This window comes from Paraburkholderia phenoliruptrix, assembly GCF_902859825.1.
In the GTDB taxonomy this organism is placed as follows: Bacteria; Pseudomonadota; Gammaproteobacteria; order Burkholderiales; family Burkholderiaceae; genus Paraburkholderia; species Paraburkholderia phenoliruptrix.
In genome coordinates this window covers 1-98,386 of record NZ_CADIKB010000027.1, presented here as the reverse complement: position 1 = coordinate 98,386, position 98,386 = coordinate 1, and the positions used below count along the sequence as shown (strand labels likewise).

Sequence of the window (98,386 nt, the reverse complement as noted above, 5' to 3'; positions counted from 1 at the left end):
CGTCTAGAATGAATAACCCCATGCTTCGTGTCGTTCGCTGCCCTGAGCGGCAGTGAGCGCGCCGCGAAGCGACCCGGCCAGTATTGACATGAACGATGCCTCGCATCAGTCCGACCCTCTCCGCCGCGCGCGTCTTCGTTGGCGCGCTCGGCGAGGCCTGCTGGAAAACGATCTGATCTTTGAACGTTTCTTCAGCCGATATGAGCATGACCTCAGCGATGCCGATGTGGGCGCACTTACGCGCCTGCTCGAGCTGAGCGATAACGACCTGATGGACTTGCTTCTCGCGCGCAAGGAACCTGAAGGCGAGCTTGCCGACCCGGACGTGATCCGGGTGCTGGAGCTGCTGCGCAACGCTTGAGCGCCGCGAGTGCGTTGTTCCAGGCGTGCAATTATCGAAACCCTGTTTCCATACTTCGATTGAGGATGTGCTATGACCCCGTCAGATGTTAAAGCCACGCTATCGTTCAGCGACAATTCGCCGAGCGTTGAAATGCCGATTTACAAGGGCACTCTCGGCCCGGACGTGATCGACATCCGCAAACTGTACGGCCAGACTGGCAAGTTCACGTACGACCCTGGCTTCATGTCGACGGCGGCGTGCAATTCGGCAATCACCTACATCGACGGCGATAAGGGCGAATTGCTGTACCGCGGCTATGCGATCGACAACCTCGCGGAAAACGCCGACTTCCTCGAAACCTGCTACCTGCTGCTGAAGGGCGAGCTGCCCAACGTGCAGCAGAAGGCCGAGTTCGTGAAGACCGTGACGAACCACACGATGGTGCATGAGCAAATGCACTTCTTCTTCCGCGGTTTCCGCCGCGACGCGCACCCGATGGCGATTCTGGTCGCCGCAGTCGGCGCGCTGTCCGCGTTCTATCACGACTCGCTCGACATCAACAATCCGCGTCACCGTGAAGTGTCGGCGATCCGCATGATCGCCAAGCTGCCGACGCTGGTCGCCATGGCGTACAAATACAGCATCGGCCAGCCGTTTGCGTATCCGCGCAACAACCTGTCGTACAGCGCGAACTTCATGCACATGATGTTCTCGAACCCGTGCGAAGACTACAAGGTCAACGACGTGCTGGTGCGCGCGCTCGACCGCATCCTGATCCTGCACGCCGATCACGAACAGAATGCGTCGACCTCGACCGTGCGTCTCGCCGGTTCGTCGGGCGCGAATCCGTTCGCGTGTATCGCAGCGGGTATCGCGTGCCTGTGGGGCCCGGCGCACGGCGGCGCGAACGAAGCCGCGCTGAACATGCTGGAAGAAATCGGCTCGGTCGACAACATTCCTGAGTTCATCAAGCAGGTGAAGGACAAAAACTCGGGCGTGAAGCTGATGGGCTTCGGCCACCGCGTCTACAAGAACTACGACCCGCGCGCGAAGCTGATGCGCGAAACCTGCCACGAAGTGCTGAACGAACTCGGCCTGCACGACGACCCGCTGTTCAAGCTGGCCATGGCACTGGAAAAGATCGCGCTGGAAGACGAGTACTTCGTGTCGCGCAAGCTGTATCCGAACGTCGACTTCTACTCGGGCATCGTGCAGCGCGCGCTGGGTATCCCGACCTCCATGTTCACGTGTATCTTCGCGATGGCGCGTACGGTCGGCTGGATTGCGCAGTGGAACGAAATGATCGCGGATCCGGAACAGAAGATTGGCCGTCCGCGTCAGCTGTTCATCGGCGACACGCCGCGTGAAGCGAAGCCGATCGCGCAACGCTGATCGGACTGAGGTTCCTCTCGTCTGCAGCAGCGTGTTCGCTGCGGGCTGAGTCGCAACTCGAGGCTTGAAGCACAAACGCCCCAACGGGTACACCGTTGGGGCGTTTGTCTTTGGGCACACAGTACGCACAGGGCGAGCCACTCACGCCGGTGGCGCGCGTCGTGGCCGCCTTGCCGACTTTTGAAGCGACGGCGGCCGCGTCTGCAGATTGTGCGGCGTCGCGGCGGGGTCCTTCGGCGCTCGGCCATGCGTCTCGAAGAAGCGTCGATACGCGCCTGGCGTCATGCCGCGTGCGGACAGAAACTGTCGATTGAAATTGGCGAGGTTCGGAAAGCCGGCCCTCACGGCGATCAGGGCGATGGGCCACGTCGTGTCCGTCAGTTGACGGGTCGCGTAGCCGATCCGCAACCGGCTCAGATAGCGGCCTACGCTCTCGCCCACATGCCGCACGAAGTACCGGTGCAACGAGCGCTCGGACAGGTTGGCCACCTCGCACAGTTCGGCGACGCGCAACGGCTCGTGAAAGCGCCGGTCGAGCAGATCGAGGACGCGGTTCAGACGCTCCGCCTCCGATGCACTGCCGCCAGGCGCCGCGAGCGCGCCGACGGTTTGCCGCCGGGCGGCTGCGGCTTGTGCCGGCTCGGCCACATGGCTGAGACCTGCAGAGCGCACCGAACGGGGCGCCGACACACCGCGATCTTTGGTTGCATTTCGATGCACAGCCGGCGACGCCAACGGTTCCGCGTCGGCTTGCGCGAGTTGCGCCAGCACGTCGAGCACGGCGCCAAGCCGCACGCGCGGCGACGAGTCGAGCAACGCAGCCATGCGCTCGCGCATCAACGCGGCAGCCTCGCTCGAAAACCGCAGCCCCGGCGCGCCGCGCCGCAGCAGCGTGCGCAGCGACGCGAACTCAGGGCAGCAATCCGCGAGACGCCGTGCCCAGTCGCCGCTGAACCACACGACGATCGCCACTTGAGGCGAACGTGCGTCGATCGGCTCAGTCGACGCCCACGTGTGCGGCATGTCCGGCGGCACGAGCACGAGATCGTCGCCGCTGTAGTCCGCAATGTGATCGCCGATAAAGCGGCGGCCGCGGCTGTTCATTGTCAGCGTGAGTTCGTATTCGGGATGGTGGTGCCACTCGAACGGTATCTGCGCGAGCTGCCGATGGTAGACGCGAATCGAGCAGCCGTCGGGAATGGTGACGCGTTCGTATTGAGGTTTCACGGTAGGCAGCCGGCCGCGCGCAGGGGAAGCAGTGAATGTCTGAATTGTATCGGTATCTGGCCGCAAAACATGCGTTGTGATGACCGAACATCTTTAATCTGCAAGAAGGACAGCACCATGCGGACCATTTCAAGGAGACAAACCATGCCGCTCGTCATCGACAATGTTCCCGAGGCGATTCGCAGCACGAAGCGCGCGCTGCGAGCCGCGCTGCCGAACTACAAGCAGGTTTTCGGCGAAGTGGAGGGCGCGATTCGCCAGCAGATCGACGCGATCCACCGCGACCGCGCGCAGGGGCGGGAGGCGATTCCCGTGTTCGACTACGCGTCCATCGCGGCGGGCGGTGTCGATCCGGCGACCATCGCGGGCATTAAAACGCGCGGTGCGTGCGTGGTGCGCGGCGTTTTCGACCGCCAGCAAGCAAGCGACTGGAACGACGAGATCACCGGCTACGTCGAGCGCAACGACCTCGACGCGAAGCTCGCCCACCGCGCGGAAGACAAGTATTTCGGCAATCTGTCGTCGAGCAAGCCGCAGATTTACGGCATCTACTGGTCCAAACCGCAGACGGCCGCGCGCCAGTCCGAGCAACTGACGAACACGCGCGTGTTCCTGAATCGCCTCTGGACGTCGGAAAGCGAGGGCCGGCGGCACTTCGATCCGGAGCGCGTGCCCGTGTACGCGGACCGGATTCGTCGACGGCCGCCGGGTTCAGCGTCGCTCGGTTTATCGCCGCATGTGGACGGCGGTTCGGTCGAGCGCTGGCTCGATCCGAATTTTCAGAAGGTGTACCGGCATGTGCTGGCGGGCAACTGGCGTGCGTATGATCCCTTCGACGCCGCGTATCGTCCGGACGTGCAGGAAATTCCGTCGCCGGCGGTGTGCTCGATGTTCCGCACTTTTCAGGGCTGGACGGCGCTCACGCCGCAAGGCCCTGGCGACGGCACATTGCAATTGATTCCGATCGCAAACGTCATGGCGTACGTCATTCTGCGCGCGCTGCAGGACGACGTGCCCGAGGACGAACTGTGCGGCGCCCAGCCCGCGCGCGCTCTGTCGATCAAGCCCGAGTGGCACGGCCTGTTGCTGGAAGCGGTGGCGCCGATCCCGCTTATGCAGCCGGGCGACGCGGTGTTCTGGCACAGCGACGTCGTGCACTCGGTCGAGGACGCGCACCGCGGCAGCGGCTACAGCAACGTGATGTACATTGCGTCCGCGCCATGGTGCGCGAAAAACGAGGCGTATCTGAAGCGACAGTTGCCGAGCTTTTTGCGCGGCGAAAGCCCGCCCGACTTTCCCGCAGATCACTTCGAGACCGACTTCACCGGTCGCGCGCAGGAAAGCGATTTGACGCTGCTCGGGCGCGCTCAACTCGGGTTCGACCTGTCGCGGTAACCGCGCGAAGGACGAGGCGGCGGATCGACCGCCTCGTCCCCGCAAGCGCGCCAAGGCGCCGCAATCACGTGCGCCGGCGCACCATGCCGTAGATGACCAGCAGCACGATCGCCCCAATCACCGACGCAATCCAGCCCGCCGGCTGGCCCGGCTGATACCAGCCGAGCGCGCGCCCCACATAGCCCGCCACCAGCGACCCGGCTATGCCGAGAATGATGGTCATGATAAGACCCATGCGGTCGTCGCCGGGCTTGAGCGCCCGCGCAATGAGCCCCACGATCAGCCCTACGATCACCGTACCAATGAAGGAAAGCATGCAGACCTCCGAGGAGTGTGAGTGTTGACGTCTTCTTGACTGCTCGCTACCGTTTTCGCCGCGATGCTTTTGGGAGCATACGCGACAGACGCGGGTTCCTGTTGCAAAAGCCGGTTGCAAGAGCCGGTCGCAAGAGCCTGCTATAAAAGCCTGCTGTAAAATCCACGCCCGTTCATGCAGTGCGTGCCTCGTCCGGTCGGGTGCGCCGCCGCTGCAAAGTTGCCGGGTGCCGCCGATACAGGTATCGACACTACCACCCAACCCTCTGTTTTTTATCGTTTTTTTCGATGGCGGGGCAGCCCGCGGTGCGACTTCGCGTGGCATAATCGACCGACACAGTCAGCCCGCAGTCATTACTACCCCGCATACCATGGCACAGACTCTCTACGACAAATTGTGGAACACACATGTGGTTCACACGGAAGAAGACGGCACGACGATTCTTTATATCGACCGTCACCTGCTGCACGAAGTCACGAGCCCTCAGGCGTTCGAAGGCCTGAAGCTGGCTGAGCGTCCGGTGTGGCGTATCAGCGCGAATCTGGCCGTGTCGGATCACAACGTGCCGACCACGGACCGCCGCCACGGCATCGCCGATCCGGTTTCGAAGCTGCAGGTCGACACGCTGGACTCGAATTGCGACGCCTACGGCATCACGCAGTTCAAGATGAACGACCTGCGTCAGGGCATCGTGCATATCATCGGGCCGGAGCAGGGCGCCACGCTGCCGGGCATGACCATTGTTTGCGGCGACTCGCACACGTCCACGCACGGCGCGTTCGGCGCGCTCGCGCACGGCATCGGCACGTCGGAAGTGGAGCACGTGCTTGCCACGCAAACGCTCTTGCAGAAAAAGAGCAAGAACATGCTGGTGAAGGTGGAAGGCCAGCTGCCGCGCGGCTGCACGGCGAAAGACATCGTGCTCGCGATCATCGGCAAGATCGGCACCGCGGGCGGCACTGGCTACGCCATGGAGTTCGGCGGCTCGACTATCCGCGCGCTCTCCATGGAAGGTCGCATGACCGTGTGCAACATGGCGATCGAGGCGGGCGCCCGCGCCGGCATGGTCGCAGTGGACGACACCACCATCGAGTATCTGAAAGGCCGGCCGTTCTCGCCGGAAGGCGCGGAGTGGGACGTCGCGGTCGAGTACTGGAAGCAGTTCAAGTCCGACGAAGGCGCGCATTTCGACCGCGTGGTCGAATTGAACGCGGCGGAAATCGTGCCCCAGGTCACGTGGGGTACGTCGCCGGAAATGGTCACCGCAGTCGACGGCCGCGTGCCCGATCCGGAGCGCGAGAAAGATCCGGTCAAGCGCGACGCGATGGAACGCGCGCTCAAGTACATGGCGCTGGAGCCGAATGCGCCGATCGAGTCGATCAAGCCGGATAAAATCTTTATTGGGTCGTGCACCAACGCGCGCATTGAAGACATTCGCGCCGCGGCCTATGTCGTGAAGAAGCTTGGTCGCCGCGTCGCACCGAACATTCGCCTCGCCATGGTCGTGCCGGGCTCGGGTCTCGTGAAGGCGCAAGCCGAACGCGAAGGCCTCGACAAGGTCTTCACCGAGGCTGGCTTCGAATGGCGCGAGCCGGGCTGCTCGATGTGCCTCGCCATGAACGCCGACCGGCTGGACCCGGGCGAGCGTTGCGCGTCCACGTCGAACCGTAATTTCGAAGGTCGTCAGGGCGCCGGTGGCCGCACCCATCTGGTCAGCCCCGCCATGGCCGCCGCCGCGGCCATCGAAGGGCATTTCGTCGATATTCGCAAGCTGGGATAAATCGCATGATGAACAACATGAATCGCACTACTCTTCTGCGCCGCTTCGCGCTGGGTGCTCTGGCTGGGTTACTGCTCGGTCTCACCGGCTGCAACACGGTGCACGGATTTGGGCAGGACATGTCGCACCTCGGCAATTCGATCAGCAATCACGCTGAGAAATAACCGGTTTTTGATTTTTGCCGGCGGCGCGGCGAGCGGCTTTCATGCCGCCGCGCGCGTCGCCCGGCCCTGAAACAGGCGCAAGCGTCATGGATAAATTCATCGTACACACCGGCGTCGTGGCGCCGCTCGATCGCGAGAACGTCGACACGGACGCGATTATTCCCAAGCAGTTCCTGAAGTCGATCAAGCGCACTGGCTTCGGCCCGAATGCGTTCGACGAGTGGCGTTATCTGGATCACGGCGAGCCGGGTCAGGACAATTCGAAACGTCCGCTGAATCCGGATTTCGTGCTGAACCAGCCGCGCTATCAAGGCGCTTCCGTGCTGCTCGCGCGTAAGAATTTCGGCTGCGGCAGCTCGCGCGAACACGCGCCCTGGGCGCTTCAGCAATACGGCTTTCGCGCGATCATCGCGCCGAGTTTCGCCGACATTTTCTATAACAACTGCTTCAAGAACGGGCTGCTGCCGATCGTGCTGACCGAACAGCAAGTCGATCACCTGTTCAACGAAACGTACGCATTCAACGGCTTCCAGCTGACCATCGACCTGGAAGCGCAAGTGGTGCGCACGTCGGACGGCGCGACCGAGTATCCGTTCGAAGTGGCGGCATTCCGCAAATACTGCCTGCTGAACGGTTTCGACGACATCGGCCTCACGCTGCGTCACGCCGACAAGATCCGCCAGTTCGAAGCCGAGCGCATCGCGAAGCAGCCGTGGCTTGCTCACCGCATCGTCGGCTAAGACTGAAAGTCTCGAAAAATCATTAAGGAATTCGCATGAAGATCGCAGTGTTGCCGGGCGACGGCATCGGTCCCGAAATCGTCAAGGAGGCCGTCAAGGTCCTGAACGTACTCGGCGAAAAGTTCGAACTTGAAGAAGCGCCGGTCGGCGGCGCGGGCTACGAGGCAAAGGGTCACCCGCTGCCCGATTCGACGCTCGCGCTCGCGAAGGAAGCCGACGCGATCCTGTTCGGCGCCGTCGGCGACTGGAAGTACGACAAGCTCGAGCGCGCGCTGCGCCCGGAGCAGGCCATTCTCGGCCTGCGCAAGCATCTGCAGCTGTTCGCGAACTTCCGCCCGGCCATCTGCTATCCGCAACTGACCGGCGCTTCGTCGCTGAAAGAAGAGATCGTGTCGGGCCTCGACATTCTGATCGTGCGCGAACTGAACGGCGACATCTACTTCGGCGCGCCGCGCGGCGTGCGTGAAGCGCCGGACGGGTTGTTCGCCGGCTCGAAGGAAGGCTTCGACACCATGCGTTATTCGGAGCCCGAAGTGCGCCGCATCGCGCACGTCGCGTTTCAGGCGGCGCAAAAGCGCGGCAAGAAGCTGACTTCCGTGGATAAAGCCAACGTGCTCGAAACGTCGCAGTTCTGGAAAGACGTGATGATCGACGTCTCGAAAGAATACGCGGATGTCGAGCTGTCGCACATGTATGTCGACAACGCCGCCATGCAGCTCGTGAAGGCGCCCAAGTCGTTCGACGTGATCGTGACCGGCAACATGTTCGGCGACATTCTCTCCGACGAAGCCGCCATGCTCACGGGCTCCATCGGCATGCTGCCGTCCGCGTCGCTCGACAAGAACAACAAGGGCTTGTACGAGCCGTCGCACGGTTCAGCGCCGGACATCGCCGGCAAGGGCGTGGCGAATCCGCTCGCCACGATTCTGTCGGCCGCCATGATGCTGCGCTATTCGCTGAACAAGGCGGAGCAGGCGGACCGCATCGAAAGCGCGGTGAAAAAGGTGCTCGAACAGGGCTACCGCACCGGCGACATTCTGACGCCCGGCTGCAAGCAGGTCGGCACGGTCGCCATGGGCGACGCCGTCGTCGCTGCACTGTAAAGGCGGCTCCAAGGCGGCGCCAAGGCGGCTCGCGCGCGGCTGTGGGAAACCGCGCGCGGCGCTGCGGCATTTAAGGCAGCGCTGATTGGGTCGTTAAAACGATCTTTAATACGCGAATCGGCTCGCAAATGCCGATTCGCAGGCAATACGGACGGCAGCGGCAGACAACGACGTCGCCGGATTCCGGTTTTCGTGTATATTGTAGCGATGGCACAAATGGCTCAAATCCCCACGATTTCGAAACTGCACGGCAAAACGGCCCGTGTGGTTGAGCTCGCCATTACCACCCAAGCGCTGATTAAAACGATTACCCCGAAAACGATCACGAAACGCTGATCGTCCGTCGTGCCCGCTCATCTTCCCCGCGCGGTCACTGCGGGCAAAGATGCGGGGAAGTTTCCATTCGAAGGGTATGAAGTCATGAACGTAGGTCTCGTAGGTTGGCGCGGCATGGTCGGCAGCGTCCTGATGCAGCGTATGCGGCAGGAAGGCGATTTCGACTTGATCGAACCGGTGTTTTTCAGCACCAGCAACGCGGGCGGCAACGCGCCGTCGTTCGCCAAAAACGAGACCAAGCTCAAAGATGCGACAAGCATCGAAGACCTGAAGAAGTGCGAAGCCATCATTTCCTGCCAGGGCGGCGACTACACGAACGAAGTGTTCCCGAAGCTGCGCGCGGCGGGCTGGAACGGCTACTGGATCGACGCGGCTTCGTCGCTGCGCATGAAGGATGACGCGGTCATCATTCTCGATCCGGTCAACCTCGACGTGATCAAGAACGCGCTGGTCAAGGGGCAGAAGAATTTCATCGGCGGCAATTGCACGGTCAGCCTCATGCTGATGGCGCTGGGCGGCCTGTTCCGCGAAAACCTGGTCGAGTGGATGACGGCCATGACGTATCAGGCCGCGTCAGGCGCGGGCGCGCAGAACATGCGCGAACTGCTCTCGCAAATGGGCACGCTGCACGGTGCAGTGAAGAACGAACTCACCGACCCCGCTTCGGCGATTCTCGATATCGACCGCCGCGTGCTCGAAGCCATGAACAGCGACAGCATGCCCACGGACAACTTCGGCGTGCCGCTCGCCGGCTCGCTGATTCCGTGGATCGACAAGGACCTCGGCAACGGCATGTCGAAGGAAGAGTGGAAGGGCGGCGCCGAAACCAACAAGATTCTCGGCAAGCCGGCCATGGGCACGCCGGGTTCTATTCCCGTGGACGGCCTCTGCGTGCGGATCGGCGCCATGCGCTGCCACTCACAGGCGCTCACCATCAAGCTGACCAAGGACGTGCCGCTCGACGAAGTGAACAGCATCCTCGCTTCGGGCAATGACTGGGTCAAGGTGGTGCCGAACGAGCGTGAAGCGTCGATGCGCGATCTGTCGCCGGCAGTGGTCACCGGCACGCTGACGGTGCCGGTCGGCCGCACCCGCAAGCTGGCCATGGGCGGCGAATATCTGTCGGCGTTCACGGTCGGCGACCAGCTGCTGTGGGGCGCAGCCGAGCCGCTGCGCCGCATGCTTCGCATTGTGCTCGACAAGTAAAGTAAACTACGCGCTCACGACGCGTAGAAAACTCAAGAAGCGTCGCGCTTGCGCGGCGCTTTTTTCATTTGTGTGCTCCGATTATCTTGTCTCTTTATAACCGCAAAAAAGGGCCGCGCGCTGACGCGCCAGGAGTCCCGATGAATTTTCGACTCTCTTCCCTTCGGGCCGTGTTTGGGCGCCCACGTACCGGACGCCTCGCGGCCGCCGCTGCTTTGGCGTGGATGCTGACGAGCGTGGGCCTGGGCGGCGCATGGGCCGCGCCCGCCGAGGCCGCAAGTGCGCCCGACGGCGCCGCTGCTTCTGCCCCGTCTGCGTCTTACGCGTCCGGCGGGCAATATACGGTCAAGCCGGGGCAGTCGCTGAACGACGTGGCGATTGCCGTCACGCAATCGCACGACCGGGCCACGCTGGCTCGCGCGGCGCGCGCGTTGTTCGACGCGAACCCGAACGCGTTCATGGGCCATGATCCGAGCCGGATGCGCCTCGGTGCCCAGCTCACCGTGCCGCCGCTCGACGCGTCGGGCGCGGTGGCTGTGTCGGCGGGCGCTTCGGCGCCGGCGGCTGTCAGCGGGTCGTCGGCGAATGCTTCGGTTGCGGCTTCCGCGAGCGGCACCGCGCAAGGCAACGCGGCGGCGAGTGCCACAGGGGCGGAAACATCCGCGACGCAAGCTGCGGCGCCCGCCGCGCCTGCGCCTCAAGCTACCGCTAGCGCGGCGACGGACGCCGGTTCGGCTGTCGCCGGCGGCGCGGTGTCGTCGGTACCTGCCGCGGGTTCGCAGGCGGCGTCCGCCGCGAGCGGCACGCATGTGTGGGCCGGATCAGTCCAGCCGTCGGCAAGCGAGGCTGCCGCGACCGGCGCCTCGCAGCCGCGCACGCAGGTGTCGAGCTTGCAGCAACTGCTCGCGCTCAAGAATCGCGTGCTGATGGAATTGCAGAAACACGGTATCGGGGGGGCGCCGGCGGCGCGGGTCGCTCCGTCGGCGAGCGGCGTGCAACCGGCGGCGGGCGCATCCGCTGCGGCTGTCGTGCCGGGTCACGCGGGCGCCGCTCTTTCCACATCGAACGAAACCGGCCTTTCGCAGACGAACCTGGCGGTGGGCGCGGCAATCGGCGCCGCGCTGGTGGTGCTGCTGACCGCCTTGCGGCTCGGCCGGCGCAAGCGCGAGCGGCTGGCAAAGGCGCAGGAAGCGGCGGCTTCCGCGAACGCAGCGGCGGGTGGAGAGGTCGCGCCGGCGTCGGAGAACGCAGCGGCGGGTCGAGAAGTCGGACCGGCATCGGTGAGCGCAGCGGCGGATGAAGAAGTCGGGCCGGCGGCTTTCGTCGCTGCTCGCGGCGACACGGCTAACCGCGACGAACGCGAGGCAGATCTCAGCGCCGCCGCCGTGCAGCAAGCGGCCACGGCAGCTGCTGCAGAGCGCGAAGCGGCTGAAGGCGACGCCGCCGCTCGCGAAATGTCGGAGCGGCTTGCTGCGGAACGCGAGGCGGAAATCCGTACGGCGACCGCTCGCGAGAACGAGGCGCGCGAAGCGGCAGAGCAGGGCGCCGTGGAGCGCGAAGCCGCAGAACGCGCGGCACCGCTGGAGCCGTCATCGGAACATGCCGCTCAAGAGCCGTCGCACGAGGCAGCCGACGGCTTCGCCGCGGGGCACCCGGCCGAGCTGGCGGAGCCGCTGAGGGCTTTCGCCGTGTCCGATACGGAGCCGGCCGCAGAGCCGCACGCGCCGGAGCATCCCACGGCCTTCGAGCAAAACGACGCAGCGCCCGAAGAACTCCGCGACAACCTGCATAACGCGACGACAACCGCGAGCCTCGAGGCCGCCGCCGAGCTGGGTGCCGACGCCTTGCCGCGGGCGCCGCTGGAGCCATTGAACGACGCGTGGGAGCCCGAGCCGCTTTCGCATCGTCTGGAATGGGACGACGAACCGTTGCCGCCGGAGCCGATGGAACCGACCATCCCGCAAGGCCCGGCCACGACTGCACCAGTCGCTGACGACGAGTTCGGCGCGCCGGCGCATGAGGAGTCGCGCCCGGCTGCGTCGACGGAATTCCCGCGCGACGCTGTGGATGCATTCGGCAGCCTGGATATGCCCTTGCCGCCGCGACTCGGAGCAACGGCCGGCGACACCGTGGGTACGCCGCAATCGCTGAGCAGCCAGCCGGTGGCGTCGCCGGAAGCGACTGCACGGCGGGCCGTTCCGCCGCCGCCGGGCGCCGACGAAGCTCCGCATGCCGCCGACGAAATCGCGGCCGGCACTGCCGGCCGTGGCGCTGTGGCCGGCCTGGGTGCCGGCAGTCTGGGCACCGCAGGCTTCGGCGCGCTGAAGCTGGACTTCGATCTGGAACTGCCACCAGGGCCGACAGAGCCGCTGCCCGTATTCACGCCGGCGGATCTGGCCCGCATCGCCCGAAACAAGCTGGATCTTGCCGCCGAGTACATCGAGCTGGGCGATCTGGCCGGCGCGCGCACACTGATCAACGAAGTGATCGAAGCCAACGATCCGGCCACGCGCAACGACGCCCGCGCGCTGCTCTCGACGCTCGCTCCGTTGTCGTGAAGCGGATTGCGCTAGGCGTTCAGTACGACGGGTCGGCGTTCTGCGGGTGGCAGTCGCAGCCGCACGGCAACACGGTTCAGGACGAGCTCGAGCGGGCCCTGCGCGAATTTGCGCAGACGCCGGTGCCGACCGTCGTCGCGGGTCGGACGGATACGGGTGTGCACGGCCTCGGCCAGGTCGTGCATTTCGACACGGAGCTGGAGCGGGCCGACATCTCATGGGTGCGCGGCACGAATTCGTTTTTGCCGAAAACCGTCTCCGTCCAATGGGCGAAGCCGATGCCCGAAGCGTTCCACGCGCGGTTTTCGGCCTTCGAGCGCACTTATTACTATGTGCTGTACGTGCATCCGGTGCGTTCGCCGATGCTCGCGGCGCGCGCCGGCTGGGTGCACGCGCCGCTGGATATCGACGCGATGCGGGAAGCTGCGGTGCATTTAATCGGCGAACACGACTTTTCGGCGTTTCGCTCGTCGCAATGCCAAGCGAAAACGCCGGTCAAGCATCTGTATCAGATCGACATTCAACAGCAGGGCGACTTCGTCCACTTCCGTTTCCGGGCCAACGCATTCCTGCACCACATGGTGCGCAATGTGATGGGATGTCTGGTGTACATCGGCAAGGGACGCCGCCCGGTGCAGTGGATGGCGGAAGTGCTCGAAGGCCGCGACCGCGAATGGGCCGCGCCGACGTTCATGCCGGACGGCTTGTATCTCGCGCAGGTGGGCTATCCTGAGCACTTTGCTGTGCCCGCGCCGCAGACCGGCAGTGTGCCGTGGAGCACCCTATGGAACGAGCAGAGCCAGACATGAGTTCGACTGACAACTTCGTCACTGAAAAATCCGCATCAACCGTGGCCGCCGGCGGCGACTTGCAGGCGGCGCCGCGGCGCACGCGGATCAAACTGTGCGGCCTGTCGAAACCGGCCGACGTGGAGCACGCCATCGGCCTCGGCGCCGACGCCATCGGCCTTGTGTTCTATCCGCCGAGCCCGCGCTCGGTGAGCATCGCACAGGCCGTGGAACTGGTGCAGGATGTGCCGCCGTTCGTGTCGGTGGTCGGTTTGTTCGTGAATCCCTCGCCGGACTGGGTGCGCGAAGTGGTCAGCAACGTCGGGCTTTCGCTGTTGCAGTTTCACGGCGACGAGACGGCGGACCAGTGCGAATCGCTCGCCGGCATTGCGGGTTTGCCTTGGTTGCGCGCGCTGCGCGTGGCGGCGGATACTCAATCGGCCGATTTGGTAAAATCGGCTCTCAACTATTCAGGCGCCAATGGCTTTCTATTCGACACGCATGTCGAAGGCTATGGCGGCGGCGGGAAGGTTTTCGATTGGTCACTTATTCCAGCAGAGCTCGCGCGTCGGGCCGTTTTGAGTGGTGGGTTGAACGCGCAAAACGTCAGTGATGCGATCCATCGCGTGCGCCCGTACGCGGTCGATGTCTCGAGCGGCATCGAAGTGCCGGGCGCCAAGGGCGTGAAAGATCACGCCCGGATGGCGGCGTTCGTACGCGCGGTGCGCGCGGCGGACGCCGGATGATTCCGCGGCGCGGCGCTCCATGAGCGCGCCGCGCGCCACGAAAGAGTGATCCACATGTATAACTTGCCTGACGAAAGAGGCCATTTCGGCCAGTTTGGCGGCGTGTTCGTCGCTGAAACGCTGGTTCACGCACTCGACGAGCTGCGTGCCGCCTACGAAAAATTCTCTAAAGATGCCGGGTTTATCGCCGAGTACGAGCGCGAACTGAAGTACTTCGTCGGCCGGCCTTCGCCGATTTACCACGCTCAGCGCTGGAGTGAACTGCTCGGCGGCGCGCAGATTTTTCTGAAGCGCGAAGACTTGAACCACACCGGCGCGCACAAGATCAATAACGTGATCGGCCAGGCGCTGCTCGCCAAGCGCATGGGCAAGCCGCGCGTCATCGCGGAAACGGGCGCCGGGCAGCACGGCGTGGCCACGGCCACCATCGCGGCGCGCTTCGGCATGGAATGCGTGGTCTACATGGGCGCCGAAGACGTGCGCCGCCAGGCTGCCAACGTCTACCGGATGAAGCTGCTCGGCGCCACGGTCGTGCCGGTTGAATCCGGCTCGCGCACGCTGAAAGACGCGCTGAACGAGGCCATGCGCGATTGGGTGACCAACGTCGAAAACACTTTCTACATTATCGGGACCGTGGCTGGGCCGCATCCGTATCCGATGATGGTGCGCGACTTCCAGCGCGTAATCGGCGATGAATGCAAGGTGCAGATGCCTGAGCTAATCGGACGACAGCCGGACGCGGTGATTGCGTGCGTGGGCGGCGGATCCAATGCGATGGGTATCTTTTATCCGTACATCGACGATAGTTCGGTGCAGTTGATCGGCGTGGAAGCGGCCGGCGACGGCATCGAGTCGGGGCGCCACGCGGCGTCGCTGATCGGCGGCAGCCCGGGTGTGCTGCACGGCAACCGCACGTACCTGCTGCAGGACGAGAACGGCCAGATCATCGAGACGCATTCGGTGTCGGCGGGCCTCGACTATCCCGGCGTCGGGCCCGAGCACGCGTGGCTAAAAGAGAGCAACCGCGCGCAATACGTCGGCATCACCGACGAAGAGGCGCTCAAGGCGTTCCACGACTGCTGCCGCATCGAGGGCATCATTCCCGCGCTGGAGTCGAGCCACGCGCTCGCGTACGCGACGAAGCTCGCGCCCACGCTCGGGAAGGACAAGCACTTGCTGGTGAACCTGTCCGGCCGCGGCGACAAGGACATGCATACGGTCGCCGAGCGATCGGGCATTCAGTTCTGAGCGCCGCCGAGATGCGCGACGAGTTCGACGAGCCCCAGCCGGCGGCGAGTGAGTTGACGCCGGCCGGCGAGCTTCTGGCGCCCGAGGCGCCTGCGCTGCTGCTGCCGCAGGTGCCCGCGGGCATCCAGTTGTTGAACCGCGATTTTCTGACCGATGTAGCGAATATTCCCGACGGGTCGATCGACCTCATCCTATGCGACCCGCCGTATGGGCTCGGCAAGGATTACGGGAACGACTCCGATATGCGCACGGGCGACGATTTCCTCGCCTGGACGCGTGGCTGGCTGGAGCTTGCCATTCCGAAGCTCAAGCCGTCGGGCTCGCTTTATATCTTCTGCACGTGGCAGTACGCGCCGGAAATCTTCAGTTTTCTGAAGACCCGGCTCCTCATGATCAACGAGATCATCTGGGACCGGCGCGTGCCGAGCATGGGTGGAACCACGCGCCGGTTCACCTCGGTGCACGATAACATCGGCTTTTTCGCGGTGTCGAAAGATTATTACTTCGACCTGGATCCCGTCCGCATCCCGTATGATGCCGCCACGAAGAAGGCGCGTTCGCGTAAATTGTTCGAAGGGAGCAAGTGGCTGGAGCTTGGCTATAATCCGAAGGACGTCTGGTCTGTGTCGAGGCTGCACCGGCAACATGCCGAACGCGTCGATCATCCTACGCAAAAGCCTTTGGAGATTGTCGAGCGAATGGTGCTGGCCAGTTGTCCGAAGGGCGGCCGCGTGCTCGACCCTTTCATGGGCAGCGGCACCACCGCAGTCGCTTGCGCCCGGCAACAGCGGGAATTCGTCGGCTATGAGATCAATGAAAGTTACTGCGCGATAGCGCGGGAACGCGTCAGCGCCGCAGTCTCCGCGCCTGTCAAACGCCGGCCGGTCAAGGTCAAAGCGCCCGGGCAGGCCGAAGTGCAGTGACCGGGTGCGAAACCGCGTGCCTAACCGCGTGTGATACCGAAGCAATAAAGTGACCCGCGAAGCGCCGAGCGCAGTAGCTCAATCGAGAACAACTCCATGTCCCGTATCAAAAACACGTTTGCTGCGTTGTCCGAGCAGGGCAAAAAAGGCCTGATTCCTTTCATGACGGCCGGCGACCCGGACCCGGCGCGTACCGTCGAATTCATGCACGCGCTCGCCGCTGGCGGCGCGGACGTCATCGAACTCGGCGTGCCGTTTTCGGACCCCATGGCCGACGGCCCCGTAATCCAGCAGTCGTCGGAACGCGCATTGGCGCACGGCGTGTCCTTGCGTCACGTGCTCGCCGACGTCAAGCGGTTCCGCGAAACCAACCAAACCACGCCGGTCGTGCTGATGGGCTACGCCAATCCGATCGAGCGCATGGGCGCCGAAGCCTTTGCCGAGGCGGCGAGGGAAGCGGGCGTCGACGGCGTGCTGGTGGTGGACTATCCGCCGGAAGAATGCGCTAACTTCGCGGAAAAGATGCGTTCCGCCGGGATCGATCCGATCTTTCTGCTGGCACCCACGTCGACCGACGAGCGTATTGCAGAAGTCGGCAAGATCGCGAGCGGTTACGTCTACTACGTGTCGCTAAAAGGTGTGACCGGCGCGGCAAATCTGGACGTTTCCAGCATCGCGAGTAAAATCCCGGCCATCAAGTCGCGCGTGCCCTTGCCGGTCGGCGTCGGTTTTGGCATTCGTGACGCGGAAACGGCGCGTCTCGTGGCCGAAGTTTCCGACGCGGTGGTGATCGGCAGCCGTATCGTGCAATTGCTCGAGCAGGCGGCCCCCGACACCGCCGCCGAGACGCTGAGGCGTTTCGTCGCCGAGGTGCGCGAGGCGCTCGATAGCGTCGCGACTGCCCGATAACAGTCATTTTGTCGTCTGTCGTGCGAGCGGCGGGTTCGTCCCGCCGTTTGTGCAACCGTTGACCCGAGAAGGATTTCCTATGAGCTGGCTCGATAAGCTGCTGCCGCCAAAAATCAAACAAACCGACCCGAAGAGCCGCAAGGGGATTCCGGAAGGCCTGTGGATCAAGTGCCCGTCGTGCGAGGCCGTGCTGTATCGCAACGACGTGGAGGCGAATCTGCATGTGTGCCCGAAGTGCGATCACCATATGCGCATCGGCGCGCGGGAGCGGCTGGACAGCCTGCTGGATCCGGAAGGCCGTTACGAAATCGGCCAGGAAATCGTCCCGGTCGACGCGCTCAAGTTCAAGGACAGCCGCAAGTATCCGGACCGCCTGAAAGAGGCGATGGACGACACCGACGAAACCGACGCCATGGTCGTCATGGGCGGCGCGATCCACACGCTGCCGGTCGTGGTGGCCTGTTTCGAGTTCTCGTTCATGGGCGGCTCGATGGGCTCGGTGGTCGGCGAGCGCTTTGCCCGCGGCGCGCAAAACGCGCTCGAGCAGAAAGTGCCGTTTATCTGCTTCACCGCTTCGGGCGGCGCGCGGATGCAGGAAAGCCTGCTCTCGCTGATGCAAATGGCGAAGACCACGGCGATGCTCACCAGGCTGTCCGAGGCCAAGCTGCCGTTCATCTCCGTGCTGACCGACCCGACCATGGGCGGCGTGTCGGCGAGCTTCGCGTTCCTCGGCGACGTCGTGATCGCTGAACCCAAGGCGCTGATTGGCTTTGCCGGCCCGCGCGTGATCGAACAGACCGTGCGCGAGAAGCTGCCGGAAGGCTTCCAGCGCGCCGAATTCCTGCTGACGAAGGGCGCGATCGACATGATCGTGGACCGCCGCAAGCTGCGCGAGGAACTTGCTCAATTGATGGCGTTGCTGAGCCACCAGCCGGCGGACGCCGTCGCCTGAGTCGTCTAGCCGCCCAAGCCGCCAAAGCCGCCATCGCGCCCGGCATTGCGCCGCGCCGGGCATCGTGCAGAGCGGCGCGCCCCGCCGGCGCGCGGCCAGCGCTGGGTCTTGGCGCCCACCGCCGCCCACGTCAAAAAAATCCCCACAAATCAGCGCGCCGCATGAGCAATCAAGCGGCGCGCCGTCATTTCCGGGATAATCACGGTCTCACATAGTGCGCGAGGCGTCATCCCGCGCATGTTTGCCATACCGCTCAATGATTGACTCGCGATTCATCCGATGACCACATTCCCCACCCTCGACGCGTGGCTCACGCATCTCGAATCCGCGCATCCGGTCGGCATCGACATGGGTCTCGCGCGTATCAGCCAGGTGCGCGACGCAATGCAGCTGTCGTTTGCGTGCCCGGTCATCACCGTGGGCGGGACGAACGGCAAGGGTTCGACGTGCGCGATTCTCGAGTCGATCCTGCTGCGCGCCGGGTTCACCGTGGGTTGTCATACTTCGCCGCATCTGCTGGCGTTCAATGAGCGCGCGCGGATCAACGGCCAGATGGCAACCGACGCCGAACTGCTGCCGCACTTCGAGAAAGTCGAGGCCGCGCGATTGAGCCTCGCCCAGCCGGTCTCGCTGACTTATTTTGAATTTACGACGCTCGCGATCATGAGCCTCTTCGCGTCGCGCGGACTGGACGCCGTGATTTTCGAAGTCGGCCTGGGCGGGCGCCTCGACGCGGTGAACATTCTCGACACCGACTGCGCGATCATCACCAGCATCGACATCGATCACACCGAATATCTCGGCGATACGCGCGAGAAAATCGCGCTGGAGAAGGCCGGCATTTTCCGCGCCGGCAAGCCCGCCATCTGCGCGGACCCGGTGCCGCCGCAGACGCTGATCGACTATGCGGAGCAGATCGGCGCCGAATTGTGGCTGTTCGGCCGCGATTTCCGCTACGAAGGCCAGGCCGGCAGCGAGCGCCAGCAGTGGAGCTACGTCGGCCCGACGCTGCGGCGCTCGGCACTCGCCTACCCGGCGTTGCGCGGCGCGAATCAATTGATCAACACGTCGGCTGCTCTCGCCGGTCTGGAAGCGTTGCGCGACCGTTTGCCGGTGTCGGCGCAGGATATCCGGCTCGGCCTCGCCAATGTCGAATTGCCGGGCCGCTTCCAGGTGCTGCCGGGCAAGCCGGCGGTCGTGCTGGACGTCGGTCACAATCCGCACGCGGCGGCCGTGCTCGGCCAGAACCTCGGCAATATGGGTTTTTTCCCCTACACCTACGGCGTGTTCGGAATGATGGGCGACAAGGACATTGCCGGCGTGCTCCAGCATCTGAAGGGCGAAATCGATCACTGGTGCGTGACCGATCTGCCGACGCCGCGCGCGGCATCGGCGGAACAGCTCGAAGCCGCGTTGCGCGAGCAGGGCGTGGAAGACAGTACCGACAGCAGCGTGACGCGCTATGCGACGCCGGCCGAGGCGTACCAAGATGCGCTAAAACGGGCGTCAGAGAATGATAGAATTGTGGTTTTCGGCAGTTTCTATACGGTAGCGGGCGTTATGGCCTACCGTAAATCGCAGCAACACTGAACGGGCGCCACGCTCGAACCAAGCGATTCATGGGAATTTTCTCGTTCGGCAAGAAAGACGACGCGCCCAGCCGGCGCGGCGCAAACACCAGTTCCACCCGGGCCGCCCGTAGCGAGCGCGTGGAGCGGCGGACCCGCCGCACGGAGCGCACCGTCGACGCCGATGCGATGCTGCTCGACCCTACGTTGCCGGAAAAACAGCGCGCGCGGCGCCGGCTGGTCGGGGCGATCGCCATGGTCGTGGCCGCGGTGGTCGTGCTGCCCATGGTGCTCGACTCGCACCCGAAGCCCGTTACCGACGACATTTCCATCGACATTCCGAGCCGCCCCGCGCCCAGGCTGACGAAGCACGAGGTCGACACGCAGGCGGGCGTCGCGCCGGATAATCCCGCGCCCGACGCCGCGCTCGCAGCTTCCAGTCTCGCGCCTGCCAGGATGGGCGCGCAGGCGCAGTCCGGCGCCGTGAGCGGCGCTATCCAGCAGGACCGGCAGGACGCTAAGCAGCAAGCCCAGGCCAACACGAATTCGACGGCCGCCGCGAAGCCCGCTGGCAAACCGCAACCGCCGGCCGTGGCCGCCAACGCCTCACCCACGCCCACGCCCGCCACGCCGGCGGCCCCGGCGGTGGCAGCCAAGCCCGCGAATAAACCGGCCGCCCACAGCAATGCAACGGCCGCAGCGCCGTCTGCGGACGAAACCAGCGTTGCCGCGAGCGCTGACGCCAATTCGGGCACGCCCGCGTCGCCGCCGGGCAGCCGTTTTGCCGTGCAATTGGGCGCTTTCGCCAACGAAGCGAATGCACGTAATTGGGCCAGCAAGTTGAAAGCGGCCGGTGTGCCCGCATATATCGAACATCGGAAGCAGGCTGACGGCACGACGCTCACGCTATTGCGCGCCGGACCGTTCGCGGATCGCGCGGCGGCGAGCGCCGCGATCGCGAAGGTTCGCGGAGCGGGCCTCGCGTCGGGCACGACGAGCGGCGCGGCGCAGTAAAGCGAGCGATGTTCACGGCCTTCGACTACGCTGTAATGGCGGTGATCGGTTTGTCGGCCTTGCGCGGCACATGGCGCGGGTTTTTGTCCGAAGTGTTCGGGCTGATCGGTTGGATCGCGGCGTTTTTCATTGCTTGCCGCTTCGTCGGTTATGTCGTGCCGTATATCCCGTCCACGTGGCCGGGCGGCGCGCTGACCCAGTGGCTGCTGGCTTTCGCGCTGGTGGCGATCGGCGTGGTGCTGGTCGCGAGCGTGCTGAACGCGCTGCTGTCGCGCATCGTGCAGGCCACGGGCCTGAGCGGCGTGGACCGCTCGCTCGGTTTGATGTTCGGCCTCGTGCGAGGGGTCGTTCTGGTGCTGATTCTGGTCGCCCTTGCAGGCCTGACTGAACTGCCCCAACAGGAATTCTGGCGCAACGCCTTGCTGCGGCCCTATGCGGTGGAAGGCGTGCACGTAATGAAACCGCTGCTTCCGGAGACGCTTGCTGCCTACGTCCGCGTGTGACGATCAGGTGAGCGGCCAAGGAACGCGGCACGACTCCGGCGTAATCCGGTTGCCCTGGCATCATGTCGCGAACCGTCGCGTCATATCGCGCGCAGTTCGCGAGGCACCGGCCGCTCTGACGAATTTCGTACCTTTGAAGGACATGCCATGTGCGGCATCGTAGGCGTAGTTTCCCATTCTCCGGTCAACCAGCTGATCTATGACAGCCTGCTGCTTCTGCAGCACCGCGGTCAGGACGCCGCCGGCATCGCGACAGCGAACGGCAGCAATTTCCACATGCACAAGGCCAACGGCATGGTGCGCGACGTGTTCCGCACGCGCAACATGCGCAGCCTGCCGGGCAATAGCGGCATCGGCCAGGTGCGCTACCCGACGGCCGGCTCGGCGTCGAGCGAGGAAGAAGCGCAGCCGTTCTACGTGAACGCGCCGTTCGGCATCATCCTCGCGCACAACGGCAATCTGACCAACTGGCAGCAGTTGAAAGATGAGATGTTCCGCATCGACCGCCGCCACATCAACACCAATTCCGACACGGAAGTGATGCTCAACGTGCTCGCGCACGAATTGCAGCTGTCGAGCTCGGGTTTGCAGCTCGATCCGGCGGCGCTTTTCAAGGCGGTGTCAGGCGTGCATCGCCGGGTGCGGGGTTCGTATGCGATCGTCTCGCTGATCGCCGGCTACGGCCTGCTCGGTTTCCGCGACCCGTTCGGCATCCGGCCGCTGTGCCTCGGCAAGCTTGAAACGCCGGAAGGCGTCGAGTGGATGCTGGCGTCGGAATCGGTGGCGATCGAAGGTATCGGTTTTGAGTTCGTGCGTGACGTGGCGCCGGGCGAGGCGGTGTTCATCGACCTGGACGGCAACGTGCATTCGCAGCAATGCGCGGCCAATCCGAGCCTGAACCCGTGCATTTTCGAACTCGTGTATCTCGCGCGTCCGGACTCGGTGCTCGACGGCGTGCCCGTCTACAACGTGCGTTTGCGCATGGGCGATTATCTCGCCGAGAAGATCAAGCGCGAGTTGCCGGACGTCGCAATCGACGTCGTCATGCCGATTCCCGATTCGTCGCGCCCGGCCGCGATGCAGGTCGCGAAGAAGCTGGGCGTGGAGTATCGCGAAGGCTTCTTCAAGAACCGTTATGTCGGCCGGACGTTCATCATGCCGGGCCAGGCGGTGCGCAAGAAGTCGGTGCGCCAGAAGCTGAACGCCATGGGCATCGAGTTCAAGGGCAAGAACGTGCTGATCGTCGACGACTCGATCGTGCGCGGCACCACGTCGCATGAAATCGTGCAGATGGCGCGCGACGCCGGCGCGAACAAGGTGATCTTCGCGTCCGCCGCGCCGCCGGTGAAGTTTCCGAACGTCTACGGTATCGACATGCCCACGCGCGGCGAGCTGGTCGCTCACGGCCGCTCGGACGAGGAAGTGGCGCGCATGATCGGCGCGGACCATCTCGTGTATCAGGACGTCGAGGCGCTCAAGCAGGCCGTGCGCGACATCAACCCGGCGTTGAAGGATTTTGAGGCGTCGTGCTTCGACGGCAACTACGTGACCGGCGACGTGACGACGGAATACCTGGACCGCATCGAAACCGCGCGTCTCGCGCCGTCCTCGCAATCGGATCGCGATGCCGCGAGCGAAGCCATCGACGGCGGCGGCCCGGCGCGCTCGCAACTGCACCTGCAATTGTCGGTAGGCTGACGTCGTCAGGCCTCGTACGTAAGGCCGGCAGCATCAAGCCCGCTTGTCTCGGCGCGAAAGCGTCGACGCAGTACGGGCTTTTTTGTTGCCATCGTTTTATGCGTGGGTTAAGCGGGAGCCGGCGCGGGCCTTGAGGGTCTGACGTGTCTCACATAAACGTCGCGCTACGGGATCATCGCGTGCCCAGCCCATCACAGGCTCACTACGCCCGCTTGCCGGCGCACACCCTCATCAATGCCGCAGGCTGCGCCACTGGCCCGGTGCGAGCCCGAAGCGGCGCGTGAACGCATGCGTATAGGCGCTTTGGTCGCCAAAGCCGATGTCGAGCGCGATATCCGCCAGCGAATGCCGTGGATCGGCGAGCAGCGCGAGCGACGTATCGAGCCGCAGCCGCTGCAGATAGCGATGCGGCGTTTCGCCGAATGCTTCGATAAAAAGTTGATGGAAGCGCCGCACGCCGAAGCCGCAATGCGCGGCAAGGTCGGCGATACGCAGCGGCTCCGACAGATGCGCGCGCAACCAGCGGTCGATGCGCGCGAAGTCGAGCCCCGCGGCGGCTTCGGCGCCTCGGCTGCCCATGCCTGTGCTCGCGACTAACGCCGCGCCAAGGCGGGCCGCCGCGTCCCAATGAAAACGACGAATGTGGAGATTGTCCGCGGGCGCGCCCTGCGCGGCGTGCGACGCAATGCGCTGGACAAGCTCGGTGAACGCGGCATCCACAGTAACAGTGCGCGCCCGGTCGAACAGGCGTTCCGGCACGGCGAGCGTGGCCGCAGGCAAGTCCAGCACCAACTGCCGGTTCTCGCCGACCCCCGCGTAATCGTGCCGCGCGCCCGCAGGAATGAGCCACGCGGAACGCGCGTCGATTTGTTGCGCGACGCCGTCCACGGCCATGACCATGGCGCCGTCGAGACCGAGCACGACCTGGTGAAAATCGTGCACGTCCGACGCCTCGACCGCGCCGAAGCGGCGCAGCGAAACGCTAGGTGCGGTCACGGCGGCGTGCGTCATCGGAAAAGCGGAGCGAGAGCCAGACGAACAGCGAAAAGCCTTAAACGTCGAGCAATTCGACTTCGAACACGAGCGTCGCATTCGGCGGAATCACGCCGCCCGCGCCGCGCACGCCGTAGCCGAGTTGCGGCGGAATGGTCAGCTTGCGCGTGCCGCCGACCTTCATGCCTTGCACGCCTTCGTCCCAGCCCTTGATGACCATGCCGCCGCCCAGCACGAACGCGAACGGGTCGTTGCGGTCCTTGCTCGAGTCGAACTTCTGACCGTCGGTCAGCCAGCCGGTGTAATGCACGCTGACGGTCTTGCCAGCAACCGCTTCCGCGCCCGTGCCTTCAACAATGTCTTCGTACTTCAAGCCGGATTCGGTAGTTACAGTCGACATGTGTCGCTCCTCAGTTCATAAACGTAAAACCGACATTGTAGGCGCGTTGGAGCATGGCAATCGAAGAACGCGGCGTGGCACGCGGATTGCGTTCCGGATTGGCCATCTGGCCAGGCTGGTGGCGCCCGGTGGCATGCCTATAATGGGATTTCCCAATCATCATGCATTGCCTGAGAGGTCGATCGTGACAACGTCTTCAACCGGAACAGCTGGGGCACAACCGGTGACTTCGGGGTTCGCCGTCTCTGAACGCACCGCGCATCTGCGGGCCGAATCCGCGCTTTTCATGCGCGACCACGTGCTTTCTCTGGTGTCGCACGACCTGCGCGGCCCGTTGAACGCGATTCATAGCTGGGCCTATGTGCTGGAGCGCAAGCTCGACCCCAACGATCCCAACTCGCAGCGCGCGATCGTCGGCATTCGCAACGGCGTCGATCAACAGGTCAAGCTGCTGGAGACGATCGTCGACGCCACACGCGCCGAAACCCGATCGCTCGCGCTCGACTATGCGCCGTTCCCGCTGCATCCGCTGCTCGACGAAACAGCCGAAGAAGTGCGCTCGGGACTCGCGCGCGTGCGCGGCGTCGAACTCACGCTCAACTCGCAGCTTGCCACCGAGCAACTGAACGGCGATCGCGAGCGGCTTGCGGCGGCACTGTGGGTGATGCTGACTTTTGCCGTCGAATCCAGCGCACAAGGCGCGGCGGTCACGCTCGAATCGCGTGCGGACGCAACCAGCTGGCACGCCGCGGTCACCTATGAGGCGAGCACCGCCCTGGTCGACACCTCACTGCCGCATGTACTTGAAACGTTCGCGCGCAAGCAGGCTCGCGAGCCGCGCGAGGCGAATCGCATCGCGTGGGTTCTCGCGCTGTGCAAGCGGGTCGCGGAAGCGCATGGCGGCGGCTTCGAGCAACAGGACGCGGCGCAAAGCGCGCCGGCCACGCTCTCGCTGCGCGTTCCCTTAAGCGCCGCGGCAGCCCGATGAACGCCGACCGGCGCCGATGAGGGCCAATGAACACACGCGCGCCGCCTGCCGTTCGCCATTCACTTTTCAACAAGCTTTCACCCTCTATACTGACAACTTTTGTTGCCGGAGCCCGCCGCTTTGATCCAGGTTGTCGCCCTTATCGGTGCATTGCTTCTCGTCGCCCTGAACGGTTTCTTTGTTGCCGCCGAATTCGGCCTCGTCAAATTACGGCAGACGCGCGTGCAGAGTCTCGCCGAAAAGCACGGCATGCGCGGGCGCCTGCTTGCCAAGGTGCACGGCCGGCTCGACGCCTATCTGTCTGCGTGCCAGCTCGGCATCACGCTCGCGTCGCTCGGGCTCGGCTGGATCGGCGAACCCGCGTTTGCGGAACTGCTCACGCCGCTCTTCAGCCTGGCCGGCGTGCAATCGCAGCAGTTGATTCACGGCATTTCGCTGTTCTTCGCGTTCTCGTGTATTTCGTTTCTGCATATCGTGGTCGGCGAACTCGCGCCGAAGTCGCTTGCCATTCGCGAAGCGGAGAAGGTCTCGCTGTGGGCCGCCACGCCGCTGTACGGCTTTTATTGGGCGATGTATCCGGCTATCTGGCTGCTCAACACGAGCGCGAACGCAGTGCTGAAGCTTGCGGGCCTGAACTCGGAGCATGCGCACGACTCGCACTATTCAACCGACGAACTCAAGCTCATTTTGCGCAGCCGCCGGACCAACGTGGCGTCGGAGCGCGGCGCGCCGGAAGACGCGTATAGCCAGGACGAGTGGAACACCATCGCTCATTCGCTGGATTTTTCGCGGATGACGGTGTCGGATCTGATGCGCCCAGCGTATGAACTGATCGGCTTGCGGCTCGACCTGCCGTTGCGCGAAAACATGCACGTGGTCGCGCGGCATCGCTTCAGCCGTTATCCGCTTTTCGAGGATGCCTCCGGCGAGCGCGTGGCCGGCATGATCCACCTGAAAGATCTGCTGCTGGCGCGCCATGCCGGCAGCACGCTCGACGATCTCTCGCACTACGCGCGCCCCGTTCAGTACGTCAAACCGGAGATGCCGGCGCTCGAACTGTTTCGCCGCTTTCGCAAAGGCGCGCCGCATTTTGCGCTGGTCGGTCACAAGAACGCGAAGCCGATTGGTTTTCTCACGCTCGACAATCTGCTCGGCGCGCTCGTCGGCCAGATTCACGACGAATTCCGGCAGGGCGACGCCGACTGGACGCGCATGGACGACGGCACGTTGATGGGCAAGGGCAGCTTGCCGGTGGTGTCGCTCGAGCGCGCGCTCGGTATCGATATCGACGAAGGCAAGGCCGAGTCCGTGGGCGGCCTCGTGATTCAGGCGCTCAACGATTTACCCACCGAGGGGCAGCGTGTCGAGTTCGATCGCTTCGACGTGGTCGTGAAGAAGATGAAGGGGCCGCGCATCGTGCTTGTGCGCGTGTACCCCAAAGTTTTCGACGACGAAGGCGGTTAGCGCCTCGCAGCTGCAACACACTCGTCGCTCGCACGCAAAGCGGCAAGCAGGCAAACGAGGCAAGCGCACCATCATGCACCGTCAAGTGCGCGGCACGCCATCCTCGACCAGCACCGCGATCGGCATGGCGGCGAGCGCATCGCGCAAACAAAGCAGGCCGTTCTCGTCCACCTTCGGCGCGGCAGGGCTCAGCCAGTCGAACAGGGCACGCGCGGTCAGATCCGGCGGCATTTCGACTGCCGTGTCCTGCCATTTTCCCGGATCGACCATCGGCAAATCGCCTTCTTCGCCCAGCAGCCCGGCCGCGAGGCGGCTCGCCACGACCACCGCCCAGGCATTGCCATGCCGCCGCGCAAACGCGATCACGTTCGACGCCTGCGCGCCGCGCACCGTCAGCGGCAGATAAGTGCCCTGGCTCAGCAACTCTGGCAAATGCGCGCGCAGTGCGAGCACCCGCTGCACGACCGCGAGCTTCACGCGCCCGTCGCGCCACGTCGACAAAAATTCGGACGGCGGCGTTTGCGCGAGCCACGCGGCGCGCTGCTCGAAATCGACCGGCCTGCGATTGTCGGGATCGACGAGAGTGAAGTCCCACAACTCGGTGCCTTGGTAAAGATCGGGAATCCCAGGCGATGCGAGCCGCAACACTGTCTGCTGCAGACTGTTCAGCGCGCCCGCGCGCGAAATGCGTGCGACGAAAGCCGCCACCTCCTTCAGGAAACCGTCGCGTCGCTGCGGCGCGAGAATGTCGAACAGAAAGTCGCGGCAGCCGGCTTCGTAGGCTTCGTCGGGCGTGAACCAGTTGGTTTGCAGCTTCGCCTCGCGCAGCGCCTTCAACTGCCATTGCGCGACGCGTTCGGCCAATGCCTTGACGCCCGCCTCGTCGTCGGGCGCGAGGTCGGGCGGCCAGCAGCCGACCAGCGTCTGGTACAGCATGGCTTCCGCGGCCGGGCCGGGCGCCCAGTCGTAGCTCGTGTCCTGGCCCACGCTGCTGATCGGCGTGCCGTCGAGCGAACGGCGCTGCGGCGCGTTCAACGTCGACCATGCGCGCCACGTCGCGGTCCACTCGTGCGGCATTTCGCTCAGCACGGCGAGCCGCGCGCGCACGTCTTCACCGCGCTTGTGGTCGTGCGTCGCGGTGGTCAGCATGGCGTGAGGAAAGCGCTGCGCACGCTCGACGTTGCCCGCATGAAACGCTTCCACCGACAACGCAAACTCGCCCGGATCGGCGCCCACTTCGTTGCGCGACAGCAGACGGCCATAGCGATAGCAGGCGGTATCTTCGACGGCCTTCGCGGCGACCGGCGCGGTCAATTGCGAAAACAGCGTCTGCGCGGTGCGCCGCGCGGAGCCGGCGTGGTTCGGCGGCGCGCCGTTCTGCCCTGGCTGCGGCTGGGCGTGGCGTCCCGGCGGCGCGTCGTCCCCAACGCCGCCAAGCCACGTGTTCACGCGCTCCAGCACGCCGTGATCGGCGCGCGAAAGCGTGGCGCGCGCGCCGGCCAGCGCCTCTTCGAAGTACACGTTGTCCATGGCGCTGCGCAAGCCGTTTTGCGGATAGATGCGATACACCGGAAAATGCACGACGAGCTCCGTCAGCACGCGCCGCAAGCTGGTGAACGTGTAGTCGCGTGTGGCGAGCGAGTCGCGCGCGATGCGATGCAGCGCTCGCGCCGTGCGGTCCAGTTCCGCCGAAAGATTCTCCGCGACGATCTTGCGGCGCGCGGCCAGTGCTTCGTCCGCGAAATCGGGGCTGCGGCCCGTGAATTCGGTCCACGCCTGCGCAAGCGGTTCGGCGCCCGCGGGGTCGTGCAGCAGCGCGCCCACGTCGTTCATGAAGTCGTAGCCGGTCGTGCCGTCCACCGGCCAATCGTCGCGCAGCGGTTCGCCGCGCGCGAGAATTTTTTCGACGACCACATACGGCGTCGTCTCGCGCAATTCCGTCAGACGCTGCCGCAGCCGCTGACAGTACTCGCGCGGCTCGGCGAGGCCGTCGACGTGATCGATCCGCAGCCCGTCGATCACGCCTTCCTGATACAGACGGAACACGAGCGCATGCGTCGCCTCGAACACTTCGGGCCGCTCCGCGCGCACCGCGGCGAGCGTTGAGATGTCGAAGAAGCGCCGCCAGTTGACCTCGTCGGCTGCGGTGCGCCACCACGCGAGGCGGAAATGCTGGCGCTCCAACAAGCGATGCAGGCGGTCGCGCGTGAGCGGATCGTCGGGGGCATAGGTTTGCAGCGCGAATTGAATCGCCGACTCGCCGTTTTGCGCGACGAACTCGCGCAGCGCCTCGCGGCCTTCGGCGGCGCGCGGCTGGTCGGCGGGTTGCGTCGTGAGTCCGTGAAAGCGCTCGGCGAGCGCGCTCAGGTCGGCGCGGTCGGCGCTTTGCAGAATGGACGGATAGTCGACCGGGCAGACGGGAAACACATGCGGCCCGTAGCCGACATAAAAGCGCCCGCTGTCCGCGGCGAAATGCAACGCAATACGGCCCGACATGAGTTCGTCGCCGTAGGGCCCGCCGAGTGTCGGCAGCAGCACCTTACCGCGCAAGGCCGGGTCGGGCGAATGCCAGTCCACGTCGAAGTGGCGCGCATAGGCGCTATGGCGGCCCCATTCGAGAATATCGAGCCACCAGGCATTGCTCGAACCGCCGACGCCCATGTGGTTCGGCACCATGTCGACGATCAGGCCCATGCCGTGCCCATGCAACTTTTCGACGAGGCGCTTCAAGCCCGCCTCGCCGCCGCATTCCGGGTTGACCTGCGTGTAGTCGACGGTGTCGTAGCCGTGCGTCGAGCCCGGCTCGGCCGTCGTGATGGGCGATGCATACACATGGCTGATGCCGAGCGCGGCAAAGTAGTCGACGTGCTTTGCGGCGTCGTCGAAAGTGAAGCCCCGGTGAAACTGGAGCCGAAGGGTGGAGCGCGGGACGGTCATGGCGTATCAGGCTCCGAAGCAGGATTGGCGGGAGGCGTGGCAACGGTCGCGGCGCGCCGCGCGCGGTCAACCGCGAGCAGCCGGTCGCAAAAGGTGTCGTCAAGAAACATTTCGTCAATGGGCAGATTCATGCGGCGGCGCCAGTTCGGATGCTCGTCGATCGAGCCCGGCAGATTCGGCTGTTCGCTGTGCGCGAGCAGATCTTCGAGCGGAAACGTAACGAGCGGTCCCGGCGTGGCCGCGACAAAGGCAAGCGCTTCGTCGACGGGCGGGCTTTCGGGCGGCGGCGCGGGCACATCGGGCGCGGCTACGCCTGCTTGCTGGAACGCGCGCCACAGTTCGGCGCGGTCGCTCGCGCGCTCTTCCTGCGCGGCTTCTTCGGGATCGCGGCCGTCGGGGCGCGCCATGGTCTGCCCAATCCGGTTGCGCCACGCGATGTCGCTGCCGGCCCACCATCCGGCGACGGTCGGCAGATCGTGCGTGGTGGTCGTGCCGACCGCATTGCGGTCCCATGCCTGCGGCGGCTTGAACCCGCTGCCGTCCTCGTCGCGCTCGAACCACAGCACGCGGATGCCGGCAATGCCGTGCTCGTCGAGCCGCTCGCGAAAACCGGGCGGCACCGTGCCGAGATCCTCGCCGATCACAATCGCGCGATGCCGCCACGATTCGAGCGCGATGAGCCGCAGCAGGTCTTCGAGCGGATAGCGCAGATACGCGCCGTTGCGCGCGCTCTCGCCTTCCGGCACGAGCCACAGGCGCCGCAAACCGAGAATGTGATCGATGCGGATGCCGCCCGCGTGCGCGAACGCGGCGCGCAGCATGTCGATGAACGCCGAGAAGCCTTGCGTGCGCATCGCGCGCGGCGAGAAAGTGGTGAGCCCCCAGCTTTGTCCCGCCTGGTTGAAGAGGTCGGGCGGCGCGCCGACGGACACGCCTTGCAGCATGTCGTCGCGATAGGACCATGCGTGGCTGCCGGCGCTGTCGCAGCCCACCGCGAGATCGGCGATCAGGCCTACGGCCATGCCGGCCTCGCGCGCCGCATGCTGCGCGTGTGACAGACCCTTCGCGGCGAGCCATTGCAAAAAGAGGTGAAAGTCGACTTCATGGCGCTGCGCCTGCGCAAACGCCTCCACTTCCGGACTGCGCGGATCGCGCAACGCTTCGGGCCAGTCGCGCCAATGACCGTTGCCGCCCTTCGCGAGCTGCGCGGCCTGCAGCGCTTCGAAACGCGCATGGTCTTCGAGCGCTCGTCCGGCACGTTCGCAAAAACCGTGAAATTCCAACGCGCGCGGCGCGTCGTGCGCGCGTTCCTCTGTGCAGAAGTTTTCGAACAGCGCGCGCAAGAGTTTCAGCTTGAGCACGACGGCCTTGGGCCAGTCGATAAGCGGCAAGCCTTCGAGTTCGGTCCACGCGTCGGCGGCCCCGGTGGACTGCATCGCGGCGCGCAGCGTATCTTCGCCGAACACGGCTGCCGGGTCGATATGCGTGACGTTCAGCCACAAACGTGACGACGGTGAATACGGGCTGAAGCGGTTCGGCTCCGCGCTGAACATTGCGTGCGTCGGGCTGACGGCGAGCGCATGCGCGCCGCGCCTCGCGCTTTCCACCGCGATTCGCGCGAGTGCCGAATAGTCGCCGATGCCGCCGTCGCCCACGCGACGCAAGCCGTAGAGTTGCGCGGCCATGCCCCACAGCGGCGGTGCGTCGGCGCGTGCGTCGTCGTCATGCAGACTGCGCCATGCGTCGGCGACGGTGTAGCAGCGTGACGGCGCGACCGCGAGCGTCATGCGCTGCTCGTGAATCACGAGCGTGTGATAACCGGGTTCGTCGATGGGCGCGAGCAGCGCTTCTTCGCCTTTGGGCGCGGTAAAGCGCCCGTCGATGATCGAGCCGCTCTCCAGCTCGATCCGGTAGTGGCTGCCCGACCTGATCGCGGCGGCCGGCAAGGCAATGCCGCGGCCGACTTCGGCGGTCATCAGCGGCGGCAGTTTGCGGCCGGACAGTTCGGCCTCGAGCGCGGCCGCGCTTTGACGGATCTGCGTCGCGTTACCGCACGGCAGGCCCATCCGTTCGAGCAGCACGGCGAGCGTCTTCTCGGGCACGCGGTGCACCTTGTGATGCGCGTCTTCCCATTCCACCTCGAAGCCCGCGCGCGTCGCGAGGGTGGCGATCGTATCGCCGGAACGTCGGGTACTCACGAGCGGCGCTCCTCTTTGCCGACAATGCGCGCGTCGTGGCCGCTCGCGTAGTCGTTGATGTCACCCGTCAGCCATGCGACGAACGCGTTCGCCGGCAACACCTTCGCGTCGATCTGCTCGCGCACGCGCGGCGGCGTTTCGAAAATGACCTTGCCGGCCGGCACGTCGTTAAACGGCACGCTGTGCTTCGACAGATTGAGCGCGAGCGACAGCGTCTCGCCATCGCCCAGTGTCCAGCGCGCGATGAGCGCATGCGCGTCCGCGCCCGTGTCGTCGGTCAGTACCGTTGCGCCGAGCGCCTTGCCGTGCTTAAGACGCGGCGTAATCAGCTTTGCGCGTACCGTCAGCGCGGATTTATAGAAATGCATCCAGTCGAGGCGGTCTTTCGCCTCGCCGTCCTGCTCGTGAGCGGGCGCCGTCGGCGGCTCGGGCGGCTCGGGCGGCGACGATGCGGCAAACGTCTGCGCGTCGTTCGGATCGGGAATCTGCGCGCGACGTTTTTCGTCGCTGAACGACGAGAAGCGCGCGAACTCGCGGCGGCGTCCTTCGCGCACGGCGTCGGCAAGCTCGCCGGTGTAGTCGGTGAAGAACAGGAACGGCTGCGTGGAGCCGTACTCCTCGTCCATGAAGAGGAGCGGAATTTGCGGCGACAGCAGCAGCAAGCCGGTGGCCGCGCGCAAGGCATCGTCCGACGTCAGCTTGCGCAGACGCTCGCCGAACGCGCGGTTGCCGATCTGATCGTGGTTCTGCAGAAACATCACGAACGAGGTGGGCGGCAAATGGCCGCTCGGTTCGCCGCGCGGCGCGCCGTCGTGCAGCGGCGACGGATCCCCCTGATAGGCGAAACCGTCGGAGAGTACGCGAGCCAGACGGCGGATCGGCTCGTCTTCGTAGGCGTGGTAATAGCCTTCGGTTTCGCCCGTGAGCAGCACGTGCAGTGTGTTGTGCGCGTCGTCGTTCCATTGCGCGGTGAAGTGCTTCTCCAGCAGGCTCGCGCTGTTGTGCTCGTTTTCCAGCACCAGGTGCACATGGCGGCCATGCTGCACATTCGCGCGAATGTGGTCGGCGAGCTCGCGCAGCCATTCAGGATTGTCGATGGCGTGCACCGCGTCGAAACGCAGGCCGTCTATCCGGTATTCGTTGATCCAGTAGACCGCGTTGTCCATGAAGAAGTCGCTGACTTCACTGCGCTCGAAATCGATGGCCGGCCCCCACGGCGTATGCGTGCCTTCGCGGAAAAACGAGCGGGCGTATTCGTGCAAATAGTTGCCGTCCGGCCCAAAGTGGTTGTAGACCACGTCGAGAAACACCATCAGGCCGAGCCCGTGCGCGGCGTCGACCAGCGCTTTAAGTTCTTCGGGGCGGCCGTAAGCGGAGTCGGGCGCGTACGGCAGCACGCCGTCGTAGCCCCAGTTGTGCTTGCCGGGAAAATCGTTCAACGGCATCAGTTCGATCGCGGTCACGCCCAGCGCCGCCAGCGCCGGCAAGCGCTTTTGCACGCCTCGATAGCCGCCCATTGCGCCGACGTGCAGTTCATACAGCACCGTTTCTTCCCAAGGGCGCCCATGCCAGTCGGTGTGCTCCCAGCGGTAGGCGCGCGGGTCGATGACTTCGCTCGGGCCGTGCACATCTTGCGGCTGAAAGCGCGACGCCGGATCGGGCACCGCGTTGCCGTCGTCAAGGCGAAAGCGGTACAGCGTGCCCGCGCCGCTCTCGACGCTCGCCTCGAACCAGCCGTTGCCGGCGGGCGTCATTGCATGCGCGCCTTGTGCCGCGCCGTTTTCGATTTCGACCTGCACGCTTTGGCAGGACGGCGCCCAGAAACGAAACCGCGTGCGCGGATTCGCGCCTTGCGGGCCGAGCAATTGCGCGCCGAACGGCAGGCAATGCGCGTAGTGATGCGCGTGTGGATCGATTGGATGTTCGGACATGACTCTTCACCATTCGGTTTATGCCGTCGGATTGCTCACACGCCGTTCGCGCGTGGCCGCCCGCAAGCTAGGCATTCGGCGACGCATCGCTCGCGGGCGGAAGCTCGCCGGGCTCGGGCGGCAACGCGGTCAGAAGCCGCGAGCCGTGCCGCGGTCCCGCCTTCCAGCCCGCTTGCCAGTCGGCCTCGCCGACGGGTTGCGCGGCGAGTATCACGAGGCCATGCGCGGCCACTTCGAGGTCGGTCGCAGCGAGCCGGTGCGGCGCGCTGTGCGTATCCGCAGTGTCTAACAGCACGTGCCATTCCAGGTGCGGCGCAGGGGGCGTAAAACGCAGTGTTTCCGCACTCGCGTTGAGCATCATCAACAATACTTCTGTTTCGCCGCTCAGGCCCGGGCCCGCGCGCCGCAACGTGAAGGCGCGGCCTTCGGGGTCTTCCCAGGCTTCGATGGTCAGCGGGTCGCCGTTTTCGTCGAACCAGCCGACGTCGAAAAGCCCCGGCAACACTTCGCGGTCGCCGAACAGAAAACGCGTTTCGCGCAGGAGCGGATGCCGTTTGCGCAGCGCCACCACGCGCGACACGAACTCCGTCATCTGATGGCCGTCCGGCGATTCCGCGCGTTCCCAGTCGATCCACGATATTTCGTTATCCTGGCAGTACGCATTGTTGTTGCCGTCCTGCGTGCGCAACGACTCGTCGCCGGCGAGCAGCATCGGCGTGCCGAGCGCAATCAGCAGCGTCGCGATCATCGAGCGCGCCACGCGTTTGCGCGTGGCGAGAATCGCGGGATCGTCGGTCGGTCCTTCGACGCCCCAGTTGCTGCTGCAGTTTTCGTTATGGCCGTCGCGGTTCCCTTCGCGATTCGCCTCGTTGTGTTTGTGCTCGTACGCGGTAATGTCGGCGAGCGTAAAACCGTCATGCGAGGCGACGAAATTGATCGACGCCCAAGGCTTGCGAAAGCGCCGGTTGAACAGATCGGCGGAACCGGTCAGGCGCGCGGCGAGGTCCGGGCGCAGGCCCGCGTCGCCACGCCAGAAACGCCGCACGGTATCGCGGAAACGGTCATTCCATTCGCCAAAACCCGGTGGATGATTGCCAAGCTGATAACCGCCGGGGCCGATGTCCCACGGCTCGGAAATCAGCTTGCGCTGCGACAGAACCGGGTCCTGGCGCACCGCGTCGAAGAAGCCGGAGCCGGGATCGAAACCATGCGGCTCGCGCCCGAGCGTCACGCCGAGATCGAAACGGAAGCCGTCGATGTTGAACGCCGTCGACCAGTAGCGCAGCGAATCCATCACCATCTGCAGCACGCGCGGATGCAGCAGGTTCACGGTATTGCCGCAGCCGGTGTCGTTGATGTGATGCCGCTCGTCGCCAGGAATCAGGCGGTAGTAGCTCGCATTGTCGAGACCGCGCCACGAGACGGTCGGCCCCATTTCGTTGCCTTCGCAGGTGTGGTTGTAGACCACGTCGAGAATCACTTCAATGCCGGCCGCGTGCAACTGGCGCACGGCAATGCGCATTTCATCGAGCCGGTGCGTGCTCAGATACGACGGCTCGGGCGCAAAGAAAGCCGCCGTGTTGTAGCCCCAGTAATTGCGCAGGCCGCGCTCCACGAGAAAACGGTCGTTGAGAAACGCATGAACCGGCAGCAGCTCGACGGCGGTCACACCGAGCTTCAGCAGATGCTCGATAAATTCCGGCGACGCCAGCGCGGCAAACGTGCCGCGTTCGTGCTGACGCAGATCAGCACGCAGCATGGAGGCGCCGCGCACGTGCGTTTCGTAGATGACGCTTTCGCCCCACGGCACATTTGGGCGCTTGTCGTGCGACCAGTCGAATGCTTCGTCGATCACCACGCATTTGGGCATCGCGGGAGCGGAGTCGCGCCGGTCGATGGAAAGATCCGCGCGATTCGAATGCACGCGATAGCCGAACAACGCATCCGACCAGCGGAACTGCCCGACGAGCTTGCGCGCGTACGGGTCGAGCAACAGCTTGTGCGGATTGAAGCGCTGTCCTTGCTGCGGCTGATACGGACCGTGCGCGCGAAAGCCGTACGCTGTGCCCGGATGCGCATTCGGCAGATAGCCGTGCCAGATCTCGTCGGTGCATTCGGGCAGCGGAAAGCGTTTGATTTCCTTGCGGCCGGTGGGATCGAACAGGCAAAGCTCGATTTTCTGTGCGTTCGCCGAGAACACCGCAAAGTTGACACCGAGGCCGTCCCAACTGGCGCCGAGCGGATAGGGCGAGCCGGGCAGAAGCCGGTCGGGCATTGCATGCGACATGGTTCCCCTTCCTTGTTCTGCTTTGATGAAATGCCGCGGCGCGGTGCTCCATGCTGTGCTCTACGCGGTGCTCGAAACAACGAGCGCGCGGCCCTTCGTCATACGGGCCGCGCGCTCGCCTTCGACGGAACCGGGCCGTGGCCGATTCCGCCGACAGTGCCGCTCAGTCGGCGCGCAGCACGATCGTGGCGAGCGGCGGCAAGGTCAGGGAGGCCGAATGCGGCCAGCCGTGGCTCGCTAGCGCGTCGGTGTGAATCACGCCGCCGTTGCCCATATTCGAGCCGCCATACACGCTAGCGTCCGTGTTCAACACCTCCGACCAGCGCCCTTCGCGCGGCATGCCGATGCGGTAGCCGACGCGCGGCACCGGCGTCATGTTGCACACCACGACGAGTTCGCGGCCCGCGCCGTCGGTACGTCGATACGCGAACACGCTGTTGGCGCTGTCGTCGCCGATCAGCCAGTTAAAGCCGCCCGGCTCGCTGTCGAGCAGATGCAGCGCGGGCTCGTCGTGATAGAGGCGGTTCAGGTCGCGCACCAGCAATTGCACGCCGTGATGATGGGCATCGTCGAGCAGATGCCAGTGGGGCGACGCGTCGTGATTGAACTCGGCGAGCTGGCCGAATTCGCCCCCCATGAAAAGCAGCTTCTTGCCCGGGTGAGTCCACATGAAGCCAAAGTACGCGCGCAGATTCGCGAACTTCTGCCAGGTGTCGCCGGGCATCTTGCCGAGCAACGAGCCTTTGCCGTGCACCACTTCGTCGTGCGAAAGCGGCAGCACGAAGCGCTCCGAATACGCGTACACCATCCCGAACGTCATATTGTGATGATGGTATTGGCGATAGACCGGATCTTCGTGCATGTAATGCAGCGTGTCGTGCATCCAGCCCATGTTCCACTTGAACTGGAAACCGAGGCCGCCGTCTTCCACGCGGGCCGTGACGCCCGGCCACGCGGTGGATTCCTCGGCAATGGTGATCGCGCCCGGCACGCCCGGCACATAGCCCACCTCGTGATTCAGGCGCTTGAGGAACGCGATCGACTCGAGATTCTCGCGGCCGCCGTAAATGTTCGGCACCCACTCGCCGGCGGCGCGCGAATAGTCGCGATAGAGCATCGACGCCACGGCGTCCACGCGCAGGCCGTCCACGTGATAGCGCTTGAGCCACGCGAGCCCCGACGCAATCAGGAACGCGCTCACCTCGTTGCGGCCGAGGTTGTAGATCATCGTGTTCCAGTCCTGGTGGTAGCCTTCGCGCGGATCGGCATGCTCGTAAAGCGGCGTGCCGTCGAACTGCACGAGACCGTGCGCGTCGTTCGGAAAATGCGCGGGCACCCAGTCGATGATCACGCCGAGCCCTGCCTCGTGCGCCTTGTTGACGAAGAGCGCGAACTGCTCCGGCTTGCCGAAGCGCGCCGACGGCGCGAACTGCCCGAGCGGCTGATAACCCCACGATCCGCCGAACGGATGTTCCGCGACCGGCAGAAACTCCACGTGCGTGAAGCCCATGGTTTTCGCATACGGAATCAGGCGCTCGGCGAGCTCGGCCCAATCGAGACCGCGCTGGCCCTCTTCGGCGACGCGCAGCCACGACTCCGCATGCACTTCGTAGATCGAGACCGGCGAGCGCGGCGTCTGCTTTTCGCCGCGCGACTGGATCCAGTCGTGATCGGTCCACGGAAACTGCTCGATCTCGTCGACATGCGCGACCACCGACGCCGTGCCTGGCGGCTTCTCGCTTTGCATCGCGCAAGGGTCGGCCTTCAACGGCAGCGGATGACCATCGCGCGCGAGCAGTTCGTACTTGTAGCGCGTCCCCGGGCCGACGCGCGGCACGAAGAGTTCCCACACGCCCGCCTGATGCCGCAGACGCATCGGATGACGGCGCCCGTCCCATGCATTGAAATCGCCGACCACGGAGACGCGCCGCGCATTCGGCGCCCACACTGCGAAGCGCACGCCCGGCACGCCGTCGAATTCCATCGGGTGGGCGCCGAGGCATTCGAGCACCGCATACGGGTCGCCGTTCGCGAGACGCCCGAGCGGTTCATCGCCGAGCACGGGGCCGAACGAGTAGGTGTCCTCGATTTCCTGCACGACGCCATGCCAGTCGATGCGCAATCGATACGGCACGGCCGAGCTCACGCGGCCGGCAAAAAGCCCGGGACGCAGCTGCTGAAGTTCGCCGAGGGGTGCGCCGTCGGCGCGCGCGATCACGCTGACGTGCGCGGCATTCGGCAACAACGCGCGCACCACCGGACCCGCGTCCGTGTGATGCAGCCCGAGCTGCGAGAAAGGATCGGGATGGCGCGCCTCGACGAGCGCGTCGATGTCGAGCGGCTGAAGGCCTGCGGCCGGATCGTGTTCACTCATAGTCGCCCTCGGCCGGATGAGGCGGGGTGGCGGCGTCTCGCGCCTCGGTTGAAGGATCATGCGGCGCACCGGTGTCGCCGAGCAGCCGGCTCGCGAGCGCCGCGAGACCGCGCACCGGCAGGCTGAGCCACGTCGGACGGTTGGCCGCTTCATAGCGGACTTCGTACGCGGCCTTTTCGATCAGGAACAGATCGAGCAGCGCCTGTTCCGCCTCGGGCGCGACGAGCGGCGTCGGTGCTTCGGCGGTGGCCGCGCGGTATTCCTTCAGGAACGTCTCGGTGGCGTGCGCGCGGAAACGGTCGAACAACACGCGCTTGCGGTCCGCGGTCTGTTGCGGCGCGGCTTCCGTGGTGGACTGCGCGGCGGCGCTCGCATACGACAGTGACCGCATCAGCCCGGCCACGTCGCGCAGCGGACTCGATTTCCGGCGACGCTCTTCGAGCGAACGTGCGGGCTCGCCTTCGAAGTCGATCAGATACGCGTCGCCCTGCGCGACCAGCACCTGCCCGAGATGGAAGTCGCCGTGAATACGAATGCGCAGCGCCCGCGTGTCCGCCGATATGAGTCGATTCACGGCTTCGACGAGCGCCGCGCGCCGGTCGATCAGACTTTGCGCGAGCGCTTTCGTCTCGGCATCGAGCAGCTGGTCGATGCGCGGTGCGAGCAGGTCGAGCGCGCTCGCGAGCATGGACTGCGTGCCGTCGACCCACGCCTTCACCTGGTCGGCGTCGGCGGGTTCGGGCGAGAACGCCGGGTCGTCGGTCGGCGAGGCGAGCGCGACATGCAGCTCGCCGAGCCGTCTGCCGATGATGCCGGCGAGTGCCGCGTAGCCTTCGAGCAGAATGGCCTCGTTGGCGCGATCGGGGGCCGACGACGTCTCCGTGTCGACCGTGATCGCCAGCTCGTCGACCGAGCGACGCAGATAATCGAGCGACCAGTTCCACGCATCGCCCTGATTGTCGACAAAGCCTTGCAGGATCGCGAGCGTATGCGGCACGCCTTCGGGATCCACGCGCACCACTTCGCCGAAGAGCGGCGCGGTGTTGGCATAGCCGAGCTGCGTCAGATAGCGGCTGATTTCCGCTTCCGGATGAATGCCGCTCACGAGACGCCGCACGAGCTTGAGGACGGCGGCGTCCGCGATGATCAGGGAACTGTTGCTCTGTTCCGCCGCGAGCCAGCGGATTTCCGGGCGTTCGCCGAGACCGTCGAGCTCCGTGAAGCGCTCAGTCGGAATGAACCGGATCTCGCTCTTCTGCACGGTCGGCACGACTGCGCGCTCGCGCAATTTACGCAGCACGCCGTGCGCGAAGATCGGCAGCGCGAATGCGTCGGTCAGATGCCCGACGTTGCGGCCGCGCCGCACACGTGCCAGCGCGAGCTGCAGAAAGAGCGGCGTGGTCGTCTCGCCGCCCCACGTGATTGCAATCGGTACGACGTAGCGTTCGGTGTGGTCGCCGACGTCCGCTTCGATTTCGGTGAACGCGAAGCCGCCGTTCGGTATCGTGGTCAACGCGGCGAGCCGCACGGCATGCATCTTCTGATCCTTCGACGCAAACCAGCGGCGGCGGCTCAACCAAGAAGGCAGCACTTCCGACTCGAGCAGCCGCACGTTTTCGGGCGTCGGGCCGGTCTGGCCTTCGCGGATCACAATGGTGACGAACTCGGGCAACGGCTCGGGGTGCGCCTGCGCCCACGTCGGACGCTGACCGCCTTCGCACAGCAGGAACCACAGGAAGCCGTACGGCGGGAACGTCAGCAGATAAGTCAGTTGGCCGATGGCAGGGAACACGGAGTCGGCGGTCATTTCGATCGGCACGGCGCCGTTGAACTCGGACAGATCGAGCTCGACCGCCTGCGGTGCGCGCGACAGATTCGCCACGCAAAGAATGGGCGGCTCGCCGGGCATTTCACGCAGATACGCGAGGATCTTGCGATTCTCCGGTTTCAGGAAGCGGATCGTGCCGCGCCCGAACGTCTGTTTCGCGCGACGCGTGGCGAGCATGCGCCGTGTCCAGTTGAGCAGCGAATGCGGATCGCGGCTTTGCGCTTCGACGTTGACGGCGTCGAAGCCGTAGAGCGCGCCCATTACCGGCGGCAGCACGAGTTGCTCGGGATCGGCGCGCGAGAAGCCGCCGTTGCGATCCGACGACCATTGCATCGGCGTGCGTACGCCGTCGCGGTCGCCGAGGTGAATGTTGTCGCCCATGCCGAGTTCGTCGCCGTAATAGATTACGGGCGTGCCGGGCATCGAGAGCAGCAGCGAATTGATCAGCTCGATGCGGCGGCGGTCGCGCTCCATCAGCGGCGCGAGACGGCGGCGAATGCCGAGGTTCAGGCGCGCGCGGCGATCGCTTGCGTAGGTGTTCCACAAGTAATCGCGCTCGGAGTCCGTGACCATTTCGAGCGTGAGCTCGTCGTGATTGCGCAGGAAAATCGCCCATTGATTCGACTCGGCGAGGTCCGGCGTTTGCCGCATGATGTCGGTAATCGGAAAGCGGTCCTCGCTCGCAATCGACATGTAGATGCGCGGCATCAGCGGGAAGTGAAATGCCATGTGGCATTCGTCTTCGTCGCCGAAATATTCCTTCACGTCTTCCGGCCACTGGTTGGCCTCGGCGAGCAGCATGCGGTTCGGATACTCGGCGTCGATGGTCGCGCGAATCTTCTTCAGAATCGCGTGCGTTTCGGGCAGGTTCTCGTTGTTCGTGCCCTCGCGTTCGACGAGGTACGGCACCGCGTCGAGCCGCAGCCCGTCGATGCCCATATCGAGCCAGAAACGCATGATTTGCAGCACTTCCCGCAGCACCGCGGGATTGTCGAAGTTCAGATCGGGCTGATGCGAATAGAAGCGGTGCCAGTAATACGCGCCCGCGACCGGATCGTGCGTCCAGTTCGACGGCTCGGAGTCGATAAAAATAATGCGCGTTTCCGGATACTTCTTGTCGGTGTCGGACCACACATAGAAGTTGCGATGATTCGAGCCGGGCTTCGCGCGCCGCGCGCGCTGGAACCACGGGTGCTGATCCGACGTGTGGTTGATCACGAGTTCGGTAATCACGCGGATACCGCGCGCGTGCGCTTCCTGAATGAAGCGTTTGACGTCGGAAAGCTGGCCGTAGTCGGGGTGCACGTTACGGTAATCGGCAATGTCGTAGCCGTCGTCGCGCCGCGGCGACGGGTAGAACGGCAGCAGCCAGATCGCGTTCACGCCGAGTTCGGCAATGTAGTCGAGCTTCGCGATGAGGCCGGGGAAATCGCCGACGCCGTCGTTATTCGCATCGAAGAACGACTTGATGTGCACCTGGTAGATGATTGCGTCCTTGTACCAGAGCGGATCGTCGCTCAGCGCGGCGGGCTTGCCGCGGCGACGCGTGCGCGCTTTCGTTGCAGCAGCGGTTGCGGTTGCCGTGCTTGCGCTTGCCTGCGATGCGGTCTCTGAGGAATCGTCACGCTTCATATCGCACCTTCCGTCGGGGTAGGGTTGCCGGCGTCTGCGTGAGGGGCGCCGGTCGGATCGCTGTCGGCTTCCTCGGGACGCTCGGCAGGCAGGCCGCCGAGCGGCGCGATGCGCCAGATCGAAAAAGGCTGGCCCGGGCCGAGCCGCACGTGCTGCCAGCGGCCATGCCATTCGAAGCGGGCGCCCGTCATCTGATCGGTGACTTCGAGCGGGCCGTGGTCATGCAGATTCCATTTCTGGAATGTCTCCCACGACAGCTCGATATCCGCGCCCTGTTCGTTGAACGGATCGAGATTGATTGCGACGACGATCACGTTGTCGCGTGACTCGGTTGCCTTTTCGAAGAACAGAATGTTGTCGTTGTGCGCGGGCAGGAACGTGAGGCCGAGATGCGTTTGCAGCGCGGGATTCGCGCGGCGAATCCGGTTCAGCGCGGTGATTTCGGCCACGATGTTGCCGGGCCGGTTCCAGTCCCACGCGCGCAACTGGTACTTCTCGGAGTCGAGATATTCTTCGCTGTTGGGCAACGCGGCCGCCTCGCACAGCTCGAAGCCGCTATACACGCCCCACAAGCCGGCCAGCGTCGACGCGAGCGCCGCGCGAATCAGAAAGCCCGTGCGTCCCTGGGACTGCAGATGACGCGGATTGATGTCCGGCGTATTCACGAAGAAATTCGGCCGGTAGAAATCGCGCGCACCGGTTTGCGTGAGTTCGCTCAAGTACTCGATGAAATCGCGCTTCGACTCGCGCCACGTGAAATACGTGTACGACTGCGAGAAGCCGATCTTGCCGAGCCGGTTCATCATGCGCGGGCGCGTGAATGCCTCGGCGAGGAAGATCGTCTCCGGATAGCGCGAGCGCACGTCGTTGATCATCCACTCCCAGAACGGCAGGGGCTTCGTGTGCGGATTGTCGACGCGGAAAATATGCACGCCCGCTTCGATCCAGAACAGAATCACGTCGCGCAAGGCGAGCCACAAGTCGGGCTTCGCGTCGTGCGCGTAAAAGTCTGGGTTCACGATGTCCTGATACTTCTTCGGCGGATTTTCGGCGTAACGCAGCGTGCCGTCGGGACGCCAGGCGAACCACGTGGGATGTTCCTTCAGCCACGGATGGTCCGGCGAGCATTGAATCGCGAAGTCGAGCGCGATTTCGAGGCCGTGCGCTCGGGCGGCGGCCAGCATAGCCTTGAAGTCGTCGAGCGTGCCGAGTTGCGGATGCACCGCCGTATGGCCGCCTTCCGCCGCGCCGATGGCATAGGGGCTGCCCACGTCGCCGGGCTGCGCGTTCAGCGTATTGTTGCGGCCCTTGCGATTCGTCATGCCGATCGGATGAATCGGCGGAAAGTACAGCACGTCGAAGCCCATGTCGCGAATGCGCGGCAGCTTCTTCGTGACATCGGCGAAGGTGCCGTGGCGCGATTCGTCGTCACTCATCGAACGAGGGAAGATCTCGTACCAGCTCGCAAAGCGCGCGGCGGTGCGCTCGGCGTCGATCTTGTAGGTCACCGGATCGCGGCTCAGAAACGGGCGGTGGCGCGCGGCGGTCATCGCTTTCGCGGTGGCGGGGTCGAGCAGCAGCTTGAGCTTCGTCTCGTCGTCGGCTTTCTTGAACTGCGTGACGATATGTTCGAGCGGCGCCTTGTCCGCGCCTTCGGCTGTTTCCACTTCGGCGAGCACGAGCGCGAACAGATGCGCGGCTTCGTCGAGTTCTATCTCGACGGTCTGGCCTGCCTTCAGCTTTTTCTCGACGTGCTCGACGAGCGAAGCGAAGTCGTCGCGCCACGCAATCACGGTGAATTCATGACGGCCCATGCGTTCGAGCGGAATGCGCGCCTTCCAGATGTCGAGGCCCGCCGGTTGCGCCGGAGCCATCAATACTTCGTGCCAGGTGTTTTCGTCGGCGGCGCGCCACAGCACGGCGGCGGCGATCTTGTCGTGGCCTTCGGCGAAAATCGCGGCGCTGATCTCGGCGCGTTCGCCCACGCTGCGCTTGGCCGCGAAGCGGCCGTTGTCGACGGAAGGCATCACGCTTTCAATCGCGACGCGCGGCGCGTTGATCGCTTCGAGCACCGTCTTGCGTCCGCTGCGCTTGCTGTTCGCTTTGTCGATGGGCGGCGCGAGACAGATCGGCTTTTCCGTCACGGCCTGAAAGAGACGCACCGCGCCGGGCGCGAGCGTGAACGGTGTCAACGCCGCGGGCGACGCGCGTCCCGGCGCATCGAGCGCAACGAAGCGCGTGAAGTTGCCGGGCACGCCGGCAAGGAAGCGCGCCGGATCCACGCGCACCGGCGCACCGAGTTCGGGATTGATCGCGATCAGCACCGCTTCGCCGGCCTCGCGCAAGTCGGGCTGATCAGCGCGCAGCAGCACAGCGGCGGGCGCGCCCGGTCCGCTCAACGGGCGCAGTTCGCCGTTCACCTGCAGCGCCTTCGCGTTGCGCAGCAGTTCGTTGGCGTGCGAGATGGGTTGCGACAGGTCGAAGCGTTTCGCCTGGCACGCGAGTGCGAACTGCGACGCGTCGCCTCGTGTCTGCGACATCGGTTCGCTCACGCCATATTCGAAACCCATCGGCATCATCCAGCCGGTGCCGACAGCGGACGCGGTAAAGAGCGCGCGCCGATAGGCCCGCTCGACGCTGCCCGAATCATGCGGATCGCTCAGCTCGGCGGCGAGCCGCGTGCCGTACGGCGCTTCGGGGAAAGCAATCGGCCCGCCGATGCGCGCGAGCGCGGCGTGCTCCTCGACCATCCAGCTTGCGCGATAGTCCCACCAGCGCACCGACGAGAACACACTGTCGAAGCCCGCGCCTTCGAGTCCGGCAAGATCGCTGCGGGCGAGGCCCGGCGTGGCGGCGAGAAAGCGCACGTCGGGATGAGCCGCGCGCACGGGTTCGCGCAGTTGGCGCCACACTTCGACCGGCACGCGATGCGGCGAATCGAAGCGAAAACCGCCGATGCCCGCCGCGGCGAGCGCGAGCAGTTGCTGCGTCCACCAGTCGGCGAGCGCGGCACGCGTGCCGGCATCGCTGAAGTTGGCATACGCGACGTTGTCCTCGCGATGCACGTGGCGCGGATCGAGGCGGGCTTCTTCCGTTTCGAGCGGATGGAACCAGTCCGCATGCTCGGCGTAAAGCGCGCCATCGGCGGCGACGCGGTCGATCACGAGATCCGCCAGCAAGGTGAGGCCGTGCGAACGCGCCTCGCCGGCGAGTGTGCGGATGGCGTCGCCGGCGGGCTGCTCGGCTTCGAACACCGGATGCAGGCGCGCGTGGTTGCCGACCACCTGGCCATGGCTCGCGCGCCCCGGCTCGAAGAGACTGCCGATCAACGCGTGATCGAAGCCGAGCGCGGCCGCATGAGCGAACTGCGCAGGCCACGCGTCAAGCGGCCCAACCAGAAGTGAATGAAAAAAATAGATCCGCGGCGCGTACCCGTTTGGAGGTTCCATCGGTCGTTTCCAGATTTGTCCTGCTGCGGTGTGGATGCAATTGGCATGCGATCACAGCGCTCATTGGGCTTCTAGAGCCGGCTGCCGCGCGATCCGTAGACTGACGGCGCGTACTGGTCAATGTAGTGCAAAGATCGTCACGCCGCTGGCCAGTTACGGGTGCCTCGCCGCCAGGCGTCGCGACTCGGGCCGGCCAGAACGTCTGCGGAAGTCAGCAAAGCCTGTGCCAGTGAGCGGGGCCAGGCGAGCGTGCGAGGGCTGCGGGTGCCCTTGCAGGAAGGGTGCGGCGAAGATCGGCGCGCGACGCTGCGAGAGGGTGCGAGCCCGTGTAAAACGGGCCGCTATGGTCCGCGTTTTACACGGGACCCGACGTGAGAGAGGACGTGTTACCGCTGCGACGACGCCGCCGCCCAGCGTCTGAAATCACGAGCCGAGCAAGCCGGCCGCAATGTTCACGCACAAGCCGAGCACCGCGACATTGAAGTAGAACGACAGAATGGATTGCGCGAGCGCGGCCCGGCGAATGGTCCGCGAGCGCAGCACCACATCGGATGTCTGCGAAGCCACGGCGATGGTGAACGAGAAGTACAGAAAGTCCCAATAGTCGGGCACGAGCGATTGATCGGGAAAGAGCAGTGGCGTTTCGCTTGCGTCGGTGTCGTAATAGAGCCGCGCGTAGTGCAGCGTGAAGATGGTGGGAATCATGAACCACGCGCCGATGAGCGTGAGTCCGGTGAGCGTGTAGTGCCATACCGTCGACGCGCCTGCAGTGCCCTTCGCTGAAGCGAGCTCGAGCACGATCGCGACAATGCTGGCAATCGTGGCCGCGCAGATCACGAACAGCACGACGCCCGCGTTCTCGTCGTCGCGGCGAGCGGATTCGCGCACACGGTGCTCGTCTGCGGCGGCCATATGTGCCCAGATCAGCACAAGATAACTCCACACCGTGGTGTCCCAGCCGACCAGCACACGGACCATGGGGCGCATGTGCGCGGGCATCAACGCGGCAGCCACGACGCCCAACACGAGCGCGATCAGCATGCGCGGGCGGTTGCGAAGCGTCTGCGGATAGTATTTGGTGAACATGGAGTGGGCAGTGAGGCGCTCAGGTGTCGCGGATTCTACGCGTACGCGCCGTGCACCCTATGAGAGCGAGCGCAGCGCACGCATAGTGTTCCGCAACGGCCTTGCGTGCTCCTTTCAACCGAAAGCGGAATGCAGGCGCCAGCATGTGCATGCGCAACTTCATTCGTGCCTGCTCGTCAAATTCGTGTATGAGCCGCCATACGCGAGCGCCGCTTGCCGCGCTCGCAAGCGGCATTGGCAGTTTGCGAAGCCAGCAAAGGACGCGCCTTGGAGCGCCCCATTTCCGGCAAGATTTTCCCGGAATGCGCTGTTTTCGCGTGATTCTGTGTCAACTTTGCGCTTTCGATTGCGGCGCTACGAGAGGCAGCGCGCATACGTAGCCGGCATCGCGCATTATCATGAGCTTATGGCCTCCGTACTCGACATCTCTGTTCAGCATCACCCGGCCAACCGGAGCGGGCGCGACTTCGTCGTCGGCGACCTGCACGGTTGTGTCGACGCATTGCGCTATCTGCTGCGCCTCGTCTCATTCGATCCCGCCTGCGACCGGCTTTTCTCGGTGGGCGATCTGGTGGACCGCGGCGAGCATTCCGAACAGGCGCTCGCACTGCTCGACAGACCATGGTTCTTCGCTGTGCTGGGCAATCACGAAGACGCGCTGTGCGCCGTGGCCGACGGCCGCTTGCGGCGTCAGTGGTGGTACGGCATTGGCGGCGCGTGGGCGGCGAATCTGCCCGACGAGAGCCTGCGTCGCTATGCGGAGCGGCTGCGCACGTTGCCGCTGGCGCGCGTGGTCGGCAGCGGTCCGGAGCGCTTCAATGTTCTGCACGCCGAATTCTTCGGCACCGACGCCGAACTGGACGCCGGCAATTTTTCCGCCGAAACGCGTCAGCAATTGCTGTGGGGACGCGAGCTTGCCATGGGCAACGGCGATCCGCAGCGGCAGCGCGGTTTGTCGCTGACCTACTGCGGCCACACGCCGATGCGCGACATCAAGCAGATCGGCTCGCAGGTCTTTATCGACACCGGCGCCTTCGGGCCCGGCGGCCGGCTCACGCTCGTCGAGCCGAGGGCGCTGCGGCGCTGGTCCATTTCCGTGGAAGAAGCGCGCGCGGAAGGCGCCGCGGCGCTGGCGCTGCCCTGATTCCCGCTTGTTCCCGCTTGCGAACGCGCTCAGCCGACCTGGCTCAGCTCGAACACCATATCCACGCTCGTGCCGTTCCAGTTGTATTCCAGATAAGCCGCGTGATGACAGTCGCGCAGCAGCGTGGTCTTGAAGGCTGCAAGGCATTCGCCCTCCGGATCGCGCACGGACGGATACGCAATGCCCGGCGCGCCCGCTTCACGCACCGCGCGTCCGAGCGACTGACCGGCGAGGTAGTCGTCCGGCGAAAGCACCGCGAGGTCCAGCTTCGGATCGCCGCGCAGGTCCACCACGTCGCCTTGTGCCGCCACCGTATAGAGCCGCATTTGCTGGCGCATGGGCGGCTCGGCGGTGGCTTCCATGAATTTGCCCGTGTGATAGCGCGTTTCGGCGATAGCGGTCGCGCGCGTGCGGGCGCAATAGAACACGCCGTAGGTGCCGTCCGAAAAGCGGCTGCCGAGCGGATTCAGATGCGTAAGCGCGGCCATGATCGGCCCATAGCCCGGCCCGAAGCGGCGTTCTTCGCGCGGCACGAGATCGAGTTCGCCGACTTCCGTGCGCAGCCGGTCGTTGGTCATGGATTCGAGCGCATAGAGCGCGTCGAAATCTTCCGCCGATGCCACCCGGTCGAACAGATTGACGGCCGGAAAGCGTGTGGGAATGACCCGATACGCGGGCGTCCAATCGAGCGGCGCGCTGCGCCAACGGGCCTGCCAATGCGGTTGTGTCACGCCCAGCCGCCCCGCATGGCGTCGAGATACTGGCGCACGGCCACGAGGTCGCTGATGTTGCCCGCCAGCATGCGGTCCAGCGCGCGGCGGCCGCCGAACGGCGGCGCGCTGTTGGGCCGCTTGATCCAGCTGTCCGCGGCGCTGGGCTGCGGCAGCAGGATTTGCAGCGCCTTGTAGATGCCAAGTAGCAGCGACAGACGCTCCAGCGTGTCGCGCGCGAGGCGCGCCGTTTCCGGCGCCGACTTCCATTTGAAGTAAGTCGACCGGCCCGGCGAGCCGAGCAGAACGATTTGCTCCTCGGCGCTCAAGTCCCAGTCTCGGGCGATGTTGAAGAATGCGCGCAACCCCGCTGCGGACATTTCCGCAAAGGAGGGTTCCGAAAGCGGCCGACGAATCGGCGCCTCAGACTGAGTGGCGCGGGCGGCGTGAGCCATGAGCGGGTAAGTCCTTAAATGTACTTATTGATTATGCTAGTCCATTTTCGGATTTTTGCAAGGGAATATAATCCCGGCTCGCTCTATCGACGGAAAGGCATGGGAGTTCAGCAGATGTGGTTTCGAGCAGTAGCAACGGCCATGGCGGTGTGGTGTGCGTCCGGCGCGGCCATGGCCAACGGTTATACCGAGGTGTGGAATCCGCCCGAGGTGGGCGCGCATGCCGGACGCGGCGCGGCGCAGGGGCAGGGCGCAAGCGGCGCGCGGACCGCGTCGAAAGCGAACACGAAGATTGCCGCGAAACACGCTGCGGCATCTGCGCCGGCCCTCCGGTCGAAGGCAAAAGAGGGTTGAAGCAGGCGGCGACGCGACCCGGCCATGAAAGCCCCGGTGCGGTTCACGACGCAAAGCAGAAGCGCGCGGCTGTTGCTCACGCAGACAAGTCCCATACGGAAGCTGCAAAAACCGCACATGCGGGCAGGTCTGCTGCGGACTCCTCAAAAGCCGCACATGCGGACGCAGCGCAGGCTGGCGCAGCGCACGGCGGTGCGATGACGACCGGTGCAACGGCGAAAGGCACGGCACCGCAGCCGACCCCGGCGGTTCCTGCCGCTCCTGCCAGAGCCGATCAGGCAGACGCCGCGGCCAACCCCGCGACAGCCCGCAGCGGCTCGCTGCCGCCGATCCTGCACTGAGTTGCCGAGCCGCGCAGCGGTTCGAACGTCGGCGCTGCGGCCGGAGGGGCTGAATGCGCCTAACTGCCTGCGGACCTAATCGTCCGCCAAACGCCGCTAACAACTGCCTGCTAACGGCAGCTAACACCCGCTGGCCGCCCGCCAACGCCCGCTGGCCGCCCGCTAAGGCCCGCTAACCGCCCACTAACTGCCCGCTAACTGCCCGCTAACCACCCCCTAGGCCGCTCGTCACCAGCCGCAATGTTTCCTTCAAGCGCTCGTCGCGCACGCGCGAGTGCAGCGTCACGCGCGAGTCGGGCAACGGCGGCAAGCCGAGCCGCGCGCCGACATCGACCAAACCGCGCGGCGCCACTCTGCGCGCGAGCGGCGACACGGCGAGTCCCGCCGCGACTGCCGCGCCGACAGCCGCCACGCCGCCGCCGACAAACACCTCCTGCCATGCCACCGACGCTTCCGTCAGCGTGCGCAGCGCGACGTCGCGCACATTGCAGGGCGGCCTCAGCAGCGCGAGCGCCAAAGGTTCGCCGACGCGCGGCATCCATGCCGGCGTCGCGAGCCAGCCGAGCGGTTCGCTGAACAACACGTGGGCGTCCTCGCGCGGCGGTTCGTCCGCGCCGTAGCGGACCATCACCGCGTCCAGCCGGCGCTCGTCGAACTGGGCCAGCAGCGCAGCGGACGTGCCCAGATGCAGTTCCACCACGAGCGCGGGATCGTGCGCATTCAGGCGCGCCAGCAAGTGCGGCAGGTCAGGCCCCGCGACGTGTTCGCTCAGGCCGAGCGCGAGCCGCCGACGTTCCACCGAAAGCGATCCCAGCGCCCGCTCATGCGCGCTCAGCAGTTCCCGCGCGGCGCCGAGAAACGTCTTGCCGTCGACGGAAAGGCGCACCACGCGCGGCGTGCGCTCCAGCAATTGCTTGCCCAAATAGGCTTCCAGCCGCTTCAGTTTGAGGCTGACGGCGGACTGCGTGGTATCGAGCGCGTCGGCGGCGCGCGTGAAGCTGGACAGATCGGCCACCAGCACGAACGCCCGGACAGCATCGAGATCGAGCACTTTCATTTCAGTTCAACATAGATGAAATAGCCAGCAATGTCTGTTCATTATGACCGCGCGCGCCTACGCTGTGGGCATCTTTTCACCACCTCGAAGGAAACCGTCATGCCTTTTACCCGCATCGCTCTGCGCGCCGGCAAGCCCGTGGAATACCGGAAGGCGCTCACGGACAGCATTCAGCGCGCGCTCGTCGCGACCTTCAATGTGCCGAAGGACGACATCTTCATGCTGATCACCGAGCACGACGCCGGCAATTTTGTGTATGACAGCCAGTATCTGAACATCCAGCGAACGGACGACCTCGTGATGATCCAGATCACCGTGAGCAACACCCGAACGCTCGAGCAGAAGAAGGCGCTCTACGAGCGCATGGTCGACGAGTTGCATGAGTCGCCGGGACTGCGGCGCGAGGACGTGCTGATCAATCTCGTCGAAGTGCAGAAGGAGAACTGGTCGTTCGGTAATGGAATCGCGCAGTACGCGGTTTGAGCCAGCGCGCCGGCATGAACGCCGGCGCCGGCGCTGTCGGATTGGCCGCGAGCGCGGGGCGCGAAGGCCGGTCGCTATAATGATTCGCTGTCCTTCAATCATTTCGCGACCGTGCCCGCCATGGCATCAGAGAGCAACGATTCATCTCGCGAGCCGCTGGAACTCGGCGGCTCTGTGTGGTTTCAGGCCGGCGCCAACACGCTCGGCGGCGCGTCGCGAATCGCGTTGCTGGCGGCGATCGGCGAGACGGGTTCCATCACTAGTGCCGCCAAAGCCGTCGGCATGAGCTACAAGGGCGCGTGGGACGCGGTCGACGCAATGAACAACCTCGCCGGCGAGCCGCTCGTTGTGCGGCTCACGGGCGGCAAGGGCGGCGGCGGCACCACGCTCACTCCGCGCGCGCAGAAGCTGATCGACACCTTCCGCGCGGTGGAGCGCGAGCATCGGCGGTTTCTGGAGCGCGCGGGCGCGGCCATTGAAGGCTTCGCGACGGACTGGGATCTGATCGGCCGCATCGGTGTGAAGACGAGCGCGCGCAACCAGCTCTATGGCACCGTCTCTCACATCACGCGCGGCTCGATCAACGACGAGGTCTCGCTCACGCTGCCAGGCGGCCACACAATCGTCGCCGTCCTCACGCACGAAAGCACGGAGGCGCTCGGCCTCGCTGTGGGCGCGGCGGCGTTCGCGCTGATCAAGGCGTCGTGGGTTGTGTTGTTCGTCGAAGACACAGGCGGCGCGCCGCTCAAACTGTCGGCGCGCAATCAGTTGCGGGGCATGGTTCAGAGCGTGAAGCGCGGCGCTGTGAACGCCGAGGTGTCGCTCGTGCTCGATGGCGGCGCGGTGGTCACCGCCGTGGTCACGAATCAGAGCGCCGCTTCGCTCGGTCTTGCCGAAGGTGCCAGCGCCGTCGCGGCGTTCAAGGCATCGAGCGTGATACTGGGGGTGAAGGACTGAAGCCGCTAGCGCGAGGATAGCGAAAGGGCAGAGGCGCCCGTTCGATCTCACGTCTCGCTGCGCACATAGCCGCTGAAGGCCTGATGCTCGCGAACGCGACCGTCGCTGATCTGCACGATCTGATCGCCGAAGGCGGCGACATCGTCGGGATCATGCGTGATCAACACCATCGGAATATCAAGCCGGGTTTGCAGCTCGGACAGCTCTTGCCGCATGCGCTGGCGCAAGTGGCTGTCCAGCGCGGAAAACGGCTCGTCCAGCAACAGCAGTTGCGGCCGGGCGACGAGCGCCCGCGCGAGCGCCACGCGCTGCTTCTGTCCACCGGAAAGCTGCGCCGGATAGTGGCCGGCCACGCTCCGCATTTCAAGTGCATCCAGCCAGTAATCCACCTCGGCAACCCGATTGCGCGCGCGCGGATTGAGCCAGCCGCGTTGCAAGCCGAAGCCGATATTTTGACGCACGTTCAGATGCGGAAAGAGCGCGTAGTCCTGAAACAGATACGCGACGTGGCGCGCCTGCGGCTTCAGATCGATACCGCGCGAGCTGTCGAAAAGCGTCTGGCCGTGCAGCGCGATCGTGCCTTCGTCGGGACGCAGCAGACCGGCAACAGCCTGCAGCGTCAGACTCTTGCCCGCACCCGACGGGCCGAACAGCACCACGCGCTGCGTGCTCGCATTGAACGCGACCTCGAGCGTGAAGCGGCGCTCGGCGCTCTCCAATGTTTTGCGGATGTCGACGTTAAGCGGCATGTCAGCGGGAAACCAGAAGCGTGCGCTGCGGCACGAGCCGCCCGGCGAGCAGCAGGATCACGACGCACGTCACCGAAGTCAGGATCACGAGGAAATTCGCGGTGCTGTCGTCGCCGGCTTGCACGGCTGAGTAGACCGCCACCGACAGCGTCTGCGTGCGGCCCGGCAAATTGCCGGCGATCATCAGCGTGGCGCCGAACTCGCCGAGCGCCCGGGCGAACGCCAGCAGGCCGCCCGCGAGAATGCCACGCGCGGCGAGCGGCAGGCTCACGCGAAAGAACACCGCGGTTTCGCTGACGCCGAGCGTGCGCGCGGCACGCTCGAGTTGCGGATCGACGGCTTCGAAGGCGGCGCGGGCGGACTTCAGCACGAGCGGAAACGCGACCACCGTAGACGCAATCACCGCTCCCTGCCACGTGAATACCAGCTGAATGTCGAAGCGGTCGAGCCAGGCGCCGATCACGCCGCGCCGTCCGAGCAGAACCAGCAGGTAGTAGCCGAGCACGGTAGGCGGCATGACGAGCGGCAGCGTCAGCAGCGAATCCACCACGTCGCGCGCGCCCGAGCGCCAGCGCGACAAGCCGAAACCGGCCGCGATGCCGAACACGAGATTGAGCGCGGTCGCCCAGCCCGCCACTTTCAGTGACAGCATGAGCGGGATCCAGGCGTCTTGCATGATTTTTCCGGTCGCGTCGGCGTGTGTGGATCAGTGAGCCGGCTTGAAGCCGTACTTTGCGAGTACCGCCTGACCGGCCGGCGACAGCACGAAGTCGACGAAGGCCTGCGCGTCCGCCGGGTGGCGGCTGCCTTCCACTTGCGCGATCGGATAGGTGATCGGCGTTTGCGTCGGCACGCTCAGCGCCACTTTCACCTTGCCGGGCACGATGGCGGCATCGGTGCCGAAGACGAAACCGGCGTCGACTTCGCCACGCGACACATAATCGAGACTTTGACGCACATTGGCCGCGAGCACGGCCTTCGCGCTCACGGCGTCCCAAACGCCCGCCGCTTGCAGCGCGCCTTGCGTGTAGCGGCCGACGGGCACGGACGCCGGATCGCCATAAGCAATCCGCTTGACGTTCGACGACGCCAGTTCATTCAGGCTCGACGGCGCGAAACGGCTGTCTGCCGGCACGATGAGCACGAGCGAGTTGGCCGCGAAATCGTGGCGCGTGGCCGGCACGATGACTTTCTCGGCGGCGGCTTTGTCCATGGCCTTCTGATCCGCGGAAGCGAAGACGTCGGCGGGTGCGCCCTTGGCGATCTGCTGCATCAGGACGTCGGAAGCGCCGAAGTTGAGCAGCACCTTGGTGCCCGCGTGCTGCTTCTCGAAGGCTTCGCTCACGGCCTTGAATGCGTTGGTCAGGCTGGCGGCGGCCGAGACAACCAGCTCGCCGGCGCGTGCGTTGGCGCTAAAGACAAGGCAAATAGCGCCGGCGGCCCATAGCGCTTGTTTCAGCAGATGGCGGGACGGTGTCATGAACGTGTGAAAGTCCGGCGCGCGCCGGAGCGGTGGTTAAAACGTCTATCGTAATATACACGAGGTTATAGCGCAGGCATGACGGACATTCGGCCGGTCAAATACCGCGGCGCAAGCCGGACCGCCAAAAAGATTCACACGTAAAGGGAAGCGGGCGGCGCGAGGGTGTTGCGCGTTTGCGAGAGCGGGGCGGCGGCCGGCCGGACGTCGCGTACGGCCTTCCATTTCGCGCGGATAAACGGCCGCTCATGGCCGGACACTTTCAGCGCGATGTGGGTCACCCAGCGCTGCGTCGGCACATGCACGCCGTGCATCAACACAGCGAGCACCATCAGGCTCACCGCGACGGGAAACGCGGAAAGGCGCTCGGGCTGGGCCTTCCACGCCATCCGCACGAACAGCAGCGCAGCGAGCGCGCCGACGAGACAGCCGGTGATGGCTTCCGAAGGCGAATGCGCGCTCAGCACGACGCGCGACAAGCCCACCGCCATACCGGCGACGAGGCCGAGCAGCACGCCCAGCACCCGAACGGAGGGATGCGTTCGCAGCAGAATCAGGAACAGGGCGACCGGATACACCGCCGTGGAGAGCATGGCGTGGCCGCTTACGCCCGTGAAATCGAGCTCGCGCACGCCCACGCCCCAGCCGAGAAATGCCAGCTTTGTGACGGTAACGAGCCCGATGGCCGCGCCGAGCAACAGCAGCCAGCCCGCCGCCATACGCCACGTGTAGCCGACCGCCAGCCACAGCGCGATGGCGAACGCGAGCGGCAGCGTCATACCGGCGCCGCCGAGGCTGGTGATGGAGTACCACAGGTGGTCGGACAATTCGGGCATCGGGACAGGCGATCAGAGCCGCATAGAATTATTGATATCACACTGCAACGCGCGAACAGCATGAATCGCCGACGCGCCGGGATAACCGCCAGTATAGACGGGCTGTGCCCACGGCTGGCGCCGGGCAAAAAAGCTTTTTGCTGCGGGACGTTAGCTTGCTAACAGGGCAGCTGAGGCCAGCTCAGGGCGGCTCGCCCCTAGGTGGCGGCGCGCCGGCAAGGTTAATGGGCGGCTGTGGCGGGTAGCCTGCGGCGGGCTGGCGGCGGCCCGTTGGCGGCCGGTGACGGGCACGGTGGGCAGCGGCGGAATTCGTTTGAAGCGTCCTGCATAGCGTGCGGATTGATGTTATTGTGCATTGCACAAGAAGCATATTTCGCCCCATCATCCTGCCCCTTTTTGCGAGGTTTTGCGCCGATGGCAAAAAGTCTATCGAACATCTGGCTTCGCGGTTTGAAGCGCCTGCTGGCGATTCAAACCGAGCACGCGCAGAAGACCGCGAAGCGCACTACCACGCGCCCAGCCCGTCCGGCGACCAGCAAGCCGTCGACCAAAGTGCGCCCGCTCAAGTCCGCGGCGCTCCGTGCACCGGCCAAACGCGAGGCGCCGCGCCCGAGCGCGCGCGAATCGCGGGTTCGTCCGCGCGCGGCGGCGTGGGCGAGCGGCGCGTGGACGCGCTCGTTCCATTCGGCGCCCGCGGCGCCCGGGCGGCTCGTCAATCATCTGCAATATGGTTTGTATGTGCCGTCGGGCCATGCGCTCGACAGCATGCCGCTCGTCGTGATGCTGCACGGCTGCACGCAATCCATCGACGAATTTGCCCAAGGCACGCGCATGAACGTGCTGGCGGACCGCTACGGCTTTGCCGTGGTTTATCCGGAACAGTCGAAGCACGCGCATTCGCACCGCTGCTGGCATTGGTACGACGCAGGCGAAAGCGCGGGCGGCGCGGAGGCGCGCGCGGTTGTGTCGCTTGTCGATGCGCTCGTCGCCCAGCATGGGTTCGACAGCGAGCGGGTGTACGTCGCCGGAATTTCGGCCGGCGCCGGGCTGACGGCGCTGCTGGCGCTGCATTTTCCGGAGCGCTTCGCGGCGGTTGCGCTGCATTCCGGGCCCGCTTTCGGCGAGGCCCGCTCCGGCATCACCGCCATGGACGTGATGCGGCGCGGGGCGCGGCGCGACGCGGTCGAACTCGTCGACGAGGTGGCCGATGTGGCGCATTACCCCGGCATGCCGGCGATAATCATCCACGGCGACGCCGACCATGTAGTCGCGCCGGTCAATGCCGACCAGCTTGCGACGCAATTTTTGCGGCTCAACCGGATGATCGATCCGACCGGCGCGCGCAAAGCCGGCGAGTTGCGCGAAGAGCGCAAAGGCGGCGTGACGATGCGCGACTATTTCCGCAGCGGGCGGCGCGTGGTGCGCGTGTGCCGCGTGCAAGGGCTCGCGCACGCGTGGGCCGGCGGCGACGACGCCGTGCCGTTCCATTCGTCGAAAGGTCCGGACGCGAGCGCCATGATCTGGGAATTCTTCAAGCACCAGCGGCGCGTGGGGGCAGGTGTCGAGGAAAGCGGCGCGGCACCTTGGTTCTACGCCCGGTGACGTTTGAGCAACACTTCGAAATGAGTGCTGGCGCGTTCCTAGGGTTTTCCCTATAATACGGGTTATCCCTTAGGCGTTAACGCCTAAACTCATTGTCGAGGTTGACCATGTACCTGCTTACCCGCCTGTTCCTGTTTCTGACGAAGTCGCCCGAACAACTCGCCAAAGAGCGCGCAGACGCGTTCCTCGCTGAAGCAACGGACCTGTACGACCTGGAATTCCGCATGCGCAAGCTGGATCGCGAAACGAACTTCCGCCAGCCGTCGTGGATGAGCCAGCACTAAGCTGAGCGTCTTCAGCGAAGCATCGGCGGTAATAATAGACGCCGGTGCAGGGTGCGAGCGTTTCGCTTCTGCGCCCCGGGCTCATGCGCAGCCCTTCTCCATGCGGATTGTTGCACTTCTGTGAGCGTGTGCTCACTTACCGAAACGGGCTAGCGTCCGCGCCCTTGCCTGCGCGTGGTCCACAATCGGGGCCGGGTAGTTGTCGCCCAGCGCAACACCGAATTCCGCCAGCCGTTGCGGGCCTGCCAGCCACGGCGCATGAATCCATTTCGCCGGCAGCTTGCCGAGTTGCGGCAGATAGCGTTTGATAAACCGGCCGTCGGCATCGAATTTTTCCGACTGCGTGATCGGATTGAAGATGCGGAAATAGGGCTGCGCATCGCATCCCGTCGAAGCCGCCCACTGCCAGCCGCCGTTATTCGCGGCGAAATCATAGTCGTTCAATTGTTCGGCGAAATAGCGCTCGCCGAGCCGCCAGTCGACACCCAGATCCTTGACCAGAAAACTCGCCGTCACCATGCGCAGGCGGTTGTGCATGTAGCCGGTGCGGTTCAGTTGCAGCATCGCGGCGTCGATCAGCGGGTAGCCCGTGCGGCCTTCGCACCACGCGGCGAAGGCGGCGTCCGCCTCAGGACCCTGCTCCCACCGCAGCCGGTCGTACTCCTCCTTGAACGACGCGCCGCCCGCCAGCCTCGGGTGATGCGCAAGGATCATGAAGTAAAAATCCCGCCAGATAAGTTCCGACAGCCACGTGGCCGCGCCACGGCCGTCCGGCTGTAGCGACATTTCATGCGCGAGCCGCGCGAGCGTGCGGATCGATACGGTGCCGAAGCGCAAATGCACCGAGAGGTAGCTCGGACCCTTGACGGCCGGAAAATCGCGCCGTTCGGCGTAGCTGTCGATTCGCGTCAGAAAGTCGTCCAGCAGCCGCTGTGCGCCGCTCATGCCCGTGGGCAAGTCCAGTTCCGCGAGGTTGCCCGGAGCGAAGCCGAGTTGTTCGAGCGTCGGCAGCTGCCGGTCCAGGGCCGGCGGCAACGAGGCCAGACGGGTCGCGTAAGTTTCGACCGGGTAGGGCTTCAGGTCGAAGCTCGTCAATTGTTTGAGCCAGGCGTTCTTGTACGGCGTGAAGACGGTGAACGGCTTCTTCTGACCGGTCAGCAGTTCCGCGCGCTCGAAAATCACCTGATCCTTGAACGTGCGAAACGCGTGGCCCGTTTCTGCGAGGCGCTCGCGCACCGTGTCGTCTCTTTCGATGGCGGCGGGTTCGTAGTCGTGGTTGATGAATACCGCGTCCACGTGAAGCTGATCGGCGAGCTTCGGCACGAGATCCGCCGGGTCGCCATACAACACGACGAGGCCGCCGCCTTGCGCGCGCAGTGCTTCGTCGAGTTCGCGCAGCGAGCCAAGAATGAACTCGACACGCCGGTCCTGCGCCTGCGTGCCCGGATGGCGCGTCTGCCACCTGTCGACGAGCGGTTGCAGGATGGTCGTATCGAACACGAACACGCACCAGACGCGCTCGCAATGTTTGAGCGCGTAATAGAGCGCGGCGTTGTCGGTTGTACGCAGGTCGCGGCGGAACCAGACCAGACCGGTGTAGAAGCTGTCGTTCAGATGGCGGACGCGTGTCATCGGCAAGTGGAGCGGTAAACGGCTGTTTGCGGAGCGGGCTTACGCAGCTCTGAACGGATGCGACCGCCGCGGCAGGCATGGCCCTCACGCGAGCAACCGGAACCCGGCCGCCCGTTGTTCGCACCGCGGCCGAAGTCACGCCTTCAAGGTTTCAGGCCGCCGGCGTGGTCGGCAGATCCGGCGTTTGCGGCGTTTGCACGCCGTAGCAGCCGCGATACGTCGCGTAGAACGAGCAATACAGCATGGTGGTGACGATCATCGTCGCGGGCATCAGCACCGCAAACGCGAAGTCGCCCGCGCCGAGCCCCTGCATCAGCGCCGACAAGCCGAGCGATACGGTCATCGCCACGGCGAACCACAGCGCGCCGAATACGATGAACGCGCCGCGATTGCGCCAGCAGCTGACGAGGCTGAAGAACATGGCCTTGATGGGCGGCACGTCATGCCACGCCGCGAGAATCGGCGAGAACCAGAAAAGCATGGCCACCGGAACGTAGAACGCGAAGGCCGTGACCACGGCAAGCGGCATGTTGCTGTTGGCCAGCGCCTCGGGGTCGAGGGCCCCGCCCGCGCCGAGCATCACCCTGAGCAGCATGCCGCCGTCGGCGAGCGCGGAGCCCGCCAGCACCAGCGCCATCGCGATCACATAGAACACGCCGAGCACGATCAGCCGGCGCGCCACCACCGGGCCGTAGGAGCGGAAGCCGTCCACGAGAATGGTCGGGAACACCGGCTTGCCGGCGATGGTATTGCGGCATGCCGCCATGAAACCGACCGCCACGCCGGGAATGAACGCGAGCGGCAACACGCTGCCGATCAGCGGAATTTGCGCGACGAGCGTCATCACCAGCAGGTAGGTGAAGAAGAGCGTCAGAAACGCGAGCGGATTCTTGCGAAACAGCCAGATGCCTTGCCGGAACCATACATAGCCGGCTTTCGCGGGGACTTCGATCAGTTGCATGAGGTATGAATGCCAGGAAGTGCGACGCCGGACAGGCGTTCGCGCAGAATGCGTTCGAAGTGGCCGGGGTCGTGCGGTTTGAGCAGCTCGGCCGCGCGCGGCAAATAAAAATCATACAGGCGCGAGACCCAGAAACGGTATGCGCCTGCCCGCAGCATGTCGCCCCAATGGCGGTTTTCCTCGGCGGTGAAGGGCCGCACGGTCTGGTACGCGCGCAACATCGCTTCGGTGCGCGCTTCATCGAGCTTGCCCGTGGCGAGATCCACGCACCAGTCGTTGACGGTCACTGCGACGTCGAACAGCCACTTGTCGCAGCCGGCGAAGTAAAAGTCGAAGAAGCCGCCGAGCCGCACTTCGTGGCCGGTCTCGGGCGCGGCGTGCGCGAACATCGCGTTGTCGCGGAACAGGTCGGCGTGGCAGGGGCCTTCGGGCAGCGCGGCGTAATCGGCGGAGGCAAAGAACGCCTCCTGATACGCGAGTTCGGAGGACAGCAGCTCACGCTGCTCGCCTTCGAGAAACGGCAGGATGGTCGGCACCGTTTCCTGCCACCACGGCAGGCTGCGCAGATTCGGCTGATAGCCGGTGTAATCGCGCCCGGCCAGATGCATGCGAGCCAGCATCTGCCCGACCTCGATGCAGTGCTCGACGCCCGGCGCGAGTTCCGGCGCGCCTTCGAGTTTCGTCACGATCGCCGCGGGCTTGCCGAGCAGCATGCCGAAGAGAGAACCGTCCTCGCGTGGCATCGGGTCAGGCACCGGCACGCGGTGAGCGGCCAGATGCCGCATCAGGTCCAGATAGAACGGCAGTTGCTCGGCTGTGAGCTTTTCGAAGATGGTGAGGACGTATTCGCCGCGCGTCGTCGTCAGAAAAAAATTGCTGTTTTCGATGCCGGATGAAATGCCGCGAAATTCGACGACCTCGCCGAGATCGTAATGGCGCATCCAGTCTGCAAGTTGGGATTCGGTGACAGCGGTGAAGACAGCCATGCGGAAAACGTCGGATCAGGTTGGTCGGGCTGGCGCGAGTCGGCCAGCGGAATGCGTGCGGTGGTCAAGGCAGCGGCGAACGCGCGAAGGGCGGGTCCGCAAACGGCAGCGGGATTCACGGCAACAGCGGTCTTGAAGCGGTTACGGCTAAGCCGCGGCACGCCAGCCGCGGATGCTCGACGAAAACAACGAGGCGGGCGAGGCCGGCGCCCCGCCCTGCATCGGTCAATAAGTCAGGTTCACCGACGGCAAACGCGTGCTCGCACGACCGTTGTCGCGCACGGCGGGCGACGTGTCGAGCGGCGCGCTCATGTGATAGCGCGTGCCGAGGTTCGAGTGCACGTTGATTTCGACGGGCTTGCCTTTGTCGCGGTATTCGGTGATTTCAGTGCCGTTCGCGCTGCGCTCGTAAAAGCTCGGCGTGCGCGGGACGTTGATTTCGACCTTCGAGCTGACCTCGGCGGCCGGCCGGTTGATCTTGTCCAGATCGGGCAGGCCGGCGCGTTCGTTGGCGGACTGCGGTGCGCCCGGAGGCGGCGTGTCGTCGACGGGCTGTGCAGCCATCGCGACGTTGCCAAAGGCCACGGCCAGTGCAACGGCGACGGGAAGGAGCGGCTTCATGGTGATTCTCCGGAATGGTGCCCCGATTCTAGCAAATCCAGCCTCTGCCACGGGCGCGATGCCTTATTTTGCGCCGCTTTCGCGCGAAGCGTCCGCCATCTTCCGGGCGCCCGCGGCAGCGCGTGCCGCGCGGGCGGCGCGGTCATTTGGCGAACTCGGGTTCCGTGGTAATGTCATCTCATCAATAGAGGCGAACGAAGATGAACAACGATACCAATCAACGCGCGGTGCAAACTCCCGCCAACAGTTTCCCGACCGAATCCTTCGACGATGCTGCCGAAGCTGTCACCCGCCTGTCGGCGATTTACGAAGCGAACACCTCTTTCCTGCGCGACGCCTTCGCGCGCTATCGCCGCAACGAACTGTTCGAGCGCCGGGTGCGCGCATGCTACCCATTCGTGCGCGTGTGCACCGAAGTGAACACACATATCGACTCGCGCCGCTCGTATGGTTTCGTCGCGGGGCCCGGCGTATTCGAGACCACGGTCACGCGGCCCGATCTGTTCGGCAACTACTATCGCGAGCAACTGCGGCTGCTGGCCAAGAACCATCATGTGAAGATAGAAGTCGGCGTTTCGACGCAACCCATTCCGATCCATTTTGCGTTTGCCGAGGGCATTCACCTCGAGGGCGATCTGGATCGCGAGCGCCTTTTCCTCATGCGCGACGTGTTCGACACGCCGGACCTCGCGTTGCTCGACGACCGCATTGTGAACGGCACGTATGAGCCGCTGCCCGGCGAGCCGCATCCGCTTGCGTTGTTCACGGCGGCGCGCGTGGACTTCTCGCTGCATCGGCTGAAGCACTACACGGCAACCTCGCCCACGCATTGCCAGAACTACGTGCTGTACACGAACTACCAGTTCTATATCGACGAATTCGTCAAGCTCGGCCGCACGATGATGGCCCATACCGACGACGAGGAACTGCGCGCCTATCGCAGCGAATACACGTCGTTCGTCGAGCCGGGCGACGTCGTCACGTACAACGAGAATCTCGGCGAGCAGGCGCAGGAAGGCACCGCGCCGCCGCGTCTGCCGCAAATGCCCGCGTATCACCTGAAGCGCGCGGACGGCAGCGGCATCACGATGATCAACATCGGCGTGGGGCCGTCGAATGCGAAGACCATCACCGATCACATTGCCGTGCTGCGTCCGCATGCGTGGATCATGCTCGGGCACTGCGCGGGTCTGCGCAACACGCAGCGCCTCGGCGACTATGTGCTCGCGCACGGTTATGTGCGCGAGGACCACGTGCTCGACGCCGACTTGCCGCTGTGGGTGCCGATTCCGGCGCTCGCCGAAGTGCAGGTCGCGCTGGAACGCGCGGTCGCGCAGGTCACGCAGCTCGACGGCGTGGAGCTGAAACGCGTGATGCGCACGGGCACCGTCGCGAGTGTCGACAATCGCAACTGGGAACTGCGCGATCATCGCGAGCCGGTGCAGCGGCTGTCGCAAAGCCGCGCGATTGCGCTCGACATGGAAAGCGCGACCATTGCCGCGAATGGATTCCGCTTCCGCGTGCCTTACGGCACTTTGCTATGCGTGTCCGACAAGCCGCTGCACGGCGAACTGAAGCTGCCCGGCATGGCCGACCAGTTTTATCGCGCGCAGGTCGACCAGCATCTGCAGATCGGCGTGAAAGCGATGGAGCTGTTGCGCGAGAACGGACTGCATCGTTTGCATAGCCGCAAGCTGCGCAGTTTCGCGGAAGTGGCGTTTCAGTAAGCCGGCTTTGGCGAGCGCGCGGTGCGGGCGCTGCGCTCCCCGCTTACTGTCCAAAACCCGTCAGCCCGATCAAGCTACCCGCCGCCAGCAGCCACAGCGGATGAACGCGCGTCTTCAGCGCGATCGCTGCTGTGACCGCGGTAATCGCCCATGCAATCGCGGTCGAATCCGACGCTTGCGCGATCAGCGCCGCGCTCGCCGCGACGATGCCGGCCGTTACCGGCACCAGTCCCCATTGCGCGTAGCGCCGCCACGGCCGGTCCTTGAAGCGGTCCCACGCGTGCAGCGCGAGAATCGTCACAATCGAAGACGGTCCGAACTTCGCGATCGACGTGACGAGCATGCCCGGCCAACCGGCCACATGCCATCCAATCAGCGTCACGATCATCAGGTTCGGGCCGGGCGCGGCTTGCGCGAGCGCGAATAGCGCGCTGAATTCGCTGGCCGGCATCCAGTGATGCACCTCGACTACTTGCCGCTGCATCTCCGGAAGAATGGTGTTGCCGCCGCCGAATGCGAGTAGCGAAAGCTGGCTAAAAATGATGGCGAGCGAAACGAGTGTGTCGTTCATTGCGCATTCCTCGATGCAACGTAGATGCTAAGCGGCGTCAACACCAGCATGGTGGGCAAAAGCGGCAGCCGCAGGATGGCAATCGCGATGAAGCCGAGCGCGGCGATCAGCGCGGCCATCGGTTTATGCCGCAACGGCAGCAGAATTTTTACGGCCATCGAAATGAGCAGGCCCGCCGCCGCGGCCGCGAGACCCGCGAACAGATGGCGCACGTGCGGATCGTCTTGCGTGTGCTCGTACAGCACGCCAAGACCGATTACCACGAGCGACGGCCCCGCAATCAGTCCGAGTATGCCGGCGAGCGCGCCCGGGATGCCGCGAAAGCGCATGCCCACGGCCACCGACAGATTGATCACATTGCCGCCCGGCAGGAATTGGCAAAGGCCGAGCAGATCGGTGAAGTCTTCGGCGCTTAGCCAGCGGCGCTGTTCGACGAGCGCGCGGCGCGCAAGCGGCAGCGCGCCGCCGAATGAGATGAGCCCGAGGCCGAGAAAACCGCCGAAAATCTCCCGCAGTGTGGGCTTGCGTGCCTCTGCGGCATCGAGTGAGGTGAGGTTGTGGTCCATATTGCTTCGCTTCCGTTCAAGCTCGGAAGATTAGCGCCGAACCGCCGCGCGACAAAACGATTTTTGGGCGCGGCTTTGTGATCTACAATCACAAGCATGGCTCGCAATCTTCCTCCGTTTCCCGCGCTGCGTGCCTTTGAAGCCGCGGCGCGTCATGAAAGCTTCAGCGCCGCCGCCAACGAGCTGCATGTGACTCACGGTGCAATCAGCCGGCAGGTTGCAGCGTTTGAGGCGTGGCTCGGCGTGCAGGTGTTCCAGCGTCACGGCAAGCGTGTCCGGTTGACGGGCGACGGCCGCCGCTATCTCTCCACGGTTCAGGCCGCGTTCGACAGCATCGCGCACGCCACGGACCAACTGCGCGACACCGGCGTCGTGCATGTGCTGCGCGTGAATGCGCTGCCCACCTTCGCAATGAAGTGGCTGCTGCCGCGCCTGCATCAGTTTCAGCGCAAGGTGCCGAACGTCGAGCTGAGGTTTGCAACGTCGAATGCGCCCGTGGAAAGACTGGACAGTTTCGACGTCGCCGTGCGGCGCGGTCCCGCGCACTGGCCGAACTGCGTGAGCGGCCATTTTCTCGGCGAAACCGAGGTGCCCGTGTGCAGTCCTGCGCTGCTGCAGCGCTCGCCGATCCGCACCGCCGACGATCTCGCGCGGCACGTCTTGCTGCATTCGGACACACGGCCCGATGCGTGGGGCAACTGGTTAGCGGCGGCGGGCGTCACGGCGAAATGCCGCAAGAAGCAGTCGTTCGATCACTTTTATCTGGCGTTGCAGGCCGCGGTGGATGGACTTGGCGTCGCGCTCGGCCCCTTGCCTCTATTGGCGGATGAGCTCGCGTCGGGCCGCCTCGTCATGCCGCTTGCCGGACCACGCCTGGACGCGCGCGGCTATTGGTGGGTCGCGCGGCGCGAGGTCGCGAATGCGCCGCTCGTCGCGCAATTCTGCGAATGGTTGCAAGCGCAAGGCGATCAGGGCGAGGGCACTGAAACGCAAGCCGAGGCGCATGCTCACGCTTCGCCGCAGACCTGAAACAAAAACGGGCAGCACACAGGCTGCCCGTTCGGCGTCCAGTTACGCGCGTGAGCGCGGACAAGTCACGCTAGACCCACACATTACAGATAGAACATCCGGTCTTCTTCGGACTTGGTCGGCTGCGGCTCGGCGCCTTCGCGATCCTCGTAGAACTTCAGCACCGCTTCGAGCACTTGATCCGGATCGTCGATCACCTGCATGAGGTCGATGTCGGTCGGATTGATGAGGCCCATTGGCGTGAGCGAATTCTTGAACCACGCGAGCAGACCTTCCCAGAACTCGGCGCCCACCAGAATGATGGGCACGTGGCGCGACTTCTTGGTTTGAATGAGCGTGAGCACTTCGGCCAGTTCGTCGAGCGTACCGAAACCGCCGGGCATGACGATGACCGCGTCGGAGTTCTTGACGAACGTGACCTTGCGCGTGAAGAAGTGGCGGAAACGCAGCGAGATGTCCTGCCACTGATTGCCGGACTGCTCATGCGGCAATTCGATATTCAGCCCGACCGAGGGCGCCTTGCCCGCATGCGCGCCTTTATTCGCGGCTTCCATGATGCCGGGGCCGCCGCCGGAGATCACGGCGAAGCCCGCATCCGAAAGTTTGCGCGCAATCTGCGTGGCCAGTTTGTAGTACGGCGAGTTCGGTTTCAGGCGTGCTGAACCGTAGATGCTGACAGCCGGGCGAATCTCCGAGAGGTACTCGGTCGCCTCGATAAACTCTGCCATAATCGTGAACATCTGCCACGATGCGCGGGCTTTTTTTGCCGTTGCGCGCTCTTGATCTGCGAGTGAACGCAGACTCGGAATCACTTTTCTCTTAGTCATAATGCCTGAAGAACGAAGCCTTGAAGGTAAGACCCTGCTATTGGTCGACGGTTCGAGTTATCTGTACCGGGCCTACCATGCGATGCCTGATCTGCGCGGGCCCGACGGTGGCCCCACGGGTGCGCTCTACGGGATGATCAACATGCTGCGGCGCATGCGCAAGGAAGTCACAGCAGAGTATAGCGCGTGCGTGTTCGACGCCAAGGGCAAAACGTTTCGCGACGACTGGTATCCCGACTACAAGGCGAATCGTCCTTCCATGCCCGACGATCTCTCGCGGCAGATCGAGCCGATCCATGTGGCCGTGCGCGCGCTCGGCTGGCCGCTCCTGATGATCGACGGCGTGGAAGCCGACGACGTGATCGGCACGCTCAGCACCGAGGCGGAAAAGCGCGGGATGAACGTGATCGTGTCGACTGGGGACAAGGATCTGGCGCAGCTCGTGTCGGATCATGTCACCCTCATCAATACGATGACCAACGAAAAACTCGACCGCGCCGGCGTGCTTGCGAAGTTTGGCGTGCCGCCGGAGCGCATTGTCGACTACCTGTCGCTAATCGGCGATACCGTCGACAACGTGCCGGGCGTCGAGAAATGCGGGCCGAAAACCGCGCTGAAATGGCTTACGCAATACGAGTCGCTGGATGGCATCGTCGCACATGCCGGCGAGATCAAAGGTGCGGTAGGAGACAATCTGCGACGCGCGCTGGATTTCCTGCCGATGGCGCGCAAACTCGTCACCGTCGAGCGCCATTGCGATCTGACCGATCACATCGCGTCCATCGAGGAAAACTTGCAAAGCCGCCCCGAGTCGCGGGAGGAACTGCGCGACGTGTTCACGCGCCACGGCTTCAAGACCTGGCTGCGCGAGGTCGAAATTGCCGACGCGGTGGAAGGGCCGGAAACCGATGTGCCGCCCGCGCTCACCGTCGACCACGAACGTCACTATGAAACCGTGCAGACTTGGGACCAATTCGACGCGTGGCTGCAAAGAGTCGAAGCGGCAGAGCTGACTTCGTTCGACACCGAGACTACGTCGCTCGATCCGATGACCGCGCAGATCGTGGGCTTGTCGTTCGCGGTCGAAGCGGGGCATGCCGCGTATGTGCCGGTTGCGCATCGCGGCCCGGACGCGCCGGTGCAACTGCCGCGCGACGAAGTGCTCGCGAAGCTCAAGCCGTGGCTCGAAAGCGCGAAGCACAAGAAGGTCGGTCAGCACGTGAAGTACGACGAACAGGTGCTCGCCAACTACGGCATTGAAATGCGCGGCATCGAGCACGACACGCTGCTGCAATCGTACGTGCTGGAATCGCACCGCCCGCACGACATGGACAACCTCGCGTTGCGCCATCTCGGCGTGAAGACGATCAAGTACGAAGACGTTGCGGGCAAGGGCGCGCAGCAAATCGGCTTCGACGAAGTCGCGCTCGACAAAGCCGCCGAATACGCGGCGGAAGACGCCGACATCACGTTGCGTCTGCATCAAACGCTGTACCCGCAGCTCGCCGCGGAGAATACGCTCGAGCATGTGTACCGCGACATTGAAGTGCCCACGTCGCGCGTGTTGCGCAAGATGGAGCGCACGGGCGTGCTGATAGACGCGGAAAAACTGCGTCTGCAGAGTAGCGAAATCGCCGCGCGCCTGATCGAGCTGGAAAGCGAGGCGTATGTGCTGGCGGGCGGCGAGTTCAACCTCGGTTCGCCCAAGCAGATCGGCCAGATTTTTTTCGAGCGGCTGGAGTTGCCGGTCGTCAAGAAGACGCCGAGCGGTGCACCTTCCACCGACGAAGAAGTGCTGCAAAAACTCGCCGAAGATTATCCGCTGCCCAAAATCCTGCTGGAACATCGCGGCTTGTCGAAGCTGAAGTCCACCTACACCGACAAACTGCCGCGCATGGTCAATGCAAGCACGGGTCGCGTGCATACGAACTATGCGCAGGCCGTCGCGGTGACGGGGCGTCTCGCGTCGAATGATCCTAACCTGCAGAACATTCCGGTGCGCACCGGCGAAGGCCGCCGCATTCGCGAGGCCTTTATCGCGCCGCCGGGCCACAAGCTCGTCTCCGCGGATTACTCGCAAATCGAGCTGCGCATCATGGCGCATATTTCGGGCGACGAATCGTTGCTGCGCGCCTTCTCGCAGGGCGAAGACATTCACCGCGCGACCGCCGCGGAAATTTTCAGCGTGACGCCGCTGGAAGTGTCGAACGATCAGCGGCGTGTGGCCAAGGTCATCAACTTCGGCCTGATTTACGGCATGAGCTCGTTCGGCCTTGCGTCGAACCTGGGCATTACGCGCGATGCCGCGAAGCTGTACATCGACCGCTATTTCGCGCGTTACCCCGGCGTCGCTCGTTATATGGACGAGACGCGTCTGAGCGCGAAAGCCAAGGGTTATGTGGAAACCGTGTTCGGCCGCCGCCTGTGGCTGCCGGAAATCAACGGCGGCAATGGTCCGCGCCGCCAGGCCGCGGAGCGCGCGGCCATTAACGCGCCGATGCAGGGCACGGCCGCCGACCTGATCAAACTCTCCATGATCGCGGTGCAGAAGTGGATCGAAGAATCGAACATCGGCACGCGCATGATCATGCAGGTGCACGACGAACTGATTCTCGAAGTCCCCGACGAAGAACTGCCCGAGGTCCGCAAGCGTCTGCCCGAGCTCATGTGCGGCGTGGCCGCGCTGAAAGTGCCGCTCGTCGCGGAAGTCGGCGCGGGGCTCAACTGGGAAGAAGCGCATTGACGGCCGTGTGACGGCGCGCGATAACGTCGTGTGCATGTCACACATGCGTTTTCACAGCTTGTGACAAAGCGTGCTGCTCGCGGACAATCGGTAAAACACACGCGCTCGCGCGTGCTTACGACGCACAACCCATCGGCAAATACGGAGAGTTCAATGCATCGTTTTATCGTCGTCGGCGGAGGCGCGGGGGGACTGGAGCTGGCAACCCGGCTGGGCGATCGCTACGGTCACAAGAGCCGGGGCGCGACGCGGGCGCAAGTTACGCTCGTCGACCGCAATCCGACTCATATCTGGAAGCCCCTGCTGCATGAAGTGGCGGCCGGCAGCATGGACCCGTTCACGCAGGAACTCGAATACGCGGCGCAAGCGCGCTGGCACGGCTTCGAGTTTCAGCAGGGCGAGCTGACGGGTCTGGACCGTGCAAGCCGGCGCCTCACGCTCGGCCCGGTTCTCGACGACGACGGCGCCGAACTGCTGCCCGAGCGGCAGCTGGAGTACGACACGCTGGTGATCGCGATCGGCAGCACCACGGCATTCTTCGGCGTGAAGGGCGCGCCCGAATTCTCTTTGGCACTCGACACCGTCAGCCAGGCCGAGCGCTTTCGCAAGCGCCTGATCGCGGCTTGCATGCGGGCCGAGCACCAGGCGCATGAGCCGGTCGAATCGGGGCCGGGCACGTCGCCTTCGTCGGAGCCGCGCATTCAGGTGGCGATTGTCGGCGGCGGCGCGACGGGCGTCGAGCTTTCCGCGGAATTGCGCAACACCGCGCAGGTGTTGTCCGCCTATGGTTTGCACAAGCTCGATCCGCGGCACGACGTGGGCATCGTGCTGATCGAGGCGGGGCCGCGCATTTTGCCGGCTTTGCAGGAACGCGTTTCCACGGCGACGGCCGAGCTGCTCACCAAGCTCGGCGTGAAGCTGATGACGAGCGAGACGGTCGCCGAAGTCGCGCCCGGCATTATCCGCACCGCGAGCGGCAAGACCGTGCGCGCCGATCTGACGGTATGGGCGGCGGGCATCAGGGCGCCGGCTATCCTGAGCCAGCTCGACGGCCTGCCGGTCAACCGTCTCGGCCAGCTCAACGTGCGCCGCACGCTGCAAACCGAAATCGACGACAACGTGTTCGCGCTCGGCGACTGCGCGGCATGCCCGTGGCCTGGCAACGAGAAGAACGTGCCGCCGCGCGCCCAGGCCGCGCACCAGCAGGCGAGCTTTCTGCTGAAGGCGCTGGCGGCCCGGCTCGACAACCGGCCGCTGCCGGAATTCACGTATCGCGACTTCGGCTCGCTCGTGTCGCTCGGCCATTTCAGCGCGGTCGGCAATCTCATGGGCGGGGTGATCGGCGGCAATATGCTGATTGAAGGGCTCTTTGCGCGCTTCATGTACATGTCGCTGTACCGCCTGCATATCGCCGCGCTGCACGGCTATGCGCGCATGGTGCTCGACACGTTCGCGCACTGGCTGCGGCGCACCACCTTGCCGCGCGTGAAGCTGCACTGACGGCGCTGCGGCCTTGCCGGCCGCATCTGCAACAGGAGACGCCCGAGGCGTATCCTGTTGCCTCCACATCTAATGAGGAGCGCGTGCATGCTGAACCCCGATGTCGACAGCCTGGTCCCGCACGTTCCCTTCGATCGACGAACCTTCATCAAGGCCGCGCTCGGCACCGGTTTTGCGGCCGCCGTGATGCCGGTGTCGGCGCAAACCATTCATACCGACAGCGAAGGCCTCGAAGCCGGCGAGATCGCCGTGCACTCGGGCGGCACGCTGGTGCCGGCCTACCGCGCACAGCCCAAGGGCAAGACGCGTTTGCCGGTGATTCTCGTGATTCATGAGGCGTTCGGCGTGCACGAGCATATCGCCGACGTCTGCCGGCGCTTTGCCAAGCTCGGCTATCTCGCCATCGCGCCGAACCTGTTTGTGCGCGAGGGGGATCCGATGGCGCTTCCCACCATCCAGCAAATCAGCCAGCAGATTCTGAACAAGGTGCCGGACGATCAGGCGCTGGCCGATCTCGACGCCACGGCGGCGTGGGCCGGCGAGCACGGCGGCGACCTTGATCGGCTCGGCGTGACCGGATTTTGCTGGGGCGGCCGCATTGCATGGCTGTACGCGGAGCACAATCCGCAGTTGAAGGCGGCGGTTGCATGGTATGGGCGCGTGGTTGGCGAGCGCACGGCCACCAACCCGGCCAGTCCGCTCGACCGCGTGGCCGACCTTCATGCGCCGGTGCTCGGTCTTTACGGCTTGCAGGACCAGAGTATTCCGCAGGCATCGCTCGAACAGATGAAGCAGGCCATTGCCCAAGGGCCGCAGGTCGCGCGCGCTTCGCAATTCGTCGTGTACGACGACGCGGGCCACGCGTTCTTTGCGGACTACCGGCCGAGCTACAAAAAGGCCGATGCCGAGGACGGCTGGCGCCGGGCGCTCGCCTGGTTCAGGCAGCACGGGGTGGCTTGACGCTCGTGTGAGCCGCTCGCGGGCGCTGCGCTCGCTTCACTTGCCTTGCTCGCTGCGAGAAAAAAGGCCGTTGCCGCCTGTCGGCGGTAACGGCCTTCTCTCTTTTGCGAACCTGTCCGACGCTTTACGGATTCGGTCCAGTCGCGACGGGCCGCTTAGGATCCGAACTCCACTCGCTCCAAGAGCCCGCATAGAGCGCCGCGCCGTGCAGCCCGGCCACTTCCATGGCGAGCGCGTTGACGCACGCCGTCACGCCTGAGCCGCATTGCAGAACGACATGTTCCGGTGCCGTGTCGCCGAGCAGCGCATGGAACTCGTCGCGCAGCGTATGGGCCGGCTTGAAGCGGCCGTCGGCAGTGAGGTTGTCCTTGAAGAAGCGATTGAGCGCGCCCGGAATATGGCCGCCGACGCGATCCAGCGTCTCGTTCTCGCCGCGGTAGCGGTCGGCGGCACGCGCGTCGACGACCACGCGCTCTTTCGAGCCGAGATTGCGCTCGACCATCTGCGCGTCCACGGTAACGGAAAGCGGGGCGCCCGCTTTGAAGTCGCCGGTGTTTTGCGGCGGCACATCCTGCGTGAGCGGCTGGCCCGCGGCTTCCCACGCCTGCAGCCCGCCGTCGAGCAGCGCCACGGCATCGTGGCCGAGCCAGCGCAGCAGCCACCAGGCGCGCGCGGCGTACATGCCGCCTTGCGCGTCATAGGCGACGACTTGCTGAGCTTGCTTCAGCCCGCGCGATTCCAGTGTTTCGACGAGCCGCGCGCGATCCGGCAACGGATGACGCCCGTTGGTGCCGTTCTTCGGCCCCGACAGGTCGCGGTCGAGATGCAGATAATGCGCGCCGGGCAGATGTCCGGCGAGATAAGCCTTTTCGCCGGCTTCAGGGTCGGCCAGATCGAAACGGCAGTCGATGACGAACACGCTGCCCGGCGCATCGGCGAGCCGTTCCGCGAGGTTCGTCGCGGAGATCAACGTGGTGTAGTGAGTGTGGGGCATGACGTCTCCTCGATGCGGGCGATGGCGGCCCGGTTGCCGGCGGCCTCGTGACGCGGCCGGATGGCCGGCCTACCTTGTAAGTCTAAACAAAAAAGACGGGCCGAAGCCCGTCTTTCGATGTTGATGCAAACGCGAATGAAGTTGCGTGACAGCGCGGCGCCTCAGAGGGTGCCCAGCTCGCGCCGCAGAAACTCGTGGAAGTGCTGCATGCCGTCTTCCATCGGGCTCTGGTACGGACCCACCTGCGACTCGCCACGTTCCATCAGCGCGCGGCGGCCCGCGTCCATGCGCTCGGCGATTTCGTCGTCTTCGCGAGCCGTTTCCATATAGGCGGCGCGCTCGGCTTCGACGAACTCGCGCTCGAAAAGCGCAATTTCCTCAGGGTAATAGAACTCCACGACGTTGGTGGTTTTCTGCGGACCGCGCGGAATCAGCCATGACACGACGAGCACGTGCGGATACCACTCGATCATGATGCCCGGGTAGTACACCATCCAGATCGCGCCGAACTCGGGCGGATTGCCGCCGCGAAAACGCAGCACCTCGTCGTGCCATTTGCGGTACGTGGGGCTGCCCGGCTGCTCCAGGTCCTTGTGCACGCCGACGGTTTGCACGCTGTACCAGTCGCCGAATTCCCACGTGAGGTCGTCGCAATTGACGAAACTGCCGAGGCCCGGATGGAACGGCGCGACGTGGTAGTCCTCCAGATAGACCTCGATGAAGGTCTTCCAGTTGTAGTTGCACTCGTGCACTTCGACATGGTCGAACATGAAGCCCGAGAAGTCGAAATGTTGCCGGGTGCCGAGATTGGCCAGATCGCGTGCGACGTTGCGGCCCTGTGCTTCGAACAGCAGCCCCTGCCAGTTCTGCAGCGAGGTGGCGCCGAGATTCAGGCACGGGTTGTCCGCGAAATGCGGAGCGCCGAGAAGCTCGCCTTTGAGGTCGTACGTCCAGCGATGCAGCGGGCAGACGATATTCTCCGCATGGCCGCGGCCGTTCAGCATGATGGCCTGGCGGTGACGGCACACGTTGGAGAGCAGCTCGACTTGCGATTGCTGGTTGCGAACGAGCACCCGCCCCTCGCGCTCGCTCGGCAAGGCAAAATAGTTCCCCACCTCCGGCACCATGAGATCGTGCCCGACGTAACGGGGACCTTTCTTGAAAAGGGTTTCGATTTCGCGCGTTAGAAGCGCTTCGTCAAAGTAAGCCGTGACTGGCAGTTGGCTGTGAACAGACCGCAACTGCAATGCATTGCTCAGATTGGACATTCCCACTCCCGATGAAGACGTGAAAGCAGTGAACAACCCAACCATCGAAGATTCGATTTAGGGAGCCCGAGATTATACCTGTTTCCCCTTCCTTGGGGCGGTTAAGTCACTGATTTGGGTCAAAAATGTCGGGAAAGTTCGGCTTTTTCGGCACAGACCGATCGATTTTTTTCTGCGAGACTGGCGGGGCGCACGCAGGCGGCCGAGCGGGCAGAAGGCGGGCTGGCAAATCCCATTTGTCGCTTTTGCCGTAGAATGTCCGACTTGTTTTAATTTTTGCGACTATTCATGGCGAAGACCGCGTCGAACGATGCCGCTGCGGCCCCGGGCGAGGGCGTCGACAACACGCCGCTGCCCGACAATTACGAGGCGGCGCAGGCAGAGCTGGAAGGGCTCGTCGCGCGCATGGAAAGCGGCAATCTGAGCCTCGAGGAGTCGCTCTCCGCCTATCGGCGCGGCGCGGCTCTCGTGGCGTTTTGCCAGCAGCAGCTCGAGAAGGTGGAGCAGCAGGTGCGCGTGCTCGACGGCGAGACGCTCAAGCCCTTGCCCGTGAATACAGCAGGAACAGCCGCTACTGGGAGCGGGGACGACCTATGACATTCGAACAATGGATGCGCTCGGTGCTCGGGCGCGTCGAAGCGGCACTCGAACATTATTTGCCGGCTGAAACCATCGAGCCCGCCAAACTGCACGAGGCCATGCGCTACGCGGTGCTGGGCGGCGGCAAGCGGGTCCGCCCGTTGCTGTGCCATGCAGCAGGCGAGCTGACCGGCGCGCGCGCCGAGTGCCTCGACGCGGCCGCCGCAGCGCTCGAAATGATCCACGTGTATTCGCTCGTGCACGACGACATGCCTTGCATGGACGACGACGCGCTGCGTCGCGGCAAGCCCACGGTGCACGTCAAGTATGACGAAGCGACGGCGCTGCTGGTCGGCGACGCGCTGCAATCGCAGGCGTTCGTCGCGCTGACGTCGGACGTCCTTGCGCCGGCGCAACAGGCCGCCCTCGTGCGCGAACTGGCTCTTGCGAGCGGTTCCATCGGCATGTGCGGCGGTCAGGCAATCGACCTCGCGAGCGTCGGCCACACCCTCACGCGCGAGCAACTCGAAACCATGCACCGCATGAAGACCGGCGCGCTGCTGCGTGCCGCGGTGCGCATGGGCGCGCTGGCGGGCGAAGCGCCGGACGCGAACGCCATGCGTTCGCTCGACGCCTACTCGGCCGCGGTCGGCCTCGCGTTTCAGGTCGTCGACGACATTCTCGACGTCACGACCGACTCCGCGACGCTCGGCAAGACAGCAGGCAAGGACGCCAAGGACGGCAAGCCGACCTACGTGTCGATTATTGGGCTCGACGCTTCGCGTGCGCTCGCCGCACAGTTGCGCAGCGACGCGCACGCTGCGCTCGCGCCGTTCGGCGCGCGTGCGCAGCGTCTGGCCGAATTGGCCGACCTGGTGGTGAACCGGGTCAGCTGAACGCGAAAGCCCGCCGCCGCGCGCCGTCCCCACAAGGCGCGTGTATGAAGTGCGGGCGCGTAAGTTTTCCTACAATGGAACGACGATGTACGACTTGCTGAAAACCATCGACGACCCGGCCGCCCTGCGCCGCCTCGATCGCCGCCAATTGCAACCGCTTGCCGACGAGTTGCGCGCTTTTGTGCTCGACAGCGTGTCGCAGACGGGCGGCCATCTCTCGTCCAACCTCGGCACGGTCGAGTTGACCATTGCTCTGCATTACGTCTTCGATACGCCGCACGACCGCATCGTGTGGGACGTCGGCCATCAGACGTATCCGCACAAGATCCTGACCGGCCGCCGCGACCGCATGAGCACGCTGCGTCAGTTGGGCGGCATTTCGGGCTTTCCGAAGCGCGACGAGTCGGAATACGACACGTTCGGCACGGCGCACTCCAGCACGTCGATTTCGGCGGCGCTCGGCATGGCGATCGCGAGCAAGCTGCAGGGCGACAACCGCATGGGCATTGCGGTGATCGGCGACGGCGCGATGACGGCGGGCATGGCTTTCGAGGCCATGAACAACGCCGGCGTCGAAGACGACGTGCCGCTGCTCGTCATCCTCAACGACAACGACATGTCGATTTCGCCGCCGGTCGGCGCGCTCAACCGCCATCTGGCGCGGCTCATGTCGGGCCGCTTCTACGCGGCCGCGCGCGCGGGCGTCGAGCGCGTGTTGCGCGTGGCTCCGCCCATGCTCGATCTGGCCCGCAAGCTCGAAGAGCACGCGAAGGGCATGATCGTGCCGGCTACGCTGTTCGAGGAATTCGGCTTCAACTACATCGGGCCGATCGACGGTCACGACCTGGATTCGCTCATTCCCACGCTGCAGAACATCAAGGAACTGCGCGGTCCGCAATTCCTGCACGTGGTGACGAAGAAGGGCCAAGGCTACAAGCTTGCCGAGGCCGATCCGGTGCTGTACCACGGCCCGGGCAAGTTCAACCCGGCCGAGGGCATCAAGCCGGCTGTCTCGCCGTCGAAGAAAACCTACACGCAGGTGTTCGGCGAATGGCTGTGCGACGCCGCCGAGCTGGACTCGCGCGTAGTCGGCATCACGCCGGCCATGCGTGAGGGCTCGGGCATGGTCGAGTTCGAGAAGCGCTTCCCGGATCGCTACTTCGACGTCGGCATCGCGGAGCAGCATGCGGTTACGTTCGCGGGCGGCCTCGCCGCCGAGGGCATGAAGCCGGTCGTCGCGATCTACTCCACGTTCCTGCAACGTGCCTATGACCAGCTGATTCACGACGTCGCGCTGCAAAACCTGCCGGTGGTGTTCGCCATCGACCGTGCGGGTCTCGTGGGCGCGGACGGCGCGACCCACGCGGGCGCGTACGACCTCGCGTTCATGCGCTGCATCCCGAACATGATGGTGATGGTCCCGTCGGATGAAAACGAGTCTCGCCAGATGCTGTACACGGCGCTGCAGCAGTCTTGCCCGACGGCGGTTCGCTATCCGCGCGGCGCCGGGACCGGCGTCGCGACGGTCAAGCAAATGGCCGCGCTGCCGGTCGGCAAGGGCGAAGTGCGCCGCGAAACCTCGCAGCCTGCGGGCAAGCGCATTGCGATCCTCGCGTTCGGCACGATGGTCGCGCCGTCGCTCGCCGCGGCCGAACAGCTCGACGCCACGGTGGCCAACATGCGTTTCGTCAAGCCGCTCGACGCCGAACTCGTGCGCGAACTGGCAGAGACGCACGACGCCATTGTCACTGTCGAAGAAGGCTGCGTGATGGGCGGCGCCGGCTCGGCATGCGTCGAAGCCCTGCTCGAGAGTGGGGTTATGCGGCCCGTACTACAATTGGGCCTCCCTGACCGCTTCATCGACCATGGTGATCCGGCCAAGCTGCTCGCCGCATGCGGGCTGGACGCCGCGGGCATCGCCAAGTCGATTCGCGAGCGCTTTCTGTCGAGCGGTGCGGTCGGCGGTCAATCGTCGGTGAAGCGGGTCGCTTAAGCACGTTGCTTAGCGTCCTCGTTAAGCAACCGGTTAGCGCCTCGATCTGCAACGCGGCGCGGCTCGCGATAAACGGCGCGGGCGGCGAGGGAAATTACAAGTGACCCGGTGGGCTGTGCCCACCATGGAACGCCGGCAGGGGCCGGCGTTTGCCGTTGCGATTTCTGCTTCGCGCGGCAACTGGCGCCTCCCGAACCCGTCGCTTCGCGAACGCCGTCAATCGGGCGTTCGTCTAACGGGGCAAGTTTCCTCTTTCAGCGAAACTCCCGTGAAGCGAACCACTGGGGAGCGGGCCGGCGTCTTCCTGAAAGGACAACAACATGAATCAGATGAATCCCGCCTTTGTGATGCCCGACGTGCAAAGCACGCCTGATACCCGACAGATTCCGATTCAGCGGGTTGGCGTCAAGGCGGTGCGCCATCCGCTGACGGTGCGTACATCCAGCGGCGACGTGCAGCCGACGGTCGGCACGTGGAATCTCGACGTGCATTTGCCTGCCGATCAGAAAGGCACGCACATGTCGCGCTTCGTTGCGTTGCTCGAAGAAAACAAGGCGCCGCTCGAACCGGCCACCTTCCGCGCGATGCTCGCCGCCATGCTCGAAAAACTCGAGGCAGAGGCGGGCCGCATCGAAGTGTCGTTCCCCTACTTCGTGAACAAGACGGCGCCCGTGTCGGGCGTGCAAAGCCTGCTCGACTACGAGGTCACGCTGAGCGGCGAGACACGCAATGGCGCGACGCGCCTGTTCCTCAAAGTGATGGTGCCGGTCACGAGCCTCTGCCCGTGTTCGAAGAAGATCTCGCAGTACGGCGCGCACAACCAGCGCTCGCACGTCACGATCAACGCGGAACTGGCGGGCGAGATCGCGGTGGAAGACCTGATCCGTATCGCCGAGGAAGAAGCGTCGTGCGAACTGTGGGGCCTGCTCAAGCGTCCGGATGAGAAGTTCGTGACCGAGCGCGCCTACGAAAATCCGAAATTCGTCGAGGACCTGGTGCGCGACGTTGCACAGCGTCTGAACGCGGACGAGCGGATCGTCGCGTATGTGCTGGAGGCGGAAAACTTCGAGTCGATCCACAATCACAGCGCCTATGCCGTGATCGAGCGCGACAAGCGCGGGGTCTGAAGCCCGCAGTCGGTTCCCTGCAGCGACGGATCAGATCACGAACGTCAGAAGGACCTCATGAAAAAGCCGCTCTTTCGAGCGGCTTTTGTTTGTTCGGCTGTCAGATCGTGGCGCGTAATCCGACGCTTTATCCGAAGCTTTATCCGAAGCCTACCGCGCAAGCGATGTCAGATCCCAGCGCGGCTTAACCGTAAAAGCGTAGTCTTTGCCCGATTGCTCTGGCCAACGCTGCAGCCGCAATGCGCCGGCCAGCGCGATCATGGCGCCGTTGTCCGTGCACAGCGACAGATCCGGGTAGTGCACATAGAAGTTGCGCTTGTGCGCCGCCGCCGAAAGCGCCTCACGCAATTGCCGGTTCGCGCCCACACCCCCAGCGACCACGAGCCGGTTCAGCTTCGTGCGCTTGAGCGCGGCCAGCGACTTGGTGGCCAGCACGTCGACGGCTGCGTCGACGAAACCGCGTGCCAGATCCGCCTTCGCCTGCTCGCAGATGTTGGCGCCGCCGAGCTTTTTGGCGTGCGTGAGCACGGCGGTCTTCAGGCCGCTGAAGCTGAAATCGAGGTCGCCGGAATGCAGCATGGGCCGCGGCAGGACCACCGCGCCCGGCGTGCCGAACTCCGCCATGCGCGAAACTTCCGGCCCGCCCGGATAGCCGAGGCCGAGCAGCTTGGCGGTTTTGTCGAAGGCTTCGCCGGCGGCGTCGTCGAGCGTTTCGCCGAGCGTTTCGTACACGCCCACGTCGGTCACGCGCATGAGCTGCGTATGGCCGCCCGACACCAGCAGCGCCACGAACGGAAACGGCGGCGGCTCGTTGACGAGCAGCGGCGACAGCAAGTGTCCTTCGAGATGATGGATGCCGATGGTCGGCTTGTCCCACGCCATGGCGAGCGAATTCGCCACGCTCGCGCCGACCAGCAGCGCGCCCGCGAGCCCCGGGCCTTGCGTATAGGCAATGGCGTCGATGTCGGCGCGTGCGGCGCCCGCGCGCTGCATCACTTCTTCGAGCAAGGGCAGCGCGCGCCGGATATGGTCGCGCGAGGCCAGTTCGGGCACGACGCCGCCGTACTCGCGGTGCATGGCGATTTGCGAATGCAGCGCGTGCGCGAGCAGGCCACGCTCCGTGTCGTAGAGCGCGAGGCCGGTTTCGTCGCAGGAGCTTTCGATGCCGAGAACGAGCATGTGAGATGGGTTTGGCAGGCTCTGCCGAGCAGCCCGGAAACGCAAAAAGATAAGCCTGAAAGTATAGCAGCGCGGCCAAGCCCTCGCAGACACGCAGGTACAATGCGGCCCCATGGAATCTTTCGATATCGCGGTGATCGGCGCAGGCGCGGCCGGCATGATGTGTGCGGCCGTGGCCGGACAATTGGGCCGGCGCGTGGTGCTGATCGACCACTCGCAGCGTCTCGCGGAAAAGATCCGCATTTCCGGCGGGGGCCGCTGCAACTTCACGAATCTGTATGCGGGCCCCGGTAATTATTTGTCGGCGAATCCGCATTTTTGCCGCTCGGCGCTCGCCCGCTACACGCCGCGCGACTTCATGGCCTTGCTCAAGCGCCATCATGTGACCTGGCATGAGAAGCACAAAGGGCAGCTGTTCTGCAACGAATCGAGCGACGCGGTCATCAATGTGCTGAAGAACGAGTGCGACGCGGGGCGCGTCGCCTGGCGCACGCCGTTGTCCGTCCAGGAGGTGAGGCAGGACGCGGAAGGCCGCTTCACGCTCGACACGAATGCCGGTCCGATTGCGGCGCGGGCGCTCGTCGTCGCCACCGGCGGCTTGTCGATTCCGAAAATCGGCGCGACGGATTTCGCGTTCCGTCTCGCGAAGCAGTTCGGCCACAAGCTGATCGACACGCGCCCGGCGCTCGTCCCGCTGACGTTTGCCGCCGCCGACTGGGAGCCGTTTTCGGCGCTCTCGGGCGTGTCGCTGGAGGTGCGGATCGCGACCGGCAACAAAAAGACCGGCGCCGAATTCGAAGAAGATCTGCTGCTCACCCACCGCGGCCTGTCCGGGCCCGGCGTGCTGCAGATCTCGAGCTACTGGCAGCCGGGCGAGCCGATTCACATCGATTTGCTGCCGAACCGGGACGCCGCTGCCGCGCTGCTCGAGGCGAAGACCGGAACGCGCCGGCAGATCGCGAATCTGTTGTCGGAATGGGTGCCGCAGCGGCTCGCGCACGTGTGGCTCGAGACCCACGAGATTCCCGCGGAGGCGCGCGTGGCGGATCTGCCGGACAAGTCGCTGCGGCGTATCGGCGAGGCGCTGTCGCGCTGGACGCTCACGCCGAACGGCACCGAAGGCTACCGCAAGGCCGAAGTGACGCGCGGCGGCGTGGACACGCGCGATCTTTCGTCGGCGACCATGATGAGCGCCCGCGCGCCGGGCCTGTACTTTATCGGCGAGGCGGTGGACGTGACCGGCTGGCTCGGCGGCTACAATTTTCAGTGGGCCTGGGCGTCGGGCGTGGCGGCCGGCCAGGCCGCCGCCGAGTATGCCCGTGGGGCTTGACGGCGCAGTGGCTTTGTGTAAAAGCTCTGCTATACTCCTGAACCTTTACAAAGTTCCGTTATTGAAAAATGACGACCATCCGCGTAAAAGACAACGAGCCGTTTGAAGTCGCCATGCGCCGTTTCAAGCGCACCATGGAGAAAAACGGCTTGCTGACTGAACTTCGTGCGCGCGAGTTTTACGAAAAGCCTACAGCTGAACGCAAGCGCAAGAAGGCAGCCGCGGTCAAGCGTCATTTCAAGCGTCTGCGCAGTCAGATGCTGCCCAAGAAGTTCTACTGATTCTGGTGTTGCCGCCGTTCCGGGCCAACGGGTAGCGGCATCCAACCGGTGACGGTACAACGGGTACTGTCACCGGAAACACGGTCTTTTCAGACCACCCGGCAGGGTCGCATCCACTACGCATATTGCGCCAACCCGCTTGAGGAAGCCGTCCCAAGCGGGTGTTTGTGTTCATGCGCATGCTGATGTGTGGGCCGACGCGGCCGGTTCTCAACTTTCAACGCATTCAGGTGAGTGATGAGCCTCAAAGACCGGATCAACGACGATATGAAAGCCGCCATGCGCGCACGCGAGACCGAGCGTCTTGGCACGATCCGGCTCTTGCTCGCCGCGATCAAGCAACGTGAAGTCGACGAGCGCGTCACTCTCGACGACGCCGCGGTGACCGCCGTCGTCGACAAGATGATCAAGCAGCGCAAGGACTCGATCAGCCAGTTCGAAGGCGCGGGCCGCACGGATCTCGCGGACAAGGAAAAGGCCGAGCTCGCCATTCTTTCCACGTATATGCCCGAGCAGATGTCCGACGCGGAAGTCTTGGCCGAAGTACAGGCCGCCGTCGCGCAAACCGGCGCGGCCGGTCCGCAGGACATGGGCAAGGTGATGGGCGTGCTGAAGCCGAAACTCGCCGGTCGCGCTGACATGACGGCGGTTTCCGCGCAGGTCAAAGCCGCGCTCGCCAAATAGCGCGCGATTCGTCCGTCCGGTCCGCGTGCCCGCCATAGACGGCGGCGCGCGGCGTTGAGTCCTTCAGGCAGCGTCATTTACCGTGATTCCTCCGTCATTCCTGCAGGACCTGCTCAACCGCGTCGATATCGTCGACGTGGTGGGCCGGTATGTGCAGTTGAAAAAGGGCGGCGCGAACTTCATGGGGCTCTGCCCGTTCCATAACGAGAAAAGCCCGTCGTTCACGGTCAGTCCGACCAAGCAGTTCTATCACTGCTTCGGCTGCGGCGCCCATGGGACGGCGATCGGCTTCCTGATGGAACACGTCGGCGCGTCATTTCCCGAGGCTGTCAACGAACTCGCGCAGTCAGTTGGCCTGACGGTGCCGAACGAGCCTTCGCCCGGCTATGGAGGCGGCGCAGGCGGCGGCTATTCCCCGGCGGCTTCGAAGGCGGTTACCACGGCGCTCTCCGACGTGATGCAGACGGCCTGCGACTACTATCGCAAGCAGCTGCGCGAGGCACCGGGCGCGATTCAGTATCTGAAAAAACGCGGTCTGACGGGCGAGATCGCGGCGCGTTTCGGCCTCGGCTACGCGCCCGACGGCTGGCAGAACCTCGAGGCCGCTTTTCCGAACTATCGGGACGACTCGCTGGTCGAATCAGGTCTTGTGATCGTCAGCGAAAAAGCGGACGGGCAGGGCCAGAACCGACGCTACGACCGCTTTCGCGAGCGGATCATGTTCCCGATACGCAATGTAAAGGGACAGGTCATCGGCTTCGGCGGCCGCGTGCTGGACGGCGGCGAGCCGAAATATTTGAATTCGCCGGAAACGCCGCTATTTAACAAAGGCAGCGAACTGTACGGGCTCTTCGAGGCGCGGCTCGCGATTCGGGAACAGGGCTATGTGCTCGTCGTCGAAGGCTATATGGACGTGGTCGCGCTGGCCCAATTGGGGTTCCAGAACGCGGTCGCCACGCTCGGCACGGCCTGCACGCCGGTCCATGTGCAGAAACTGATGCGCCAGACCGACACGGTCATTTTCAGTTTCGACGGCGACTCGGCCGGCCGGCGCGCCGCGCGGCGCGCGTTGGACGCCTGTTTGCCGCACGCGGCGGACAACCGGACCATCCGCTTCCTGTTTCTGCCCGCGGAGCACGACCCGGACAGCTATGTGCGCGAATTCGGCACGGAGGCGTTCGCCGAGCAGGTCGAGCGCGCCATGCCGCTGTCGCAGTTCATGCTGAACGAGGTGCTCGCCGGCAAGGAACTGGACCAGCCGGAAGGCAAGGCGCGCGCGTTGTTCGACGCCAAGCCGCTCTTGCAGGCGCTGCCGGCCAATGCGCTGCGAGCGCAGATCATGCATATGTTCGCCGACCGGCTGGACGTGCCGTTCGACGAGGTGGCCGCGCTCTGCGAGGTCGATGCGCGCATTGCGGCGGCCGCCCGCTCGGCCCCGGCGCGCAAGGACCGGCGGAGCGTGACCGGCATCGAGGAAAAGACGCTGCGCAATCTTGTGATGTATCCGCGCACCGTCGCCGTGCTGGACGAAGAAGCGGAACAGGCGCTCCTCACCGTGACGCGGCACGGCGAACTGTTCGAGGAAGTGACCACGCACGCGCGCGCACTTGGCGAGTCGGCGGAGTTCCAGTTGCTCTCCGACCTATTGCGAAACGGGGCAAACGCCCCAACTTTCGAGGAAATCTTTCGCAAAATTCTGGACTATGATGAAAATGTCCGGGATTTGTTGCTGAAGGACCCGGAAGATGCGACCGTCATCGAGGAGCGGCGCGAGCAGGAAAGGATTGTCGGAGAGGAACTGAAAGCGGCGATTCTGAAGATGCGTTATGACGCTTATTGCGATCGTCTCGAGCAGCTTTCGCGGCAATCCCGGCATACGCCGGAGGAGTTCGCGGAACTCGCGGAGCTCAATCGGAAGCGGGCTGACATGAAGCGCCAGCTCGGCTTGTAGACGGAGGCGCAGAAACCTGAGTGGTATAATAAAAGGTTTCCAGCGGTTTGTTTTTCAAAGGGTTTTCCTAGCAAAGGCGAAAAGGCGATGCGATGGCAAAGACGACAGGCGGAAAGAGCAAAACAGGCCCACGCTCCACGGAGCAGACCGGAAAGGTCACCTCGGCCAAGTTAGTTTCTTCCGCCCGGAAAGCGTCTGCTGCCAGCGTTACCCCGGCTGCCGGGAAGAAGTCCTCGACCACTTCGGCCGCGCGAGCGGCGCCAACAGGAGTGGCAAAGGCGGTGGAGAAGTCGGCGCAAGCCGTACCACCTCCGGTTGAGAGGCGGCCGGGTGTCAGAAGCGCAAGGGAAGCGGCTGTCGCGCAGGACGATGCGGCAGTGCGCGAGACTCCAGTATCCACGGTTCAACCGGCTGTTGTCCACCAGCCGCGAGTCGAGACTACAGCCGGTACGGCGAACTCCATGACGAAAAAGCTGAATGAAGTACCCGTCGATGACGACGCAACCCAGAGCGAAGAAACCCCTGTGGCCGCTTCCGGCAAAGTGGAAAAGGCCAGGGCACGCGACCGTCGCGCCAAGGAAAAGGCGCTGCTGAAAGACGCGTTTTCGTCGTCGCAGCCCGGCACGGTCGAGGAACTCGAGGAGCGCCGTTCGAAACTCCGCGCGCTCATCAAGCTCGGCAAGGAGCGCGGCTTTCTCACGTACGCCGAAATCAACGATCACCTGCCGGACAACTTTACCGAGACCGAGGCGATCGAAGGCATTATCAGCACGTTCAACGACATGGGCGTGGCGGTCTACGAGCAGGCCCCGGACGCTGAAACGCTGCTGCTGAACGACAACGCGCCCGCCGCTTCGTCCGACGACGAAGTGGAAGAGGAAGCCGAAGTCGCGCTGTCCACCGTCGACTCCGAATTCGGCCGCACGACCGACCCCGTGCGCATGTACATGCGCGAAATGGGCACGGTCGAGCTGCTCACGCGCGAAGGCGAAATCGAAATCGCCAAGCGGATCGAAGACGGCCTGAAGCACATGGTCATGGCCATCTCCGCGTGCCCGACCACGATCGCCGACATTCTGGCCATGGCCGAGCGCGTCGCGAACGAGGAAATCCGCATCGACGAACTGGTCGACGGCCTGATCGACGCCGACGCGGAAGACGCCGACGGCTTCTCCGTGCAGGAAGCGGAAGCGATCGAAAGCGAAGACGAGGACGAAGAGGAAGAGGACGAAGAGGACGAGGAAGAAGACGACGGCACGGCGCAGGCCACGGCCAACGCGGCGCAAATGGAAGCGCTCAAGCGTGCGTCCCTCGAAAAATTCGCCCTGATCAGCGAATGGTTCGACAAGATGCGTCGCGCGTTCGAGAAGGAAGGCTACAAGTCCAAGTCGTATCTGAAGGCGCAGGAAACCATCCAGAACGAGCTGATGACCATTCGCTTCACCGCGCGCACTGTCGAGCGTCTGTGCGACACGCTGCGTGCGCAAGTGGACGAGGTGCGTCAGGTCGAGCGTCAGATTCTGCATACGGTGGTCGACAAGTGCGGGATGCCGCGCGCGGAATTCATCGCGCGTTTTCCGGGTAGCGAAACGGACCTGGAGTGGGCCGACAAGATCGTCGCCGAAGGTCATTCGTACAGCGCGATCCTCACGCGGAACATTCCGGCCATTCGCGAGCAGCAACAGCGTCTGCTGGATTTGCAGGCGCGCGTGGTGCTGCCGCTGAAGGACCTGAAGGAAACCAACCGTCAGATGGCGGCCGGCGAACTGAAGGCGCGTCAGGCCAAGCGCGAAATGACCGAGGCGAACCTGCGTCTCGTGATTTCGATTGCGAAGAAGTACACGAACCGCGGTTTGCAGTTCCTCGACCTGATTCAGGAAGGCAACATCGGCCTGATGAAGGCGGTGGACAAGTTCGAATACCGTCGCGGCTACAAGTTCTCCACGTATGCAACATGGTGGATCCGCCAGGCCATTACGCGTTCGATCGCGGACCAGGCGCGCACCATCCGTATTCCGGTTCACATGATCGAAACGATCAACAAGATGAACCGCATCTCGCGTCAGATTCTGCAGGAAACCGGCCTCGAGCCGGATCCGGCAACGCTCGCCGAGAAGATGGAAATGCCGGAAGACAAGATCCGCAAGATCATGAAGATCGCGAAGGAGCCGATCTCCATGGAAACGCCGATCGGCGACGACGACGATTCGCATCTCGGCGACTTCATCGAAGACACGAATACGGTCGCGCCCGCAGACGCCGCGTTGCACGCCAGCATGCGCGACGTCGTGAAGGACGTGCTCGATTCGTTGACGCCGCGCGAAGCGAAGGTGTTGCGCATGCGCTTCGGTATCGAAATGAGCACCGATCACACGCTTGAAGAAGTCGGCAAGCAGTTTGACGTGACGCGTGAGCGGATCCGCCAGATCGAGGCGAAGGCGCTGCGCAAGCTGCGTCATCCGAGCCGCTCGGACAAGCTGAAGTCGTTCCTCGAAGGGAACTAATCGGCGCGGTAACCAGAGCGGTTTCGGCGGCACGTGAAGCAGCGTACGCCGGCAGCGATTCAAAGGGGCCTCCCGGCCGTTTCGCCAAGCAGGCGAAGCGATTGCGGAGGCCCCTTTTTCGTGTAGTATGGCGGCCATTCGGCGAAGCGGTCCGCTCTGCGCAGGTCCTTTCGTTGATCGTCCTGAATTAATCGTGTCGAGATACGGTAAAATCTCGAGTTCTCAGGGCCTCTAGCTCATGCTTGGTTAGAGCAGCGGACTTAGCAAAGACTCACCTAAACCATGCGGCTCGGCATGGTGAGTCATGAATGGGTTGCCTTGGGGTAAGTTAGCTCTGCCCCCTGGTAGAACTGCTCAAATTCGGGGAAACCTCTGCTGTCATGCGGCGTGGCAATCCCGAGCGAAGCTCTCTTCGAGAGAACGTGTAGAGACTGAACGGGCAGGTCGTAAAGACAAGAGACAGTCCAGACCACAAACCCGAAAGGGGCGGCGAAAGCCGTAGCTGGTTAGCATAATCCGTTGGTGCCGTGTTCGACTCACGGGAGGCCCACCAAATATCTGAAAGCCACTCCTTGCGAGTGGCTTTTTTTCGCTTGTGAAGCGAAGCACAACGGCCTACGCGTTGAAGAGCTCGCTGCGCGCGGCGTCGATGATCATCGCCACAGCCGGATGGCTGATGCGCCGTTCGATCGAGATTGCGAAGAACTCCTCAACAATCGTGTTGATCTGGCCGACGGTCGTCAGTTTGTGCTCTGCGTGGAGCTGATTTTCGAGCACGGTCGGCGCGAACAGCAGGCCGCGTCCTTCGCGGCCGAACGCGAGCGCCATCGCACCGTCGTCGAATTCGCCGACGATGCGCGGTGAAATGGCGCGCGACGCGAGCCAGTGGTCCAGCTTGCGGCGCACCGCCGACTCGGTGCCCGGCAAGAGCAGCGGCAACTGCCCGAGCGACATCGGGAAGCGCTTGCGCACGCCCTGCAGCAGCGACGCCGCGCCGAAGCAGCTCAGCGTGGAACGGCCGAGCCGGTGATTGAACGCCTTGATGTTGACGTCCGCGGGAATGGGCGCATCCGCGATGATCAGGTCGAGGCGATGCACCGCTAGTTGTGCGAGCAGCGCGTGCAGCTTGCCCTCGTGGCAGATCACGCGCAGTGAAACCGGCGCGCTCAGCGCGGGCTCCAGCAGCCGGTACGCAATCGCCTTCGGGACCGAGTCGGCAATACCCACGCGAAACCGCGATTGCGTGCCCACCTCCTGCTCCCGGCGCACCGCGCTTTCCAGTTCTGAGCCGAGCGAAAAAATCTCGTCCGCGTAGTCGAGCGCGAGCCGCCCGGCATCGGTGAGTTCAAGCGTGCGGCCGCTCTTTTTGAAGAGCTTCTTATCCAGCGCTTCCTCCAGCAGCTTGATTTGACCGCTCAGCGTTTGCGGCGTGACGTGCAGTTGCTCGCCCGCGCGCACAATCCCGCCCGCGTGTGCCGCGACCCAGAAGTAATAGAGATGCTTGAAATTCACGCGTCCTCCGTCGATTCATTAACGTTACGATTTTCACGAAGGATCATCAATAAAAATACGAATTTTCCGTCGTCGAGAGTTCGGCTAGATTGAAGGCTCATAGGTCGGACATTGAAATTTGCCGGCAGGCCGGCGGCAGCGTCGATGACCGAAGAACATTACCGTCCGTAAGAAATTCGCGCGCGAAACATGACGCGCGCGGCGGGCGCCCTGATTCATCCAGAGAGGTTGATATGCATACCCAAGCCATCACTCAGTTCCGGCGTGTCGCCAGCAGGTTGACGCGCGGTACGGCGGCACTCGGTCTCGCGGCAGTGCTCGCGCTCGGTGCGCTCTCGGCCAACGACGCCGAAGCGAAGCGCGTGGGCGGCAGCCAGAGCATCGGGCGACAGTCGCAGATGGCGTCGCCGTCCGCGCCCGCGCAGCGCAGCCAACAAGCTCAGCCGACACAGCAGGCCGCGCAGGCGCCGGCCGCCGCACCCGCGCGCAACCGCTGGCTCGGCCCGCTCGCCGGTCTTGCTGCCGGCTTCGGCATTGCCGCACTGCTGTCGTCGCTCGGCCTCGGCGCCGGGCTCGCGCAAATGCTGTCGAACCTGCTGCTGATCGGCCTCGTCGTCATGGCCGGCGTGATGCTGTTCCGCTTTATCGCGAATCGGCGTCGTCCGGATCTGGCTTATGGTCACGGTGCCGCCAACCGCTCACAGGGCAACGGCTCGCCGTTCATGAACCAGATGGGTCACGCGCAGTCCGACAGCCACTTCTTCGGCACGCAGCGCGCTGCGACCAATCCGACGGGCGCGGCGGGCGCATTCAGTGCGCCGGTGCAGCCGCTCGGGGTCGACCAGGCGGAGCTGGTGGTGTCGGCGAAAAGCCTGTTCATGCGTCTTCAGACGGCCTGGGACCGCAACGAGCAAGGCGACCTGTTCGAGCTGACCACGCCAGAGATGTTCGCGCAGCTCAAGCGCGACCTGGAAGACCGCGGCAGCCAGCCGAATCGCACCGAGGTGCCGCAACTGGAGGCCGAAGTGCTCGGCGTGCAAAGCACAGCGGATGAAACATTCGTCAGCGTGCGCTTCTACGGCCAGATGCGCGAAGACGATGCGCCGACCGCCCAGCCGTTCCAGGAAGTGTGGAACATGGTCCGCAGCGCGCGCGGCGGTGACGCCTGGCGACTCGCCGGCATTCAGCAGCTCGACCACTGAGCAAGCCGGGCGATAGGATTGCGCGCGGCCGATGCGATCGGTCGCGCGTGTCCGCGAGGGCGTGCATCAAGACATGCGCGCCGTTTTCATCAGCAGTTCCTTCCAGCCCGCATGCGCCAACCGACGCATGCTTCACTGGACAGGCAGCAGCGCTGCCTGTCGCCTGCCCGGCGCCAAGTCGCACCAGAGCGCCAGCTTCGTCCGCCTCACGCTTCAGTACACCTTCACCTCGTCACCGAGCGTGACCCCGCCCGCGGCGCTCTGTGGCGCGCGCGGGTGAGGCACCCCCGCCTCGGCTCACGCGAGTAACCGAGGCGCTGCCAGCACTGTCAGGCCGTCTCCGGCCGTCCCGCACCGTCAGCTTCACCGACCGCCTCCGACGGTGTATACCCCATTGCCATCATTTTTTTCCCATGAAACACTGGGCGCTATCTGCCACATCGGACACAAGTCCGATATATCAGACAGCCAGGCTCCGCCGCGCGATTGCTTCCGTCCGGGAGACCGTGCATGCCGCGCAGACCGTGCTGATCGTCGTTCCTTCCACGCACGAAGCTCCATCACCAGATCGGGATCGAAAATGAGATTTGTCAGGGAAAGCACAAAATTTGCCTCTTTGTTCGCCGTGGCGGCGTTGCTCGCGCTCGTGGGCTGTACCAAGGTGGCGCAGCCGGAGCAGAGCGCCGGCACGGATTCGACGCTCAAGCAGGTCTTGCAGCGCGGCACGCTGCGAGTCGGCGACTGTCTCACGTTCGCGCCGTTCGGCTTCTACAACAAGGACGGCCAGCCTGACGGTTACGACGTCGATCTCGCGAAAGAACTGGCCAAGCAGATGGGCGTCAAGCTCGAAGTCGTGAATACGACGAGCGCGAACCGCATCCCGAACCTGCAGACCAGCAAGGTCGACGTGGTGTTCTGCAACTTCACGCGCAACCTGGAACGCGCGAAGGAAATTGCGTTCACCAATCCCTACGTGGTGGCGAGCGAGGCGCTGCTGGTCAAGAAGAGCAGCGGTATCAAATCGATTAACGACATGGCCAACCGCACCATTGCGACCGTCAAGGGTTCGACGAACGGCGACGAAGTGCGTTCGCTGAATATGCAGGTGAAGATTCAGGAATTCGACAGCTCGCAGGCGGCGATCCTCGCAGTCAAGCAGGGCCAGGCGGACGCAATGATCGAGGACAACAACTTCCTCGCGTATCAGGCGTCGCTCGATCCGGATCTCACTGTCACGAATGAGGCGCTGGTTCCGCTCGAATACAACGCCTTCGGCGTCAAGGCGGGCGACCAGGTGTGGCTCAATTATCTGAACCTGTTCCTCTTCAACATCAATGCGTCGAAGCAGAACGCGCAGCTTTACAAAAAGTGGTTCGGTGCCGAGCCGCGTTTTCCGCTTAATCCGCAGTACTAACTGCATGTGTGCGACGTGATGCGCGACGGACGGAGGAACCATGAGCTATGAATGGATCACCCTCGCGGGTTATCTGAACGATTTCGTTCGCGCGTCGTGGCTGACGCTTCAGGTGACGCTGCTGGCCTTCGTCCTCGCGATGCTGCTCGGCTTGCTCACCGCACTGGCGAGTGCGTCCCGCGTGAGCCTGCTGCGCGGCATCGCGAGTGTTTATATCGAGGCGATCCGCAATACGCCGGTGCTGGTGCAGATTTTTATCGTGTTCTTCGGCTTGCCGTCGCTCGGCATTACGCTCAACGCTTATACAGCGGGTGTGATTGCGTTGGGTGTGAATGTCGGCGCCTATCTGGCCGAGGTGTTTCGCGCGGGCATCCAGTCGGTACCGCGCGGGCAAGTCGAGGCAGCGTCCATTCTAGGTCTGGAGCGCTCGCAGATTTTTATGGAAGTCGTGTTGCCGCAGGCCGCGCGTGCGGTTTATCCGGCAATCGTCAATAACCTGATCCAGTTGCTGCTGGGCACGTCGTTGTTGTCGGCGATTGCGCTGCCTGAATTGAGCGGAACCGCAACGGTCATCAACGCGCGCACGCTGCTCTATATCCAGACGTTCACCATCACGCTGATCGCCTATCTGTTCCTCAGCAACGTGCTTTCGTGGGTCGCAGGCCTGATTGGGGCGCGCATGTTTCATCCGCCGCTCGAGGTGAAAAAACGCGCGCGGCGGCTCTTCCTTGTCGCACGCCAGGCCGACCGCACCTGAGCGCCGAAACCGGAGATTGAACATGTCGAGCGAATTGTTGATGACGAGCCTTGCGATCCTGTTTCAGGGACTGCTGGCAACACTGTTGCTGTCGGCGGCGGCGATCGTCGGCGGAACACTGATCGGCCTGCTTGCGGCCGTGCTGCGTTCGTTCGGGCCGTGGGGCACGCCGACCGTGGCGCGGCTTTATACCGAACTCTTTCGCGGCACGCCGGTGCTCATCACGCTGATGTTCATCTACTTCGGCGTGTCGTACTTCGGCTATGCAATCGACGTGTTCGCAGCGGGCGTCGTCGGTTTGAGCGTCTATCAGGGCGCCTATATCGCAGAGGTGTTCCGCTCGGGTATCGAGGCGGTGCCGAAAGGCCAATGGGAAGTCTCGCAGATTCTCGGCCTCAGCAAGACGCAGACGTTCTTCTCCGTGATCCTGCCGCAGACCGGCAAGATCGTGATGCCGCCGCTTATCGGCCAGTACCTGTCGCTAATCAAGGACACGTCGATTGTCAGCATGATCGGCATGTCGGAATTGATGCACGGAGGGCAGGCCATTGTCGACCGGGTCGGCAAACCGGTCGAAATTTATGGACTCGTTGCCGTGCTTTATTTCATCGTGTGCTTTCCACTGTCGCAGTGGGTGCGCCACCATGACCGAAGAAGGAGCCTGCTGTCATGACCACTGTCACTACGTCGAAGCCGATCATCAAACTCACCCGCGTCGGCAAATCATTTGGCGCTACTCAAGTGCTGAAGGAAATCGATCTCGACGTGCGGCCGGGCGAAGTGCTCGTGCTGATCGGCGCGTCGGGCTCCGGCAAGAGCACGGTGCTGCGCATCATGAGCGGCCTCGAAACCGCCGACGCCGGCGAGGTGTGGGTCAACGACGTCCCGCTTCACGATGCGCGCCGTGCGAAGGAAATTCGCGGACACGTCGGCATGGTGTTCCAGCAGTTCAATCTGTTTCCGCACAAGACCGCGCTCGGCAACGTGACGCTCGCGTTGATCAAGGCTCGCAAAATGAGCGCTGCCGACGCGCGCAAGCGAGGCATGGAGGCGCTCGACAGAGTCGGTCTCGCCGATCGCGCGGAACACTATCCGAGCCAGCTCTCCGGCGGCCAGCAGCAGCGCGTGGCCATTGCAAGAGCGCTCGCCGTCGAGCCGGGCATCATGTTCTTCGACGAAGCCACGTCGGCGCTCGACCCGGAGCTCGTCGGCGAAGTGACGGAAGTGATGCGCGGACTGGCGCGCGACGGGATGACGATGGTCGTGGTCACACACGAAATGGGCTTCGCGCGCAAGACCGCCGACCGCGTCGTGTTCATGGATAAAGGCGTGATCGCGGAGCAGGGCGCGCCGGAGCAGATCTTCGTGAATCCGCAGAACGAGCGCACGCGGCAGTTTCTGCATCGCGTGCTCGATCATTGATTGAGGCCGCGGCGGAAATCGCACCGTCTTTGAACCAGCGTTGACGGCGTACCGCTCGCCGCACGCCGGACTCGCGTCACACAACAGTTACACTGCGAACCCTATCGCTGACGGAGTTCAATGAATGTCTGCACCGGAATCAACAAGGGCCAGGGGGGTCGACCGCGTCATCGGCATTCTCAAGCAATTGCATAGCGCGCGGCGGCCGATGACGATGCGCGAGTTGATCGAAGCAACAGGCGCGCCGCGTTCCAGCATTTACGAACTGGTCACCATGCTGACGGAAGCAGGCTGGCTCGAAACCACCGCCGACGGAAGCGTGTTCTTCGGCCGTGAGATGCATTACTACGGCGCCGACTACGCGGTTCACAACGATCTGATCAGCCGCGCGCATCAGGCCATTCTCGCGCTCGTGCGAACGCATGACGAAACCGCGCAGTTGTGCATGCTCGAAGGCAACAAGTACACGGTGGTGTTGTCGGAGAACAGCTCGCGGCCGTTCAACATCAGTTCCGACATCGGCGTGAAGGTGCCGATTCCGTGGACGGCGTCGGGTCGTTTGCTGCTCGCGCATTTGCGCGCCGACGAAATCCGCAGCCTGATTCCGGACGAGGACTTCGTTCTCGACAACGGCAGGCGTATTGAATTCGACGATTTCGTTCGCGACGTGCAACGCGCCGCGGACGAGGGTTACTGTTGCACGGAAGGCCTGTCGCATACTTTCCGGCTGTGCATGGCGGCGCCGATTCGCGACCGCACGGGTCTTCCGGTCGCGGCGCTGTGCTTCATGACGAGCCGCGATACCGAACCCGAGAAACGCGCGGCGATGCTGGAAGATCTCCTCAAGTCGGCGAAGGCTTTGTCGCAGCCGTATGGTCGCTTGTAGGGGCCGCCTCGCGCTCGAAGCGCAACGACATATGGATCTCGTCGTAGGGCTTTCCATCGACAATCATGGAGGCCGGTTCAAGCGCGAACTGTTTGAAGCCGAGCGACGTATAGAGCCGGATGGCAATGTGGTTGCATGCGTTGACGCTCAAGTTGATTTGCGTGATGCCCGGCACTGACTGGGCAAAACCGATTACCTCGCTGACGAGCATCCTGCTCACGCCACGGCCTCTTTTATCGGCCGCGACGTAGACGCCCCATACAAACGCTTTGTGGCGCAGCTTCGCAAGATTCTCGCGCCCGAGTCCCGCCATTCCAATGAGACGCGTACCTTCGAATGCGCCGAAAACGCCGCGGTCGTCTCTCGCAGCTAAGCGGTCTGCTATGTCATCAGGAGTACGATGCATTTCCTCCTCGTAGCTCGACGCGAATGAAGTTGGCGTCTCCTTCAGGCCTGCAAGGCGCAATGTCTGGAAGGACGGCGCATCGGACGGGGTGAGTCGGCGAATAAGCAATTGGCAACTCCAGCGCGCGGCAAGTGAAAGATAGGGATTCAGACTGCTTCGCGGCGAGGCGTCCCAGACGCCTGCTCTTTGTCGCAGAGGCGATACTTGGTTTCCGTTCGCAGGTTAGCAGAGCTCGTTCCCCTCGACGGCCGGATCAGGCGGATTTTCTGCGCGCCCTAAAGGATCGCGCGCAATCTGCCGATAGCCAATGCATGGCTTGCCATCTGATCCCTTGCACAGGATAATCACTTGACCATGCAGATCCAGAACACGCTTGCGGGCGATTACGCCGCCGGCAACGCGCAAACAACATCGGCCGCCGTGGGCACTTCCGCCGACGCCGTCGGCAACAACGCCAACCCGAGCGGCAACGCTTCGAGCACGAGCGCGTCCTCTACTGGCGCGAGTAGTTCGGCAATCCAGGCCGGCGGGGCACAAGGCGGCAGTAGTAGCTCAACAGAAAGCACCGCCATCACGAGGCTCAAGCAGCTGATCAGGTCGTTGCAGCAACAACTCGCGCAAGCCGAGGAGCAGATGGCGCGCGCGTCGAAGCAGTCGCAATTGGGCACCGACGGCGTCTCGTCCGATTCCGCGGCGAGCGCTGCCGCCCAGGTCAATCAGATCTCCGCAGCGCTTCAGATGGCCACCGCGGAGCTGGCGCAACTGATGCTCCAGTCCGGGCAGACCACGGGCATGATCGATACACAGGCATAACGTTTCTATGGCGTGGCCGGCGACGGCGCGGCTGCCCGCCTGTCTGCGCCGGGCGCCTACGCAGTGTCGATCTGCGACAACGCCGTTTCTGCAGCGTGGCGCCCATTCGCCCAATGCTCGTCGATGGCGGTCTTGCCGAACTGACTGTCCTTGAAGTGCGCCTCGCACTGCGAGCGCTCGTAGTCGATGCCGACGACGCGAAAGTTTTTCGGTTGCGCGAACGCAGCCGCTTCGATCAATTGCGGATCCGTCTGTTTTTGCGAACTGTCGATACGACTCAGCGCGTAGGCGAGTAGCGATTTCAGATTCTGCGATTCTTGCAACGCGTCGTTGAAAAGAGCCGCGCGGCTTGCGTGCTCGATGTTTTTCCTCCGATGTCGACATCGACGAGATTGTCCGCGAGCGGGCCGTCACAGCTCCACAAGTCGGCGCGCAAGATCGTCGTGCGCGTAGCAGCGGGTGCATTGGCCACGAGATGGCGCATCGGCGCTGCCGTGGCGAGCGATCCGTCCCAGTACCACGCGCCGTCTATTTCCACCGCGGGAAACCATGGCGGTAAGGCGCCCGACGCGATGATCCTCGCCGCGTCGAGCCCACCGTCACGATTGCTGAAGGAGTGTGCCGCGCCGCTGACCGCATTCGCAGCGACCACGCTCACTGAACGGAACTGCGGTTGAGCAGTTCAAAATCGCAGAGGGCAGAGAGCGTGCGCGACAACGGGCGCGTGTCGAACACACTGATCCGCTTTGGCGAGCATGCGCCGCAGGGTTCGCGAGTGCTGGCCCCCCGTCGGCGGCCAGAATGGGTGCAGCGGCAGTCAAACCGGTTGCTGGCAATCGTTACAATACGCGGATCGTTCGTCCTCCGGACGGTGCAAACGCTGCAACTGCTGCAAACGCAGCACCCGTTCCAGACGCTCTGAAAGCGCACCCCATGCTGATTTCCTATTTCTGCACCGGCGAGGCCTTGCGCAGTCGAAGCGTGAGCGACGTCGTGCTGTCACATGTCGTCGATATACCCGTGCCTCCACGTCACGTGCTCACCGACTGGGAGAGAGAAACATCGTCGCGGATGGATCTCGAAGCCGGCGACGTCGAGGCCATGCCTTTCGCCAGAACGCGCGTGCGCTGGGAGGACTACACCCGCTGCGTGCAGTCGATGTCCGACTGGACGCGCTCTCTCGGACTCGCCGATGTGCTGGCCTCCAGCGATGTCGCGTTGATGGCCTGCCGCGGCGCGAGGTATCACCACGACGCCGCGCAGTATGGCTGCGCGGCCTTCTGCAACCTCTTCCTTACCGAGGACGAGGGCTTTGACGTGCATTTCCCGTCGACGGGCCAGCGCATTCCGTTGACGCGCGGCACGGTCGTGATCTTCGACACGGGCCAGCCGCATGGCGTCATCCGGCGCGACAGCAGCGGCTTCAATGCGAACGACTTCACGCTGGCCCCGGATTGCGTGCAGATATTCCTGACGTGGGAACTGCCGATCGACGATACGGAGGTCGCCCGCGTGCTTCAGATCGATTTCGACGTTGCGCCCTTACCCGCATCGCAACGGCAAGAAGAGCAGGTTCTGCTGAATGGCGAGCCCGTCATCGTGTGCCCGGCTTCCGGACGCTGGCGCCCGGGCGGCTGAGCGCCGCACTAGCACCGGGGTCGTTGCACGCCCACGCTCGCCTGTATGATGGCGAGCTTGGGCCTGACCGCAAGCATCCCGGGACGGTCGGCGCAAACCGCGAACAGCAAGGCAGCCGCCGCGCGGCGCCACATATCCCTTCACGACGACTCACAGGAACACCGCCATGACGGCCGCAACGCAATTCGACCAGGTTTCCGTTATCAAACGCGCCAACGTGTATTTCGACGGCAAGTGCGTCTCTCATACCGTGCTCTTCGCCGACGGCACGCGCAAGACGCTCGGCGTCATTCTGCCGGGCACACTCAATTTCGGCACGGACGCGCCGGAGCTGATGGAAGTCCAGGCAGGCCAATGCCGCATCCGCCTAGAAGGCAGCGACGAGTGGACAACCTACAGCGCGGGCGAATCGTTTTCGGTGCCCGGCAAGAGCCGCTTTGATATCGACGTCGTCGAAACGCTCGACTACGTCTGCAGCTATCTGTAAGCGCCATTCAGCGTGCCTTGCCTGATCGCCGGAAGCCTCCCGGCAATCAGGCCGCGTCGGCGGCGCAATTTTCGACGACTAGGGTGCAGCGAACACGTCCGTGCGATTTAATGTGTTACCCGAGTTGGTCTGCACGAACAGCGGCACGAATGACGTTCCGCGCGCATCCAATCCCTGATAGTCGCCAACGAAGAAGCCCTCGGCATTCGGCGCGGTCTTCAGATCGAACGAGCCCGCCAGATGCAGCTCTCCGCCGAAAGTCTTGCCGCCGTCCGTCGAGGTGGTTCGCCAATAGTCGGTGGGCAACGTGGCCGTATTGCCGGCCTGGAGGGTGCGGAAGTCGTAGTAGGTGACCGCAACCGTCCCCGCCGCGTTGACACGCACGCTCGGATTGAACGCCGGCCTTCCAGAGGGCGTGTTGACGCGCACGGGGGCGCTCCAGCTCTGGCCGCCGTCCGTCGAGGTAGACAGCGCAATCTCGTCGTACTGGCCGCCATTAAAGCGCGAATCCTGCCAGACCACGTAGAGCTGGCCGGTCGCCGGATCGATTGCCGGCTCGGGAATGATGTCTCCCGTGCGCACCGGTTCGCCTGTGTTTGGATCCGTGACGGAGACGGTCTGCAGTCCGGAGATGATTTGCGGCTTGGTCCACGTGGCGCCGTCATCGGTCGATTTGATGAACGCGACCTTGCCCGCCGCTTTCGAGAAGGGCGGACTGATCAGGTCGAAGAAGTCATACAGTGTTCCGTCCTGCGAGTTGACGACGATCTGATTGCCGATGGTCTGCTGGCGCGACGGCACGTTCACGATGACTGACGGCGCGCTCCACGTGAGGCCGCCGTCCACGGTCTTCGAGAATAGGGACGGTCCGCGGAAAGCCGCGGTATGCAGGTTCGCGTAGGGATTGCCGTTCGGCAGTTCGAGGCGGTCCCAGACCGCATAAGCGACGCCTGCCTTGATCGGATTCGCGGTGACCGACTCCTTGTCGTTGAAGAATTGCAACGACGGTTCGTTATCCGCAATCAGAATGCTCAGGTTGCTCCATGTTTGGCCCCCGTCGTTCGATACGGCGGCGCCTACGGCATTATTGTTGTTCGACTGGTTGAACGAGATCGACACGGAGTAGGCGGTGCCGTCAGGTCCAAACGAGACCCACGGGTCGGACGCGCGTTCATATGGCAGTCCGTTCGCGCAAAGGCTAAAAGGCTGGGGCGTTTCGGCCCACGTATGGCCGCCGTCGAACGAAGACGCTGCCACGAGACCATGTGAGCCGCCGTTCGACCAGCGGTCCTGCTGCCACACGGCAATCAGGTTTGAAGGATTGGCCGGATTCACGGCCAGCCACGGCTCGACCTCCGCATTCACATAGACGGTGCCCGGCCCGCCGATGTTGCAGCTGGCAAACGGACTCGGACCCGACGCCAGAACCGGCGCGGCCGAGGCCGACGCGCTGGCCGTCAAGGCGAGGGCGAGCGGAATGCCGAACACAAGTAGACCATGCTTGTTGCAGGACATAGAAGACTCCTCCTCCATAAGCGACCTGCGACGGGCAGACCGATAGCATGCTGGCGGTTGCTAAGCGACGTGGGGAGATTGCGCCTGTTTGCATGAGTCATAACGACAGCATCGGCGCTTCTTGTTCAGCATCTTTTACTCGCCAACTCACTACCGCGTGGACCATTGCAGGCCGCGAGCGCTGGAGACCGCCAGCGCGTCGGCTACGACTTGCTTAACGCTGGCGGCGGGAACCGGCAGCATGAATGCAATGGAATTTAGGTCTTACGAAACGCGTCGGCGGGAATTTTTTGTAACAGCGTATGCGTCGTGGCTGCTTGTGCCGCCAATGTCGCGTGGGGAGGGACCCGGCGATTCTGATTGGCTCACGTCGTGAGGTATTGCGGCGCGCGAAAACTAATTAAGCGAATCAGAAAATCGCGGAGCAGGTGAGGTAAGGGAGATGCTGGAGCCCAGAACAGGACTCCAGCCGAAGCAGCGACGATGCGTGTCAAACA

Annotated in this window: 84 protein-coding genes; 50 read left to right on the top strand and 34 right to left on the bottom strand. The window is 64.2% G+C overall.

The genetic code is table 11. The features are described 5' to 3' along the window. The first annotated feature begins 88 nt into the window (after nt 1–88). Entirely contained in the window at nt 89–361 is a 273-nt protein-coding gene (locus tag HV711_RS23250) for an FAD assembly factor SdhE (protein ID WP_006047561.1), read from the top strand. A 72-nt stretch (nt 362–433) separates the two neighbouring features. Further along, entirely contained in the window at nt 434–1,735 is a 1,302-nt protein-coding gene (gene gltA, locus HV711_RS23245; protein WP_013591371.1) for a citrate synthase, read from the top strand. Between the two features lie 141 nt (nt 1,736–1,876). Here the strand turns inward: gltA and HV711_RS23240 are convergent, their stop codons facing one another. Further along, a complete protein-coding gene (locus HV711_RS23240) occupies nt 1,877–2,962 on the bottom strand; it encodes a helix-turn-helix domain-containing protein (RefSeq protein WP_035479015.1) in 1,086 nt (361 codons plus the stop codon). A 144-nt stretch (nt 2,963–3,106) separates the two neighbouring features. On the opposite strand from HV711_RS23240, the gene HV711_RS23235 reads away from it, so the two are divergent. Further along, the gene (locus HV711_RS23235; protein WP_028362166.1) at nt 3,107–4,357 is read left to right on the top strand and encodes a DUF1479 domain-containing protein; all 1,251 of its coding nucleotides are present in this window, start codon (nt 3,107–3,109) and stop codon (nt 4,355–4,357) included. 64 nt (nt 4,358–4,421) lie between these two features. Here the strand turns inward: HV711_RS23235 and HV711_RS23230 are convergent, their stop codons facing one another. Continuing rightward, the gene (locus tag HV711_RS23230) at nt 4,422–4,673 is read right to left on the bottom strand and encodes a GlsB/YeaQ/YmgE family stress response membrane protein (RefSeq protein ID WP_035479013.1); all 252 of its coding nucleotides are present in this window, start codon (nt 4,671–4,673) and stop codon (nt 4,422–4,424) included. Between the two features lie 370 nt (nt 4,674–5,043). Between HV711_RS23230 and leuC the strand changes: the two genes are divergently transcribed. From leuC to purF, 16 genes are all read left to right on the top strand, one after another. Beyond that, complete coding sequence (leuC, locus tag HV711_RS23225; protein ID WP_035479011.1) at nt 5,044–6,453, top strand: 3-isopropylmalate dehydratase large subunit; 1,410 nt, start codon at nt 5,044–5,046, stop codon at nt 6,451–6,453. A 5-nt stretch (nt 6,454–6,458) separates the two neighbouring features. Next, nucleotides 6,459–6,617, top strand: a complete 159-nt coding sequence (locus HV711_RS23220; RefSeq protein WP_013342061.1) for an entericidin A/B family lipoprotein — start codon at nt 6,459–6,461, stop codon at nt 6,615–6,617. A gap of 86 nt (nt 6,618–6,703) precedes the next feature. Further along, entirely contained in the window at nt 6,704–7,357 is a 654-nt protein-coding gene (gene leuD, locus HV711_RS23215; protein WP_025601982.1) for a 3-isopropylmalate dehydratase small subunit, read from the top strand. Between the two features lie 35 nt (nt 7,358–7,392). Continuing rightward, the gene (leuB, locus tag HV711_RS23210; RefSeq protein WP_035479010.1) at nt 7,393–8,460 is read left to right on the top strand and encodes a 3-isopropylmalate dehydrogenase; all 1,068 of its coding nucleotides are present in this window, start codon (nt 7,393–7,395) and stop codon (nt 8,458–8,460) included. Between the two features lie 420 nt (nt 8,461–8,880). Then, nucleotides 8,881–10,002, top strand: coding sequence for an aspartate-semialdehyde dehydrogenase (gene asd, locus HV711_RS23205; RefSeq protein WP_035479009.1), 1,122 nt, complete (start codon nt 8,881–8,883; stop codon nt 10,000–10,002). 140 nt (nt 10,003–10,142) lie between these two features. Next, nucleotides 10,143–12,560 (top strand): FimV C-terminal domain-containing protein, encoded by a 2,418-nt coding sequence (locus HV711_RS23200; protein ID WP_035479007.1) that lies wholly within the window; start codon nt 10,143–10,145, stop codon nt 12,558–12,560. Next, a complete protein-coding gene (truA, locus tag HV711_RS23195; protein ID WP_035479005.1) occupies nt 12,557–13,369 on the top strand; it encodes a tRNA pseudouridine(38-40) synthase TruA in 813 nt (270 codons plus the stop codon). Before HV711_RS23200 ends, truA begins: the two co-directional genes overlap by 4 nt. Then, a complete protein-coding gene (locus tag HV711_RS23190; RefSeq protein ID WP_014972746.1) occupies nt 13,366–14,094 on the top strand; it encodes a phosphoribosylanthranilate isomerase in 729 nt (242 codons plus the stop codon). The genes truA and HV711_RS23190 overlap by 4 nt, the downstream gene beginning before the upstream one ends. Before the next feature lie 54 nt (nt 14,095–14,148). Then, nucleotides 14,149–15,342, top strand: a complete 1,194-nt coding sequence (gene trpB, locus HV711_RS23185) for a tryptophan synthase subunit beta (protein ID WP_014972747.1) — start codon at nt 14,149–14,151, stop codon at nt 15,340–15,342. An 11-nt stretch (nt 15,343–15,353) separates the two neighbouring features. Then, nucleotides 15,354–16,265, top strand: a complete 912-nt coding sequence (locus tag HV711_RS23180) for a DNA-methyltransferase (protein ID WP_028362157.1) — start codon at nt 15,354–15,356, stop codon at nt 16,263–16,265. Between the two features lie 96 nt (nt 16,266–16,361). After that, entirely contained in the window at nt 16,362–17,174 is an 813-nt protein-coding gene (gene trpA, locus HV711_RS23175) for a tryptophan synthase subunit alpha (protein ID WP_035479000.1), read from the top strand. A gap of 79 nt (nt 17,175–17,253) precedes the next feature. Next, nucleotides 17,254–18,126, top strand: a complete 873-nt coding sequence (gene accD, locus HV711_RS23170) for an acetyl-CoA carboxylase, carboxyltransferase subunit beta (RefSeq protein WP_013591385.1) — start codon at nt 17,254–17,256, stop codon at nt 18,124–18,126. Nucleotides 18,127–18,405: 279 nt separating this feature from the next. After that, the gene (gene folC / locus HV711_RS23165) at nt 18,406–19,716 is read left to right on the top strand and encodes a bifunctional tetrahydrofolate synthase/dihydrofolate synthase (RefSeq protein ID WP_028362155.1); all 1,311 of its coding nucleotides are present in this window, start codon (nt 18,406–18,408) and stop codon (nt 19,714–19,716) included. 29 nt (nt 19,717–19,745) lie between these two features. Further along, nucleotides 19,746–20,708, top strand: coding sequence for an SPOR domain-containing protein (locus HV711_RS23160; RefSeq protein WP_028362154.1), 963 nt, complete (start codon nt 19,746–19,748; stop codon nt 20,706–20,708). Nucleotides 20,709–20,716: 8 nt separating this feature from the next. After that, complete coding sequence (locus tag HV711_RS23155) at nt 20,717–21,211, top strand: CvpA family protein (RefSeq protein WP_013342048.1); 495 nt, start codon at nt 20,717–20,719, stop codon at nt 21,209–21,211. A gap of 147 nt (nt 21,212–21,358) precedes the next feature. After that, the gene (purF, locus tag HV711_RS23150; protein WP_035478997.1) at nt 21,359–22,909 is read left to right on the top strand and encodes an amidophosphoribosyltransferase; all 1,551 of its coding nucleotides are present in this window, start codon (nt 21,359–21,361) and stop codon (nt 22,907–22,909) included. Between the two features lie 231 nt (nt 22,910–23,140). On the opposite strand, the gene HV711_RS23145 is transcribed toward purF, so the two are convergent. Further along, entirely contained in the window at nt 23,141–23,920 is a 780-nt protein-coding gene (locus HV711_RS23145) for an AraC family transcriptional regulator (RefSeq protein ID WP_035478996.1), read from the bottom strand. A 40-nt stretch (nt 23,921–23,960) separates the two neighbouring features. Then, nucleotides 23,961–24,302: an FKBP-type peptidyl-prolyl cis-trans isomerase gene (locus tag HV711_RS23140; protein ID WP_006047612.1), complete on the bottom strand. Its 342-nt coding sequence runs from the start codon at nt 24,300–24,302 to the stop codon at nt 23,961–23,963. Between the two features lie 184 nt (nt 24,303–24,486). On the opposite strand from HV711_RS23140, the gene HV711_RS23135 reads away from it, so the two are divergent. Beyond that, on the top strand, nt 24,487–25,290 hold the full coding sequence (locus tag HV711_RS23135; protein WP_013591391.1) for a sensor histidine kinase: 804 nt from the start codon (nt 24,487–24,489) through the stop codon (nt 25,288–25,290). Between the two features lie 120 nt (nt 25,291–25,410). Then, a complete protein-coding gene (locus tag HV711_RS23130) occupies nt 25,411–26,754 on the top strand; it encodes a hemolysin family protein (protein ID WP_028362152.1) in 1,344 nt (447 codons plus the stop codon). Between the two features lie 81 nt (nt 26,755–26,835). Here the strand turns inward: HV711_RS23130 and treY are convergent, their stop codons facing one another. The 8 genes from treY to HV711_RS23090 all read right to left on the bottom strand — a co-directional run bounded on the left by treY (nt 26,836) and on the right by HV711_RS23090 (nt 46,476). Further along, nucleotides 26,836–29,691, bottom strand: coding sequence for a malto-oligosyltrehalose synthase (gene treY, locus HV711_RS23125; RefSeq protein WP_035478993.1), 2,856 nt, complete (start codon nt 29,689–29,691; stop codon nt 26,836–26,838). Further along, nucleotides 29,688–31,889: a 4-alpha-glucanotransferase gene (gene malQ / locus HV711_RS23120; protein WP_035478992.1), complete on the bottom strand. Its 2,202-nt coding sequence runs from the start codon at nt 31,887–31,889 to the stop codon at nt 29,688–29,690. The genes treY and malQ overlap by 4 nt, the downstream gene beginning before the upstream one ends. Further along, nucleotides 31,886–33,820: a malto-oligosyltrehalose trehalohydrolase gene (gene treZ / locus HV711_RS23115; protein ID WP_013591395.1), complete on the bottom strand. Its 1,935-nt coding sequence runs from the start codon at nt 33,818–33,820 to the stop codon at nt 31,886–31,888. Before treZ ends, malQ begins: the two co-directional genes overlap by 4 nt. 67 nt (nt 33,821–33,887) lie before the next feature. Further along, nucleotides 33,888–36,107, bottom strand: a complete 2,220-nt coding sequence (gene glgX / locus HV711_RS23110; protein WP_035478990.1) for a glycogen debranching protein GlgX — start codon at nt 36,105–36,107, stop codon at nt 33,888–33,890. Nucleotides 36,108–36,270: 163 nt separating this feature from the next. After that, on the bottom strand, nt 36,271–38,481 hold the full coding sequence (glgB, locus tag HV711_RS23105; protein WP_028362147.1) for a 1,4-alpha-glucan branching protein GlgB: 2,211 nt from the start codon (nt 38,479–38,481) through the stop codon (nt 36,271–36,273). Then, nucleotides 38,474–41,941, bottom strand: a complete 3,468-nt coding sequence (gene treS / locus HV711_RS23100; protein ID WP_035478987.1) for a maltose alpha-D-glucosyltransferase — start codon at nt 41,939–41,941, stop codon at nt 38,474–38,476. Before treS ends, glgB begins: the two co-directional genes overlap by 8 nt. Continuing rightward, nucleotides 41,938–45,390, bottom strand: a complete 3,453-nt coding sequence (locus HV711_RS23095; RefSeq protein ID WP_063826547.1) for a maltotransferase domain-containing protein — start codon at nt 45,388–45,390, stop codon at nt 41,938–41,940. Before HV711_RS23095 ends, treS begins: the two co-directional genes overlap by 4 nt. Nucleotides 45,391–45,813: 423 nt before the next feature. Further along, nucleotides 45,814–46,476 (bottom strand): DUF1345 domain-containing protein, encoded by a 663-nt coding sequence (locus HV711_RS23090; protein ID WP_035478986.1) that lies wholly within the window; start codon nt 46,474–46,476, stop codon nt 45,814–45,816. A gap of 406 nt (nt 46,477–46,882) precedes the next feature. Between HV711_RS23090 and HV711_RS23085 the strand changes: the two genes are divergently transcribed. Next, nucleotides 46,883–47,620, top strand: a complete 738-nt coding sequence (locus HV711_RS23085) for a metallophosphoesterase (RefSeq protein ID WP_014972764.1) — start codon at nt 46,883–46,885, stop codon at nt 47,618–47,620. 29 nt (nt 47,621–47,649) lie between these two features. Here the strand turns inward: HV711_RS23085 and HV711_RS23080 are convergent, their stop codons facing one another. Both HV711_RS23080 and HV711_RS23075 read right to left on the bottom strand, forming a co-directional pair. After that, the gene (locus HV711_RS23080) at nt 47,650–48,351 is read right to left on the bottom strand and encodes an RES family NAD+ phosphorylase (RefSeq protein ID WP_035478984.1); all 702 of its coding nucleotides are present in this window, start codon (nt 48,349–48,351) and stop codon (nt 47,650–47,652) included. After that, nucleotides 48,348–48,785: an MbcA/ParS/Xre antitoxin family protein gene (locus HV711_RS23075; protein WP_028362142.1), complete on the bottom strand. Its 438-nt coding sequence runs from the start codon at nt 48,783–48,785 to the stop codon at nt 48,348–48,350. The genes HV711_RS23080 and HV711_RS23075 overlap by 4 nt, the downstream gene beginning before the upstream one ends. 114 nt (nt 48,786–48,899) lie before the next feature. Between HV711_RS23075 and HV711_RS33540 the strand changes: the two genes are divergently transcribed. Continuing rightward, the gene (locus HV711_RS33540; protein ID WP_244142721.1) at nt 48,900–49,139 is read left to right on the top strand and encodes a hypothetical protein; all 240 of its coding nucleotides are present in this window, start codon (nt 48,900–48,902) and stop codon (nt 49,137–49,139) included. Nucleotides 49,140–49,685: 546 nt separating this feature from the next. Here HV711_RS33540 and HV711_RS23065 read toward each other — a convergent pair. Further along, entirely contained in the window at nt 49,686–50,537 is an 852-nt protein-coding gene (locus HV711_RS23065) for a LysR family transcriptional regulator (RefSeq protein ID WP_035478982.1), read from the bottom strand. A 99-nt stretch (nt 50,538–50,636) separates the two neighbouring features. Between HV711_RS23065 and HV711_RS23060 the strand changes: the two genes are divergently transcribed. Continuing rightward, a complete protein-coding gene (locus HV711_RS23060; protein WP_028362139.1) occupies nt 50,637–51,020 on the top strand; it encodes a tautomerase family protein in 384 nt (127 codons plus the stop codon). Nucleotides 51,021–51,140: 120 nt separating this feature from the next. Next, on the top strand, nt 51,141–51,977 hold the full coding sequence (locus HV711_RS23055) for a TOBE domain-containing protein (protein ID WP_035478979.1): 837 nt from the start codon (nt 51,141–51,143) through the stop codon (nt 51,975–51,977). Nucleotides 51,978–52,024: 47 nt separating this feature from the next. Here the strand turns inward: HV711_RS23055 and HV711_RS23050 are convergent, their stop codons facing one another. The 4 genes from HV711_RS23050 to HV711_RS23035 form a co-directional block, all read right to left on the bottom strand. Next, nucleotides 52,025–52,726 (bottom strand): ATP-binding cassette domain-containing protein, encoded by a 702-nt coding sequence (locus HV711_RS23050; protein ID WP_035478978.1) that lies wholly within the window; start codon nt 52,724–52,726, stop codon nt 52,025–52,027. Between the two features lies 1 nt (nt 52,727). Beyond that, the gene (gene modB, locus HV711_RS23045; RefSeq protein ID WP_035478975.1) at nt 52,728–53,402 is read right to left on the bottom strand and encodes a molybdate ABC transporter permease subunit; all 675 of its coding nucleotides are present in this window, start codon (nt 53,400–53,402) and stop codon (nt 52,728–52,730) included. A 30-nt stretch (nt 53,403–53,432) separates the two neighbouring features. Then, entirely contained in the window at nt 53,433–54,206 is a 774-nt protein-coding gene (modA, locus tag HV711_RS23040) for a molybdate ABC transporter substrate-binding protein (RefSeq protein ID WP_035478973.1), read from the bottom strand. A gap of 134 nt (nt 54,207–54,340) precedes the next feature. Then, nucleotides 54,341–55,042 (bottom strand): phosphatase PAP2 family protein, encoded by a 702-nt coding sequence (locus tag HV711_RS23035; RefSeq protein ID WP_035478971.1) that lies wholly within the window; start codon nt 55,040–55,042, stop codon nt 54,341–54,343. A gap of 414 nt (nt 55,043–55,456) precedes the next feature. On the opposite strand from HV711_RS23035, the gene HV711_RS23030 reads away from it, so the two are divergent. Both HV711_RS23030 and HV711_RS23025 read left to right on the top strand, forming a co-directional pair. Then, nucleotides 55,457–56,644 (top strand): extracellular catalytic domain type 1 short-chain-length polyhydroxyalkanoate depolymerase, encoded by a 1,188-nt coding sequence (locus HV711_RS23030; protein ID WP_035478970.1) that lies wholly within the window; start codon nt 55,457–55,459, stop codon nt 56,642–56,644. Nucleotides 56,645–56,751: 107 nt separating this feature from the next. Beyond that, nucleotides 56,752–56,928 carry a DUF3563 family protein gene (locus HV711_RS23025; RefSeq protein ID WP_013591413.1) on the top strand — a complete coding sequence of 59 codons (177 nt, stop codon included), beginning with the start codon at nt 56,752–56,754 and terminating at the stop codon, nt 56,926–56,928. Nucleotides 56,929–57,060: 132 nt separating this feature from the next. Here HV711_RS23025 and HV711_RS23020 read toward each other — a convergent pair whose 3' ends face one another. From HV711_RS23020 to HV711_RS23005, 4 genes are all read right to left on the bottom strand, one after another. Further along, nucleotides 57,061–58,560, bottom strand: a complete 1,500-nt coding sequence (locus HV711_RS23020; protein WP_035478967.1) for a cryptochrome/photolyase family protein — start codon at nt 58,558–58,560, stop codon at nt 57,061–57,063. Between the two features lie 151 nt (nt 58,561–58,711). Continuing rightward, a complete protein-coding gene (locus HV711_RS23015) occupies nt 58,712–59,521 on the bottom strand; it encodes a BPSS1780 family membrane protein (RefSeq protein ID WP_013591415.1) in 810 nt (269 codons plus the stop codon). Beyond that, nucleotides 59,512–60,507, bottom strand: a complete 996-nt coding sequence (locus tag HV711_RS23010) for a homoserine kinase (RefSeq protein ID WP_035478965.1) — start codon at nt 60,505–60,507, stop codon at nt 59,512–59,514. Before HV711_RS23010 ends, HV711_RS23015 begins: the two co-directional genes overlap by 10 nt. Nucleotides 60,508–60,732: 225 nt before the next feature. Further along, the gene (locus tag HV711_RS23005; protein ID WP_035478963.1) at nt 60,733–61,128 is read right to left on the bottom strand and encodes a hypothetical protein; all 396 of its coding nucleotides are present in this window, start codon (nt 61,126–61,128) and stop codon (nt 60,733–60,735) included. A 200-nt stretch (nt 61,129–61,328) separates the two neighbouring features. On the opposite strand from HV711_RS23005, the gene HV711_RS23000 reads away from it, so the two are divergent. After that, the gene (locus HV711_RS23000; protein WP_013591418.1) at nt 61,329–62,855 is read left to right on the top strand and encodes an AMP nucleosidase; all 1,527 of its coding nucleotides are present in this window, start codon (nt 61,329–61,331) and stop codon (nt 62,853–62,855) included. A gap of 43 nt (nt 62,856–62,898) precedes the next feature. Here HV711_RS23000 and HV711_RS22995 read toward each other — a convergent pair whose 3' ends face one another. Both HV711_RS22995 and HV711_RS22990 read right to left on the bottom strand, forming a co-directional pair. Further along, nucleotides 62,899–63,426, bottom strand: coding sequence for a chromate transporter (locus HV711_RS22995; RefSeq protein ID WP_028362130.1), 528 nt, complete (start codon nt 63,424–63,426; stop codon nt 62,899–62,901). After that, a complete protein-coding gene (locus HV711_RS22990) occupies nt 63,423–63,992 on the bottom strand; it encodes a chromate transporter (RefSeq protein WP_035478961.1) in 570 nt (189 codons plus the stop codon). The genes HV711_RS22995 and HV711_RS22990 overlap by 4 nt, the downstream gene beginning before the upstream one ends. Nucleotides 63,993–64,088: 96 nt before the next feature. On the opposite strand from HV711_RS22990, the gene HV711_RS22985 reads away from it, so the two are divergent. Further along, nucleotides 64,089–65,021 carry a transcriptional regulator GcvA gene (locus HV711_RS22985; RefSeq protein WP_035478959.1) on the top strand — a complete coding sequence of 311 codons (933 nt, stop codon included), beginning with the start codon at nt 64,089–64,091 and terminating at the stop codon, nt 65,019–65,021. An 83-nt stretch (nt 65,022–65,104) separates the two neighbouring features. Here HV711_RS22985 and HV711_RS22980 read toward each other — a convergent pair whose 3' ends face one another. Continuing rightward, a complete protein-coding gene (locus HV711_RS22980; RefSeq protein ID WP_013342013.1) occupies nt 65,105–65,848 on the bottom strand; it encodes an LOG family protein in 744 nt (247 codons plus the stop codon). Between the two features lies 1 nt (nt 65,849). Here HV711_RS22980 and polA point away from each other — a divergent pair, with 1 nt between their 5' ends. The 3 genes from polA to HV711_RS22965 all read left to right on the top strand — a co-directional run bounded on the left by polA (nt 65,850) and on the right by HV711_RS22965 (nt 71,051). Beyond that, nucleotides 65,850–68,591, top strand: coding sequence for a DNA polymerase I (polA, locus tag HV711_RS22975; RefSeq protein WP_035478957.1), 2,742 nt, complete (start codon nt 65,850–65,852; stop codon nt 68,589–68,591). Between the two features lie 153 nt (nt 68,592–68,744). After that, nucleotides 68,745–70,091 (top strand): NAD(P)/FAD-dependent oxidoreductase, encoded by a 1,347-nt coding sequence (locus HV711_RS22970; protein ID WP_013591423.1) that lies wholly within the window; start codon nt 68,745–68,747, stop codon nt 70,089–70,091. Between the two features lie 87 nt (nt 70,092–70,178). Continuing rightward, nucleotides 70,179–71,051 carry a dienelactone hydrolase family protein gene (locus tag HV711_RS22965; protein ID WP_013591424.1) on the top strand — a complete coding sequence of 291 codons (873 nt, stop codon included), beginning with the start codon at nt 70,179–70,181 and terminating at the stop codon, nt 71,049–71,051. 124 nt (nt 71,052–71,175) lie between these two features. On the opposite strand, the gene HV711_RS22960 is transcribed toward HV711_RS22965, so the two are convergent. Further along, nucleotides 71,176–72,045: a sulfurtransferase gene (locus tag HV711_RS22960; RefSeq protein WP_013591425.1), complete on the bottom strand. Its 870-nt coding sequence runs from the start codon at nt 72,043–72,045 to the stop codon at nt 71,176–71,178. Nucleotides 72,046–72,206: 161 nt separating this feature from the next. Further along, nucleotides 72,207–73,313 carry an aromatic ring-hydroxylating oxygenase subunit alpha gene (locus HV711_RS22955; RefSeq protein ID WP_013591426.1) on the bottom strand — a complete coding sequence of 369 codons (1,107 nt, stop codon included), beginning with the start codon at nt 73,311–73,313 and terminating at the stop codon, nt 72,207–72,209. 288 nt (nt 73,314–73,601) lie between these two features. Here HV711_RS22955 and HV711_RS22950 point away from each other — a divergent pair, with 288 nt between their 5' ends. From HV711_RS22950 to folE2, 4 genes are all read left to right on the top strand, one after another. Beyond that, nucleotides 73,602–73,910 (top strand): exodeoxyribonuclease VII small subunit, encoded by a 309-nt coding sequence (locus HV711_RS22950; RefSeq protein ID WP_028362124.1) that lies wholly within the window; start codon nt 73,602–73,604, stop codon nt 73,908–73,910. Beyond that, on the top strand, nt 73,907–74,788 hold the full coding sequence (locus HV711_RS22945) for a polyprenyl synthetase family protein (RefSeq protein ID WP_014972785.1): 882 nt from the start codon (nt 73,907–73,909) through the stop codon (nt 74,786–74,788). Before HV711_RS22950 ends, HV711_RS22945 begins: the two co-directional genes overlap by 4 nt. Nucleotides 74,789–74,873: 85 nt before the next feature. Beyond that, nucleotides 74,874–76,781: a 1-deoxy-D-xylulose-5-phosphate synthase gene (dxs, locus tag HV711_RS22940; RefSeq protein ID WP_014972786.1), complete on the top strand. Its 1,908-nt coding sequence runs from the start codon at nt 74,874–74,876 to the stop codon at nt 76,779–76,781. Between the two features lie 320 nt (nt 76,782–77,101). Continuing rightward, nucleotides 77,102–77,908, top strand: coding sequence for a GTP cyclohydrolase FolE2 (gene folE2, locus HV711_RS22935; RefSeq protein WP_028362121.1), 807 nt, complete (start codon nt 77,102–77,104; stop codon nt 77,906–77,908). A 150-nt stretch (nt 77,909–78,058) separates the two neighbouring features. On the opposite strand, the gene tsaD is transcribed toward folE2, so the two are convergent. Next, the gene (tsaD, locus tag HV711_RS22930) at nt 78,059–79,087 is read right to left on the bottom strand and encodes a tRNA (adenosine(37)-N6)-threonylcarbamoyltransferase complex transferase subunit TsaD (RefSeq protein WP_014972787.1); all 1,029 of its coding nucleotides are present in this window, start codon (nt 79,085–79,087) and stop codon (nt 78,059–78,061) included. A gap of 112 nt (nt 79,088–79,199) precedes the next feature. Between tsaD and HV711_RS22925 the strand changes: the two genes are divergently transcribed. From HV711_RS22925 to rpoD, 5 genes are all read left to right on the top strand, one after another. Further along, nucleotides 79,200–80,417 (top strand): BaiN/RdsA family NAD(P)/FAD-dependent oxidoreductase, encoded by a 1,218-nt coding sequence (locus HV711_RS22925; protein WP_035478956.1) that lies wholly within the window; start codon nt 79,200–79,202, stop codon nt 80,415–80,417. Nucleotides 80,418–80,485: 68 nt separating this feature from the next. Then, nucleotides 80,486–80,698: a 30S ribosomal protein S21 gene (gene rpsU, locus HV711_RS22920; protein WP_013342001.1), complete on the top strand. Its 213-nt coding sequence runs from the start codon at nt 80,486–80,488 to the stop codon at nt 80,696–80,698. 237 nt (nt 80,699–80,935) lie between these two features. Further along, nucleotides 80,936–81,382: a GatB/YqeY domain-containing protein gene (locus tag HV711_RS22915; RefSeq protein WP_035478955.1), complete on the top strand. Its 447-nt coding sequence runs from the start codon at nt 80,936–80,938 to the stop codon at nt 81,380–81,382. 82 nt (nt 81,383–81,464) lie between these two features. Further along, the gene (gene dnaG / locus HV711_RS22910) at nt 81,465–83,333 is read left to right on the top strand and encodes a DNA primase (protein WP_035478954.1); all 1,869 of its coding nucleotides are present in this window, start codon (nt 81,465–81,467) and stop codon (nt 83,331–83,333) included. A 92-nt stretch (nt 83,334–83,425) separates the two neighbouring features. Beyond that, nucleotides 83,426–85,837 carry an RNA polymerase sigma factor RpoD gene (rpoD, locus tag HV711_RS22905; protein WP_082201416.1) on the top strand — a complete coding sequence of 804 codons (2,412 nt, stop codon included), beginning with the start codon at nt 83,426–83,428 and terminating at the stop codon, nt 85,835–85,837. A gap of 615 nt (nt 85,838–86,452) precedes the next feature. Here the strand turns inward: rpoD and nhaR are convergent. After that, nucleotides 86,453–87,349, bottom strand: coding sequence for a transcriptional activator NhaR (gene nhaR / locus HV711_RS22900; protein WP_014972792.1), 897 nt, complete (start codon nt 87,347–87,349; stop codon nt 86,453–86,455). A 233-nt stretch (nt 87,350–87,582) separates the two neighbouring features. Here nhaR and HV711_RS22895 point away from each other — a divergent pair, with 233 nt between their 5' ends. The 6 genes from HV711_RS22895 (at nt 87,583) to HV711_RS22870 (ending at nt 93,030) form a co-directional block, all read left to right on the top strand. Continuing rightward, nucleotides 87,583–88,551 carry a Tim44 domain-containing protein gene (locus HV711_RS22895; protein WP_035478953.1) on the top strand — a complete coding sequence of 323 codons (969 nt, stop codon included), beginning with the start codon at nt 87,583–87,585 and terminating at the stop codon, nt 88,549–88,551. Nucleotides 88,552–89,131: 580 nt separating this feature from the next. Then, complete coding sequence (locus tag HV711_RS22890) at nt 89,132–89,965, top strand: ABC transporter substrate-binding protein (protein WP_028362115.1); 834 nt, start codon at nt 89,132–89,134, stop codon at nt 89,963–89,965. Nucleotides 89,966–90,005: 40 nt separating this feature from the next. Beyond that, the gene (locus HV711_RS22885; protein WP_035478952.1) at nt 90,006–90,722 is read left to right on the top strand and encodes an amino acid ABC transporter permease; all 717 of its coding nucleotides are present in this window, start codon (nt 90,006–90,008) and stop codon (nt 90,720–90,722) included. A 22-nt stretch (nt 90,723–90,744) separates the two neighbouring features. After that, complete coding sequence (locus HV711_RS22880; protein ID WP_013591440.1) at nt 90,745–91,395, top strand: amino acid ABC transporter permease; 651 nt, start codon at nt 90,745–90,747, stop codon at nt 91,393–91,395. After that, the gene (locus tag HV711_RS22875; RefSeq protein WP_013591441.1) at nt 91,392–92,144 is read left to right on the top strand and encodes an amino acid ABC transporter ATP-binding protein; all 753 of its coding nucleotides are present in this window, start codon (nt 91,392–91,394) and stop codon (nt 92,142–92,144) included. Before HV711_RS22880 ends, HV711_RS22875 begins: the two co-directional genes overlap by 4 nt. 124 nt (nt 92,145–92,268) lie before the next feature. Next, nucleotides 92,269–93,030, top strand: a complete 762-nt coding sequence (locus tag HV711_RS22870) for an IclR family transcriptional regulator (RefSeq protein WP_013591442.1) — start codon at nt 92,269–92,271, stop codon at nt 93,028–93,030. On the opposite strand, the gene HV711_RS22865 is transcribed toward HV711_RS22870, so the two are convergent. After that, on the bottom strand, nt 92,987–93,544 hold the full coding sequence (locus HV711_RS22865) for a GNAT family N-acetyltransferase (RefSeq protein ID WP_051224004.1): 558 nt from the start codon (nt 93,542–93,544) through the stop codon (nt 92,987–92,989). The two genes, HV711_RS22870 and HV711_RS22865, sit on opposite strands and share 44 nt — an antisense overlap. A 246-nt stretch (nt 93,545–93,790) precedes the next feature. Between HV711_RS22865 and HV711_RS22860 the strand changes: the two genes are divergently transcribed. Beyond that, entirely contained in the window at nt 93,791–94,249 is a 459-nt protein-coding gene (locus tag HV711_RS22860) for a hypothetical protein (protein WP_014972796.1), read from the top strand. A 56-nt stretch (nt 94,250–94,305) separates the two neighbouring features. Here the strand turns inward: HV711_RS22860 and HV711_RS22855 are convergent, their stop codons facing one another. Beyond that, complete coding sequence (locus HV711_RS22855) at nt 94,306–94,572, bottom strand: DUF3734 domain-containing protein (protein WP_051224003.1); 267 nt, start codon at nt 94,570–94,572, stop codon at nt 94,306–94,308. Beyond that, entirely contained in the window at nt 94,551–94,907 is a 357-nt protein-coding gene (locus HV711_RS22850) for a patatin-like phospholipase family protein (protein ID WP_028362111.1), read from the bottom strand. The genes HV711_RS22855 and HV711_RS22850 overlap by 22 nt, the downstream gene beginning before the upstream one ends. A gap of 275 nt (nt 94,908–95,182) precedes the next feature. On the opposite strand from HV711_RS22850, the gene HV711_RS22845 reads away from it, so the two are divergent. Both HV711_RS22845 and ppnP read left to right on the top strand, forming a co-directional pair. Next, complete coding sequence (locus HV711_RS22845; protein WP_035478951.1) at nt 95,183–95,887, top strand: hypothetical protein; 705 nt, start codon at nt 95,183–95,185, stop codon at nt 95,885–95,887. 166 nt (nt 95,888–96,053) lie between these two features. Then, complete coding sequence (gene ppnP, locus HV711_RS22840; RefSeq protein WP_013591446.1) at nt 96,054–96,374, top strand: pyrimidine/purine nucleoside phosphorylase; 321 nt, start codon at nt 96,054–96,056, stop codon at nt 96,372–96,374. Nucleotides 96,375–96,452: 78 nt separating this feature from the next. Here ppnP and HV711_RS22835 read toward each other — a convergent pair whose 3' ends face one another. Continuing rightward, nucleotides 96,453–97,889: a sialidase family protein gene (locus HV711_RS22835; RefSeq protein WP_035478950.1), complete on the bottom strand. Its 1,437-nt coding sequence runs from the start codon at nt 97,887–97,889 to the stop codon at nt 96,453–96,455. Nucleotides 97,890–98,386: the final 497 nt, after the last annotated feature.

Coding starts and splice junctions, on each gene's coding strand:
- HV711_RS22945 (WP_014972785.1), top strand. CDS start 73,907: ATGACATTCGAACAATGGATGCGCTCGGTGCTCGGGCGCGTCGAAGCG.
- dxs (WP_014972786.1), top strand. CDS start 74,874: ATGTACGACTTGCTGAAAACCATCGACGACCCGGCCGCCCTGCGCCGC.
- HV711_RS23090 (WP_035478986.1), bottom strand. CDS start 46,476: ATGTTCACCAAATACTATCCGCAGACGCTTCGCAACCGCCCGCGCATG.
- HV711_RS22845 (WP_035478951.1), top strand. CDS start 95,183: ATGCTGATTTCCTATTTCTGCACCGGCGAGGCCTTGCGCAGTCGAAGC.
- HV711_RS23200 (WP_035479007.1), top strand. CDS start 10,143: ATGAATTTTCGACTCTCTTCCCTTCGGGCCGTGTTTGGGCGCCCACGT.
- HV711_RS23235 (WP_028362166.1), top strand. CDS start 3,107: ATGCCGCTCGTCATCGACAATGTTCCCGAGGCGATTCGCAGCACGAAG.
- HV711_RS23005 (WP_035478963.1), bottom strand. CDS start 61,128: ATGAAGCCGCTCCTTCCCGTCGCCGTTGCACTGGCCGTGGCCTTTGGC.
- HV711_RS23160 (WP_028362154.1), top strand. CDS start 19,746: ATGGGAATTTTCTCGTTCGGCAAGAAAGACGACGCGCCCAGCCGGCGC.
- rpsU (WP_013342001.1), top strand. CDS start 80,486: ATGACGACCATCCGCGTAAAAGACAACGAGCCGTTTGAAGTCGCCATG.
- HV711_RS33540 (WP_244142721.1), top strand. CDS start 48,900: ATGTGGTTTCGAGCAGTAGCAACGGCCATGGCGGTGTGGTGTGCGTCC.
- leuC (WP_035479011.1), top strand. CDS start 5,044: ATGGCACAGACTCTCTACGACAAATTGTGGAACACACATGTGGTTCAC.
- HV711_RS22860 (WP_014972796.1), top strand. CDS start 93,791: ATGCAGATCCAGAACACGCTTGCGGGCGATTACGCCGCCGGCAACGCG.
- HV711_RS23250 (WP_006047561.1), top strand. CDS start 89: ATGAACGATGCCTCGCATCAGTCCGACCCTCTCCGCCGCGCGCGTCTT.
- modB (WP_035478975.1), bottom strand. CDS start 53,402: ATGCAAGACGCCTGGATCCCGCTCATGCTGTCACTGAAAGTGGCGGGC.
- HV711_RS22875 (WP_013591441.1), top strand. CDS start 91,392: ATGACCACTGTCACTACGTCGAAGCCGATCATCAAACTCACCCGCGTC.
- HV711_RS23095 (WP_063826547.1), bottom strand. CDS start 45,390: ATGGAACCTCCAAACGGGTACGCGCCGCGGATCTATTTTTTTCATTCA.
- HV711_RS22985 (WP_035478959.1), top strand. CDS start 64,089: ATGGCTCGCAATCTTCCTCCGTTTCCCGCGCTGCGTGCCTTTGAAGCC.
- glgX (WP_035478990.1), bottom strand. CDS start 36,107: ATGTCGCATGCAATGCCCGACCGGCTTCTGCCCGGCTCGCCCTATCCG.
- HV711_RS23025 (WP_013591413.1), top strand. CDS start 56,752: ATGTACCTGCTTACCCGCCTGTTCCTGTTTCTGACGAAGTCGCCCGAA.
- gltA (WP_013591371.1), top strand. CDS start 434: ATGACCCCGTCAGATGTTAAAGCCACGCTATCGTTCAGCGACAATTCG.
- HV711_RS22980 (WP_013342013.1), bottom strand. CDS start 65,848: ATGACTAAGAGAAAAGTGATTCCGAGTCTGCGTTCACTCGCAGATCAA.
- HV711_RS22960 (WP_013591425.1), bottom strand. CDS start 72,045: ATGCCCCACACTCACTACACCACGTTGATCTCCGCGACGAACCTCGCG.
- folE2 (WP_028362121.1), top strand. CDS start 77,102: ATGAATCAGATGAATCCCGCCTTTGTGATGCCCGACGTGCAAAGCACG.
- HV711_RS22990 (WP_035478961.1), bottom strand. CDS start 63,992: ATGGACCACAACCTCACCTCACTCGATGCCGCAGAGGCACGCAAGCCC.
- rpoD (WP_082201416.1), top strand. CDS start 83,426: ATGGCAAAGACGACAGGCGGAAAGAGCAAAACAGGCCCACGCTCCACG.
- HV711_RS22970 (WP_013591423.1), top strand. CDS start 68,745: ATGCATCGTTTTATCGTCGTCGGCGGAGGCGCGGGGGGACTGGAGCTG.
- purF (WP_035478997.1), top strand. CDS start 21,359: ATGTGCGGCATCGTAGGCGTAGTTTCCCATTCTCCGGTCAACCAGCTG.
- HV711_RS22835 (WP_035478950.1), bottom strand. CDS start 97,889: ATGTCCTGCAACAAGCATGGTCTACTTGTGTTCGGCATTCCGCTCGCC.
- folC (WP_028362155.1), top strand. CDS start 18,406: ATGACCACATTCCCCACCCTCGACGCGTGGCTCACGCATCTCGAATCC.
- HV711_RS23030 (WP_035478970.1), top strand. CDS start 55,457: ATGGCAAAAAGTCTATCGAACATCTGGCTTCGCGGTTTGAAGCGCCTG.
- treZ (WP_013591395.1), bottom strand. CDS start 33,820: ATGTCCGAACATCCAATCGATCCACACGCGCATCACTACGCGCATTGC.
- HV711_RS23190 (WP_014972746.1), top strand. CDS start 13,366: ATGAGTTCGACTGACAACTTCGTCACTGAAAAATCCGCATCAACCGTG.
- HV711_RS23145 (WP_035478996.1), bottom strand. CDS start 23,920: ATGACGCACGCCGCCGTGACCGCACCTAGCGTTTCGCTGCGCCGCTTC.
- HV711_RS22880 (WP_013591440.1), top strand. CDS start 90,745: ATGTCGAGCGAATTGTTGATGACGAGCCTTGCGATCCTGTTTCAGGGA.
- leuB (WP_035479010.1), top strand. CDS start 7,393: ATGAAGATCGCAGTGTTGCCGGGCGACGGCATCGGTCCCGAAATCGTC.
- HV711_RS22895 (WP_035478953.1), top strand. CDS start 87,583: ATGCATACCCAAGCCATCACTCAGTTCCGGCGTGTCGCCAGCAGGTTG.
- HV711_RS22965 (WP_013591424.1), top strand. CDS start 70,179: ATGCTGAACCCCGATGTCGACAGCCTGGTCCCGCACGTTCCCTTCGAT.
- HV711_RS23155 (WP_013342048.1), top strand. CDS start 20,717: ATGTTCACGGCCTTCGACTACGCTGTAATGGCGGTGATCGGTTTGTCG.
- trpA (WP_035479000.1), top strand. CDS start 16,362: ATGTCCCGTATCAAAAACACGTTTGCTGCGTTGTCCGAGCAGGGCAAA.
- HV711_RS23220 (WP_013342061.1), top strand. CDS start 6,459: ATGATGAACAACATGAATCGCACTACTCTTCTGCGCCGCTTCGCGCTG.
- HV711_RS23060 (WP_028362139.1), top strand. CDS start 50,637: ATGCCTTTTACCCGCATCGCTCTGCGCGCCGGCAAGCCCGTGGAATAC.
- HV711_RS23085 (WP_014972764.1), top strand. CDS start 46,883: ATGGCCTCCGTACTCGACATCTCTGTTCAGCATCACCCGGCCAACCGG.
- treS (WP_035478987.1), bottom strand. CDS start 41,941: ATGAAGCGTGACGATTCCTCAGAGACCGCATCGCAGGCAAGCGCAAGC.
- HV711_RS22955 (WP_013591426.1), bottom strand. CDS start 73,313: ATGTCCAATCTGAGCAATGCATTGCAGTTGCGGTCTGTTCACAGCCAA.
- HV711_RS23050 (WP_035478978.1), bottom strand. CDS start 52,726: ATGCCGCTTAACGTCGACATCCGCAAAACATTGGAGAGCGCCGAGCGC.
- HV711_RS22870 (WP_013591442.1), top strand. CDS start 92,269: ATGTCTGCACCGGAATCAACAAGGGCCAGGGGGGTCGACCGCGTCATC.
- HV711_RS23230 (WP_035479013.1), bottom strand. CDS start 4,673: ATGCTTTCCTTCATTGGTACGGTGATCGTAGGGCTGATCGTGGGGCTC.
- HV711_RS22890 (WP_028362115.1), top strand. CDS start 89,132: ATGAGATTTGTCAGGGAAAGCACAAAATTTGCCTCTTTGTTCGCCGTG.
- HV711_RS22950 (WP_028362124.1), top strand. CDS start 73,602: ATGGCGAAGACCGCGTCGAACGATGCCGCTGCGGCCCCGGGCGAGGGC.
- modA (WP_035478973.1), bottom strand. CDS start 54,206: ATGACACCGTCCCGCCATCTGCTGAAACAAGCGCTATGGGCCGCCGGC.
- HV711_RS22915 (WP_035478955.1), top strand. CDS start 80,936: ATGAGCCTCAAAGACCGGATCAACGACGATATGAAAGCCGCCATGCGC.
- HV711_RS23055 (WP_035478979.1), top strand. CDS start 51,141: ATGGCATCAGAGAGCAACGATTCATCTCGCGAGCCGCTGGAACTCGGC.
- ppnP (WP_013591446.1), top strand. CDS start 96,054: ATGACGGCCGCAACGCAATTCGACCAGGTTTCCGTTATCAAACGCGCC.
- HV711_RS23180 (WP_028362157.1), top strand. CDS start 15,354: ATGCGCGACGAGTTCGACGAGCCCCAGCCGGCGGCGAGTGAGTTGACG.
- HV711_RS23035 (WP_035478971.1), bottom strand. CDS start 55,042: ATGCCCGAATTGTCCGACCACCTGTGGTACTCCATCACCAGCCTCGGC.
- HV711_RS23075 (WP_028362142.1), bottom strand. CDS start 48,785: ATGGCTCACGCCGCCCGCGCCACTCAGTCTGAGGCGCCGATTCGTCGG.
- leuD (WP_025601982.1), top strand. CDS start 6,704: ATGGATAAATTCATCGTACACACCGGCGTCGTGGCGCCGCTCGATCGC.
- HV711_RS22885 (WP_035478952.1), top strand. CDS start 90,006: ATGAGCTATGAATGGATCACCCTCGCGGGTTATCTGAACGATTTCGTT.
- tsaD (WP_014972787.1), bottom strand. CDS start 79,087: ATGCTCGTTCTCGGCATCGAAAGCTCCTGCGACGAAACCGGCCTCGCG.
- trpB (WP_014972747.1), top strand. CDS start 14,149: ATGTATAACTTGCCTGACGAAAGAGGCCATTTCGGCCAGTTTGGCGGC.
- HV711_RS23065 (WP_035478982.1), bottom strand. CDS start 50,537: ATGAAAGTGCTCGATCTCGATGCTGTCCGGGCGTTCGTGCTGGTGGCC.
- HV711_RS22925 (WP_035478956.1), top strand. CDS start 79,200: ATGGAATCTTTCGATATCGCGGTGATCGGCGCAGGCGCGGCCGGCATG.
- accD (WP_013591385.1), top strand. CDS start 17,254: ATGAGCTGGCTCGATAAGCTGCTGCCGCCAAAAATCAAACAAACCGAC.
- HV711_RS23020 (WP_035478967.1), bottom strand. CDS start 58,560: ATGACACGCGTCCGCCATCTGAACGACAGCTTCTACACCGGTCTGGTC.
- glgB (WP_028362147.1), bottom strand. CDS start 38,481: ATGAGTGAACACGATCCGGCCGCAGGCCTTCAGCCGCTCGACATCGAC.
- HV711_RS23015 (WP_013591415.1), bottom strand. CDS start 59,521: ATGCAACTGATCGAAGTCCCCGCGAAAGCCGGCTATGTATGGTTCCGG.
- HV711_RS23140 (WP_006047612.1), bottom strand. CDS start 24,302: ATGTCGACTGTAACTACCGAATCCGGCTTGAAGTACGAAGACATTGTT.
- treY (WP_035478993.1), bottom strand. CDS start 29,691: ATGACCGTCCCGCGCTCCACCCTTCGGCTCCAGTTTCACCGGGGCTTC.
- HV711_RS22995 (WP_028362130.1), bottom strand. CDS start 63,426: ATGAACGACACACTCGTTTCGCTCGCCATCATTTTTAGCCAGCTTTCG.
- asd (WP_035479009.1), top strand. CDS start 8,881: ATGAACGTAGGTCTCGTAGGTTGGCGCGGCATGGTCGGCAGCGTCCTG.
- HV711_RS23010 (WP_035478965.1), bottom strand. CDS start 60,507: ATGGCTGTCTTCACCGCTGTCACCGAATCCCAACTTGCAGACTGGATG.
- HV711_RS23000 (WP_013591418.1), top strand. CDS start 61,329: ATGAACAACGATACCAATCAACGCGCGGTGCAAACTCCCGCCAACAGT.
- polA (WP_035478957.1), top strand. CDS start 65,850: ATGCCTGAAGAACGAAGCCTTGAAGGTAAGACCCTGCTATTGGTCGAC.